This is a genomic window from Stenotrophomonas sp. PS02301 (assembly GCF_029959485.1).
In the GTDB taxonomy this organism is placed as follows: Bacteria; Pseudomonadota; Gammaproteobacteria; order Xanthomonadales; family Xanthomonadaceae; genus Stenotrophomonas; species Stenotrophomonas maltophilia_Z.
Map to the genome: position 1 here is coordinate 1 of NZ_JASCOO010000011.1, position 81,512 is coordinate 81,512.

An 81,512-nucleotide genomic window follows, 5' to 3' on the forward strand; every position below is an offset into this window, starting at 1 on the left:
TGCTGAGCCAGTGGCTGCTGGACCAGGCCGCCCGCGCCTGATGCCCTGCCCGATCGCGGCCGCCTGCGGGTGGCCGCGATCCCGCCCGGCCTGGCGCCGGGTTCTCCCTCCGCTCCAGGCCCTGCCATGTCCCGTGCTGATTTCTACCTGATCGCCAAGCCCCGCTTCCTGACCGAGCCGTTGCGCCTGGTCTGCGAACTGGCCCGCAAGGCCAATGACGCCGGGCTGTTCACCCTGGTGCTGGCACGCGACCAGGCCCAGGCCGAAGAGCTGGACGAGCTGCTGTGGGCGTTCGACAACGATGCCTACATCCCGCACCAGATCGCCGGCGAAGACATGGACGAGGAAGAGGCGCTGGTGCTGATCGCCGTTCCCGGCACCGAGGCCCCGGCCCGGCCGCTGGTGATCAACCTGCGCGACGATCCCTACCTGGCCGCCTGCGACCGCGTGCTGGAAGTGGTGCCGGCCGACCCGGAAGCGCGCGAACCGCTGCGCGAGCGCTGGCGCCAGTACAAGGCACTGGGCTTTGACCTGAACAAATACGACATGTAACCCGCGCGGCGCCCGTCCGGTCGCCGCCGCCCCCGGAGACCCTTGATGCGCCTGTTGATCGCCCTGATCTTTCCCTGGTTCGCCTTCTTCACCATCGGCCGCCCGATCGCAGGCATCCTCTGCCTGATCCTGCAGATCACGCTGATCGGCTGGCTGCCCGCCGCGATCTGGGCCGCCTACGCGGTCTCACAGTTCCATACCGACCAGAAGATCCGCCGCGCCTTCGGGCGCTGAGCTTCCGGCACCCCCACCTTCCGTATTCGATCCTGGTTCCCGCATGACCCAACTCGCCTCCAGCTACGACCCGAAAACCTTTGAAACCGCGTTGTACGACGCGTGGGAGAAGGCCGGCCATTTCAAGCCGTCCGGCAAGGGCGAGCCGTACACCATCCTGCTGCCGCCGCCGAACGTGACCGGCACGCTGCACATGGGCCACGCCTTCCAGCAGACCCTGATGGATGCACTGGTGCGTTACCACCGCATGCGTGGCTACGACACGTTGTGGCAGGTCGGCACCGACCACGCCGGCATCGCCACCGAGATGGTGGTGTCGCGCAACCTGGCGCTGGCCAACACCGGTGAGACCCGCGATTCGCTGGGCCGCGACGGCTTCATCGAGAAGGTGTGGGAGTGGAAGGCGCAGTCCGGTGACACCATCGAGCGCCAGATGCGCCGTCTGGGCACCTCCAGCGACTGGTCGCGCAGCACCTTCACCATGGACCCGCAGCCGTCCGAAGCGGTGGTCGAGGCGTTCGTGCGCTGGCACGAGCAGGGCCTGATCTACCGTGGCCAGCGCCTGGTCAACTGGGATCCGGTGCTGAAGACGGCCATTTCCGATCTGGAAGTGGAGAGCGTGGAGGAAGACGGCTTCCTGTGGTCGATCAGCTACCCGCTGGCCGATGGCAGCGGCACCCTGACCGTGGCCACCACCCGCCCGGAAACCATGCTCGGCGACACCGCGGTGATGGTGCACCCCGAGGACGAGCGGTACGCGCACCTGATCGGCAAAATGGTGAAGCTGCCGCTGACCGACCGCGAGATCCCGGTGATCGCCGATGATTACGTTGACCGCGAGTTCGGCACCGGCGTGGTCAAGGTCACCCCCGCGCACGATTTCAACGATTACCAGGTCGGCCTGCGCCACAACCTGCCGATGATCAACCTGTTCACCCCGGTGGCGGCAATCAACGACAACGCCCCGGAGAAATACCGCGGGCTGGACCGTTACGAAGCGCGCAAGGTAATCCTGGCCGAGCTGGAAGACCTGGGCATCCTGGTCGAAACCCGTGCGCACAAGCTGCAGGTGCCGCGTGGCGATCGTACCCAGCAGGTGATCGAGCCGTACCTGACCGACCAGTGGTTCGTGAAGATGGACGTGCTGGCCAAGCGCGGCCTGGAGCTGGTCGAGAACGGCAGCATCCAGTTCGTCCCGGCCAACTGGATCAACACCTACCGCCACTGGATGGAGAACATCCAGGATTGGTGCATCAGCCGCCAGCTGTGGTGGGGCCACCGCATTCCGGCGTGGTTCGACGATGCGGGCAACTGCTATGTCGGCCGTGATGAAGCCGAAGCGCGCGCGAAGAACGCCCTCGCCGCCGACCTCGCCCTGCACCAGGACAGTGACGTGCTGGAGACCTGGTTCTCCTCGCAGCTGTGGCCGTTCTCCACCCTGGGCTGGCCGAACGAGCAGGCGATGGACGCGCGCGGTTTCGAGCGCTACCTGCCGTCGTCGGTGCTGATCACCGGGTTCGACATCATCTTCTTCTGGGTGGCCCGCATGATCATGGCCACCGACAGCTTCACCGGGAAGATTCCGTTCAAGGACGTCTACATCACCGGCCTGATCCGCGATGCGCAGGGTCAGAAGATGTCCAAGTCCAAGGGCAACGTGCTCGACCCGCTGGACATCATCGATGGCATCTCCATCGAAGACCTGGTCGCCAAGCGCACCACCGGCCTGATGAAGCCCAAGGACGCGCCGAAGATCGAGAAGGCGACGCGACGCGAATTCCCCGAGGGCATCATCGCCCACGGTGCGGATGCGCTGCGCTTCACCATCGCCGCGCTGGCCACCCACGGCCGCGATATCAAGTTCGACATGAACCGTGCAGAGGGCTACAAGAACTTCTGCAACAAGCTGTGGAACGCCAGCCGCTTCACCCTGATGAACACCGAGGGCAGCAGCTTCACCGGCGTGCCGCAGCCGCGCACCGATGCCGAGCGCTGGATCCTCGCGCGCCTGGCCGCGGTCTCGGCCGAAGCGCAGACGCATTACGCCAACTACCGTTTCGATCTGCTGGCGCAGTGCCTGTACGAATTTGCCTGGAACGCGTTCTGCGATTGGTTCCTGGAACTGACCAAGCCGGCCCTCAACGGCGCCGACGCGGACGATGCCAACAGCACCCGCCACACCCTGCTGTACGTGCTCGAAGCGCTGTTGCGCCTGCTGCACCCGCTGACCCCGTTCGTCACCGAGCAGCTGTGGCGCCAGGTCGCCCCGCGCCTGGGCATCACCGACGACACCATTTCGCTGCGGCCGTACCCGACCGCCGGGGAGTTCGCCGGTGATTTCGCCCGCGCCGAAGCCGACGTGGAATGGCTGAAGTCGATGGTCAACGCGCTGCGCCGCGTGCGCAGCGAGTTGAACGTGCCGCCGTCCAAGCTGGTGCCGCTGCTGCTGCAGGGTGGCAACGACGACGACCGTGCGCGCATGACCCGCTTCACTTCCTCGCTGTCGTTCCTGCTCAAGCTGGAGCGCATCGAGTGGCTGGCCAACGGCAGTGACACGCCGCCGGCGGCTGCTGCGATCGTGGGCGATCTCACCTTGCTGGTGCCGCTGGAGGGCCTGGTCGATCTGGGTGCCGAACGCGGGCGCCTGGACAAGGAAATCGCCCGGGTGGAATCGGAGAAGGAAAAGAGCGGGACCAAGCTGGCCAAGTTCACCGACAAGGTGCCGGCGGCCGTGGTCGAGCAGGAGCGCGTGCGCCTGGTCGAATGGACCGCCCAGCTGGACGGCCTGCGTTCGCAGCGCGCGAAGCTGTAAGCGCACGGGTAGAGCCACGCCATGCGTGGCTGCCTTCCGGGGCGGGATGGCGTGCAGCCACCCATGGGGTGGCTCTACCCATGGGCCGATAACGTAGGTAGGGCCCGCCCGCGCGGTTACGGGCCCGATGCCTGCCCATCTGCGGCATGATGCGGGTTCGTCCACGGATTGAATGACCGCCGACACGATGTCGCTGTCCCTCTTCTGCATCGTGCTGTTGGCCGCCCTGCTGCATGCCAGCTGGAACGCGATCGTCAAACGCGGCACCGACACGCTGTTGACCACGATCCTGGTCACCGGGTCGGCTGCCCTGATCGCGGCGATCGCGCTACCGTTCGTACCGGCCCCCGCGCCACAGAGCTGGCCATGGCTGGCCACCTCGACCCTGCTCCAAACCGGGTACTACGTCCTCGTCGCGCGCACCTACCAGCTGACCGACATGAGCGCGTCCTACCCGCTGATGCGCGGCTGCGCGCCGATCCTGGTCGCGCTGATCAGCACGCTGTTTCTGGGTGAGCGCCTGGCATGGATCGCGTGGGCCGGCATCGGGCTGATCTGCCTGGGCATCCTGTGCATGACCCGCGGCACCTCGCGCCAGCATCTGTGGCTGCCGCTGCTCAATGCCGGTGTCATCGCCACCTACACCTTGGTCGATGGTTGGGGCGCGCGTCACTCGGGTGCCGTGGTGAGCTACACGTTGTGGCTGTTCCTGCTTTCCGGCCTGCCTTTGCCACTGTGGGCGTTGTGCACACGCGCCGGCGCGCTGCGTGACTATGCGCGCCGCAACTGGGGCTACGGCATCACCGGCGGCATCGGCACGCTGGTCTCCTACGGGCTGGCGCTGTGGGCCATGACGGTCGCGCCGATCGCGATGATCGCCGCACTGCGCGAAACCTCGATCTTGTTCGGCATCCTGATCTCGGCCTGGCTCCTGCGCGAACGCGTTACCCGCCAACGCTGGATCGCTGCGGGCCTGATCGTGCTCGGGGCGATAGTGCTGCGGATGGTGTAGAGCCCCCCATGGGTGGCTCTACACCACGCTGTCAGAGCGGCGGCATCACCTGGATGTCGTCGTCGACCAGCTCGATGGCCATCACCAGCGCATCCTCGCGCCCGTCGCGGGCAGGGTAATAGCGCGGCCGGCGGCCGATCTCGTTGAACCCTTCGCTGTGGTACAGCGCCACCGCCGAGGTATTGGACGGGCGCACTTCCAGGAACACCCGGTGCGCACCGTGGTCACGCGCCAGCTTCACCAGCGCGCGCAGCAGGTAGCGGCCGTGGCCGCGCGATTGGCACAGCGGGTCCACACAGATGTTGAGGATATGCGCTTCATCGGCGGCGATGCTGAGCAGGCCATAGCCCATCAGCAGACCGTCCTCTTCCATCGCCAGGCCGGGATAACCGGCACGCAGGCAGTCCTGGAAGATGCCGCGGGTCCACGGGTACGGGTAACCGCGCACCTCGATGGCCATCACCGCATTGAGGTCGCTTTCGCGCAGCGCGCGCAACGACAACGGCCGCGGCGAGCTCACCGCGCTCACGGTCGGCCCCGCTTGCGCAGGGCGCGCAGCTGCGGCCACAACGCGCGCTTGGCGGCGGCACTGCTGCGCAGTTCATCCAGGTTCCAGCTGGCCATCAAGGCCTGGGTGTCCGGCTCGGCCGGGTTGCAGCCGGAGGCGCGCAACAGGGCGATCTGCAGGCGATCGGGCATCCGGACCGCCGCGCGGCGGCCTCCGCCTCCGCGTGCCGGCGTGGCCGCCGGGACGGATGGCGGCGCGCCTTCTTCGACCGTGCGCGGCGCGCTTCGGCGTACCGGCGCGGGCGCATCCACCGCCGGTGCTGGCCGCGACTGGCGCACCGGCGCGGACGACTCGGCGAGCGGCGCCGCGCTGAGCTGGACATCAGGTACCGCAGCGGCTTCCGGCTCGACGCTGCCGTCGACGAACACCGTATAACCCATCGCCTGCAGCCAGGACTGCTGCGCCGGCGACCACAATGGCGGCAGCGCCTGCCCGCTCACGCGTTCGGCTCGACCGTCTTGCGGGTGCGCTGCCACGCCCAGTAGCACGGGCCGGACAAGGCATACACCACGCCCACCGCGAACAGCACGCGCGGCAGATCAATGACCATGATCGCGATGGCGATCGGCACCAGGGCCAGCGCCAGGAACGGCACGCGATCCGCGCGCGGTCCTTTCTCGCCACTGCCCTTGAAGCTCCAGAAGCGGATCCGGCTGACCATCAGCAGTGCCGACACCAGGGTCACGCCCAGCGCGACATAGCGCAGCTGGTTGCCGTCCCAGCCGAGGTTGCCATCAGCGAAAGCCCAGACGAAGGACATCATCAGGCCGGCCGCAGCCGGGCTGGCCAAGCCGATGAACCAGCGCTTGTCGACCACGGTTACCTGGGTATTGAAGCGGGCCAGGCGCAGCGCGGCGCAGGCGGCATACAGGAAGGCGACCGCCCAGCCAACGCGGCCGAGCACCGGGTCGTCGAACTTCAGCCAGGACAGCGACCAGTGGTACATCACCAGGGCCGGGGCCATGCCGAAGCTGACCAGATCGGCCAGCGAGTCGTACTGCACGCCGAATTCGCTGCTGGTGCCGGTCAGGCGGGCCACACGGCCGTCCAGGCCATCCATGACCGCCGCGACAAACACCGCGACTGCGGCATTCACGAAGTCGCCGTTGGCCGCGGCGATGATCGCGTAGAAGCCGGCGAACAGGCCTGCGGTGGTGAACAGGTTGGGCAGCAGGTAAATGCTGCGCGAGCGCGGCGGGGGTTTCATCTGATCCATGCGGCCAGTTTAGCTTGCCAGCACCGGCGCGGGGTGCTGCAATCGCGGTTCTGCCCCGTTCCCGGAGTTGCCATGCGTGCCCTGTCCCGTCTGAGCGCCCTGCTGCTGCTCGCCAGCGCCACGGCCAGCGCCGGCACTGTCTATAAGTGGAAAGACGCCAACGGCGTCACCCAGTATTCGGAGAAGCCGCCGGCCGGGCAGAAGTACGAGGCCCGCCAGGTCGAGAACCGGGACCCGCTCCCGCGCGAGACCGCCACCGCCCCGGCCGAGAACAAGGCCTGTACCGACGCCCGCGGCAATCTCACCCTGCTCAACGGGCCGGGCAAGGTCATGCAGGACGCCGATGGCGACGGCACGGCCGATACCGCCCTGACCGACGAGCAGCGCAGCGCCCAGAAGACCTTGGCCGAGGCCGCCATCCAGGCCTACTGCACCCCCAAGGCCTGAGCCACCGGCCCCGTCGAGGCAGCCAAAACCAACGGCAACACCCATCGCGGCGGCCGGACTGGCAGAATATCGGCTTCTGCCGTTCAGCGAAGCCGACGATGCGCCTCTCCCAGTTCCACCTGCACACCACCAAGGAAACCCCCAGCGACGCGGAGCTGACCAGCCACCGCTTGATGCTGCGCGCGGGCATGATCCGCAAGCTGGCCTCGGGGCTGTACACCTGGTCGCCGCTGGGCCTGCGCGTGCTGCGCAAGGTCGAGCGCATCGTGCGTGAGGAAATGGAGCGTGCCGGCGCGGTGGAATTCCAGATTCCGACCCTCCAGCCCAAGGAACTGTGGGAAGCCACCGGCCGCTGGGAAAAGTTCGGCCCGCAGCTGCTGAAGATCAAGGATCGCAAGGAGCAGGTGTTCTGCTACAGCCCGACCGCTGAAGAAGCCGCCGCGGATTTCGCGCGCCAGGAGCTGTCCAGCTACAAGCAGCTGCCGGTCAATTTCTTCCAGATCCAGACCAAGTTCCGCGATGAGATCCGGCCGCGCTTCGGCGTGATGCGCTCGCGCGAATTCCTGATGAAGGACGCCTACTCCTTCCACCTGCACGATGACTGCCTGGTGCGCGAGTACGAGAACATGAAGGCGGCCTACAGCCGCATCTTCACCCGCCTGGGCCTGGATTTCCGCATGGTGCAGGCCGACTCGGGCGCGATCGGTGGCGATGCCTCGCAGGAATTCCACGTGATCGCCGAGTCCGGCGAAGACGCACTGGTGTTTTCCACCGGCTCGGATTACGCGGCCAATATGGAAGCGGCCATCGCCGCGGCCCCGGGCGAGCGCCCGGCCGCCAGCGAAGCGCTGCGCAAAATCGATACGCCCACGCAGAAAACCTGTGAAGCCGTGGCCGCCCTGCTTGGCCTGGGCCTGGAGCGCACGGTCAAGTCGATCGCGATCATGAGCGAAGCCGGTTTCGTGCTGGCGCTGGTGCGCGGCGATCACGACGTCAATGAAATCAAGCTCGGCAAGGTCGAGGGCCTGCAGGGCTACCGCATGGCCAGCGAGGCGGAGATTGCCACGCACCTGGGCAGCGAGCCGGGCTTCCTCGGCCCGCTCAATCCGGCCCTGCCGATCCGCATCGTGGCCGACCGCGACGTCGCCGCGCTGGCCGATTTCGTCATCGGTGCCAATGAAGCCGGCTTCCATATCGCCGGCGTCAACTGGGGCCGCGACCTGCCCGAACCGGAAGTGGCGGACATCCGCAACGCCAAGGCCGGTGATCGTGCCGCCGATGGCGGTGAACTCAAGATCGCCCGCGGCATCGAAGTTGGCCATGTGTTCCAGCTCGGCCGCCAGTATGCGCAGGCGTTGAATGCGACCGTCCTCGACGAGAACGGCAAGGCCGCGGTATTGGCGATGGGCTGCTACGGCATCGGTATTTCGCGCATCGTCGCCGCGGCGATCGAGCAGAATCATGACGACGCCGGCATTATCTGGCCCGACGCGATGGCGCCGTGGCAGGTGGTGGTCTGCATGATCAACCCGAAGCAGGACGAGACCGTAGCGGCCACCGCCGCCGAGCTGCTTGCACAGTTGCAGGCCGCCGGCCTGGATGTGGCGCTGGACGACCGCGGCCTGCGCCCGGGCGCGATGTTCGCCGACATGGAACTGATCGGCGTGCCGCACCGCATCGTGGTCTCCGAGCGCGGCGTCGCCGCCGGCACGTTCGAGTACCGCGCGCGCAATGCCGCCGAAGCGGAGGTCCTCGACAAGGACACACTGCTGGCAAAATTGACGAAGTAAAGACAAAGGCCGGGTGAATAACCCGGCCTTTTCAATGGTGGACCCGGTTTCAATATCTCCGGTTTGTTTGTGTATTTCGCAAAAGAGAATGTATGCTGTTTCCGACGCCAAGGACCGGCTCACCCTGTCCTTAATATATTGCGGAGTAGTAGATGAGCATTGACCTGAGCGGCCTGTCCGCCAAAGAGCTGGGCGCGCTGATCAAGAACGCCAAGAAGCAGCAGACCATCGTGGCCAAGCGTCCGGCGATCACCAAAGTCCGCGCACAGCTGACCAAGCTGGCCAAGGCCCAGGGCTATTCGGTGGAAGAACTGTTCGGCGGCGCTGCCCCGGCCGCACGTGGCCGCGCCGCGAGCAAGGCCACCAAGGCCCCGGCCAAGGCCGTGCGCAAGCTCGGCAAGGTCGCCCCGAAGTATCGCAACCCGGCCAACCCGAAGGAAACCTGGACCGGCCGTGGCAAGCAGCCGCGCTGGCTGGCCGCGCATACCGCCAAGGGCAAGAAGGTCGAAGAGTTCCTGATCAAGAAGTAAGCCGGTCAGTCACTGCTGCACATGAAAACGCCGGCTTCGCGCCGGCGTTTTCGTACCCGTTGATGGCGCGCGCGGTGACCGGGCGGTCAAAGATTCTTGCGCGCCGGGATCAGCAGATTACCGAACAGCAGGCCGGCCACCAGCGCCATCACCACGTTGAGCACCGTCATCAGCACGGTCTGCCCGGCGCTCATGTCCTGCTGCTGGACCAGCGTCAGCACGCCGCGCAGGCTGGTACTGCCGGGCACCAGCATGATGATGCCGGGCAGGCGGATGATCGCGCCCGGTCGCTGCGCCAGCCGACCGAACAGATTGCCGGCGGCGGTCAGCAGCATCGCGGACATGAAAATGCCGGCCGGGATGCCCCACGCCTGTCCGGCGAATTTCGATATCGCATAACCGGCGACGGCCGCCGCCATCACCCAGGGGAAATCGCGGCGGTTGGCCTTGAACAACATCGCGAACGCGAACGCGGCCAGCAGCAACGCGCCCCATTCGACCCAATCGGCCTGCGGCCGCGAAGCGCGGACCAGCGGCTCCAGCCCGACGATGCCCGACAGCGTCACCGCGATCACCGCGCCCACCGTCAGTTTCAGGATCGTGGTCACCGCACCGGCAAACCGCGCCGTGCCCGAAACCCAATGCTGGCTCGCCAGCTCATTGACCGCATTGGTCAGCGACATCCCGGGCAGCAGCACCACCAGCGAGGCGATGATCACCGTGTTGAGGTTGAGCGCGCCGATGAAGGAGGCCACCAGCGTCGCCACCGAGCCGGCCAGCAGGGCCGCCAACGCCTCGTTGGCTTCGCGCGTGGCCGGGCGACGGTCGGTATACATGCCCATGACGCCGATCAGCAGACCGATCACGCCGGCGGTGGCGATATCCAGCCACGGCAGTTTCCACAGGCCGGCCACGCCCGCTGCGCCGAGGCTGTAGGAAAGGATGGTGCGGATCTTGCCCCAACGGCCAGGATCCTTGTCCAGCTGGCGCAGCGCGGTATGGCCCTGCGCGATGCTCATGGCGCCGTTGGCCACCGCATCGGTGATCTGGTCGGCGATGCTGAGTTTATGCAGGTCGTTCTCGCCCGGTGCCAACCGGATCACACGGGTGATGTCCGATGAACCGATCGCCTTGGTCGGGTCGCTGAAACTCAGGATCAGGCCAGTCGGGTTCGACCACGGCTCGCAATCCAGGTCCAGGCGCTGCGCCAGCGCGACCACGGCTGCTTCCAGCCGCTGCGCGGTGGTGCCATAGCTGTGCAGGCGCCCGGCCATTTCCGAAACGAAGGCCACGCGCTGTGCGTAGGTGGCCGGTGGTGCAACGATGGTGGGGGCGTCGGCAGACATGCGCCGTAGTATTACCCGAACACGCCCCGGCCTGAAGAATCCCGGTGTCATCGTGCGCCTGCGTGCAGGAACGGGGCGCACTGACCGACGCGTTCAGCCCGTCCCGGCGCATACGCGAGCCATGCACCCGGACAGGGTATGCTGCGCGCAGGACGCCTACATGACCTCAGACCAAGCCCCCCATCTCGAGCAGGATGCCCAGGACCCCGGCCTGATCCGGTTGTCTGGCCATTGGACTTTACGCACCGCGCTGGACGCGGCCGAAGTGCTGCGTGGCCTTCCGGAGAACGTGACCGGCCTGGATGCCAGCGGGATCACCCTGCTCGACTCGGCCGGTGTGCTGCAGTTGCTGCGCGTGGCCCACCGCGCCGATCTCGGCGAGGATGCGGTGACGTTCCGCGAGGAACATCGTGCGCTGGTCTCGACCATCGAGGAAGTCGCCGACGACCGGCCCAAGGCCAAGCGGGACTTCGGCGTGCTGGCCGCGCTGGAGCGGCTCGGTGTCAGCGTGCACGGCATGGGCCACAACATCGTGGCACTGGCCAGTTTCCTTGGCGAGAACCTGGTCAAGGGTGCGCGCCTGATCAAGGAGCCGCGCCGTTTCCGGCTCACTGCCACGGTCGCCCAGATGGAACAGGTCGGCTTGGATGCAGTGCCCCTGGTCGCCCTGCTGTCCTATCTGGTGGGCGCGGTGATCGCCTTCCTCGGCTCCACGATCCTGCGCGACTTCGGCGCCGAGATCTACGTGGTCGAACTGGTCAGCATCGCCTTCCTGCGTGAGTTCGCCGTGTTGTTGACCGCGATCGTGCTGGCCGGCCGCACCGCCAGTGCGTTCACCGCGCAGATCGGTGCGATGAAGGCGCGCGAAGAAATCGACGCAATGAAAACGCTGGGCCTGGACCCGGTCGATCTGCTGGTGCTGCCGCGCTTGATCGCGCTGTTGATCACGTTGCCGCTGCTGACCTTCATCGCAATGATCGCCGGCCTGGCCGGTGGCATCACCGTCGGCGCCTTCGATCTGGATATCCCGCCGCAGATGTATATCGCGCGCATGCACGACACCATGGAAGTACGCAACATGCTGGTCGGCCTGTCCAAGGCGCCGGTGTTCGCGCTGGTGATCGGCCTGATCGGCTGCCTGGAGGGCCTGAAGGTGGAAGGCACCGCGCAGTCGGTCGGCGAGCGCACCACCTCCAGCGTGGTGCAGGCCATTTCGCTGGTGATCATCCTCGACGCGTTCGCCGCGCTGTGGTTCATGAAGATGGGCTGGTAACCGATGATCACCGACACCGCCCCGGCCCCTGACCGCGACGACGCCGCCACGGATGAAGGTGAACTGCTGATCCGCGTGCGCGGGCTGACCAACCGTTTCGGCGCCCAGGTGGTACACGACGGCTTGGATCTTGATGTCCGACGCGGCGAGATCCTGGGCGTGGTCGGCGGCTCGGGTACCGGCAAATCGGTGTTGATGCGCAGCATCCTGGGCCTGCGCACGCCGGACGATGGCCAGATCGAGGTGCTGGGCGTCGATGCCCGCTCCAGCGACCCGGCCAACCGCCTGCATATCGAACGCAACACCGGCGTGCTGTTCCAGGACGGTGCGCTGTTCTCGTCGCTGACCGTGGGCGAGAACGTGCAGGTACCGCTGAAGGAACATCACGGCGAGCTGCCCGAGCGCTGGCATTACGAACTGGCCCTGCTCAAGGTCAAGCTGGCCGGCCTGCCCGCCGATGCGATCAACAAGCTGCCCTCGCAGCTGTCCGGTGGCATGCGCAAGCGCGCCGGCCTGGCCCGGGCGCTGGCGCTGGACCCGCCGCTGCTGTTCCTGGATGAGCCCACCGCCGGGCTGGACCCGATCGGCGCGGCCGCCTTCGACCGCCTGATCAAGACCCTGCAGGAAGCGCTGGGCCTGACTGTCTTCCTGATCACACATGATCTGGACACGCTGTATGCGATCTGTGACCGGGTGGCGGTGCTGGCCGACAGGAAGGTCATCGCCAATGCCCCGCTGCACGAGATCGAACAACTGGACCACCCGTGGATCCAGGAGTACTTCCACGGACCGCGCGCGCGTGCTGCGCGCGATGCAAAGCACGAGAGCGAGTAAGCCATGGAAACCAAAGCCAATTACGTCCTGATCGGCGCCTTCACCCTGGTGGTGGGACTGGCGCTGCTGGCCTTCGGCCTGTGGGCCGCCAAGTACTCATCCGATCGCACCTGGACGGAATACCGCGTGGTGTTCCGCGAGGCCGTCACCGGCCTGTCGGTGGGCAGCCCGGTGCAGTACAACGGCATCGCGGTCGGCTCGATCACCGAACTGAACCTGGTGCCGGATGACCCGCGCCAGGTGGTCGCGCGGATCCGGCTGAACTCCAATACGCCGGTCAAGACCGACACCCGCGCCAAGCTGGCGATCACCAGCCTGACCGGCCCGTCGATCATCCAGCTCAGTGGTGGTACCCCGCAGTCCGCCGCACTGACCGCGGTCAACAAGGACCCGGCCCCGATCATCCCGACTACCCCGTCTGCGCTGCAGAACATCACCGACGTGGCCAACCGCATCGTCGAGCGCATGGACCAGGTGCTCAGCGACCGCAACGTGGCCAGCATCAACGCGACCCTGGCCAACCTGGAAACCATCAGCGGCGGCCTGGCCGACCGCGACCAGGGCACCCAGGCGCTGCTGCTCAGCGCGCGCGATGCCGCCCGCAGCCTGGATGTCACCCTGAAGAGCACCAATGGCACCATCCAACGCCTGGACAAGAACCTGGTGCAGCAGCTGCCGCCGATCCTGGACAAGCTGGAAACCACGCTGAGCAAGCTGGATTCGGCCGCCGGCAATGCCGATTCGATCCTTGGCGAGAACCGCGCCGCGATCAACAGCTTCGCCAACGATGGCCTGGCCCAGCTCGGCCCGACCCTGACCGAGCTGCGCGGCCTGATCCGCGATCTGCGCCGGGTCAGCGACCGCCTGGACAACAACCCGGCACGCTACCTGCTCGGCCGTGACGCACCCAAGGAGTTCGAACCCAAATGAGCCACCCGACCTTCTTCCGGCCCCTGCTGCCGATCGCCCTGATCGCCGCGCTTGGTGGCTGCTCGCTGCTGGGCAGCAACGAACGCAGCGCGGTGACCATCTATTCGCCCGTGGTCCGCATCCAGGCCGACCCGAGCTGGCCGACCGTCGATTGGCAGCTGGTGCTGGTCAAGCCCAGCGCCGCGCGCGTGGTCGACAGCCCGCGCATCAACGTGCGCCCGACCCCCTCCGAACTGGAGGTCTACAAGGGCGTGAGCTGGGCCCAGCCGGCCACCGACATGCTCGATGACGCGCTGGTGCGCGGCTTCGAGGATTCCGGCCGCATCAACGGCGTGGCCCGGGTCACCACCGGCATCCGCGCCGACTACAAGCTGGCCATGGACGTGCGTCGTTTCGAAGCGGACTACCGCGGCCAGGCCACGCCCACCGCGCTGATCGAGGTGAACGCCAAGCTGATCCACGTGATCGACCAGCGCGTGGTCGCCGACCGCACCTTCCGCCAGGAAAACCCGGTCGGCAGCAGCGACGTCGCCCAGGTCACCGCCGCGCTGGAACAGGGGCTGCAGACACTGACCACGAACGTGGTGGGCTGGACGCTGGTGACCGGCGAGCAGGATCACGCCCGCGCTGCAGTCACGCCGACCCGGGTGCGGTAATCCAGCGGAACGTGAGATTCAGGCGCTCGGCCAGCGGCCGGGCGCTCTTGGGCAGGGAATGCTGGTAATGGCGCTGGGTCTGACCGCCCATGACCAGCAGGTCGCCATGGTCCAGCAGTACCTCGGCCTTCTTGGCATGGTCGTCCCGGCGCCGCAGCAGGAACCGCCGCGCCGCGCCCAGGCTCACTGACGCGATCACCGGCGCCGGCCCCAACTCGGGCTCATTGTCGCTGTGCCAGCCCATCCCATCATCGCCATCGCGGTAGCGGTTGAGCAGCACGCTGTTGAAGGCGTGACCACAGAATTCGCCCAGCTGATCGCGCAGCGGCAGCAGCGCCGGATGCCAGGGCTGCGGCACGAATTCGGTACCGGAATAGCGGTAGCGCGCGGCCGGGTCGCCCATCCAGCAGCTCAGGCGCGGGGAATCGACCTGACGGCCGAACATGCGAATCTTGTGCACCTCCCACGGGACGTCCTCGCGGAGCGTGCGCTGGAGGGTGTCGGCGGCGTCACGGGATAGCCAGTGGCGGTGCCAGTGCACCTGGGCGTCGGGGAGGTGGAGATCCATGGGGTGACGCTAGCATTCCTTCGCCGGTGTGCGTATCCCGACCATGGCAGGACCCTGTGGATTTGCCCCCTGTCCACCAAAGATCGAAAATGACCGCCTGCCGGACCGGCATCGTTGAAAGAGCATTCCATGGCCCCACTTCGCCTCAGCGCTTCAAACACCGCGCCGGCTGCCAGCGAGGCCGTGACCAGCGCGCGCCACTTCACTGCACCCACGCCGCTCGCTGCGCGCCATCAGGATGTGACGCGATGACCTCCTCTGTGACCCGCGCGGTCCGTGCAGGCCGCCAGGCGGTCTCCCGGCATGGCGGTGGGCTGGTCGGGCTGTGGTCGGTACTGCGACGCATTTTCAAGGTCGCCTCTGCGATGGGTGTTCGTGGGCTCGTCAATCGGCTCAAGCAGGCCAGCGCGTCACGCATCCAGGTGGCACAGCCAGTCGAGCACCTGTTTCCCGCGCCGGTGCCCCTCGCCCAGCTCCAGCAGCGCGTCGGGCTCATGGCCCATGTGTACTACCCGGACCTGATAGAGGAGTTCGCTGGGCTGCTGGCGCACATCCCGGTGCCGTTCGAGTTGCTCGTGTCAGTGATGGACGACTCGGCCAAGCTCCAGGCCGAAGAACGCTTTGCAAGGGTTCCGCGTCTTTCTGCATTGCACGTCCGCGTCGTGCCCAATCGGGGCCGCGATATCGCGCCGCTGCTGGTGACATTCCGCGATGAGATCACGGCCTTGGATATCGTCGGCCATATCCACACCAAGAAGTCGCTGTACACGGGCAGCGAGCAGGAGCAGTGGCGGCGCTACCTGCTGCGTTCGCTGCTGGGCAGCGAAACGCGGGTCGCCTGGATTCTGGGCATGTTCGCTGCCGAGCCGCGTCTGGGCATGGTCTACCCGGAAACCCATGAAAGCCTCCCGCCCTGGGCACACACATGGCTGAGCAACGCCGAGGTCTGCGCAGCATTGGCGGCACGGCTGGGCCTGGAAATAGACCGCACTGCCTACATCGATTATCCGGCAGGCTCCATGTTCTGGGCACGGGTCGATGCGCTGCGCCCCCTCTTCGCATTGAATCTGACTACCAGCGATTTCCCCGCCGAAACCGGCCAGGTGGATGGCACCCTGCAACATGCAGTGGAGCGCCTTCTGGCCACCATTACGCGCCACCAAGGTCTGCTTGTCGGTGTACTTGCCCCGGGCGATACACCGCACCTGATCAGCGAAGGGCAGCGCAACTGGACAGAGGCATTCGCCACACCGGTTGCCCCCCGCATCCAGCTCTCTGCGCTGGATGCGGACCTGGTCACTACCGATGTATTCGATACGTTGGTGACCCGTCCGTTCCTGTCACCACACGCCGCGCGCGACTACCTCTCCTTCAGGGCCCTGGCCCGGTTCGGCGTCGATGATTTCTCGGCGGCGCGCCAGCTCGCCGAGGAACGCGCGCGCATTTCGAGTGGGCGCGACCCCACACTTGATGAGATCTACGCGCACTTCCCTGCACTGGCATCCACCGTGGATCCGCAGGCGCTCCTGGAATTGGAAATCACCACCGAGCAGCGCCTGCTGCGTCCGCGCAAAGGTGTGTTGGCGGCCATGCAGGCGTTGCGAGGCAAACGCGTTGTAGCCCTATCGGACATGTACCTGCCGGCCGCAGTGCTCCGGCAGGTGCTGCCGCCCGCCGTGGTGGCACTCACATCGGAATGGTGGGTGTCGTGCGAGACAGCGATGCGCAAGGACGATCCCGCCACGTGGGCGGCGATCTCACAGCGCGAAGGCATTCCGATGAAACGCTGGCTGCACGTAGGCGACAACGAACACGCGGATGTGCAGATTCCACAGTTGAGCGGCCTCCTTTCCCCCGTCCATATCGTGCGCCCTTCAGCGTTGCTGGACATGGTGCCGGCACTGCGCCCGCTTCGACATCCAGCCGGGCTCAACGCACCGTGGCCCGAGCAGTTGTGGCGGGGTCTGCTAGCCAACCATTTCGCCGCAGTAGGCGATTGGACTCCGTCCCATCTCTCGCCGCGGCCCACACTGGATGCCTACAGTGCGGGCTATACGGTCCTGGGACCTGTCGTTCTGGATTACCTGGTGTGGCTGGCGAACCTCGCGAAAGAGCGCGAGATCGGAACGGTGCTCTTCCTCAGCCGCGAGGGATTCCTGCTGCAGCAAGCATGGGACGTCCTGGCCGGCAGCGCCCCGGCTCTGCGATCGCTGAGGTCGTCCTATCTTCTGGTATCCCGACGCGCCGCGGGCATGGCCAGCCTGCGTGAAGCGAACGATCTTGAGCGGCTCCTGCATGGTACGTACACCGGCCCCCTGGTGAACCTTGTTGCCTCGCGCTTGGGTGAAGAAGCCGCGGTGGCCGTACGTGAGCAGGTGGGCACCCTGGCAGACCGCGACATCTATTTACCTGAAATGCTGGATCAGGCCATCGCGACGCTGGCGCCGGCGCTCCCCTCCTTGCTCAACATCTCAGCACGCGAATGCGACGCCTACCTGGACTACTGGCGCGAGACGGTTGGCGACGATGCTGCCCTGGTCGCGGATATCGGCTATGCCGGCACTATCCAGACCTATCTGTCGAGCATCATTGACCGCCCCGTGGGGGGAGCGTACTTCGCATTACGTGCCACTGCGCGGAAGGTGGAAGGACATGGCTGGGCCGTGGCCCGGTATCACGATGGGCGCACGGTACCGGAGGAGGCATCCCCCATTTTGGCGCATGACCTGCTGCTTGAAGCGCTGCTGGCAGCACCGTCCGGTCAGTTCTGCGGCTTCCGCGGCACCGGCAGTGGACGCGAGCCGATGTTCGCGCCGCCCGAGCTGTCCGCCACGGGCCAGGCATCCCTGGCCCAGGTCCATCAGGGCGCATTGAGCTTCATCGCCGACGCGTGCGCGGCACTGGGAGAGGATGTGCAACACCTGAGCTTGGACCCCGAAGGTGTGCTGCTGCCGCTTCAGTGCCTGGCCAATGGCCATTGGTCAGCGGGCCCATGGCTGCAGACGCTCGCCACGGAGGACAGCTTCACCGGCCGCGGCAGAGTCGCGGCCGGTGTCGCCGGATCGGTCAATCGCTGAACGCCACGCCGGTCTTTTCCTTCAACTCATCGATACCCACACCCGGGGCAGCCTCGACCAGCACCAACCCCTTATCGGTGACATCGAACACGGCCAGCTCGGTGATGATGCGATCGACCACGCCCACGCCAGTGAGCGGCAGCGTGCACTCGGGCAGAATCTTGTGCTCGCCGCTCTTGGCGGTGTGCTCCATCAGCACCACCACGCGCTGCACGCCGGCGACCAGATCCATCGCCCCGCCCATGCCCTTGACCATCTTGCCCGGCACCATCCAGTTGGCCAGGTCGCCCTTGTCGGTGACCTGCATCGCGCCAAGGATGGCCAGGTTGATGTGACCACCGCGGATCATCGCGAAGCTGTCGTGGCTGCCGAAGTAGCTGGCACCCGCACGTGCAGTCACCGTCTGCTTGCCAGCGTTGATCAGGTCGGCGTCCACCTCGGCCTCGGTCGGGAACGGGCCGATGCCCAGCAGGCCATTTTCGGACTGCAGCCACACATCCACGCCGTCGGGAATGTGGTTGGCGACCAGGGTTGGCAGGCCGATGCCTAGGTTCACGTAGGCGCCGTCGGTCAGTTCGCGCGCGGCGCGCTGTGCCATTTCATCGCGGGTCCAGGCCATCTCAGTTCGCCTCCTGGCGCACGGTACGCTGTTCGATACGCTTCTCGGGATGCGGGTTGTGCACGATGCGGTGCACGTAGATGCCTGGCAGGTGGACCTGGTCCGGGTCGATGCTGCCCACCGGCACCACCTCCTCCACTTCCACGATGCACAGCTTGCCGGCCATCGCGCAGGCCGGGTTGAAGTTGCGCGCGGTCTTGCGGAACACCAGGTTGCCGGCCTCGTCGGCCTTCCAGGCTTTGACCAGTGCGACGTCCGCGCGCAGCGCGGTTTCCATCACATAGTGTTTGCCATCGAACGCGCGGGTTTCCTTGCCCTCGGCCACCACCGTGCCGTAGCCGGTTGCAGTGAAGAAGGCCGGGATGCCCGCGCCACCGGCGCGCAGCCGCTCGGCCAGGGTGCCCTGCGGATTGAACTCCAGCTCCAGCTCACCGGCCAGATACTGGCGCTCGAATTCCTTGTTCTCACCCACATAGGACGAGATCATTTTCCGGATCTGACGGGTCGCCAGCAGTTGGCCGAGGCCAAAGCCATCCACGCCCGCATTGTTGGAGATCACGGTCAGATCCTTGGCCCCGGTATCGCGCAACGCAGCGATCAGGGCCTCGGGAATACCGCACAGGCCGAACCCGCCGACCGCCAACGTCTGGCCATCGGCGATGGCACCTTGCAGCGCCTCGGCTGCACTGGCGTACCGCTTGCCAGGTCGCACGGCGTTGTCTGGGGACTTGCTCATCTACGCCCTCACCTCGTTGATGTAAGCCGCCATTGTAGCCCCTCGCTGCCGTATGCCCCTCAGCGCGGTTGCAGGTGCGCCATTACCTGCGCAAGGCCTTCCTGCCAACTCGGCAGAGTGAGATCGAAATCTCTCTGCAGCCGCGATACGTCCAAGCGCGAGTACGCCGGCCGTGGCGCGGGCGAGGGGTACTCGGCGGTGGTGATCGCTTCCACCCGGGGAGCTCGCGGCAACACGCCCCTGGCGATGGCTTCGGCGAAGATCGCTTCGGCAAAGCCGTACCAACTCGTCTCACCGGTGGCGGTAAGGTGCCAGGTACCGGACAGGCCCCCGGCATGCCGCAACGCGTGCGCGGTGACATCTGCGATCAACGCTGCGGGCGTGGGGGTACCTATCTGGTCGGCGACCACGCGCACTACGTCGCGCTCGGCGCCCACGCGAAGCATCGTACTCAGGAAGTTGGCGCTGTGTTCGGCATATACCCACGCGGTGCGGAAGATCAGATGATGGCCGGCGGCAGCACGAATGGCGTCTTCGCCATCCCGCTTGGTCATCCCATACACGTTGAGCGGTGCGGTCGGCGCATCTTCGCGGTACGGCACGCGCGACTGGCCATCGAACACGTAGTCGGTGGAGTAGTGCACGTATGGCACGCCACGCCGCGCACACCAGCGCGCAAGCACGCCGGGTGCCTCGGTATTGGCGCGACGTGCCGCTTCCGGCTCCTGCTCTGCCCGGTCCACCGCCGTGTACGCGGCGGCGTTGACCACCACCGACGGCAGCAGGCGGTCCAGCAAGGACGCCAGCGACGCGGGCTCATCGAAGTCGGCCCTCTCGCAGGCAATGCCATCTGCGAGCAGACCGGTGCGGGTCGTCGGGATCACGGGGCCGAGCGGCGCAAGCGCGCGCCGCAGTTCCTGGCCGAGCTGCCCGTTGCCCCCCAGCACGAGCAGCGTCATGGCAGGTAGACCGGCAGACGTTCCTCCGCGACGTCGTTCAGAAACGGCGCCTGCTCATCCTTGGCTGACAGCGAAGGCGCGCTGATCGGCCAGTCGACCGCCAGGTCGGCATCGTTCCAGCGGATCGCCGCATCGGCCTCTTTGACATACACATCGGTACACAGGTAATTGAACAAAGCCGTCTCGGAGAGCACCGCAAATCCATGCGCGAAGCCGGGCGGTATCCACAACTGGCGGCGGTTCTCGCCGCTGAGCATGAACGCCTCCCAGCGGCCGAAGGTGGGCGAACCGCGGCGGATGTCCACCGCCACGTCGTACACCTCACCCTGCAGCACCGTCACCAGCTTGCCCTGCGGGCGCGGCCACTGGTAATGCAGGCCGCGCAGCACGCCTTTGGCCGAACTGGAGACATTGCTCTGCACGAACGTGCTAGGCAGCCCCTGCGCGGCATAGCGCTCAGCGTTCCACGTCTCGAAGAAGAAGCCGCGCGAATCCCCGAATACCGCCGGCTCGATCAACACGCAACCTGGCAGCGAGGATGGAATGAGTTTCAAGGCACGACGCCCCGCTGCAGCAGTTTCTGCAGGTACTGGCCGTAACCGTTCTTGATCAGCGGCGCAGCCAGCGCTTCCAGCTGCGCGGCATCGATCCAGCCCCGCCCGAACGCGATTTCCTCGGGACAGCACACCTGCAGTCCTTGGCGTGTCTGGATGGTCTCGATGAAATTCGATGCCTCCAGCAATGACTGGTGGGTACCGGTGTCCAGCCAGGCGAACCCGCGCCCGAGGGCTTCCAGGTGCAGTTGCCCATCGCGCAGATAGCGCTGGTTAAGGTCGGTGATCTCCAGTTCGCCGCGCGGCGAAGGCTTGAGCTCGGCCGCGTACTTGCTGGCGTTGCCGTCGTAGAAGTACAAGCCGGTAACCGCATAGTTCGACCGCGGCTTCTCCGGCTTCTCGACCAGGTCCACCACTTTGCCATGCTTGTCGAATTCCGCGACACCGTAGCGCTCTGGATCGTTGACCCAGTACCCGAACACCGTTGCGCCCTGCTCGCGCTGGTCAGCACTGCGCAGTACATCGCTCAGCCCGTGGCCATGGAAGATGTTGTCGCCCAGTACCAGGCAGCTCGGCTTGCCGCCAATGAAGTCCTTGCCGATCAAGTACGCCTGCGCCAACCCGTCCGGGCTAGGTTGTACGGCGTATTCGATGTTCATGCCCCACTGCGAACCATCGCCAAGCAGGCTCTGGAAAAGCGCCTGCTCGTGCGGCGTGTTGATGATCAGCACATCGCGGATCCCCGCCAGCATCAGCACGCTGAGCGGGTAATAGATCATCGGCTTGTCGTACACGGGCAGCAACTGCTTGCTGACCCCCTTTGTGATCGGATACAAGCGCGTGCCCGAACCGCCGGCGAGGATGATGCCTTTACGCTGGGTCATATTGAATCCTTGGTTCATGCGGTGGTACCGATGCGCTGCAGCCGATAACTGCCGTCGAGCACGCCGTTCACCCAGTCCTGGTTGTCCAGATACCAGTTCACGGTGAAGCCGATGCCCTGCTCGAAGGTGTACTTCGGCTCCCAGCCCAGCTGGTCCTTCAACTTGGATGCGTCGATCGCATAGCGACGGTCATGGCCGGGGCGGTCGGTCACATGGGTGATCTGGCTGGCACGCGGCTGGCCATCCTCGCGCGGGCGGCGTGCATCGAGCAGGGCGCAGATGGCCCGCACCACCTCGATGTTCTGCTTCTCCGAGTTACCGCCCACGTTGTACGTCTCGCCCACCTGGCCCTTGGCCAGCACGGTGCGGATTGCTTCGCAGTGGTCGCTCACGAACAGCCAGTCGCGCACCTGCTTGCCATCGCCATACACCGGCAGCGGCTCGCCGGCCAGGGCCTTGGCGATCACCAGCGGGATCAGCTTTTCGGGGAAGTGGTACGGGCCGTAATTGTTGGAGCAATTGGTGGTCAACACCGGCAACCCGTAGGTGTGGTGGAACGCGCGCACCAGATGGTCCGAGGCCGCCTTGGACGCCGAGTACGGCGAATTGGGGGCATACGGGGTGGTTTCGCTGAACTTGCCGGTCTCGCCGAGGGTGCCGTATACCTCATCCGTGGACACGTGCAGGAAGCGGAACGCCTGGCCCTTGTCGGCCGGCAGCGCCTTCCAGTAATCGCGCACGGCTTCCAGCAGTGCCAGGGTGCCGACCACGTTGGTCTGGATGAACGCGCCGGGGCCATCGATGGAGCGGTCCACGTGGCTTTCGGCGGCGAAGTTCAGCACGGCGTCCGGCTGATGCTCGGCAAGCAGACGGGAAACAAGCGCCTGGTCACCGATGTCGCCCTCGACGAACACATGGTCCGGATTGCCGTCCAGCGTGGCCAGGGTCTTCAGATTGCCCGCGTAGGTCAGCGCATCGAGGTTGATGACGCGCACGCCTTTGGCGACTGCTTCGAGGACAAAGTTACCGCCAATGAATCCGGCTCCGCCGGTGACAAGCCATGTGGGCACTACCCGTTCTCCTGTTCGATATGCGTGCAGGGGGCCTGCTGGCGCCCTGGCTCAGCGCAACAGGATACATGGCGGCCGTCGTCACGACTGCCCGTCCAGCGTTAACAGCAGGCGTCTTCCGTCGATTTCATGACGCGCTGCAGCACAACCATACGCATTCGCATGGTGCCCTTGCGCCAGTTAGAATCGCTGTCCCACCCCCGAACCGGTTGCTAGTCAAAGAACCGGACGTTCTCCCGTTATTGAAGGATCCAGCTCCAGATGAAAATCCTCGTCGCGTACAAGCGCGTGGTGGACTACAACGTCCGCATTCAGGTCAAGCCGGACGGTTCCGGCGTGGTCACCGACGGCGTCAAGCTGTCCCCCAACCCGTTCGATGAAATCGCGCTGGAAGAAGCGCTGCGCCTGCGCGACAAGGGCATCGCCACCGAGGTCGTGGTGGCCACGATCGCACCGGCCGATGCGCAGGCGCACCTGCGCAACGGCCTGGCCATGGGCGCCAACCGCGCGATCCATGTGGTGACCGACCAGGCCATCCAGCCGCTGACCGCTGCGCGCACCCTGCTCAAGCTGGTCGAGAAGGAACAGCCGGACCTGGTGATCCTGGGCAAGCAGGCCATCGATGACGATGCCAACCAGACCGGCCAGATGCTGGCCACGCTGTGGGGCCGCCCGCAGGCGACCTTCGCCAGCAAGCTGGACATCGCCGACGGCAAGGCCACGGTCACCCGTGAAGTCGATGCCGGCCTGGAAACGCTGGAAGTGGACCTGCCGGCCGTGGTCACCACCGATCTGCGCCTGAACGAGCCGCGCTTCATCAAGCTGCCGGACATCATGAAGGCCAAGGCCAAGCCGCTGGAGACCCTGCAGCTGGCCGACCTCGGCGTGGATGCCGCTGATACCTTCAAGACCACCCAGTACGCCGCGCCGGTCAAGCGCAGCAAGGGCGTGATGGTCAAGGACGCGGCCGAACTGGTCGCCGCACTCAAGCAGAAGGGGTTGCTGTAATGACCAAGATCCTCGTTGTCGCTGAACACCACGATGGCAAGCTCAATGCCGCCACCGCCAAGACCGTCAGTGCGGCCGCCGCGATCAGCGGCGCCAGCATCGATGTGCTGGTGCTGGCCGCCGATCCGGCCGCCGTGGCTGCCGAGGCCGCCCAGCTGGCCGGCGTCGCCAAGGTGCTGACCGTGACCAACGCCGCCAATGCCCAGGCGCTGGCCCAGGTGCTGGCCCCGCAGATCGCGCAGCTGGCCACCGGCTACACCCACGTATTCGGCCCCTCGACCACCTTCGGCAAGGACCTGATGCCGTGCGTGGCCGCCCTGCTGGGCGTCAACCAGGTCTCCGATCTGATGACCGTCGAAGGCAGCCACAGCTTCAAGCGCCCGATCTACGCCGGCAACGCCATCATCACCGTGGAGGTGCCGGCCGACCAGATCGTGGTCGCGACCGTGCGTGCGGCCTCCTGGCCGGAAGCGGCCAAGGGCGGCAGCGCTGCTGTGGAAGCGGCCAGCGTGGATGCGGCACTGCCGAGCCACACCCGCTTCGTCGGCCTGGCCGCTGGCGCGACCGACCGTCCGGACCTGCAGAGCGCCAAGCGTGTGGTCTCTGGCGGCCGTGGCGTGGGCTCGGAAGAGAACTTCAAGGTGATCTTCCAGCTGGCCGACAAGCTCGGTGCCGCCGTCGGCGCCTCGCGCGCCGCGGTCGATGCCGGCTACGTGCCCAGCGACCTGCAGGTCGGCCAGACCGGCAAGATCATCTCGCCGGAGCTGTACGTGGCCGTGGGCATCAGCGGCGCGATCCAGCACCTGACCGGTATCAAGGACGCCGGCACCATCGTGGCGATCAACAAGGACCCGGATTCGCCGATCTTCGAGATCGCCGACATCGGCCTGGTGGGGGACCTGTTCACGTTGCTGCCGGAGCTGGAAAAGGCGCTGTAAGTACTGCGTGAAGTCGGGGCCGCGCGGCGACGTGTCGCTGCGCGGCGTTTTGCTGCCGGGCCCTGGAAGGCCCTCTGCTGGAAAAAGCGACACGTTCCTCAGAACGCTGTCGCTATAATCGGCGGTCACCCCCGTAAGGATTGCATTGATGACGCTCCCCTGCTTCAAGGCATACGACATTCGCGGCCGCGTTCCGGAAGAACTGGACGCTGCCCTCGCCGAGCGCATTGGCGCCGGCACTGCGTCCCTTCTGGGACCTGGCCCCGTCGTTCTGGGACGCGACATCCGCCTCAGCAGCCCGGAGCTGCAAGCCGCGCTGGAGAAAGGCTTCACTGCGTCCGGGCGCGATGTAATCGATATCGGGCTGTGCGGTACCGAGGAGGTGTATTTCCAGACCTTCCACCGCCAAGCCGCTGGTGGCGTGATGGTTACCGCCAGCCACAACCCGATGGGCTACAACGGCATGAAGCTGGTGCGTGAGCACGCTCGGCCGATCAGCGGCGATACCGGCCTGTTCGACGTGCGCGATTTTGCCGCCGGCGATACCCCCCTGCCCTCCGGCACGGGACAGGTCCGCACCGATGCCGACAAAACCGCGTACATCCAGCACCTGCTGGGGTATGTGGATGTGAATCAGCTCAAGCCACTGAAGATCGTGGTCAATGCCGGCAATGGTGGCGCGGGCATCGTGATCGATGAACTGGCGCCCCACCTGCCCTTCGAGTTCGTCCGTATCCAGCACGAGCCTGACGGCTCCTTCCCGAACGGCATTCCCAACCCGCTGCTGCCCGAAAACCGTGCCGCGACCGCCGATGCCGTCCGCGCCCACGGCGCAGACTTCGGCATTGCCTGGGACGGCGATTTCGACCGCTGCTTCTTCTTCGACAGCCAAGGCGAGTTCATTGAAGGCTACTACCTGGTGGGCCTGCTGGCCGTGGCGCTGCTCAAGCGCGCCCCGGGCGGCAAGGTCATCCATGATCCGCGCCTGACCTGGAACACGGTGGAAATGGTGGAACAGGCCGGTGGCGTGCCGGTCATGAGCAAGACCGGTCATGCCTTCATCAAGGAGCGCATGCGCGCCGAAGATGCGATCTACGGCGGCGAGATGAGCGCGCACCATTATTTCCGTGATTTCGCGTACTGCGATTCCGGAATGATCCCGTGGCTGCTGATTGCCGAGCTGGTTTCGCAGACCGGCACCTCGCTTGGCGATTTGGTGGCCGACCGCATGAAGGCTTTCCCATGCAGTGGCGAGATCAACTTCCGCGTCGACGATGCCAAAGCAACCGTGGCACGCGTGATGGCGCACTACGCGGACCAGACGCCGGCGCTGGACTACACCGATGGTGTCAGCGTCGAATTCGACACGTGGCGCTTCAACCTGCGCAGCTCCAACACCGAGCCACTTCTGCGGCTGAATGTCGAAACCCGTGGCGACGCTGCGCTGCTGCGCGACCGGACCGAAGAGCTCACCGCCCTGATCGGCGGCCAAGCCCCCCAACACTGATTCAGGACGATTTTCATGTTGCCCATTCTCCCCGTCATCCTTTCCGGTGGTTCCGGCACCCGCCTGTGGCCGCTTTCGCGCGAGGCGTATCCGAAGCAGTTCCTGCCACTGGTGGGCGATGTCACGATGCTGCAGGCCACCTGGAACCGCGTGGCCGCCATCGCGGGCAAAGCCCCGATCGTGGTGGCCAACCAGGAACACCGTTTCATGGCCGCCGAACAGCTGCGCGAATGCAACGTGACCCCGCAGGCGCTGATCCTGGAGCCGATCGGCCGCAATACCGCACCGGCCATCGCCATCGCCGCGCTGCAGGCGCTGGCGACGGGTGAGGATGCACTGCTGCTGGTGCTGCCGTCCGACCACGTCGTGCGCGATGATGCGGCGTTCCATGCCGCGGTCGGGCAGGCCGCTATCGCGGCCGACGCCGGCAAGCTGGTCACCTTCGGTATCGTGCCGACGGCGCCGGAGACCGGCTACGGTTACATCAAGGCGCAGGCAGGCGTAGGCGTGCGCGCGGTTGATCGGTTCGTGGAAAAGCCCGATCTGGCCACCGCACAACAGTATGTCGCCTCCGGCGAATACTACTGGAACAGCGGCATGTTCCTGTTCAAGGCCTCGCGCTACCTGGAGGAGCTGGAGGCGCTGCAGCCGGCGATCCTGTCCGCCTGCCGAACCGCGCTGGACAAGGCCTCGCGCGATACTGATTTCATCCGCTTGGATGCCGATGCGTTCGCCGCCAGCCCCAATGACTCGATCGACTACGCGGTGATGGAAAAGACAGCCGATGCCGCTGTGGTTCCGCTGGATGCCGGCTGGAACGACGTGGGCTCATGGTCCGCGCTTTGGGAAGTCTCGGACAAGGACGCTGACGGCAACGCCTGCCATGGCGATGTGATCGCGCTCGACTGCCGTAACAGCTATGCCTATGGCACCCGCCTCATCGCAATGGTTGGGTTGCAGGACGTAGTGGTAGTTGAAACGGATGACGCGGTGTTCGTGGGCCACAAGGACCGCGTCCAGGACGTCAAGGAAATCGTTGGCCAGATCAAGCGTGATGGCCGCAGCGAAGCGGCCGCCCACCGCAAGGTATACCGCCCGTGGGGTGCCTACGACTCGATCGACAATGGCGCCCGTTTCCAGGTCAAGCGAATCACGGTCAAGCCCGGCGCGACGCTCAGCCTGCAGATGCACCACCACCGCGCCGAGCACTGGATCGTGGTCAGCGGCACCGCCGAGGTCACCCGCGGCGACGACGTGATCCTGCTCACCGAGAACCAGAGCACTTACATTCCGCTAGGCGTGACCCATCGCCTCAAGAATCCGGGCAAGCTGCCGCTGGAACTGATCGAAGTGCAGTCGGGCAGTTATCTTGGCGAGGACGACATCGTGCGTTTTGAAGACCAGTATGGGCGCAGCTGAGTGACTGGCCCCGTGCCGACAGTCAGGCAGGCTGACAACCAACTCGCACACGTTGCGATCATTGGGCGTGGCCTGCTTGCGCGCGCCTTCAATGCCGCCGAGCTTCAGCAGCTCGACACGACTGTGTTTGCATCCGGTGTTTCCAATTCACAGGAATCGGATCCGGCGCAGTACCAGCGCGAGGCCGACCTGCTGGCCGACGCGCTGCGGGCCTGCCCGGGGCGGTTCGTGTACTTCAGTACCTGCAGCGTCACCGATGATGACCGCGCGGGGACGCCCTACGCGGTGCACAAGCGGAAAATGGAGGCGTTGATCCAGGCGCGCGGCAACCACCTGATCCTGCGCCTGCCCCAGGTTGTCGGCAACACCGACAATCCGCACACCCTGGTCAACCACCTGGTTTCGCACATCCGCGCCGGTGATCCGCTGCAGCTGTGGTCCCACGCAGTACGCTGTTTGGTGGATGTCGACCACGTCGCCGCGATCACGATGCACCTGCTCAGGGGCGGGCTGGAGCGGGACCGTAAGCTCGACCTTGCGCCTCCGGAAAGCCTAACCTTGCAGCAACTGTTGCCGCTGGTGGAAGAAACGCTCGGTCAGCAGGCCGTATACACCCTGATAGATCGCGGCGGCGGCGCCACGCCGGATTCAGCGACCTTCTGCATCTACGCCGGGCCTGCGGGGATCGATGCCTCCCCGGGCTATACCCGCCGCCTGCTGCGCAAGTATTACGGAGCTGGACATGATTGATGTTTCGGTGGTGATTCCGGTCTACGGAAGCGCCCCTATCCTACCCCGCCTGGCCGAGCGCCTGGAACAGGCGTTGGACGCGCTGGGTCGCAGCTACGAAGTGGTGCTTGTCTACGATTGCAGCCCGGACGATTCCTGGAACGTCATCGCCGGGCTGTGCGCCAGCCGCCCGTGGCTGAAGGGCGTCCGCCTGCGCAAGAACGCAGGGCAGCACAACGCGATCATGGCGGGCCTTGGCGTCTGTGCGGGTCGCTACATCGTGACCATGGACGATGACCTGCAGCATTCGCCCAACGACATCGCCCGCATCGTCGAGGTGCTCGATGGCGGTGCCGATGTCTGCTACGTGCAGTTCAAGCGGCGCCGGCATGCGCTGTGGAAGCGCATGGGAAGCCGATTCAACGACCAAGTGGCCTCCTGGCTGCTGCGCAAACCCAAGGGCCTGTACCTATCCCCGTTCCGCGGTTTCGTCCGCGACATACGCGACGAAATGCTGCGTTACGAAGGCCCGTTTGTGTATCTTGATGGACTGATCGTGCAGAGCACGTCAAACATCGCCACGCTGCAGGCCGACCACCACGATCGCGACGACGGCAAATCAGGCTACAGCCTGTCCAAGTCGATTTCATTGTGGATGCAGATGGCGACCAGCTTCTCCATCAAGCCGCTGCGCGTGGCGTCGCTGATGGGCGTCGCAGCTTCAGGGCTTGGCTTCCTTGCCGCAGCCGGGCTCGTGGTCCAGAAGCTCATCTGGCCGCAGACTGCGGTCGGCTGGACGTCACTGATTGTCGCGGTGCTGATCATGGGCGGGATCCAGCTGCTGGCGCTCGGCGTGGTCGGTGAATACGTGGGCCGGGTGCTGCTCAATGTGAGCAACCGGCCGCAGTACGTGCGGGGCACGGTGTTGAACGGCACGGCCGATGCTGAGTCGGCCCGATGATGCAGGCCGACCGTGCGCTAGTCATGAAATTCCTGCGCTTCTGCGTGGTCGGGGGCATCAGCACTGTTGCTTTCAGCGTACTGACCTGGCTGGCGGTGAGCAGGCTCGGCATGGATCCCACCTGGGCCACCGTGGCGTGCTACCTACTGCTCGTTCCGCCGAACTTCTTCGCCCATCGCAGCTTCACCTTCGTTTCCAGCGGCCACATCAGCCGCGAAGGCATGCGTTTCATCTGCCTGCATGCGTTCAATCTCACGCTGTCCACGGTCGGCATGAAGCTGATAGCCGACGTGTTCGGCCTGGATTATCGTTGGGGCATCGCGTTCTCGGCGGTCATCGTTCCTGTGGTCGTCTTCATCGTGATGAACTATTGGGTTTTCCGGCCCCAGCGCGACGACCATGCCGTACCGCCCTCGCATTGAGCCTGCCCACTGCGCGCAGGCTGCATCACACAACCACAGGATGTATTTCATGATTTCTCCGACCGACCGTAGAGACACGATGAGGGCGGCGGGCTATTTCGCCCTCGCCTCCACCATACTTGTCTGCCTGCTATGGCTGCCCTTTGGCTTTGGCATGGTCGGCAACATCGAGGAGTGGGACATCCTTAGCCTGCTTACTCGCCATGGCGTGTTTTTCTTCGCCGGTGAAAACAGCCCGTTGGCCAGCCACCGGCTGCGACCATTGACCGCAGCACCCAACGCGGTTGCGTACCTCCTCTCGCCCGATTCCTTCGTCGGCATGCATCTGCTGCAGATGGCATCGCTGATCGTCAAGGGCACCGCTGCCGGCCTGATGGGTTATTGGCTGCTCAGGTCGCGCCTGTACGCGGTGATGCTGGCCCTGTTGGTGATCGTGCTTCCCGCAGACACCATGCAGCTTTCGTTCCGCTCGTTCCACATCAACTGTGCCGTTGCGCTTGGCATGGCGGGCGTGGCCGGACTGCTGTACGCCTATGAACGTCGGGAGGCTCTGGGCCGTGGCGGGCTGGTCCTGTCGCTGCTGTCCGCAGTCGGCCTGGGCGTTGCCATCCAGATCTACGAGGTAGCGCTAATCTTCGTGCCCTTCCCGTTCCTGATGCTGTGGGCACGCCATGGCGTTCGTGGCACCCTGCGCATCGCCTTCAAGCAGCTGCCAGTGACGCTTTGCTGGGGCTTGGCAGTCGCCGTCTGCCTCGGCTACATCTACACCGTCCTGGCGCACGGGTCGACCTACCAGAGCAGTGTCGTCGGTGGCCAAAGCACGAGCATGCAGATGGTCCAGGAACGGCTCTGGGTCCTGACGTTCACCGGGATGGGCCGGGCGCTGGTCGGTGGCTGGGTCGATGCGGTGATGATCCTGATCGAGGAGTTCAGGAACTACATCTACGTGGTCGTGACCGGGGCGATCATCGCCGCGCTCCTTGCCTATGCCGCTCGTCGTGGCCCGCCTGCCACGACCACGCCGGAACCGGCCGTGGCTATGCGTGGGTTGAGTGCGCGCGTGGTCCTGATCGGCCTGGTGATGGCGGCCTTCGGCTATCTGCCGTTTCTCTCCTCGCCCGCCCACATGGCCATTTCGCAGCGCACCTTCCTGTTTGCGACCTTTGGCGCTGGTCTAGCCACGGTTGGCCTGCTTGCGCTTTTGTTTGGCAACAGGCGTCCACGCGTCAGCCTCGCTGCGGGAACGGCGCTGGTAACGCTCGGCCTGGCGGCGCAGATGTTCCAGTTCCAGCACTACCAGAAACTCTCCGATACGGAACGTCAGGTACTGGCCAACGTCGTCACCACCGTACCTGCGATCGGTCCGGAAACCAATGTCGTGATCCTTGATGGCAGCGAACGGATCAGCAGCGTCTGGATGCTCCGCGACAACATGTTCCATGCGCTGACCTATCTTTACGGGGCGCCCGTCAATCTGGTGTACACCTGTACGGTGCCAGGCGATTACTGGCAGCGCCTGGATGCCTTCGGTCGTCCAGGCAGCTGTGCCCGATCGACCGATGGCTGGCTGTTCACCGATGGACCGACCGTCGCAGCGCCCGGACAGGGAACCCGTCAGCCGCAGGTCAGCATTAACGTCGCCGACCCCAACGCTGTCGTGGTCCGGGTCGACAAGGATGGCAATGTCGTGCCGGTTCCAGCACAGCTGGCCCGCCTGAAGCGGGGTGAGGACACCCTGTCGCGCCGCTATGCTAACGTTGTGGCTGACAGGCCGTGGCCGCTGGCTTTCCATCAGTTCCGCAGCCAGGAAGGGTCTGATTCGTTCCGGTGGGACTTCGGCAGATGGTGGAGCCTGGAAGCGGCCGTGCACGGCCGAGGCTGGCAGGACAGCCAATGGACCAATGATGGGAGGTTCAAGAAGGTCTCCACGGCGTGGGCTAATATGCCCGAGGCGTCGCTGGTGTTTAACATGCAACCTCGCAAGGCGCCCTATGTCGTCAAGGGGCGCGTCCAGGCCATTGCGGGCAACACCGATCGCAACTCCCTGACGATCTCGATCAACGGCAGCCAAGAGCACCCCTTGGTGTGGATTACCGACAACGAGTTCTATACTTATATCCCCGCTGGTGAGCTGGTGAATGGGCGGAACGAGGCCGTCTTCCACGTACCGGTGGACATGAATTTCTACGGCGTCGGGGTCGCCATGGATTGGGTCCGATTCTCCCCGCGCCATTAAGCCCAGCACGCCGGACACAGATCCGACCTCATCCCTCAAAAAAAGGAACCCGCATGACCCGCAGTATCGCTTCGCTCAAGTTGGCCCTCGTCGTCGCCGTTGCTGCGGCCACCCTTGCCGGCTGCTCGTCGAACAACGAAGAAACACCGATTGGCGCCAGCCCGAAGCCGGCCGCCCCGAGCAATGACAAGGTCAACACCCCGCTCAAGCCAGAGCAGGTCAGTGCGTCGGCAAGCGTGCTGGAAGGCCCGTACTATGACGCTGCGTCTGACCAGCTGATTGTGAAGATCGCCGTCAAGAACACGGGCAGTGTGGTGTACCCGGTGACCGGCATAAACGCTGTCACCCTGGGCGTGGTTCAGAAGGTGCCGGGCCAGGGCGGCCAGCCGGATACGCGAGCGAGCGATACCCGCGCTGCCTTCAAGGAAGATATCAAGCCGGGCGCCACCGGGGAAGCAGATGTCAGCCTTCCCGCTGATTTTGCCGTTGCCCACAAGGTCGAGTTCGAGCCGCTTCAGGAGAACGTCGTATGGTTCGGCTACGACCTGAAGCAGCCGACGGCGGTAATCGGTCCGTTTGCACGCTGCGCCGATGGCAAGGGCCTGTGCGACGGTCAGGGCAACCCCGTTCCCGCCAAGTAAGCCCGTATTCCCGGCATGCAATTGAAAACGCCCGGGTCGACTGACTCGGGCGTTCTTGTTTCCGACCTTGGCCTGCAGGCTCACCGGGCCTGCAGCATCCACTCGATTGTTTCGCGCAGAGGCCGGAACGCGTAACCGCCGGTCAATTGCAGTAGATGCTCGTTTGAACCTGCCAGCCGGTTCACCTCATTATCGCGAACGAACTCTGTATCGCTGTGGATCTCGAAGCGGATACCAGACAGTTCTTCGATCAGTGCGATGACCGCACGCAGGCTGACGGAACGACCACTGCAGATGTTCACTGCCTCACCGCCCTGCTTCTGTTCGATCAGAAGACCGTAGCAGTGGACGAGGTCGCGAACGTCGGTGAAGTCGCGCTCTACGTCCAGGTTTCCCAGCCGCAGAACCCGCTCCCCGCGCAGCGCGTGGTCAACGACCTTGGCGACGAAGAAAGACAGTGCCTGGCCGATGCCGATGTAATTGAACGGGCGCGCGATCACGATCGGTAACCGGTCCGTGTACAACCTGCATACGTACTCGGCTGCCACCTTGCTGACGGCATAATCGTTGAAGGGCGCCATCGGCGACTGCTCCGAAAGCAGCGTATGGGACGACGGCCCGTACACGAGCGCGCTGCTCGCCACCAGAACACCTGACGGCGGGCGCTGAAGTTGCGCGGCCGCATCGAGCAGGTTGCGGGTTCCTACCACGTTCGACTGGTAAATCGCAGAAACGTCGCGGTGCGCGACATTTGAGATCCCGGCCAGATGCACGATCACGTCGGGCTTGACCCGTTCCACTACGTGGGCGACGTCTTCGGCATCGAGAAGGTCCACTGCGGATACAGTTGCAGTCGACTCGCCGGAACGCCGCAGACCATGAACGCGGTAGCCAAGCTGCTCGAGTTCCCGGGCCATGTACGGCCCGGTGAACCCTTCGATTCCGGTGACCAGAGCAATCGGTGTCATCGGTATGGTTCTCTTGTTGTAGTGCAGGTGCCGCCCGCACGCCAGGCTGCCCTGGGGTAGCCCACATACAGGCCCTGCATCAGAACGATGCGCCGGCTTCGTTGCGACGCAGGTCGGCCTTTACCATCATTTCGCAAAGCTCTTCCAGTGTCGTGCTCGGCTCCCAGCCCAGCTCACGCTTGGCTTTCTCAGGATTGCCAATCAACAGATCCACTTCCGCCGGGCGGTGGAACTTCGGGTTGATCTTGACCAGAACCCTGCCCGATTGGGTGCAGGTACCGGTTTCATCCAGACCTTCACCAGCCCATGCGATTGTGATGTCAGCTGCCTTGAAGGCCATCGTGACGAAGTCACGCACCGTTTCGGTCCGGTTGGTTGCCAGCACGTAAGTGTCCGGCTTGTCGGCCTGCAGCATGCGCCACATGCCCTCGACGTACTCCTTGGCAAAGCCCCAGTCGCGCTTGGCATCCAGGTTGCCCAATTCGATCACGTCCAGCTTGCCCAGCTTGATCTTGGCTACCGAGTCGGTGATCTTGCGGGTCACGAACTCACGCCCACGCAGTGGCGATTCGTGGTTGAACAGGATGCCGCTGGACGCGAACATGTCGTAGGACTCACGGTAGTTGACCGTCATCCAGTGCGCGTAGAGCTTGGCCACGCCATAGGGGCTGCGCGGATAGAACGACGTGTCTTCGGTCTGCGGCACCTGCTGCACCAGGCCGAACATCTCGGAGGTCGAGGCCTGGTAGAAGCGGATTTTCGGGTTGACCGCACGGATGGCCTCGAGCAGGTTCAGCGCGCCCAGCGCGGTGATCTGCGCGGTCAGCACCGGCTGGTCAAAGGAGACGCCAACGAAGCTCTGGGCAGCGAGGTTATACACCTCAGTTGCCTGACTATCCTGCAGCAGGCGGATCGACGAACCTAGGTCCTGCAGGTCGTGCTCAACCAGGTGGAGGTTAGGGTGCTTTTCAATGCCCAGCTCTTCGATACGCCAGAAGTTTACGGAGCTGGTGCGGCGGTAGGTGCCGTAGACCTTGTAGCCCTTCTCCAAGAGCAACTGCGCTAGGTAAGCGCCATCTTGGCCGGAGATACCGGTGATTACTGCTGATTTCATGGCTTTTCGTTCCTCGAAAAAATGCGGTGGCGGGCATGCTGTCCTGTAGGGGTTCACAGGGAAAACATGCGCTCCAGGGTGTTGGTGACGTTGGCAGCAGCCTTGCTGTTGCCGGGCAGGCCCATTCTACCCAGCTCCCGGCCCAGTTCCTGCGCATTGAACAGGTAGGGCTCGGCTGCGATGAACCCGGGAATGACCTGCTCTAGGCCGTCTACGTAATTGGATGCGGAAAACTCACGGGCCGCCCAGGCCGCAGCGGCCAAACCTATCCTGCGGGCATGCTCGCGCTCGCGGTCAACGAACTGGAGGTGGCCAAGCAGTGCGCCTTCCGGCTCGTGAGTGCCCACCTTGAGAACGTATTCATCAGGCAATTCAGCGTAAAACCCAGCGTCGCTGACAATCACCGGTGCGCCGGATTGCATGCCCTCGATAGCGGACGCGGATGCGCCCTCAAGGGCTGGGTCGCGAAGGCAGCAGATAACATCCGCCTCCGCCATGCCTTCGTGCAGGCGTTCATTGCTCACCCTCCCTTCAAAGGTAAGGCCGGTGAACCCGACTTCACTACAGACCTGCTCAAGCCGTCGGCGTTCGCCATCGTCGACCGGGCCCAGCACACGATAGTCGGTGCGCGCGGCCAGCGCAGGATCACGCGCCAACGCGCGAATGACCCGGTCGATACGCTTGTTCGGATTGACCATGCCAAAGGTGCGAACCGCCAGCGGGCCGCCAGCAGGCGTTACAGCCCGGCTATCAAGGTCAAATGCCTCGACCGGGTATGCCAACGACAGTTTGTGCACCGGACCAGCACACGAGTTCCGCACCCGCTCGCCATAGAACTCGGAGTGGATGATGCAGCCGAGCGTGTCGCTGGTGATCCATTCGGTCAGTGGAAAGTGCTGGGTGGCGCGCTCAAGGAGGTTTTCCCACGTCGCAGTTGCGCACAACTCCCCGGCCTTCTCGCCGTACATCCCGGTGATCAGGCGCGCAGCGTGATGCGAACGATGATTGGCGAGCAGCCAACCCCAGAAGAAATTGAGCACGCACCAGTCGTGTAGTACCGCAACATAAGGTCGCTTCTGCGCAAGTTCGAACAGGCCACCGTGATAGGCAAAGTGATCGCCAACATTGGCAATCACCAGGTCCGCCTCGTGCAGCCAATGGTGTTCTTCCTCCGATCCGTGCACGAGCACGCACGCATTCTCACGCGGGGGAAGCTCCGCATCGGCACCGACTTCGGTGCGGTAGATCGCAACATGGTGGCCTCGACCACGCAACTCGGTAACCACCGCCTGGCTGTAGCGTGCGATGGCCGAGTGCTCGGAGTATGGGGTGGCCCAGATGATCTTCATCGGGCAAGCGCCTCCACGGTCGTCGTCCAGTTGATGTTCTTGCCTGTCCAGTGCGCATGCGCAGCATTGCCCAGCTCGACAGTGCGCGCGCGGTTGGCGAACAGCTCAGAAAGCGCCGCAGCAAGCTGGTCGGTATCATCGTCGCAGACCCACCCATGCACGCCATCATGGATGAGTTCGGTGAGGTCGCCTGAATCGTTGACGGTGAGCACCGCCTTGCGGGCTTGGCAGGCCTCCATCGTGACGTAGCCATAGGAATCCTCCGCGAACGGAAGATAGGCGCAGGCCAGCGCATTGTTCGCGTAGTCGGCAATCTTCTGTCGGGGCAGGAAGCCGATGTCCAAGGTGACCCGATCGCCCAGCCGATGCTTCTCAACCAAGGCCCGCAGACGATCAGCGTCCCCCGGTGTATCGGCCGGACCGGCGATCACCAGCCGCCCCGTGCCGGGCAGCCGCGCCATGGCTTCAATCAAGCGGTGCTGGCGCTTGCCCGAGTTGATTCGTCCACCCGCAAAGACATAGTCGCCGTATGGTCCACCGGGATACATCGTCTCGTCGTTCAAGGGCGCGCGAAGTACCGTAGATTGCAGCCGGTTGTAGTGCAACAGCCGTTCCTGCACGGTGCGCCCAACCACGAAGATGTCCTTGACCGGCTCGAAAGCCGCGTTGTCGGCCTCGATGATGGCTGCACGGATCTGGCGCCCTTCCGGCGTGTCCGCGATGTTGCTTTGCCCCGCATCCCACAGGTCATAGGCCTGCCGATACTGGTGCGCCAGCCACAGCACTTTCTCCGGGAATGGAATCATGTATGCGGGAAACTTCATCGCAATAACACGGTCCACGTTGTTTATCTGCATGTTCCGGCACATCACCATCTCTTCGACGATGCGCTCGGCCGGCTCCCACGTGAACGGGACGCGCAACAATTCGGACTCATGGCCGGCCTTGCGCAGGTTGAGGACCAGTTGGTCCGCCAGTTCCTCCGCACCGCCACGCATGCCCGGAACCATATTGTTAACAACCAGAATCTTCATGACAGCAAGCGCTCCACCACATGGCTCCAGTCGATTTTCAGCTCGCTGACGCGGGAATGGGCCTCTTCTCCCATCGCCCGGGTTTTCTGGCGATCCGTCCACAACTGATCGATCGCCTCGGCCAAGGCCCGCGGATCCGGCTCTGCCACCAGGCCATTGCGTCCGTGCTGGACGAATTCGAGGACGCCGCCGGAGTCTGTGGTCGTCAGCAGAGGCTTGTGCGAGTGGGCCGCCTCGAGAGAGGGATAGCCGTACGAATCTTCGTCCTCGGGCAGGTACGCGGCGGCAAGCGCAGTCGACAGCCAGCCCGCCTTTTCATCCTCGGTGATCCAACGCTCAACGAACGTAACCTTGCTCTCCAGCCCATTCTCGGCAATGTACTGGCGCATAGTCTCGCCGTACGCTGGATTGCTGCCCGTTCCGCAGATTCGCAGCCGAACCGGCGTACGCACATGGGAAAAAGCCTCCAGGAGCAGGTGCTGGCGCTTGTGACCTTCGGTTCGACAGATGTAAACGATCTCGTCGCCTTGGCCGGCGTCGCTGAAACGGCGGGTGTCGTGCAGCGGCGGGTACAACACCTCCGGCTCCAGCCCGTTGTAGCGCTTGACACGGTCAGCAACGACCTGCGAGTTGGAGAACAGGCGATGCGCTTCGGACAGGCCCACGGTGTCAGCGCGAACGATTGCGTCGCGCAGGGCGCGATGGCGTGCGTCGTCCGGGAACCCGCGGTGTGGGGTTTCCCAAAGGTCGTAGAAGCGCCGGAAATGATGAATGAACCAGATCACCTTTTTGGGGTGCTGGATCAGGTGGGACGGTGGTCGCGTGGTGATGATGCGATCCACCGACTGACTCAGGTCCATCATCCGGTACGCGCTCATCTGGCGAAGCAGCGTCTCCGGACGCTCTTCGCTCATGGGCAGGTAGATCAGCTCCACTGTGTGCCCGTGCTCGCGCAGACGCTGCTCCAGCCATTCGACGATGAAACGCGCGCCGCCGTTGACGAAGGGTACGAACGATGAACAGATCGCGATACGCAACGTCAGCGACCTGCTTGGCGGATGGCCGATACCAGCGAGGCGACAATCCTTTCGATGTCCCCGGCGTCCAGCTGGGCATGAGTGGGCAGGTTCACGCCGCGCGCAGCCTGGTCATTGGCCACTGCGAATTCGGCGCCGTCCTGAAGGTAGGGAGGAAGCACGTGCATCGGGTAAAACACCGGTCGGGTTTCAACGCCATCTGCATCCATGAGGCGCATGACCTCATCGCGCTGGGCGTCGGACAGTCCCGTGAGCAGCACGGTATACATCCAGTACACGTGGTGGGCGTAACTGGCCACCACGGGGCGTTCGATGATGTTTGTGTGCGCGGCAAAGGCCTGGTCGTACCAGCCTGCGATCTTCTGGCGCGTTTCCAGCGCTTCTTCGATCCGCTCCATCTGCGCCAGCCCGATCGCCGCGGCGACGTTGGTCATCCGGTAGTTGTAACCCACCACCGGGAACCAGTAACGACGCTTGGGATCCATGCCCTGCCCACGATACAGGCGTAGGCGCGCGGCCAGATCGTCGTCATCGGTGGTTACCATCCCTCCTTCGCCGGTGGTGACAATCTTATTGCCGAAGAAGCTGAAGGTTGCGCAGTCGCCGATACCACCGACACGCTTGCCGTTGTACTCGGCGCCATGCGCCTCCGCAGCGTCTTCGATCACTTTGAGGTTGTGTCGGCGCGCGATCTCCATCACCGGGCCCATGTCCGTCGGGTGGCCATACAGGTGAACCACGATGATGGCCTTGGTGCGGGGCGTGATCTTAGCTTCGAGCTTAGCCGGGTCAATGTTCATCGTGCCCGGTTCGGAATCCACCAGCACCGGCTTCGCATTGCAGTAGGCGACAGCATTGGCGGTGGCGATATAGGTAAGGGTCGGGATCAGAACCTCGTCACCTTCGCCAATGCCCAGCGCCACCAAAGCCAGGTGAATTGCCGTGGTGCCATTGTTGATGGCTACAGCGTGGCGGACGCCGCAGAAGTCAGCGAAACTCTTCTCGAACCTTCCAATGAACTCGCCGGCCGATGAGATCCAGGTCGAATCGAGACATTCGTTCACATATTTTTTCTCGTTTCCGTTCAGACTAGGAACGGCAACGGGGATCCGCTTTGTCGACAACATTGGATCAATCCTTTTTCGAAATTTGTCGGGCCGGTACTCCCACCCACGTGCTTGGCGAGCCAATGTCCCGGACAACCACAGCGCCGGCGCCAACGATGGCACCTTCTGCAATGGTGATCCCTGGGATCGCGCGTGAACCGACCCCCATGAACACCGCGTCACCGACCGTCACGGTGCCAGCCAGCGCACTACCGGGGGCAATATGGGCGAATGCGCCAATCTGGCAATCATGATCGATTGACGCATTTGTATTGATTATAGCGAAATCGCCGATACGCGCATCCGCATTGATCACGGTCCCTTCCATGATGGCGCAGCCTTTTCCCAGCGACGCCGACGGGGAGATGACCGCGGTTTTCCCAATGGCGTTGACGATTTCAAAGCCCATCGCCTCCACTGTTGCAGCCACCTTGCGGCGCAGCCGGTTATCTCCTAGCGCGACGAAGGCAGCCGCAACTCCATCGGCGGCCAGCACGGGCAGTACGGCTGCCTCGGCACCGAGTACGGGCACCCCATTGACAACCTGGCCTTCCCGCCCGGCATCAAGGCAGGCAACCACCTCGTGCCCTCCCGCGCGCAGAAGATCGATAATGACCTTGGCATGCCCGCCGGCGCCCACCACGGCGACCCTGGTCATGTGCCCGCCCGACCGGGAATTCCGGGCCATGCCACATCGCTGCCATCACGACAGAGCAGAATGTTGGAACTTACTCGCCCCGCGAGTTCTCCGAACGCGGAGAGGCGCTGGCAGTGCCCATTCAGGTCGTCGATGAGATACAGCTCGAACCCATGCTCGGCACGCATCTGCTCCCAATGGTCGGGCGCCGTCCCCACGCGTGCGAGATGGGATTCCGCATATTCTGCAATGATGCCAACGTGTGGATTCTGCTCGATCAAACGGGTCATGCCGGCAATGACGTCCAGCTCGGCCCCTTCGACATCGATTTTGACCAACTTCACCGTACCTGCGGGCACCAATCCATCAAGGGTCCGGATGTCCACCCGTACCTCTTCGACGGTTTCCTCATCCAGGGGATACAGGGAGCTGTGCCCTGCCACAGATGCAATGTGGAATGCGTGACCAACCTCATCGCGGGCACCTGCTGCGAAGGGGAACACCGTGACCCGATCCTCCACTCCGCTCAGGCGCAGCGACGTACGCAGATGCTGGACAGTACGCGGCATCGCCTCCACCGCTACCACCCGTCCTTCCCTCCCGACGCGACGCGCCGCAACCACGGTGTGCAGGCCGATATTGGCGCCGACGTCCACGAAGAAATCGCCGGGGGCGAGCACTGCCTCCAGGAAGAGGCGAAGGCCCCGCTCCACGTCCCCGAACTCCGCCAGGCACATCGCCAAGAGGTCATCGTGCTCGTCGCATGAGAAGTACCCGAAGCCGGTCGCGATGAGCCAGCCATGCTGGGCACGCAGCACCCGCCTATTGCCTGTGGCATGGCTCGAAACCATCGCGGGCAAAGCTTCCAGCCCGCGACGCTGGGCATCGAGTTTTTCATGCGCAGCCACCAGAACGTCTACCGCTTGTGCCGTCTGCAACCCGATTGCATCCAGTTTTTCGTGGGCGGCAATGAACATCGCCGGCAGGCTGGCTGCCTCCGGGTCAGCTGCGCCACCGTGTGCAATCAGGTTGCTTAGCTGATCGGCCTGTTCCTGCAGACTCTCGCCAAGCCCCGTCTGGGCCACGGCGATTGAACGCACCAGGTCGTCCAGCCTGGCCAGTGCCGCAGCATCGTCATTCGAACGACCCTTGCTTATGGAGACATCAACCACTTTCTGCATCGAGTCGTGCAACGCCGCATGGGATTCACGCCAACGGTGGTCGACGGCATTCATGAGATCCAGAAGGTCAGCCTGGCGGGCAGTCAGCTCTCCCACACCCATCCCGAACCGCCGTTCGTGATCGGTGCGCAGCTGCGCCATACGCTCGTCCAACGTGCGCATGCGGGCATCCACGGCGTCGAAAGCTTCCACCATGGCCTGCTGGGTCTGCTGTTTCTTGCGCAGTGTTTCGACGAACTGGTCGTAATTGCGCGCCAAGTCCGACGTACTGCTGGCAAGCGCGCCTAGCCCCTGGGCATGGTCCCCACGCGCGGTATCGATCGACATCAGGCGCGCGTGGTTCTGCTGCAGCTGCTGCATGATGGCATCGCCGCCTGACATGACGCGCTCATGTTCGGCCCGCTTGGCCGCCGCGTCGAGTTCAATCTCACTGACCCGTTGGGCCAGTTCGCGGGTCTGCCGCGCGGAATCCAGGCGAATCAGGTCCAACTGCTGCTGCATTCCCTGCAGTGAACGCGTGACGCGACGCATCCAGCGCGCGATTCGAACCAGCGGATTCCTGTCGATCAGAACCTTTCGCCATAGGGGACCACGGCTGGCCAGCGCATGGATCACCTCACCCGGCGAGCGGGGCGGCGACAGCTCTTCGACTGCTGCAGCGCTGGGAACGTCAACACCCGACGGGTTGACCACCGGCGCAGCATCCTCCTCCTCGTCCGACTCAGCACCCGCGGAAAGGCCGATGTCCACGATCCGAATGGACCTGAGCTTAAGCCCCAGCAATCGATGATCATCCCCCATGTTCAGTGCGTTGGGGGACATCGGATTGGCGATCTGAAACTCAATGGAAACGCCCGGTGACCGACCGACTTTGCCAAGTTGGCAATCGGCTTCGATCTGCATCCATCCGGCCCCGCTGCCAAGCACCTGGTTCGGCGGCCCGCCATTGACGCTGATCGCCACCAGCGCGCGATGACCGGGCACCTGGAAGAGCATGGCGCCTATCACAACGCGGTAGCGCCGATTGACCTTGGCAGCACGCATGCGGACGTCCACCCTGGCTACTGCCGCGGTTGACCATACGCCGTCTTCCTCCGGAACCGCGAAGCCGCGCATGGTCAATGCCTCCGTTCCCGAGTAGCGAGCATTGGAGATCTCGACCTCCTGCCCGGGCGCAAGGAAACCGTCGGTGGCGCGCGACTGCACCGCCTTGTCCGCCGCGGATCTGACCGCGTTACCCAGCCTGAGATTCAATGCCATAACCTTCCGTTGTCAGCTGTGAGACCGGGATTTCGCGAAGCGTGCCGTGGTTGAGCACGAATACGCGGTTGCAATATTCGGCGATTGTGTCCATCGAATGCGAGGCCAGGCAGAAGATCTGGGAGGACTTGATGAAGTTGTGCATGCGCGCCGAAGCACGCTCCTTGAACGCTTCATCGCCAACATCGAAAACCTCGTCAACGAGCAGGATATCGGGTGTGGTGCAGGTCGCCACGGCAAACATCAGGCGCATGGCCATGCCGGCCGAATAGGTGCGCACCGCCAGCTGGAGGAAATCGCCCAAGTCGGTGAACTCCTCGATTTCCGGAATGCGCGCGTTGATTTCCTTCAGGGTGAGCCCGAGCATCAAGCCCATCCGGCGGATGTTTTCATACCCGGACAGTTCCGGGTCCATGCCGGCACCGACTTCGAGCATGGTGGCGACCCGGCCAACGCGCTCGATACGGCCTTCCAGCGGGGTGTAGATGCCGGCCATGGTTCGCAACAAAGTGCTCTTGCCTGCGCCGTTGTGGCCGACGATACCAATCGCATCGCCCTGCTTGAGGGAGAAGGACACATTGTCCAGTGCGGTGACCTGGGTAATCTGACCACTGCCGGCCTGCAGGCGGCCACCGGTGGCGATGCCCATCATCTTCCGGCGCAGCGACAGGCTGTGCGAGTTGTAGATGGGATAGCGGAGGGTAACGTTCTCGAAATTGAGCTTGGCGGTCATCATCAGATCCAGAAAGGCAGGCGCAGCTTGGCTTTGTGCAGGAACCAGAACGCCACGATCCAGCCGACGACAGCGCCGACGACCAACACCACGTACGTGGTCAGGGACGGTACGTGACCCAGCATCGGGGCGCGCAGCACTTCGATCAGGTAAGTAAAGGGATTGAACTCAAGGATCATCGAGGAGAACGGAAGGTTCTCCAAGCGGTACATGACCGGACTGATCAGGAACAGCATCGGCATGATCGATGCCACGCCGTACTCGAGGTCGCGGTAACGAGCGCCCATCACGCCGAACGCGAACGAGAGCCAGAGCATGTTGGCCATGACCAGCAGCAGGCCGGGAATGAACAGCAGCGTGTTCCAGTTCACCTCGATCTTCATGAACACTGCCACGATCACGAAGACGATCAGGCTGTGCGCGAAGTTGACCACATAGCGAATCACGATGCTCATCGGATGGACCGACAAGGGCATGACCACGTTACGGATGATCGACGCCTGCCGGACGAACAGCCCGCAGCTTTCGATCAGTACCCCTGCCAGCATCTGCCAGATGATCAGGCCGGCGGTAAGGGTAGGAATGAATTTTTCCCGGTCAATGTTGAGCAGCTGGCTCCACAGCAGGCCCAGACCGACCACGCCGACGGCGGTGGCCAGCGACTGCCAGAACGGCCCTAGCACACTGCGCCGGTAGCGCGCCTGGATGTCCCCCTTGGCAATATGGAATGAAACTTTGGCCCCCTGGATACCTTCACGAAGGTCCTTGAAGGTGGCGGAATAGCTGTGCATCAGTTTGATCCTTCCTGGCGGGAGGGGGGAACGGTGGACGGGGTGGAGATCAGTCCGCGCTGCTGGTGGATCTGTTCGATCCGGGCGATAAGCGCGCGCGCTGCGCGTTCGGGCGACAGCGTCTGCAATACCGACTCACGGGCGCGTTCGCCCATGGCCAGAGCAAGCTGGGGCTCGTCGGCCAGCCGGCGCATCCAGCGCGCCGCGTCGACCACGTCCGCCGCTGCCCAGCGCTGGCCTTCATGGTGCGCATATTCGCCTTCCATGACCGGTACCAACGTGTAGTCGACCAGAGCGCTGTTCTTGGCATCCATGAACTCCATGTTGCCGGACCAGCCAGTGCCGATGACCGGCTTGCCCTGGGCCATGCACTCGGCCAGGCCGAGGCCAAATCCTTCCGCATGGTGCAGCGATACATAGACGTCGGCGCAGCGCTGCAGCGCCTGCACGTCAGCGCGGTCAAGCACCTGGTCGCGCACCACGATGCGCGGATCGCCCGACGTCGCGTCCAGCAACAGCTGCAGGCGCTCGGGGCGACGATAACCGTTGCTGGTTTTGATCAGCAGCTGCACGCCCTTGCGCTCGGCCGGGAACGCCTGCTGGAAGGCCTGGATCGCAGCGAACGGGTTCTTCCGGTGTACGTAGGAGTTGAAGTCGAACGAAGTCAGGAACACGAAGTCGCCCGACGCAATGCCGAAGTCCTCGCGCTGCAGGCCACTGTCGCCGACATCACTGAGAGGCAGCGGAACGCACAGGATGGGCTTGTCGGTAACCCGCGCGAAGGCCTCGCCGACGTAGCGCGATGCAACTAGGACCTCGTCGACCTGCTGCAGCGCCGGCAGCCAGGTCGAGGGGATGTTCTCAAGTTCCCAGAACCAGCACGCAATGATGTAGCCACCCTCCAGGCGGGCCTTGCCAATCTGATCAAGTGCAGCGTCCAGGAAATCAGGATTGATGAAGACCAGATGCACCCGATGTGGCGCCGCGTCGCTGATGTATGCGTCGAGACTGCGATCATTCCAACCGTGCGGCAAGTTGATGTCCACGTCCACCAGCGCGGCGGGATAACGTGCCCCCAGCAGCGCGCGGGAGTACAGACGCGCGCACTCGGCCAGGCCGAATTGACCGCGCAGGTAGGCGAACACGTTGACACCGTGTCCCGCCCAGGCGGGGTCGGCCTGCCCGAAGAAGTGCACCGGCGCATCGGGAACCGCGTGCCGGCGCTGTTCCCAGCGGTCTTCATTCTCAAAGCGACAGTACACCGGCTCCGGGGGCGCCATCAGCCGCCCGGTCACCCGGTTGCGCAGCGCGGCCGGCACGAGCCGGTATATCGCCCTCAACCAGGCCTGGCTGACCACCCACTGCACCAGGCGATGGCGCAGCGGAACCATGACAGTGGGATCGGCCATCTCAGCCGACGCCGCCCGATCCGGCCGACAGAGCCGTCTCCAGATCCACCTGCAGATCACCCAGGTCTTCCACGCCCACGCTCAGCCGCACCAGCGCATCACTGATGCCCAGCTTTTCCCGACGTTCCACCGGAATCGACGCATGCGTCATCACCGCCGGATGATTCACCAGGCTTTCCACGCCACCCAGCGACTCGGCCAAGGTGAACAGTTCGGTCTTCTCGCAGAAACGCTTGGCCGCCGCGTAACCGCCCTTGAGGACGATCGAGACGATGCCGCCGTAGCCGTTCATCTGGCGGGTCGCCAGCTCGTGCTGCGGGTGCGAAGTCAGGCCGGGATAGATGACCTTCTCCACGGCCGGGTGCTTTTCCAGCCACTGGGCCAGGGCCAGCGCGTTGGCGCAGTGCGCCTTCATGCGCAGCGGCAGGGTCTTCAGGCCGCGCAGCGCCAGGAAGCTGTCGAACGGGCCCTGCACGGCGCCGATGGAGTTCTGCAGGAAGGCCATCTGCTCGGCCAGTTCGGCGTTGTCGCCGACCACGACCATGCCACCGACCATGTCCGAGTGCCCGTTGAGGTACTTGGTGGCCGAGTGCAGGACCAGGTCCGCGCCCTGCTCCAGCGGGCGCTGCAGCATCGGCGAGGCGAAGGTGTTGTCCACCACCACCAGCAGGTTGTGGCGCTTGGCGATCGCAGCGACTGCGGCGATGTCCACGATCTTCAGCATCGGGTTGGTCGGCGTCTCGATCCAGACCATCTTCGTCTGCGGGGTGATCGAGGCCTCCAACGCGGCCAGGTCGGTCAGGTCGACGAAGCTGAACTGCAGGCCGGCGGTGCGCTTACGCACGCGCTCGAACAGGCGGAAGGTCCCGCCGTAGATATCGTCCATCGCCACGACGTGGCTGCCGGCATCCAGCAGCTCCATCACCGTGGAGCTGGCGGCCATGCCCGAGGCGAACGCGTAACCGCGGCTGCCGCCTTCCAGGGAGGCCACGCAACGCTCGTAGGCGAAGCGGGTGGGATTGTGGGTACGCGAGTACTCGAAGCCCTGGTGTTCGCCGGGGCTGGACTGGGCATAGGTGGAGGTCGCATAGATCGGCGGCATCACCGCGCCGGTGCTCGGATCCGGCGACTGGCCGCCATGGATCGCCAGCGTGGCCAGGGCGAGCGAGCGGTCGCCGTGCCCGGAAGAAGCGTGATCGGACATGTTGTTTCCCAGCAATAGAAGCCCCCATGGGGGCTCCGCAAAAGGAGCGGAAGTCTATCAGCGGCGGCTTAATCGGCCGTTGACGCGGATAAACAGGAATTCATTGCGACGCAGACGCTTACTGTACGCGCCGGCGCAGGTAGTTCAGCAGATCGATGCGGGTGATCAGGCCGAGGAAATTGGCGCCGTCCATGACGATGGCGACCTGGCCGCGGTCGAACACCGGCAGCAGGGCCTCGATCGGGGATTTCACGTCCAGGCGATCCAGTTTGCTGACCATCGCGGTGGCGACCGGGTCGCGGAAGCGGGCTTCGTCGCCGTACACATGCAGCAGGACGTCGCTTTCATCGACGATGCCGACCAGCTGGTCGCCGTCCATCACCGGCAGCTGCGACACGTCATACAGCTTCATGCGCTGGTAGGCGGTGGTGAGTAGATCATTAGGACCGATCACGACGGTGTCGCGCTGCCCGTACGGGCGCAGGATCAGGTCGCGCAGGTCGCCCGACTGCGGGCGCTCCAGGAAGCCGTTGTCCAGCATCCAGTAGTCGTTGTACATCTTGGACAGGTACTTGTTGCCGGTATCGCAGACCAGCACCAGCACCTTCTTCGGGGTGGTCTGCTCTTTGCAGTACTTCAGCGCCGCGGCCAGCAGGGTGCCGGTCGAGGAACCGCCGAGGATGCCTTCCTTGCCCAGCAGCTCGCGTGCGGTATGGAAGCTCTCGGCATCGCTGATCGCGTAGGCCTTGGTGACGCGGCTGAAATCGGCGATCGAGGGCAGGAAGTCCTCGCCGATGCCTTCCACCAGCCAGCTGCCCGACTTGTCGTTGAGCACGCCGTCATTGATGTATTCGGCCAGGATCGAGCCGACCGGGTCGGCCAGGACCAGTTCGGTCTTCGGCGAGAGGGTGGAGAAGGCGCGCGACAGGCCGGTCATGGTGCCGGAGCTGCCACAGCCGAACACGATCGCGTCCAGGTCGCCGTCCATCTGCGCCAGGATTTCCGGGCCGGTGCCGAATTCATGGGCGGCCGGGTTGTCCGGGTTGCCGAACTGGTTGATGAAGTACGCGCCAGGGGTTTCCTCGGCCACGCGCTTGGCCATGTCCTGGTAGTACTCCGGGTGGCCCTTGGCCACGTCCGAACGGGTCAGCCGCACTTCGGCGCCCATCGCCTTGAGATTGAAGATCTTCTCGCGGCTCATCTTGTCCGGCACGACCAGGATCAGCTTGTAGCCCTTCTGCTGGGCGACCAGCGCCAGGCCCAGGCCAGTGTTGCCGGCGGTGCCCTCGACCAGGGTCGCGCCCGGCTTGAGGTCGCCACGCTGCTCGGCGGCTTCAATCATCGACAGGCCGATGCGGTCCTTGATCGATCCTCCGGGATTGGCACTCTCGAGCTTCAGGTAAAGCTCGCAGACACCGGTATCCAGGCGCTGGGCCTTGACGATCGGGGTCTGGCCAATGAGTTCGAGTACGGAGGAGTGGATTGCCATCGGTTCACATCGATTCGCGCCGCAAGGCGGCCGGACCGGTGATTATCCGACGGTTGGCGGCGAAAGTCAGGTTGCCGCGTTCATAAGCGGCGCGGACGGCACCGGTCGACGAGGAGACCGGAACCGCCCGCGACGTAGGGCGGTAAGGGGGGTCAGTGCACGGGGGAGGCGTACATCCGTTCCAGTCTCTGCTTGGCCAGCAGCTTTTCACGCTTCATCTGTCCCAGGGTGAGGCTGTCTATCGGAAGCACACCCAGCTCGGCATCCATGCACTTCTTGTTCAACTTCTGGTGCCGTTCGTAGAGCGCCTTGAATTCCGGATCCTGCTTGCGCCGTGCGTCGATATCGCTCTGGGGCTGACCTTCAAACATGATGAACCTCCTATCGCTTCTGCAGAAACAAGAACGCCCCGGCCTGACGGCACGGGGCGCTGCTTGGGGCGGAGTGACTGGCAACCCTGACCTGCGAACCCGCAGCGGCGTCCAGTAGCGACTGGACCTGCGACTGCTGTGATTCGTGGCGCTGGTGCATTGCCGGCCCTCCTATCGTCCGGGCCGCGGAAGGCGACCCGGACAACTGACCCTACGCTTGCTTCGGGGCCGGTTCAACCCTTTCAAACGATATCGTCGACCCCGCCTAAGCAGGGTTCAGGCTGAACGCGCAGAACAACGAAAATTAAACAAAAACAACCAGTTGCGTCATGACCCCCGATCATGACGCAGCACCGGCCCGGCATCAGGGCGCGATGATGACCTCCGCCGAGCGGGCCTTGGTCGCGGCGGCCTTCTTGCCGCTGACCTGCAGCCGGCTGGCACTGACACCGGCAGCCACGAGCGCATCGCGCAGCGCCTCGGCGCGCTGCTGCCCGACACCGGCCGCAGCGTCGTACGCCTCGATCCGGACCCGGCCCTTCTTGCCGATGTTCAGGTACTCGGCCAAGGCCTTGGCCTGGCCCTTGGCGCCGCCGGACAGGCTGCCCTTGCCGGCTGCGAAGGCGTCGCCATTGAAGGTGAATACTTCGCCACGGCTGTCGAATTTGGAGCCCGGCAGCTTGCTGCCTGCCACCAGCTCGGCTTCTTCGCGGGCCAGCTTGGCCGCGTTCTGCTGGGCCGCGCTCAGGCGGGCGGTCTGCTTGCCGGCCACGCTGGTCAGCGCGGTTTCGGCGTCCTGGCGGGCCAGGGCTTCCTGTTCGGCCGCCTGGCGCAGGCGTTCGCTTTCCTCGGCCTGGATCTGGGCCTGCACGCGCAGGCGCTCGGCTTCCTGGCGGGCCCGCTGGGCGTCGCGGCGGCTGGCTTCGATCAGCAGCTCGCTGCGGGTGCGTTCAAGCTGATCGACCTCACGCTGGGCCAGGGCGGCGCGGACGCTGGTTTCGGCGATCTCGACCCGGCGCTCGGCCAGGTAGCGGGCCTGGTCCAGATCCCGGCGCTTGGCCTTGGCCAGATCGGCCACGGCCTGCTGGGCCTGCAGGCGCTCGAAGGCGGCCAGCTGGGCCGCATCCGGATTGGCCTGGATCGCCATCAGGCGCTGGGTCAGCTGGGCCACGGCCGGGTCATCGGCGGCCTGGACCAGCACCGGCAGGCTCAGGCTGGCGGCCAGCAGCAGGCAGGGCAGGCGCATCTTGGTGGACATCATCAGCGGTCTTCCCCGGTGGCGAGCTGGCGCTGCAGCTGGCTGACTTCATTGCGGCGCAGCTGCAGCTGGGCGGTGGCGGTGGCTTCTTCGCTGCGGGCGCGGGCCAGGTCGGCATCGACGGTGGCGCGAACGGCCAGCATCGGCGCGTTCTTGCGCTCCCGGCGGTCGCCAGCGGCACGCTGGGCCTGCTCGAGCCCTTGGCGGGCCACGGCGATCAGGTCCGGGGCGTACTGGTCGGCATCGGCCTGGGTGGCCTTGTCGACCGCCTGCCGGGCCTGCATCAGTTCCAGGGCGCCATCCTGCGCTTGTGCGGCACCAGAGAGCGCGAATGCGCACACCGTCACATACAGGGCCCGTCGTATTTGTGCGAAGCTAGGTTTCATTGGGGGTGCCGTCGCCAGAAGTTGTGTGCACGGCCATTGTCGGAAGCCTGCGGTGCGCTTGCAATGGCAAGCCGCTGATTGTTGGGGAAACATTTCGCATGGATATCGGCTATTTCCTGAAGCTGATGACCGAAAAGAACGCGTCGGACATGTTCTTGACGACCGGAGCACCGGTATACATCAAGATCGAGGGGAAACTCTATCCGCTGGGCAATACCGGGCTGCCGCCCGGGATGGTCAAGAAGATCGCCTACTCGTTGATGGATGAAGGCCAGGCCCCGCAGTTCGAGCGCGAGCTCGAGCTCAACATGGCCATTGCCCTGCCCGATGCCGGGCGCTTCCGCGTCAACGTGTTCAAGCAGCGCGGCGAGGTCGGCATGGTGATCCGTGCGATCCGCAGCAAGATCCCCAGCATCGAAGAGCTCAACCTGCCGCAGGTGCTCAAGGACGTCATCATGACCCCGCGCGGGCTGGTGCTGGTGGTCGGCTCGACCGGCTCGGGCAAGTCCACCTCGCTGGCCTCGATGATCGACCACCGCAACAGCACAACGACCGGGCACATCCTCACCATCGAGGACCCGATCGAGTACCTGCACAAGCACAAGATGTCGATCGTGAACCAGCGCGAGGTCGGGCTGGACACACATACCTTCCACCACGCGCTGAAGAACGCGATGCGTGAAGCGCCCGATGTCATCCTGATCGGCGAAATCCTGGATGCGGAAACCATGGAAGCGGCGATCGCCTTCGCCGAAACCGGGCACCTGTGCCTGGCCACCCTGCACTCCAACAACGCCGACCAGACCATCGAGCGCATCCTCAACTTCTTCCCTGAGAGCGCGCACCGCAACGTGCTGATGAACCTCTCGCTGAACCTGCGCGCGGTGGTCTCCCAGCGCCTGGTCAAGGGCAAGGACGGGCGCCGCCTGCCGGCCACCGAGGTGCTGATCAACACCCCGATGATCCGCGACCTGCTGCGCCGCGGCCAGGTGCACGAGATCAAGGCGGCGATGGAAGCCTCGCTGGAAGAAGGCATGGAGAGCTTCGACCAGTGCCTGTTCCGGATGGCCAAGAACGGCATCATCGAGCAGGAGGAAGCGCTGCGCGCGGCCGACTCGCGCGATGGCCTGGCGCTGAAGTTCCGGCTGTCCGAGGGCGGCAACGAGCACGATCCGTACGCGGATTACTCAGCCAGCTCGGCACCGGCGATCACGCACGGGTTCTGACGGTGTAGGCCCCACCGTTGGTGGGGGCAATTGACACGGCGCATCGAGCAACGGTCGATGCCTGCCCCTCACCCTGCGTCGATCTGGTTCTCCGGCCGCGCCGCGTCGAATGCCGGCAACGCCAGGCACGCCACCTCGATCCGCTGCAGGGTCGGGTACGGCGCCAGCGCCAGGCCGAACCGGTGCGCGTTGTACAGCTGCGGCACCAGGCAGGCATCGGCCAGCCCGGGCTGCTCGCCATGGCAGAACGTCCCCGTCGCGGCATGGCCGGCCAGCAGCGTTTCCATCGCCGCCAGCCCCTCCGCCATCCAGTGCAGCGTCCATTGCGTGCGCGCCTCGGCGCTGGCCTGCAAGGTGCGCTCCAGGAACTGCATCACCCGCAGGTTGTTCAGCGGGTGGATGTCACAGGCCACCAGCTGGGCCAGCGCACGCACGCGCGCCCTGCCCTCGGCATCGCCGGGCAGCAACGGCGTGGCCGGAAACACCTCGTCCAGGTAGTCCAGGATCGCCATCGACTGCTGCAGCACCCGCTCGCCATGGCGCAGCGTCGGCACCAGTTCCTGCGGGTTGAGCGCGGCATAGGCCGCGCTGTGCTGCTCCCCGCCCTCGCGGACCAGGTGCACCGGGGTGATCCGGTGCGGCAGGCCCTTGAGGTTCAGCCCGATGCGCACGCGGTAGGCCGCGCTGGACCGCCAGTAACTGAAGAGTTCGATCGGTTCCATGACGGTCTCCGCCCCCGCGATCAGGGCTTGGCCGCCTGCTCGATGCGCTGCTCGATCGCACCGAAGATGCTCTCGCCGGCCGCGTCGAACATCTCGATCCGCACCACATCACCGAAGGACATGAACGGGGTGCTCGGCTTGCCGTCGCGCAGGGTTTCCACGGTGCGCTGTTCGGCGAAGCAGGAGGCGCCCTTGCTGGTGTCTTCGTTGGCGATGGTGCCCGAGCCGACGATCGCACCGGCGCCCAGCGGGCGGGTCCTGGCCGCATGCGCGACCAGCTGGGCGAAGTTGAACTGCATGTCCACGCCTGCTTCCGGCGCGCCGAACCAGGTGCCATTGATGTGCGTGACCAGCGGCAGGTGGACCTTGCTGTCCTGCCAGGCCTCGCCCAGCTCATCCGGGGTGACGAACACCGGCGACAGCGCCGAACGCGGCTTGGACTGCAGGAAGCCGAAGCCCTTGGCCAGCTCGCCCGGGATCAGGTTGCGCAGCGAGACATCGTTGACCAGGCCGATCAGCTGGATGTGGCCGGCCGCCTGCTCCGGGGTCACGGCCATCGGCACGTCGTCGGTGATCACCACCAGTTCGGCTTCCAGATCGATGCCGTAGTCCTCGCTGACCACCTTGACCGCATCGCGCGGGCCGTAAAAGCCAGCGCTGGTGGCCTGGTACATCAGCGGATCGGTGTAGAAGCTTTCCGGCACCTCGGCGCCACGGGCGCGGCGCACGCGGGCCACGTGCGGCAGGTAGGCGCTGCCGTCGACGAACTCATAGGAACGCGGCAGCGGGGCGGCCAGTGCCTGCAGGTCGATATCGAACACGCCGTCGGCGTCGCCGTCGTTCAGCGATTCATACAGGGCGTTCAGGCGCGGCGCCAGGTGACTCCAGTCTTCCAGTGCCTGCTGCAGGGTCACGGCGATGCCGGTGGCGCGCACGCCTTGGCGCAGATCGCGCGAGACCACGATCAGGGTGCCGTCGCGGCCGCCTTCCTTCAAAGAACCAAGCTTCATGGGTGGGTATCCGGGATCGCGAAAATAGGTTTCAAGTGTAATCAAATGCGCGGTCAATCCAAGTCGCACTGCGCCAGAACGACGATAGCTCATGCGAATGATGCTGACGGTGTCGCTTGCGAAGGCCGCCCGGCCAACGGCCGGTCGCTACGGATTGCTAGGGGTCCCGGGCAGATCCGGATACGTCCGCAGATCCTCCCAAGCTGAACAGGGGGGTTTGGTATGGGTCTCAAACATCCGTTAGACTATCCGGGTCTGCAGCGGCCGTCCGTTTCCCTTCGGGATCGCCGGCGATATGGATCAAACGATCCGTCGCCCGCCCCCACTCCGACGCCATTCGTCATGCATTCCAGTCTGCGCACCGCGTCGACTGCACCCAATTCTCGCAGCGCGGTTTACGGGAACGCTCCGAGTCAGCCGATCACATTGATCTGCCTCGCGTCCGGCCATTCGGCCTGGCGTTACTTTGTCTTTGGAGCTTCCACCCGATGTCTTTTGAATCCTTGGGCCTTGCCCCGTTCCTGCTGCGCGCGTTGGCCGAGCAGGGCTACGAAACCCCCACCCCGATCCAGGAGCAGGCCATCCCGCTCGCCCTGGAAGGCCGCGACCTGCTGGCCGGCGCACAGACCGGTACCGGCAAGACCGCCGCGTTCGGCCTGCCGCTGCTGCAGCACCTGGGCACCAACCCGCAGGCCGTCGATGGCCCGCGCCGCCCGCGTGCACTGGTGCTGACCCCGACCCGCGAGCTGGCCACCCAGGTGCATGACAGCCTGCGCGGCTACAGCAAGTACCTGCGGATCCCGAGCGCCTGCATCTACGGCGGCGTCGGCATGGGCAACCAGTTCGACGTGCTGCGCCGTGGCGTGGACCTGCTGGTCGCCTGCCCGGGCCGCCTGATCGATCACATCGAGCGTCGCAGCGTCGACCTCTCCGGCATCGAAATCCTGGTGCTGGACGAAGCCGACCGCATGCTCGACATGGGCTTCCTGCCGTCGATCAAGAAGATCCTCGCCAAGCTGCCGCGCCAGAACCGCCAGACCCTGCTGTTCTCGGCGACCTTCGAAGAGAGCATCAAGCAGCTGGCGCTGGAGTTCATGCGCAACCCGGAGCAGATCCAGGTCACGCCGAAGAACACCGTTGCCGAGAACATCAGCCACCGCGTGCACCCGGTCGATGGCCCGCGCAAGCGCGAGCTGCTGCTGCATCTTCTGGCCCAGGACAGCCGTGAGCAGACCCTGGTGTTCGGCCGTACCAAGCATGGCTGCGACAAGCTGGCCATGTTCCTGGACAAGTCCGGCATCAAGACCGCGGCGATCCACGGCAACAAGAGCCAGGGCCAGCGCCTGCGTGCGCTGGGTGACTTCAAGGCCGGCCGCGTGACCGTGCTGGTCGCCACCGACATCGCCGCGCGTGGCATCGACATCAACGAGCTGCCGAAGGTCATCAACTACGACCTGCCGATGGTGGCCGAGGATTACGTGCACCGCATCGGCCGTACCGGCCGTAACGGCTCGACCGGCCAGGCGATCTCGCTGGTGGCGCAGGACGAAGCCAAGCTGCTGCGCCAGATCGTGCGCCTGCTCGACAAGGACATGGACATCCGCGACGTGCCGGGCTTCGAGCCGCAGACCCCGATCCGCTGGGGCAACAGCGCGCCGGGCAAGGCCGAACTGCCGGGTGGCGATCGTTCGCCGCGCAAGCATGCACGTCGCCCGCACGCCGAGGCCCCGCGCCACGCCCATGCCGGCCCGAAGAAGGCCGGTGGCGGTCAGCGTGATGGCGCCGGCCGCGGTGCACCGCGCGGTGGCCAGCCGCAGGGCCAGCGTCGTGGCGGTGGCAATGCCGGCGGCGGTCGCAGCCAGGGCGGCGGTGGCGGTCGCGCCAGCTGATTCCCTCGGGCATCGCTGAAACGCAACAAGGGCGACGCATCTGCGTCGCCCTTTTTTTGTGTCTCTGCCTCAGAAGCTGTAGGCCACCGTGATGCGTGCATTGCGGCCCGGCTCGCTGTAGCGGCCGATGCCTTCATCGTTGACGTAGCCGTACAGCGTGTTGGTGCCCTTGTTGATGTTGCGTACGCGCTGCCATAGGTAGTATTCCTCGTTGGTCAGGTTGTAGAGGCCGGCACTGAGCTTCCACTGTGGGGTGACGTTCCAGGTGCCGTACAGATCCAGCACGGTGTAGCCGTCGGCCTTGTCGACGAAGGCTGGGGTGGTGACCCTGCCGGTGGTGGCATCGGTGGTGTAGGCATCCTTGGCCTTCTTGGCCACGGCACGGGTCACGCTGGCGGTGAGGTTCCACACCGGCGACGGTGCATAGCGCACGCCCAGCACGGCACTGGCCGGCACGATGCTCTCCAGCGGATCGCCGTTGCGCTTCTCGCCTTCGCTGTACGAGGCGGCCAGGCGCGAGGACCAGGCATCGCTGATCTGCCAGCGTCCTTCCAGTTCCACCCCCTTGACCGTCACTTCGCCCGCGTTGGTCGGCATCGTGTAGTTGCGCGAGTACAGCACCGGACCGGTCGCCGTCGTGCGGAAGCCACCCGGCACCGACTGCGCCAGGTTGGTGTACTCGATGAAGTTCTCGTAGCGGTCGCGGAACAGCGACAGGCCCAGCTGCGCCCGATCCGTGCTCCAGCGGTAGCCGAACTCGAGATTCAGGCTCTTCTCTGCGTCCAGGTCCGGATTGGACACGGTGTCGTTGAGCAGCAGCGGTTGGCCATTCTGCGCATTGATCACCTGGGTGGCGCTGGTCGGCGAATACATGTCCGCCACGGTCGGCGCACGGAAGCCGCGACCCACCTGCGCCCACAGCACGTGGTCGGGCAGGAAGCGATACTCGACGCCGGCCTGCCAGCTCGGCGCGGCGAAGCTCACATCGCGCACGGTGCCGGTGCGATCCACGAAGGTGGCGTCCACCTGCGGCGAATAGTCGTAGCGGTCATAGCGTGCGCCGGCACTGAGGGTGAGCCGTTCGTCCAGCAGCTGCACGCTGTCGCGCAGGTACAGGTTCCAGGCGGTCACATCGGTCTTGGGGACCTGGCGCGGATCGATCTCGACCGAGGCCACGGCGCCCGCCGCATTCCAGCGCGTATCAATCGCGGTGAAGTCGATGTCGCGCTGCTGCCAGGCCAGGCCGTAGACGACGTCATGGCGCGCGCCGGCGGTGGCGAACACCTTGCTGAAATCGGCCGCGGCACGATCCAGGGTCTGCTTGGTCGAGCGGTTCTCGCTGCGCAGGCACGGCGTGGCGCCGCCCGGGCAGCCGCTGCCGGCCACGATGGTGGTGATGCCACGGCTGTCGGTCACCTGGCGGTCCACCTGCGCATCCAGGGTATCGAACAGCGCGTTGTCGGCCCGCCACTGGTAGTTCACGCCGTAGCGGTCGCGATCGTTGGTGTCATGGCCTTTGCGCGACAGGTAACCCGGTGCATAGACGCGCGACAGGTTGTCCACGTCGTTGGTGGCGCGGCCACGCTCGTAGAGGAAGCCCAGCGTGTTGGCGTCGTCGAGCTGCAGGTCGAGCTTGCCGAGCAGGGTGTCGCGCGTGCTGTCGACCGGGTCCGGCGTGCGGCGGCCGACCCCGATGCGATCGTTCGTGGTGTCGTACCACGACTCGGATTCATGGCCTTCGCGACGGGTGTAGACCAGCATCGATTCGACGATGCCGGTGCGGTTGGCGAAGGTCAGCGTGCCCATGGTTTCGTCGTTGGCACCGGAGTACCCCGCCTTGAACCCGAGGTGGGTATCGTTGCCGCTCGCCTTGAGATAGTCAGCCGGGTCCTTGGTGGTGAACACCACCGCGCCCCCCAGTGCGCCGCTGCCGGCGCTGATCGAATCGGCACCCTTGATCACCGCCAGGCTCTTGAGCGTATCGATATCCACGTCGCCGCGGCCACCGCGGAAGAACTCGTAGGAGCGCGCGGTTTCCACCGATTCACCCAGGCTCAGGCCATCGACGGTGATCGCCACGCGGTCGCTTTCCAGGCCACGGATGTTGAAGCCGTTATCGCCGAAGCGGCCCATGTCCACGATGCTGACACCGGGGATGTAGCGGATCGCCTCTTCCATCGTGTTGGCCATCTCGTTGTCGAGATCGGCCGCGGTCAGCACGGTGACGTTCTGGTTGGCCGAGCGCGTTTTCCTGGCGCGCTCGGCCTGCACACGCACGGTATCCAGCGTGCTGGCATCGTTGAAGGTTTCAGCGTGCACGGTAACGGACAGGCTGGCGGCAACCGCCATGGCCAGCAGGGTGAGGGACGACGTCATGATCAGGCTCCGCAGGAGAGGTAGGGAATGGCGTGAGCGCCGCGGTTGGCGGCGGGCCGTTCCTGGCTGCGGCGATCGGTGGACCGAGCGGGGCTGGGAGGCGCAAGGACGCGCGGGGAATCGCGCGCCGGAATCATCGTTGGCTGATACGTGGGACGTTCACGGCACGTCCGGGCCGCTAGCGGTTGCCGTTGGCCGAGTGTGCGCCGGCAACCGGCTCGGGATCGCGTGCGTCGACGACGCCATCGCCGTTGCTGTCGGCACGATCAAACATGCGCTTGCCCGAGAGCTGGTACTCAGCGAACGTCATGCGGCCATCGGCGTCCTTGTCCAGCGAGGCGAAGCGCACGCGTGCCTGGCGCTCGGCATCGGCGCGCACGCGCTGGCGCTGCTGGTCCAGGCGGCCTTCGAATTCGGCGGTGTACTCAGCCAGCGACAGCGTGCCGTTGCCGTCGGTGTCGGTGGCGGCGAAGCTCGCTGCACGCACCGCGTCGAACTCCTCGCGATCCACCGCGCCATCCTTGTTGCGGTCGTAGAGTTCCAGCATGCCGTTGGCGGTATGCGAGGTCGGCATCTTCAGCGGATCGCGCGAAGACGCCGCGGCGGTCTCCTGCGTGGCGTTCTGCGACGTCTCGTAGCCGGCCCAGGTACGTTCGCCGGCGGCATCGTACTCGGCTCGGCTGACCGCGCCGTTCTTGTCGCGGTCCAACGCCTTGAAGCGGGTGTCGGTCTGGCGCAGATGGCCGGCGCGTGCGTCGGCCAGACGCACGTCGAAGCGCTGCAGGTACTCGTCGACGTATTCCTGTTCGTCGACATGGCCGTCGTGGTTGCGGTCGGTCTCGGCATAACGCTGTTTACGGAAGGCCTCGAACTGGGCCCAGCTGACGCTGTCGGTCCCATCGGTGGCGAACTGCGTGAGGAAAGCGGTGGCGGTCGGCGAGGCGGTGGCGGTCTTGCTGGCCGGCTGCGCGAGGACGGCCGGGGCCAACACCAGTGCCATCAGGGCAGCGGTGAGCGGAACGATCTTCATGGTGGTTCCCCTGGAGGGACGGCTGCGGGTCGAGCCGGCGGGCGCCATCCTATGCGTATTGCGAATGATTCGCAATACGGAAATTTCACATGGGGTGTGATGGGTGTCTGACAAACGGAAACAGCCGACGTTGGTCGGCTGTTGTTTGGGGTTGGAAGCCCCGCCATCAGGTGAGTGTGGCGGAGCGGCGCGGCGCGGTGGGAACGGTCCGGAGCCGGCCGGCGGCCGGCACTACCGGTACCCGGGGTGTCAGCCGCGCGGCTTGGTCGGGTTGAGCTGGTTGCCGAAGAAGATCGCGTTCAACAGCAGGCGCTCGGTGCCGTGCCAGTACTTGCGGTGCGCCGGATCATCGGCGAACAGCACCACATTGCCCTGCCCCTGCGGCGACACCACCAGCCACGCGGCACCGGCGACGCGGCTGCGGTTGCGCTCGGAGAGGTAACCGTTGACCTTGGGCGCCTCGTCGATGCGCACCACGGTGGAGAAGGGGTTGCGGCTGGGCTGGAAGCTCAGGCCGTTTTCCTTGTTCACCGCCAGCTGCCGACGCGGTACGCCGAAGCCCAGCGGATGCGTGTTGTCCACGTCCGCGCTGAGGATGTTGCCGCTCACCCGTTCGATCGCCGCGATGTCGCGCTGATCGCCGAACGCACGTCGGGCGGCTTCCGGTTCCTTCTCCTCCGGCCCCAGCACTTCGTCGCTGAGCTTCTGCTCGATCGCCCAGCGCGCGGCCGTGCCGTAGGTGATCAGCGAGCCACCGGCGTTGATCCAGCGCTTGAGCGCCGCCACGGCGGTGGCGTCCACGCCGGCATAGGTACCGCCGGCCAGGACAATCGTGGTGTAGCGGTCCAGCGTGATCTTGCCCAGTTGCGCCGGGTCGATCTTGCTGGCCGGCAACTGCACGTGCTGATCAAGCAGGAACCACGCCGAGCCGATCTCGGTGGCACTGACGCCCTCGCCCATCACCAGCGCCACCGCCGGTTTGCGCAGCGCCTTGACGCTGTCACTGCCCAAGTCGATGCCACCACGGCTCTGCCCGCTGGACAGCGCCTGGATGTGCACGCCACTGCTGCGTGCCACCGCATCGACCGCGGCAAGCAGCTCGGCACCGGCCAGCGGCTGTCCGGCGACCGGCACCACCACGCTGCCATAGCCGAATGACTGCTCGCCCTGGGCGGTGGCTGCGGTGAACGGCTGGAAAGCCGCTCGGGTCAATACACCCTTGGCCTGGAGCGCATACAGCGCGCGGCTGGCGTTGTAATCGCGCCAATCGAACACGTAGGCGTAGCCCGCTTGACCGCCGACCACGCCACCGTTGGCGGCCGGCACGCTGGCCACGCGCTCGCCACCGGCAATCCGGCTGCGGCTCGCGGCAAAGGCGATGCCGTAGGCCGGCGCGATCGCGTAGGAGGTGCTGCCGTAGAACACATCGCCCTTGATCGGTGGGGTGTCGGCGAAGATCGAATGCACGAGGCGGAACTGCGGCTGCGCGGCCTGGATGACGTACGCGCTGCCCGGCTCGAAGCGCAGCCCGTCCACGCTGACCGGGGCGGTCAGCGCCTGCACCGTGATCTGGTGCTGCAGCAGCAGATCCAGCAGCCGCTGGGTCAAGCCCGGGTCGGCGGCATCACCAAACACGAAGGATTTCACCGGCTGCTGGTTGGCCTGCTTCAGTGCGGACTGGAAGAACTCCTTCTGCAGCTTCAGCAGCCCGTCGCGCTCGGTCACTGCGCCACGCACCGTGCCCAGTCCGGTGGCGACCTGATTGCGGATGGTGAAGCCGAAGGTCAGCAGACCATTGACCGATTCCTGCACGCGGCCGCGGGAACTGGCCTGCTCCACGGTCACGCCGACCGCACCGTGGAAGTCCGGGTAGGTCGAGCCGTACACCGGCGAGAAGTTGTCGAAGTTCTCCCCGGTGTAATACAGCGAGCCCAGTGCATCCAGCGACTGGGCGTGGTATTTGGCCAGGGTCTTGTTGAAGTCATACGATGCCGCCGGAATCAGCGGGCTGTGCATGCTCGCCGGCGACGGCTCGAAGTAGTAGGTGCTGTCCTTGCCCATCTCGTGGAAATCGATCTGGACGTTGGGGTACCACTGGTGGAAATAGGCGATCTTCGGCCGCGTGTCCTGCTGGGTCAGCGCCAGCCAGTCGCGGTTGAGATCGGTGAAGTAGTGATTGGTGCGGCCCTGCGGGAACGGTTCGACATGTTCCTTGTCGGCCGGATCGGCCGAGGCAGGCGAGGATGCATAGGCGTTGTGCCAGCTCGCCGCGCGGTCGCGCCCATCCGGGTTCTGCGCCGGATCGAACAGCACCACCGCCTGCTGCAGCCACTGCGCGGTCTCCGCGCTGCGGCTGGCGACCAGGTAGTAGGCGGTGAGCATCGCCGCTTCACCGCTGGAGGTTTCATTGCCGTGCACGCTGTACCCCAGCCACACCACCACCGGGCTGCTGCCGGCGGCCGAGAGCGGCTGCGCCGGATCGGCCAGGGTGACGTGCTGGCGGCGCAGCGCGTCCAGGTTCTGGAGATTCTGCGCCGAGGTCACCGTGGCAATCAGCAGCGGGCGGCCCTCGTAGCTGCGGCCGATTTCTTCGACCTTGATCTTGTCCGAGTGTTTGGCCAGTTCGTTGAAGTAGGCCACCAGCTGGTCGTGCCGCGTATAGCGGCTGCCGATCTCATAGCCGAGGAACTGCTGGGGCGTGGGCACGGCGGGATCAAAATCACCACTGCCCGGAAAGAAGTACGCGCTCTGCGCGGAGACAGGCGCAGCGAACACAGACAGCACCAGCGCCACCCAGGCGATGGGAGAGAACAGACGACGTTGCAAAGACACAGCGATTCCCCGAAAGACGGGCCGGTTCCTTCCGGCCCTGTGGCTACGCACGCTCCGGTGCAGTGGATGAGGTCAGAAGCGGTAGTCGAAGCCGACCGTGAAGTAGCGACCACGCAGGTCGTACTGACTGAAGTCGTACGGCGCGCGGATGCCCGGGAACGAGGCGTCGTACGGCGGTTCCTCATCGGCCAGGTTCTGGATCTTCGCGTACACGGTCAGCTTGTCGATACCGGTGTAGCCCAGGTACAGATCGAACTGGTTGTACGCATCCACCCGATCCTGCACGGCCGTGGCCGCGGCGCTGGCCTTCTGGTCGTACCCGCTGGTGTAGTACCAGGTCAGCGCGGTGCGGAAGTCGCCATAGCTCCAGTCGAAGGTGGTGGTGGCCTTGTTTTTGGGCAGGGTGGCACCGAGGTTGCTGCCGGCGTAATCCACCAGCGGACCACCGACCACGGTGGGGCGGCTGTAGTCGCGCACGTGGGTGAAGGCGGTGCTCAGGCCGAAGTCGCCGGCCTGCGTGGTCGGGAAGCGCTGGCGCAGTTCGACATCAAAGCCGGAGGTCTTCAGCTCGCTGAGGTTCTGGTAGCGGTTGAACACCGCCAGCAGCTTGCCGCGCTCATCGCGGCTGACCGCACCCGGCACGTTGTCGGTGACCAGCGTCTGGGTGTTGTTGGTGCCCACCAGGTTTTCCAGCTCGATGCGGTAGTAATCCACGCTCAGGCTGGTGTTGGACCACGGCGAGAGCACGATGCCGGCATTGAAGCTCTTGGTGCGCTCGGGCTTGAGATCGTTGTTGCCGACGGTGAAGAAGGTCGGGTTCTGCCGCGAGCCCGGTACGTCCGGGTCGCGCGGATCGATCACGCTGCCGTAGGCGATGCTGGTGCTGTTGGAGTTCTCCGACAGTGACGGCGCGCGGAAGCCCTTGGAGGCGGCGGCACGCACCAGCAGGATGTCCCACGGCTGCCAGCGCAGGCTCAGCTTGGGCGAGAACGCATCGCCGAAATCGCTGTAGTGATCGGCACGCGCCGCGGCCTGCAGTTCGAGGCGGTCTGCCAGCGGCACGTTCACTTCGGCATAGGCCGCGGTGACCTTGCGCTCACCGTGCACCTCGGCGATCGCCGGGCGGATCTGCAGGCCCGCGTCGATCTGCCAGGGGTTGTTGGAATCGAGCTTCTCGCGGCGCCATTCGGCACCGGCGGCGAACCCGATCTCGCCGGCCCAGGTATGGCCGATCGCACCGGAGATCTTGGCATCCACGCCCTGCAGCACCGACTCGGCCGGGCGCAGCGTGCTGATGTTGATCGCGTTGAGCACGTCCTGCGAGGTTGCCGACGGATTGAGCAGGTTGTAGCTGCCGGTGGCGAGCGCATCGGCCAGCGCATAGCGGTTGGCGAAGCCGCCGGAGACGGTCTCGCGCTCACTGCTGCGGGCGCCGAACGCACCCACTTCCCAATCCCAGTTCTGCAGGCTGCCGCGCAGCCCGACCAGGCCGCGGTAGGCCTGCGAGCGGTTGGTCTTGATGGTCGCGCCGAGGTTGAAGAAGGTGTACTCGATCGGCACCGCGCGGCCATACGGGTTGTACGGGCTGCTGGCGGGCAGGTTGGACGACACCGGCTCGGCCAGCCCGGTATCGGCGTTGAGCGCGAAGCGGCCGCTTTCCAGGGTGAAGAACGGGCTGCTGCCGAACCAGGAGACGCCCTTGATGTCGCTGTAGAGCACTTCGCCGAACGCTTCGACGTTGTCGTTCACCCGGAAGGTGCCGTTGACGTAGGCCTGGTAGCGCTTGGTCGAGGGGATCAGCGTGGTGTAAGGCGCCTGGTTGAAGCCGCAGGTGTTGCCGGCCAGGCCGTCGATCGGTGCGCTGGCGACCAGGGTGGTGCCGTCCGGGCAGTTGCCGCTGGCATCGAGCATCGGTACCGACGTGCCATTGACCAGATAGCGTGCGCCCTTGGCCGACCAGCCGTTCCAGCGGCCGCCGGGCTTGTCGGTGTAGATGCCGGACTTGGTCAGGTCGCGCTGGTCCTGGTCCAGGCGCTCGCGGTTGTAGCCTTCCAGGCTGACCAGGATGTTGTAGCCGTCCGTGTCCAGATCACCGATGCCGCCGATGAACTTCAGGTTCTGCTCGTCCAGCCCGCCCTGATCGGCGGTGCCCAGGCTGCCACCGAGTTCGGCACCTTCGAAATTCTGCCGGGTGATGATGTTGACCACGCCGGCCACGGCATCCGAACCGTACACGGCCGAGGCGCCGTCCTTGAGCACTTCGATGCGCTCCACGGCAACCAGCGGCAGCGCGTTGAGGTTGACGAAGGTGTCCGACAGGCCGCCGGCCGGGAACCCGTAGTTGGCCAGGCGGCGGCCATTGAGCAGCACCAGCGTGTTCTTCTGCGACAGGCCGCGCAGGCCGATGCCGGCCGAACCGGAGGCCCACCCGTTGTTGGTGGTTTCGTTGGCGGCGTTGCCGGTGTTGGCCGAGATCGAGCGCAGCAGGTCGGCGACGGTGGCCTTGCCGGTCTCCTCCAGCTGCTGGCGCTCGATCACCTGCACCGGGTTGGCCGACTCGGTATCCGTGCGCTTGATGTTGGACCCGGTGACCCGCACGGCGGCGAGGGTCTTGCTGTCGCCGGCGGCGGCGGCATCGGGGGCGGCGTCGGCGAACGCGGTCAAAGGCGTTGCCAGAGCGACGGACAACGCCGCTACAAGAAGAGTGTGCTTGGGCATGAACTTCAGTGGGGTGGTGGACGACAAGTTCCGCAGTAGTCCATGCCTGGCTGAACCACGGCCAATAACATCTCTTCATACGGATATAAGAGAAACTAACATCTCTTCATCCGGATGGAAATGTTTTCGTTAGCAACAATTAACGCCCGACCCCTGCTGGAGCCCCAGCCCACCGCTACAATGCGGCCATGGAAATCTTCAAAGTCTTTACCCTCGAGGCCGCTCACCACCTCCCCAACGTCCCGGTGGGCCATAAGTGCGCGCGCCTGCACGGCCACTCCTTCCGGGTGGAACTCAAAGTGGAAGGCGAGCCCGGCGAGCAGACCGGCTGGATCATGGACTTCGGCGACGTCAAAGCTGCCTTCCAGCCGATCTACGACCGTCTGGACCACCACTACCTCAACGACATCCCCGGCCTGGAAAACCCGACCAGCGAGCGCCTGGCGATGTGGATCTGGGACGAACTCAAGCCGGCCCTGCCCGAGCTGAGCGAAGTCACCGTGCACGAGACCTGCACCTCCGGCTGCCGCTACCGCGGCTGATCCGATGGCACGCGGGCATCATACGGCGCGGTAGTGCCGGCCCCTGGCCGGCTCCGGGCCATAAGCTACCGCCCGAAACACTGCGCAACCCATTGATATGTAAAACATTCGACTGAATCCGCACGACAACGGTCAACGGAATGTTGCAATGCAATATTTTCGGCGTATGCTGCATTGCATCAACGTTCTCGAGCCGTCCTGACCATGGCGTCCGCGTTCACCGATTCCTTCAGCGACTACACCCGCCAGTTGGCCGCCACGGCCACGCGTGCCAACCGGCTCGCACTGGAGAATGCCGAGAGCATGTTCGGGGTGCAGTTGAAGACGCTGGAAAAGAACATCACCGCCACCAGCGGGTTCTTCGGTGAAATGGTGCAGTCACAGGATGCTGGCACGCTGCAGTCGCTGCTGCCCAAAGGCGCGCAACTGGCACGTGACAACCTCGCCCGTTGGACCAGCGCCAGCCAGGAAGTGGCCGGCCTGGGGCTGAAGGCCTCCGAAGCCTTCGGCGAACTCGCCCGGCAGCCGTTCGCGGCCGCCACGCCCAGCGCAGGCAAGACCCGCGGCTGAGCCGGACAACATCGAATTTGCGTGGGTCCCTCCCCCCACGCAATCCCAGACCCGACAGAACCCTCCCTCTGTCGGGTCTTTTTTTTGGCCGGCGATCAGGCCTCGGCGATGGCGCGCCGATGGCGCTCCAGCCACGCCTGGAACATCAGGATCGGCCACAGGTGGGTGTGCCACTTGCGCCGCCCCTCACGGAATTCGGCCCAGATACGCCCGACCACGGCCGCATCGAAGTACCCCTCCCGGCGCAGGCGTTCCTCGTCGAGCAGCGCGTCGGCCCACGGAAGCAGTGGGCCGGCCAGCCAGGCCGCCACGGGGGGACCGAAGCCCATTTTCGGACGGTGGACCAGGTGCTCCGGCAGATGCCGGCACAACAGCCGCTTGAGGATGCGCTTGTGCTCGCCACCGGCGTATTTGAGCGGGCTGGGGAGCGACCAGGCAAAGCGTGCGACGGCGGCATCGAGTAGTGGAGAGCGCGTGTCCAGCCCATGCGCGGCACCGGCACGATCGATCTTGGTCATGATCCCGTTGCCGAGATCCATCATGAAATCCAGGTACTGGACGCGGTCGGCCGGATCGCCCGCAGGGAGCCAGCGCTGGCAGTCGGTAAAGAGCGTAAGAGGTTCACTTGCATGCAGCACGGCGCGGGAGGGATCGCGCCAACGCGATACGCGCAGCAGGTAATGTGCTTCCAGACTGTCTGCCTGCAGCTCCGAGCGCAGCGCGGGCCATCCACCCAGCCGGGCACGCTCGCCGTCACGCTGCGGCCATTGCTGCAGCATCCGCCGCAAGGGCGCAGGCATGCGCGCCGTCCAGGCCGCATTACGCAGGGCCCGCTGATAGGCCCCATGGCCATGGAAGAGTTCATCGCCCCCATCGCCGGTGAACACGCTGCTGTGGTCTTTGGCGACCAGCGCGCACGCGAGCAGCGTCGGCATCTGGGAGGCATCGGCAAAGGGCTCACACCAGACGTCCGGCAGGGACGCCACCAGCGCCGCAGCCTCGTTCCAACGCAGGATGTGCCGGGTATGCCGCGTCCTCAGGCGTCCAGCAACTTGATCCGCCCAGTCCGATTCGTCATGACGCGGATCATCGAAGCCGACCGTGAAGGTTTCCACCGGCAGCGTGGATTGGGACTGCAGCACGGCGGTCACCAGCGATGAATCGGTCCCGCCGGAAAGAAATGCGGCCGCCGGAGCGCCGTGAGGCCTGCATCGCGAGACAGCCTGGTGCAGGAGCAGCTCCAGTTTTCCCGTCGCATCGTCGAAACTCAGTGTTGAGTAGGCCCGCTCGTCGATCGCGGCGCACATGTCCTCTCGGGCATCCCAGTAGCGGCGACCTCCTGCGTGATCGACATGCGCAGTTGCGCCGGCTTCGCGCGCGGCCAGGTTGAGACGGACCACGCAGCCCGCTGAAACCTTGAAAATGCCCTGTTGAATGCTGTGCGGGGCGGGGATGTAGCCATAGCGAAGCAACAGGGTGAGTGCATCGCGGCTGATGGGCGCCTGAAAGCCGGGATAGCCGTGCAGCGATGTAACACTGGAGCCGAACAACACGTCGCCATGGCACCACCCGTAATAGAGCGGACGGGCCCCCACCCGGTCGCGGGCCAGCCAGAGCACCTTGTCCTGGCAGTCCCATACCGCCAGCGCAAGCGTGCCATCGCAATCGTGCAGCGTACGCTGCACCCCGCGCGCCGCGATGGACAGCAACAGCAGGGTCGCATCATCCGCACCTGGATGGACGCTCGTGGCGTACTCGCGCTCAAGGGCGGTGCGCACGTTCAACCTGCCATCCATGCACAGCACGTAGCGCCCGCACCGGGACCTGCGGGGCGAGCCATGCCGCGCCGGGCCGGCGTGCAACTGGGCCAGTGCCACGCCGTCATCCTCTTCACACCAGGGCGCAGGTGGCACGCTGTCACGATGGCGTGGTGTCACACTCATGGCTTGCACGTGCTGCGACAGTTCCGCTGCGCACCGTCCAGGACGCAGGACCGCGCCACAGATACCACTCATGGGTCTTTCTCCTACCGGGATGTGAGCGCGCGGCACTGCACCCGCTCACTTTGGGAAGCCGCCACCGATCCGCACGGATCGGCGGCGGTCGCTCGAATCAGAAGCGGTAGGACATACCCACGTTCCAGGTGTTCAGGCGCATTTTTTCGTCCCCCGAGGCCTGCGTCACCTTCTTGTTGACCGACTGTGGAATGCTGTACTCCGCGCGCACGGCAAGTGCCTCGGTCAGGTACACGTTGGCACCGACGCTGGGCGTGACGCCGAACTTGCTCTGGCGGATTCGCTTGGTATCCCCCACCGCGTTCTTGGGCGGGGCCAAGCTCTGCTGGCGACTGCCGACCGCTGCCTTGCCGAACACTTCGACACGGTCGCCAATCGGCAGCAATGCAAGCCCGCCGACATTGAGCGAGCGGTTCGTCAGTCGCGACACGTCCTTGCTGCGGCTGTTCTTGAGTGTGTTCTCGAACGAAGCTTCTGCGGCCAGGAATGGCCCGAAGCGATATCCGGCGCCGCTGGCGTAGCTGGTCCCCGAATCGCTCTGCTTGCGCTTTTCACCGGGAATCACGTCTGCTGCAGGGGTCTTCGACTTGACGTGCGTCTTGCCGAGACCACCGTAAACATAGGCACCTTCGCGATCAGGGGAAGAAGCGTGGGCGGTGGTGGCGACCAGGGCGAGCGACAGGGCAATGAGGGAACGCTTGATGTACATGGGTGACTCCGTGGTTGGGAGTACACAGCGTGGGTCCCTGCCGGCCACATGTCAGTGGCGTGCGCGTGTGCCTGTCGAAACCGTTGTCGACTGTGTGTAACCGCGCGTGACAACGTGCAGAATGCGACACTGCAGCAGTGTCCGTCCCGGATCCATCGCCGCACCACTGAAGCTGCTGTATACGCCACGGGCAGTCGTTGTCTGCACCAATTGACGTCCTTTGTTTCAGCGTGGCGGCACCACGGCTCACGAACGGCCCACCGCATTGCGTGTGACGGGCGATGCCTTGCCGTACTGCTTTACGATCGCGTCAGGTCAGGCAGGCGATGCAGCGATGGTCGATATCGTACTGGTGGAGGATGACGAGCGTCTGGGCAGGCTGGTGAGCGGCTATCTGGCCAGACACGGCTATGACGTACTGCATGAACTCACTGGCGAGCGTGCCGTGGAGCGGATTCCTGCGCTGGATCCGGCCGTGGTGCTGCTCGACGTGACCCTGCCGGGCATCGATGGCTTTGCGGTGTGCGCAGCGCTGCGTCCCCGCTATCCCGGCGTGATATGCATGCTGAGCGCCCGTACCGATGATATCGATCAGGTCCTGGGGCTTGAGCTGGGTGCCGACGATTACATCGGCAAGCCGATCGAGCCGCGCGTGCTGCTGGCACGTATCCGTGCGCATCTGCGTCGCGACAGCGGCCAACGACAGACCCGCCCGACACTGTGCTTCGGGCAACTGCGCATCGAGCGCGATATCCGCGAGGTGACCCTGCAGTCCAAACGCATCGAATTGACGACGGCCGAATTCGATCTCCTGCTGTGCCTGGCCGAGAGCGCCGGAACGATACTCAGCCGGGACGATCTGTTGCGCGACCTGCGCGGCATCGGATTTGACGGACTGGATCGCTCGATCGATGCCCGCATCTCACGGCTGCGCCGCAAGCTCGGCGACCTTGGCGAGGTGCCGGATCGCATCAAAACGATCCGCAGCAAGGGCTATCTGTTCAACCGGGCCGGGTGGGACTGACCCGATGGCGTCCTCTGGTACGGCCATTCACCACGCCGGGCATTTCCGCCTCTTCCTGCGCTATTGCCTGGGCTTCGTACTGGCCTACCTCATTCTTATCGGCTCCGGACTGTACCTATGGGCCGCGCTCACCGAGCAGGGCGAAGACCAGCAGATCCGCACACAGCTGCAAGGCATCCATCATCTCCTGCAGGCTCGCTATGCCGATACCCCGCAGGCGCAATGGCCGCAACTGACCCGGCTGCTGCAGACGCAGTTCGCCTACCCAGTGCGGGTGATACCAATGGCCGAGGCACCGCACACGCTCTATCCCCAATCGCTGCAACATCTCGAACAGGGGGGACTCGTGGTGACCGACGATGCCCATTTCAGCTATCAGCGGCTGCCTGGCTCCAGCGAGGTGCTGGTGCTGGGCGATTTCTCCAAACCCGACAAGGCCGATGTCGCCTGGTACGACAGCCCGAGCGTGGACACGCTGGTAATGGTCGGCATTTTCGTCATCGCCATCGCACTGCCGCTCTATTTTCTGGTGTATCGGCTCTGGCGTGATGTCTATGCGCTGGGCCACATGGCGCTGGCGATACAGCAGGGCGACCTCGCCGTCGGTGCACCGGCGGTCGGCACGCACCTGGTGCGACCCCTGCGCGAAGCATTGTCCAGGATGGCCACCCAACTGCAGGACGTCATGGAAGGGCAGCGGATCCTGTCCCAGGCGGTTGCGCACGAAACCCGCACCCCGCTGGCGCGGATGCGTTTCGCACTGGCCATGATGCAGGTAGGTGACGAGGACCCGGAAGGCACTGAGCTGCTCGAAGGTCTGAAAGCCGATGTCACCCGGTTGGAGCAACTTGCCTCGGCTGGCGTGACCTATGCGCAGTTCGGGCGCAGCCTGCGGATCAGCACCCAACGATTGGAGGTTGCCGAGGTGTTCGACGCGCTCGACCAGCGTCTTCCGCCCGGCGGCAGGGTGCGGCGCCTGCGCTTCCTGCCCTCGCATCAACGCACCCTCGTCGCCAACCGCGATGCGCTGCTGCTGGCACTGGGCAACCTGATCGGCAACGCGTGCCGCCATGCGGCCAGCGAGGTGGTGGTAAGCGCATCCACGGTCGAGCAATGGGTGGTCATCGCCGTGGACGATGACGGACCTGGCGTCGCCCCGGCAGACCGCGAACGCATTTTCCAGCCGTACGTGCAGCTGCAGCGGCACCCCGATGGCTTCGGACTGGGGCTGGCCCTGGTCCATATCATCGCCATCAAACACGGTGGCCGCGCGGACGTCTGCGACTCGGTTCTCGGCGGTGCAAGGTTCCGGCTGTTGCTGCCAGATGCCTGACGCGCTCCCGCGGGCGCTCAGCGCGCGGCCGGCAACGAGAACACGAACAGCGCCCCCTCGCGACTCTCCAGCAGGCGGATATCGCGCCCATGCAGTTGCAGGATGCGATGCACGATCAGTAGGCCCAGCCCGCCGCTGTCCGGCCGCTGGCTGCCCAGCGCCGGCATGGCGGTGAACAATGTGTCGCGCCGCTCCGGGGCGATGCCCGGACCACTGTCGGCGATGCTGATCTGCACCTCGCCACTGACCGCGCGCAGGGTCACGGCGATACGGCCGCCCTCGGGCGTGTGGCGGATCGCGTTGTCGAGCAGGTTGGTCAGCACCCGCTCGATCAACGCCAGATCCGCGATCACCGGCGGCACGCCCGACGGAATATCGGCGCTCAACGTCTGCCGACGCGACTGCGCCGCCAGCTCGAACTTCTGGAACACATCCTGCACGAGATCGGGCAGCGAGAAGGTCTGGCGGTCCAGCACCACGCCGCCGTGTTCAAGGCGGGCCAGCTCGAACAGCGCCTGGGCCAGCCGGCCGACCTTGTGGCTCTGCGACAAGGCGATGGAGAGATAGCGCTGGCGCTCCTCGGCGCTGAGCGTGGCGTCCTTGAGCGCCAGGGTTTCCAGATACCCGTGCAGCGACGACAACGGCGTGCGCAGATCGTGCGAGATGTTGGCGACCAGTTCGCGCCGCTGCAGATCCTGCTGGCGCAGCTGTTGCCACTGCTCGCCCAAGCGCTGGGCCATATGCCCGAAGCTGTGCTGCAGGATGGCCAGTTCGTCACGTTCGCCGGGACGCACCGGTGCCGGTGGCGGCGCGGCGTCCGGGGTAGCGCTATCCACATCGAAGGACTGGATGCGCCGGGTCAGCTGGCGCAACGGGCGGGTCACCCAGCGGAACGCGACCAGGCCAGCCAGCAGCCCCACCACGGCCACGATCGCCAGCGACCACAACGTGGTGCGCAGCGTACTGTTGGCCGCGATATTGGCGGCGAGCGCCTCGCGCTGTTCACCGACCAGCACCACGTAGATGTAGCCCGCCTGATGCCCCTGCACCCACAGCGGCGCCGCGTTGAACACCTTGCGGCCGGTCGCGCTGCGTGGGTCATCGCCGAGGATCGGCAACGGCTCGTCGCGCAGCAGCGCCTGCACAGGCGCCAGATCGACACGGCTGCGCTTGAGGTGACCGTCCGGCGCGTCATGGCCAAGGATGCGGCCCTGGTCATCGAGCAGATACACCTCCACGCTCGGGTTGACCGCCATCAGCTTGCCGAACAAAGCGCGCACTTCACCATTGCGCATGCCGCGACCATCCATCAACTCGCCGCTGCGCGCGATGTGCTCGGCCAGCCCGCGTGAGAGGCGCTGCACGGTTTCCTGCTCATGCACAGTGGTGCTGCGCATCTGGATCCAGACCAGTGCGCCACAGCACAGCAGCAACAGCGCGAAGAACACCGCGGACAGGCGCTGGGACAAGGTGAGGCGGATCATGTGTCTGCCCCCTCGTGGCCATCGACCAGTTTGTAGCCGCGCCCCCACACCGTCTGGATACGCTGCGGGTTGGCCGCATCGCGCTCGATCTTGTTGCGCAGCCGGTTGATGTGGGTGTTGACGGTGTGCTCGTAGCCGTCGTGTTGATAGCCCCAGACCTGGTTGAGCAGGTCCATCCGCGAATAGACCTGGTCCGGATGACGGGCGAAGAAGTACAGCAGGTCGAACTCGCGCGGGGTCAGTTCCAGGGGCCGGCCGTCGACCAGTGCCGTGCGTGCGACCGGGTCGATGCGCAGCCCGGCCACCTCGATCTCGCCGGCGTCGATGCGTGCGTTCTGCGCCATCGCCTCGACACGGCGCAGCAGCGCCTTCACGCGTGCCACCAGTTCCAGCATCGAGAAGGGCTTGGCCAGATAATCGTCCGCACCCAGCTCCAGGCCGAGAATGCGGTGCACTTCACTGGCGCGCGCACTGGTGATGATGATCGGGGTGTAGCGCGTCATCGCCCGGGCACGCTTGCAGATCTCCAGGCCGTCCACGCCGGGCAGCATCAGGTCCAGCACCAGCGCGCTCCACGGCTGCGCCTCCAGCAGGGCCAGGCCCTCATCGCCGGTGGCGGCATGGGTGACCTCATAGCCTTCATCGCGCAGGTGCATGCGCAGCAGGTTGGCGATGTGGACATCGTCTTCGACGATCAGGACACGCTTGGCACTGCTCATCGGCTCAGGGGGCGGCAGGAGGGCATGGCGGCATTGTCGACGGATCGCGACCTGAATGTGTCACGGAAAATTTAACCCTGCGTGAGGATTCGTTGACCGGGCCGGGCGCAGCATGGCCGCATCGTCCCCGTGCCCGGAGATCGGTCATGCGCTTCACACGTCGCAAAGTGCTTGGAATGGGTGGCATGACGGCCGCCGCCGGTCTGTTTGGCCTGACCGCCTGCAGCAACCCTGCCCCGGCGGCGCCCGCCGCACCCGCACGCCAGTTCGAGGTGATGCGCAGCGATGCGCAGTGGCGCGAGCAGCTCACGCCCGCCCAGTACAGCGTGCTGCGGCGGCAGAGTACCGAGCGGCCGTTCAGCAGCCCCCTCAACAAAGAGCATCGGCGTGGCACCTTCAGCTGTGCCGGCTGCGCGCTGCCGTTGTTCTCCTCCTCCACCAAGTTCGACAGCGGCACCGGTTGGCCAAGCTTCTGGGCGCCGCTGCACGATGCCGTCGGCGAAGACCGCGACACCACCTTGGGCATGGTCCGCGTCGAGGCGCACTGCCGGCGCTGCGGTGGTCATCTCGGCCACGTGTTCGATGACGGCCCGCGGCCCACCGGCCTGCGCTACTGCATGAACGGCGTGGCCATGAATTTCGTCGCGGCCTGAGCGCCGCACTCCCCTGCGTCATAGAAGGACCTCTCCATGCTTCTGCTCGTGCTGGCCTACCTCGGTGGCGTGCTCACCATCCTCAGCCCCTGCATCCTGCCGGTGCTGCCGTTCGTGTTCGCCCGCTCGGACCGCCCGTTCCTGCGCAGTGGCCTGCCGCTGCTGATCGGCATGGCGTTGATGTTCGCCGTGGTCGCCAGCCTGGCGGCGGTGAGCAGCCAATGGGTGGCGCAGGCCAACCAGATCGGGCGCTGGATCGCGCTGGTGGTGATGGCAGTGTTCGCGCTGGCGCTGCTGTGGCCGGCGCTGGCCGACCGCCTGCTGTCGCCGTTCCAGCGGCTGGGCGCACGGCTCAGCGCCTCGGCCGATGCGGCCAGTGACGCGGGGCGGGGGGGCGTGGGCACCTCGCTGCTGATCGGCATCGCCACCGGCCTGCTGTGGGCGCCGTGTGCGGGGCCGATCCTCGGCCTGATCCTCACCGGCGCGGCGCTGCAGGGCGCCAGCGTCGGCACCAGCGGGCTGCTGCTGGCCTACGCACTGGGCGCGGCCACCTCGCTGGCCCTGGCGATCTGGATCGGCGGGCGCGTGTTCGCCGCGCTCAAGCGCCGCCTCGGCGTGGGGGAGTGGGTGCGCCGCGGGCTCGGCATCGCCGCGTTGCTGGCGGTGGTCGCCATCGCGATGGGGTGGGATACCGGCGTGCTGACCCGGCTCTCCACGGTCAGCACCGCCAAGCTGGAGCAGGGCCTGCTCGATGTACTTCCGGCGCAGCAGCCCGCGGCCGGTGCGGCGATGATGAGCACCGCCGGTGCCCCTGGGCAGCCGCTGCCGGTGGAAGGCACCCTGCCCTCGCTGGCCGGTGCGACCGGCTGGCTCAACAGCCCGCCGCTGGACGCGCAGGCGTTGCGCGGCAAGGTGGTGCTGGTCGACTTCTGGACCTACTCCTGCATCAACTGCCTGCGCGCGATGCCCTACGTGCGTGAGTGGGCCGAGCGCTATCGCGATCACGGTCTGGTGGTGATCGGCGTGCATGCGCCGGAGTTCGCCTTCGAGCGCAATCTCCCCAACGTGCAGCGGGCGGTGGAGGACCTGAAGGTCACCTACCCGGTCGCGATCGACAACGACTTCGCCATCTGGCGCGGCTTCAACAACAAGTACTGGCCGGCGCATTACTTCATCGATGCGCAGGGCCGGATCCGCGCGCATCACTTCGGCGAGGGCAACTACGCGCAGTCCGAGCAGATCATCCGCCAGCTGCTGCGCGAGGCCGGCAACATCCTGCCCGGTGACGATGCACCGGTCGCGATGACGCTGGACGGCGTGGCGCGCCAGGCCGACATGAGCAACCTCAAATCACCGGAGACCTACCTCGGCCATGCGCGTGCCGAGAACTTCGCCTCGCCCGGTGGCCTGCACCAGGATAAGCCTGCCGACTACACCGTGCCTGCCACCCTTCAGCACAACCAGTGGGCCTTGGCCGGGCGCTGGACCGTGGGCAACGAAGACGCCCGGCTGGAGACACGCGGCGGCCGCATCGCCTTCCGCTTCCATGCGCGCGACCTGCACCTGGTGCTGGCGCCGGGCGAGGACGGCAAGCCGGTCCGGTTCCGCGTGCGCATCGACGGGCAGGCGCCCGGCGCTGCGGCCGGTGGAGACATCTCCGCCGACGGCGACGGCCGCGTGGATGACAACCGTCTGTATCAGCTGATCCGCCAGTCCGGCGCCGTGCAGGAGCGCACCTTCGAGATCGAGTTCCTCGATCCGGGCGTGCACGCCTACGCCTTTACGTTTGGGTGAGGAGCCATCGCATGAAGATCGCAGTCGACAAACTCGTTGCAGGCGGCATCGCTGTCGCTATCGCGGCACTCACCGCCAGCGTGGTGCTGGGTCTGGATCGACCGGCACACGCCGCCGCAGCCATCACAGCCGCGGCGATGCCGCCACCTGCAGGCAAGGCCGACCTGCGCCAACCCGGTGTGAAGCGTGCACAGGTGGTATTCGCCGGTGGCTGCTTCTGGGGTGTGCAGGGCGTGTTCCAGCACATCAAGGGCGTGGACAACGCGCTCTCCGGCTACATCGGCGGCAGTGCGGCGAATGCCACCTACCCGCGCGTCGGCGGCGGCGGTACCGGCCATGCAGAAGCGGTGCAGGTCACCTACGATCCGGCCCAGGTCAGCTATGGCCAACTGATGCAGGTGTTCTTCTCGGTGGCGCATGATCCGACCCAGCTCAACCGGCAGGGCCCGGACCGAGGCACGCAGTACCGCTCGGCGGTCTATGCCGACGACGCGGCGCAGCGCGATGCCACCCGCGCCTATATCGCCCAGTTGCAGCAGGCCAGGACCTACGCCGCGCCGGTGGTGACCCAGGTCGATGGCGGCAAGCCGTTCTTCGCCGCCGAGGGGTATCACCAGAACTACCTCACGCTGCATCCGGAATCGCTGTACATCCGGATCAACGACCTGCCCAAGGTGGCCGCGCTGAAGCAGCAGTACCCGGCGCTGTACCGCGAGCAGCCGCGCCTGGTGAGCACCACCATTTCGGCGCGCTGATCACGCGGGGAACCAGAAGAAAAGACGCACGGCACACATCGCTCTGCCGTGCGCGAGGGAAGTCATCGAGCCCCATGGTAGGCTGCGTCCCGAGGCGGATACAGATGCAGATGGCTGGCATCCGCACGGTTACAGATACCCGTGGATGCAGATGCCGATGGCGACCAACCTCTACCAGTCCCTGGCCGATGAAATGGCCGATGCGATCCGCAGTGGTCGCTTGCCGGTCGGCACCCGGCTGCCGTCGCTGCGCGGCCTGGCGACACAGCGCAGCCTCAGCCTCAACACGGTGATCGCCGCGTATCGGCAGCTGGAAGATGCCGGGCTGGTGCTGCCGCGGCCCAAGGCGGGCTTCGTGGTGAGCCCGCGCCTGCCCGAACCGACCCAGTCGCTGCGGCAGGCGCCCTCACCACCGACCGCACCCTCGCAGCAGGCGATGATGGCCCGCGTACTGGCCGCACAGCAGCAACCGGACATCGTCGATCTGGCGTTCGCCGGCCCGCGCGGCAAGCGTTTCTATCCCGGTGCCCAGCTGGCACGCACCACCGCGCAGGTACTGCGCCGGGCCGCCACCACGGTGGAGACCTACGCACGTCCCAACGGTGCGGCACGGCTGCTGACGCAGATCGTGCAGCGTGGGCCACGGCTGGGGCTGCACACCACCACGGACCGGCTGGTGCTCACGCATGGCGCGATGGAAGCCCTGCAGCTTGCGCTGCGCGTGGTGACCCAACCCGGCGATGCGGTGGCGATCGAAGCGCCCTCCTACTTCAACATCTACCCGCTGCTGCGCAGCCTGGGCCTGCGCGCGATCGAGCTGCCCACCCATCCGCGCGACGGACTCGATCTGGATGCACTGGAAGCGCTGCTCGCCGCCGGCGGCATCGCCGCGATCATGGCCATGCCGACCGTGCACAATCCGCTCGGCGGCAGCATGCCCGTGCCGAACAAGCAGCGCCTTGCCGCGCTGGTGAACCATTACCAGGTGCCGTTGATCGAAGACGCGGTCTACGCCGAACTGCAGTTCAAGGAACCGCTGGAGCCGTTGGCCAAGAGCTTTGACCGCGATGGCTGGATCATGGTCTGCAGCGGCTTCTCCAAGACGCTGGCACCGGACTACCGCATCGGCTGGCTCGACGGTGGCCGCTTCGCCGCCGATATCCAGCTGCTGAAGTTCCATTCTTCCGGCGCAGAATCACGCCTGCTCGGCGACGCGGTTGCCGCGTTCCTGGAGGCCGGCAACTATGAGCATCATCTGCGGGGCTTGCGTCGGCTCTACAGCGACCAGGTCAGCCACGTGCGTGGCCTGATCGCGCAGCACTTCCCGCCCGGCACGTCGGCCACCCAGCCTACCGGCGGGTTCCTGCTGTGGGTGGAGCTGCCTGCCGCGATCGATGCCGGGGAGCTGTTCGAGCAGGCCTTGGCCGAGGGCGTGGTGTTCATGCCCGGCCAGGTCTACTCGCGCGGTGCCCGCTACCGGCATTGCCTGCGCCTGTCATGCTGCCAGGAACTCGACGCGCGTTTCCTCGGCGCGATCGCCACGGTCGGCCGGTTGGCGACCGCCCTGCAGACGCGCGCAGGCACCTGACACTCAGAACACCAGCCGGTCCGCCAGGCGGGCCGGGTCCACGCCCGGCGCATACGGCAGGCGCCCCCAACATGGCATCGGCAGCCGCGCGGTGAGCAGTGCGACGTTCTCGTCGCGGCGTGCCATGCTCGGGTCCACGTCGTTGGCAATCCAGCCGATGCAGCGCGCGCCACGGGCCGCGATCGCCTCGGCAGTCAGCCGCGCATGGTTGAGGCAGCCCAGCCGCAGCCCGACCACCATCACCACGGGCAGCGCCAGCGCGTGCACCAGATCACTCTGGTCCAGCCTGGCCGACAGCGGCGCCAGCCAGCCGCCGACGCCCTCGACCACCACCGTGTCCGCGCTGGCGCGCAGGCGCGCGAAGGCGGCCTCGATCGGCGCCAGCGACAGTTGCACGCCAGCCTCCGCCGCGGCGATCTCCGGGGCCAGCGGCTGCTCGAGCGCGAACGGGTTGAGGTCGTCATATGCGGGCATCGGCATGCTGGCGGCCAGCAGGGCCGTGGCGTCCTCGTTGCGCAGGCCCTCGGGCGTGCGCTCGCAGCCACTGGCGACCGGCTTCATGCCCACCGCGGTGCCGCCGTGGCGGCGCAGGGCATGCAGCAGCACACAGCTGCTGAAGGTCTTGCCGATGCCGGTGTCGGTACCGGTGACGAACAGGGCGGCAGGGCGCGGCGCAGGCAGGGGCATGGGGACGACCGGGGGCGGAAACGCGCCATTATCCGCCGTCCCGGCAGCGCTGCGGTGCGGTCCGCTGCGTTCGGCCGGCCCCGGGGCACCCAACCGCTGCGCTTGGTAGACTGCGGCCATGTTCGATACCTCCACGCTCACCGGCAGCAAGCCGGAACAGTACGGCCAGCTGCTGGCCCAGGCCCGCGCCCTGGTGCACGGCGAGCGCGACCGCATCGCCAATGCGGCCAACCTGTCGGCGCTGGTCTACCACGCCCTGCCGCACCTGAACTGGGTCGGCTTCTATTTCTTCGATGGCAAGGAGCTGGTCGTCGGCCCGTTCCAGGGTCTGCCCGCCTGCGTGCGCATTCCACTCGACAAGGGCGTGTGTGGCGCCGCGGCTTCGCAGCGGGTGACCCAGCGTATCGAAGACGTCGATGCGTTCCCGGGCCACATCGCCTGCGACTCGGCCTCGCGCTCGGAACTGGTGGTGCCGTTGGTCCACCACGGCGAGCTGGTCGGCGTGTTCGATCTGGACAGCCCCTCGCTGGCGCGCTTCGATGCCGAGGACCAGGCCGGGCTGGAAGCCATCGCCGCGGTGTTCGTCGAGGCTTTGGGATGAGTGGCGTCAAGCTGCGCAACATCGGCCCGAAGAGCGCAGCATGGCTGCGCCAGGTCGGTCTGCGTACGCCGGAAGATCTGGTGGCGGTCGGCGCGGTCGGTGCCTTCGTCAAAGTGCGCCGCGCCGGCTTCAAGCCCAGCTTGAACCTGCTCTACTCGCTGGAAGGTGCGCTGCAGGACTGCCACTGGCAGGAACTGCCGGAGGCGCGCCGCACCGTGCTGGTGGCCGAGTACGAAGCGATCATCGCCGACCAGCCGCTGAAGAAGGCGCCGCCCGCCTCCGGCCCGGTCTACGACCGCACCGTGGAGCATCGCGACGATGACGGCGACGAAGCGCCGCCGTTCGAGATGGTCGATGACAACCGCTGATCCACGGCTACCGACACACCGTCGGTAGCCGCGCGCCTCATACCTGCTGCAGCTCCAGCAGTTCGCCCCACAGCCGGTCGTCCTCGCGCTCCACGCGCAGGCGCAGCCGCGTGCCGTGATCGATGCGCAGCGCCCAGCACATCGCCATCGGCAGGCCGCATACCTGCGACAGCACCATCCGCAGCGGTCCGCCATGGCTGACGATCAGGGTCGGGACCGGCTCGGGCTCATCCAGCAGCCGGTGCAGTCCCCGCGCGATGCGGCGCTCGAAGTGGCCCCAGCTTTCGCCATGCGGCGGCGGGTTGGCGTGCGGGTCCAGATGGAACGCTGACAGCGCATCCATCGGCAGCGCCTCCAGCGCGAGCCCGTCCCAGTCGCCGAAATCCAGTTCTTCCCATTCCTCATCGGCCTCCACGTCCACCGCGTGGGGCAAGGCCAATGCCTCGGCGGTCAACAGCGCTCGCTGCCGAGGCGAGGACAGCACCCGCTGCCAGCGCAGCCCGGCGTAGCGCGCGCACAGGGCGTCGGTCGCGCCCTCGTGCAGCGGCGGATCGGTGCGGCCATCAAGATGATCGTCGCGGCCCGTGCTGGCGTGGCGGATCAGATCGAGGATCATGCCGCGCCCCGTCTGCTGCCCGCTGCGTCCGGCCGGTGCGGGTCACGGGCGTCGGTGCCGGGGTGCTGCAACCACGTTGGGGTCATGGAGATCACATCGAAAAAGCGAGGCGCATTCTAACCGGTGCGCGCCATGGGCCCGGCGGATGCCTTAGACTGCGCCCACTTTCAGGTGACCTGGGGCTGCAATGCCGCCAGGTTGAAACGGGAAGCCGGTGACGCGTCAGGCCCTGTGCCACGCCGCCACTCCGGCGCTGCCCCCGCAACGGTAAGCGTGGAAACACCAGGCAATACGCCACTGTGCTCCGGCATGGGAAGGCGCCTGGCACGATGGCACCGCCATCGACCCGCGAGCCCGGAGACCGGCCTGGAAGACGACTGGTTGCGATGCGGCGGGCATGGCGGCGGCAAGCTGGCGCCTGCGCGCGCCCGCCCACCGTCGAACCTCCCTGCAGCGCGATCATCCCCACCCCTTGCCGCGCGGGCGTGCGCGGTGCATGGAGTCATCGATGAAGCTGCAAACCCGCGTTCTTTCCCTGGCCGTGCTCTCGGCCCTGCCCCTGCTGGCCGCCGCACAGGACGACGCCACCGCGCTGGACCAGGTGCTGGTCACCGCCACGCGCACCCCGATCGCCCTGCAGGACAGCATCTCACCGGCGCAGGTGATCGACCGCGCCGAGATCGAGCGCAGCCAGGCGCCGTCGCTGCAAGATCTGCTGCGCGGCCGTGCCGGCATCAACCTCAACAACAGCGGCGGCCTGGGCAAGCAGAGCTCGCTGTTCCTGCGTGGCACCAACTCGGCCCACACCCTGGTGCTGGTCGATGGCGTGCGCATCAACACGGGCGACCTCGGCCTGGCGATGATCCAGGATCTGCCGCTGGCACAGATCGAGCGCATCGAAATCGTGCGTGGCCCGCAGTCCAGCCTGTACGGCGCCGATGCGATCGGCGGCGTGATCCAGATTTTCACCCGCCGCAACGCCGGCCAGTTCGCGCCGCACCTGCAGCTCGGCGGTGGCAGCAACGGCCTGCGCGAGGCCAGCGGTGGCTTCGGCGGCAGCGGTGAGCGTGGCTGGTTCGGCACCGACATCGCCTACCAGCACACCGATGGCATCAACGCCTGCCGTGGCTCGGTGTCGCCCTTCGCCGGCTGCGGCGCCGACGAGCCCGACCGCGATGGCTACCGCAACCTGTCCATGAGCCTGCGCGGCGGCTATGCCCTGACGGACACGTTGAGCGTGGAAGGCACCGCCCTGCGCGCCGAAGGCGAGAACCATTACGACGGCTATTACAACTACTCCGAAACGCTGCAGCAGGTACTCGGCGGCAAGCTGCGCTACACACCGAGCGAGCGCTTGAACCTGACGGTCAACGTCGGCCGCGCCGATAACGAATCGGACAACTTCAACGGTGATACCTGGCTGGGCAATGCACAGACCCACCGCGACAGTGCCTCGGTGCAGGCCGACATCGGCATCGCTGATGGCCAGCTGCTGAGCGCCGGTGTGGACTGGAGCCAGGACAACCTGGACGGCAGCAGCGCCGGCTACCTGGTCGACAGCCGCGACAACACCGGCGTGTTCGTGCAGTACCAGGGCCGCTTCGGCGCGCACCACCTGCAGGCCAGTGTGCGCAACGACGACAACGAGCAGTTCGGCAACCACACCACCGGCAGCCTCGGCTGGGGCCTGGAGCTGGGCAGCGGGTTCCGCCTCAACGCCAGCTACGGCACCGCGTTCAAGGCCCCGACCTTCAGCGACCTTTACGACCCGTGGAGCGGCGTGCCGACCCTGGACCCGGAAAAATCCAAGAGCGCGAACATCGGCATCGCCCAGCAGGGTAATGGCTGGCGCTGGGGCCTGGATGTGTACGAAACGCGCATCGATGACCTGATCACCTACGATGCCACCACGTTCATGATGTCGCAGGTCGAAAAGGCCCGCATCCGCGGCGCCGAATTGACCGGTGCGATCACCGTCGCCGGGTTCGACCTCAACGCACAGCTCAGCCACACCGACCCGCGCAACCGCACCGACGGCAGCGCACAGTTCGACAACTGGCTGGCGCGCCGCGCACAGAACACCGCGCGTCTGGACGTCGATCGCCGTTTCGGTGACTTCCGCGCCGGCCTCACCGCCAACGGCGCCGGCAAGCGGTACGACAATGCGGCCAACACCGTGCGCCTGGGCGGCTACGGCACCGTGGATCTGCGCCTGGAATACGCGCTGACCCGTGATTGGTCCGTACTGGGCCGGGTCAGCAACGTGTTCGACCGCGACTACGAAACCGTCGCCTGGTACAACCAGCCCGGCCGCGAGTACCGCCTGAGCGTGCGTTACCAGCCGAAATAAGGGATCTGGACGGCGGCACTGCCGCCGGGGGGGGCGCGCCGGGGGG

General features: G+C 65.5%; 72 protein-coding genes, 1 pseudogene and 1 riboswitch. Of the genes and pseudogenes, 34 read left to right on the top strand and 39 right to left on the bottom strand.

What is annotated here, in order from left to right; genetic code table 11:
- Positions 1 to 126 precede the first annotated feature (126 nt).
- The 4 genes from QMX81_RS04640 to QMX81_RS04655 all read left to right on the top strand — a co-directional run bounded on the left by QMX81_RS04640 (position 127) and on the right by QMX81_RS04655 (position 4,610).
- Positions 127 to 552 carry a DNA polymerase III subunit chi gene (locus QMX81_RS04640; protein ID WP_019182556.1) on the top strand — a complete coding sequence of 142 codons (426 nt, stop codon included), beginning with the start codon at positions 127 to 129 and terminating at the stop codon, positions 550 to 552.
- Between the two features lie 45 nt (positions 553 to 597).
- Positions 598 to 786, top strand: a complete 189-nt coding sequence (locus QMX81_RS04645; RefSeq protein WP_121042605.1) for a YqaE/Pmp3 family membrane protein — start codon at positions 598 to 600, stop codon at positions 784 to 786.
- Between the two features lie 43 nt (positions 787 to 829).
- Positions 830 to 3,598 carry a valine--tRNA ligase gene (locus tag QMX81_RS04650; protein WP_282259130.1) on the top strand — a complete coding sequence of 923 codons (2,769 nt, stop codon included), beginning with the start codon at positions 830 to 832 and terminating at the stop codon, positions 3,596 to 3,598.
- A 187-nt stretch (positions 3,599 to 3,785) separates the two neighbouring features.
- Positions 3,786 to 4,610, top strand: coding sequence for a DMT family transporter (locus tag QMX81_RS04655; protein WP_282259132.1), 825 nt, complete (start codon positions 3,786 to 3,788; stop codon positions 4,608 to 4,610).
- Between the two features lie 31 nt (positions 4,611 to 4,641).
- Here the strand turns inward: QMX81_RS04655 and rimI are convergent, their stop codons facing one another.
- From rimI to pssA, 3 genes are read right to left on the bottom strand one after another with little or no spacing between them, the layout of a single operon-like run.
- On the bottom strand, positions 4,642 to 5,139 hold the full coding sequence (gene rimI, locus QMX81_RS04660) for a ribosomal protein S18-alanine N-acetyltransferase (RefSeq protein ID WP_121042847.1): 498 nt from the start codon (positions 5,137 to 5,139) through the stop codon (positions 4,642 to 4,644).
- Positions 5,136 to 5,618, bottom strand: coding sequence for a hypothetical protein (locus tag QMX81_RS04665; RefSeq protein ID WP_226956622.1), 483 nt, complete (start codon positions 5,616 to 5,618; stop codon positions 5,136 to 5,138). Before QMX81_RS04665 ends, rimI begins: the two co-directional genes overlap by 4 nt.
- Entirely contained in the window at positions 5,615 to 6,394 is a 780-nt protein-coding gene (gene pssA / locus QMX81_RS04670) for a CDP-diacylglycerol--serine O-phosphatidyltransferase (protein WP_121042601.1), read from the bottom strand. The genes QMX81_RS04665 and pssA overlap by 4 nt, the downstream gene beginning before the upstream one ends.
- Positions 6,395 to 6,466: 72 nt before the next feature.
- On the opposite strand from pssA, the gene QMX81_RS04675 reads away from it, so the two are divergent.
- The 3 genes and pseudogenes from QMX81_RS04675 to QMX81_RS04685 form a co-directional block, all read left to right on the top strand.
- Positions 6,467 to 6,841, top strand: coding sequence for a DUF4124 domain-containing protein (locus tag QMX81_RS04675; protein WP_121042599.1), 375 nt, complete (start codon positions 6,467 to 6,469; stop codon positions 6,839 to 6,841).
- A gap of 98 nt (positions 6,842 to 6,939) precedes the next feature.
- Positions 6,940 to 8,631, top strand: coding sequence for a proline--tRNA ligase (locus QMX81_RS04680; protein ID WP_121042597.1), 1,692 nt, complete (start codon positions 6,940 to 6,942; stop codon positions 8,629 to 8,631).
- Between the two features lie 152 nt (positions 8,632 to 8,783).
- Positions 8,784 to 9,158 (top strand): annotated as a pseudogene (locus QMX81_RS04685) (H-NS histone family protein); the annotation flags it as partial.
- Positions 9,159 to 9,247: 89 nt separating this feature from the next.
- On the opposite strand, the gene QMX81_RS04690 reads toward QMX81_RS04685, so the two are convergent.
- Positions 9,248 to 10,507 carry a threonine/serine exporter family protein gene (locus QMX81_RS04690; protein ID WP_121042593.1) on the bottom strand — a complete coding sequence of 420 codons (1,260 nt, stop codon included), beginning with the start codon at positions 10,505 to 10,507 and terminating at the stop codon, positions 9,248 to 9,250.
- A 160-nt stretch (positions 10,508 to 10,667) separates the two neighbouring features.
- On the opposite strand from QMX81_RS04690, the gene QMX81_RS04695 reads away from it, so the two are divergent.
- Genes QMX81_RS04695 through QMX81_RS04710 form a run of 4 tightly spaced genes read left to right on the top strand, consistent with a single transcriptional unit; the run spans position 10,668 to position 14,200 of the window.
- Positions 10,668 to 11,780, top strand: coding sequence for an ABC transporter permease (locus tag QMX81_RS04695; RefSeq protein ID WP_121042591.1), 1,113 nt, complete (start codon positions 10,668 to 10,670; stop codon positions 11,778 to 11,780).
- A gap of 3 nt (positions 11,781 to 11,783) precedes the next feature.
- On the top strand, positions 11,784 to 12,614 hold the full coding sequence (locus QMX81_RS04700; protein ID WP_152152444.1) for an ABC transporter ATP-binding protein: 831 nt from the start codon (positions 11,784 to 11,786) through the stop codon (positions 12,612 to 12,614).
- Between the two features lie 3 nt (positions 12,615 to 12,617).
- The gene (locus QMX81_RS04705) at positions 12,618 to 13,544 is read left to right on the top strand and encodes an MlaD family protein (protein WP_121042588.1); all 927 of its coding nucleotides are present in this window, start codon (positions 12,618 to 12,620) and stop codon (positions 13,542 to 13,544) included.
- The gene (locus tag QMX81_RS04710) at positions 13,541 to 14,200 is read left to right on the top strand and encodes an ABC-type transport auxiliary lipoprotein family protein (protein WP_121042586.1); all 660 of its coding nucleotides are present in this window, start codon (positions 13,541 to 13,543) and stop codon (positions 14,198 to 14,200) included. Before QMX81_RS04705 ends, QMX81_RS04710 begins: the two co-directional genes overlap by 4 nt.
- On the opposite strand, the gene QMX81_RS04715 is transcribed toward QMX81_RS04710, so the two are convergent.
- Positions 14,178 to 14,768, bottom strand: a complete 591-nt coding sequence (locus QMX81_RS04715; RefSeq protein ID WP_121042584.1) for an alpha-ketoglutarate-dependent dioxygenase AlkB — start codon at positions 14,766 to 14,768, stop codon at positions 14,178 to 14,180. The two genes, QMX81_RS04710 and QMX81_RS04715, sit on opposite strands and share 23 nt — an antisense overlap.
- A 248-nt stretch (positions 14,769 to 15,016) precedes the next feature.
- Between QMX81_RS04715 and QMX81_RS04720 the strand changes: the two genes are divergently transcribed.
- Positions 15,017 to 17,845: a rhamnan synthesis F family protein gene (locus QMX81_RS04720; protein WP_282259150.1), complete on the top strand. Its 2,829-nt coding sequence runs from the start codon at positions 15,017 to 15,019 to the stop codon at positions 17,843 to 17,845.
- Here QMX81_RS04720 and QMX81_RS04725 read toward each other — a convergent pair.
- Genes QMX81_RS04725 through rfbB form a run of 6 tightly spaced genes read right to left on the bottom strand, consistent with a single transcriptional unit; the run spans position 17,835 to position 22,667 of the window.
- A complete protein-coding gene (locus QMX81_RS04725) occupies positions 17,835 to 18,464 on the bottom strand; it encodes a CoA transferase subunit B (protein WP_121042580.1) in 630 nt (209 codons plus the stop codon). The genes QMX81_RS04720 and QMX81_RS04725 overlap by 11 nt on opposite strands.
- A 1-nt stretch (position 18,465) precedes the next feature.
- Positions 18,466 to 19,200, bottom strand: a complete 735-nt coding sequence (locus QMX81_RS04730; protein ID WP_121042578.1) for a CoA transferase subunit A — start codon at positions 19,198 to 19,200, stop codon at positions 18,466 to 18,468.
- A 59-nt stretch (positions 19,201 to 19,259) separates the two neighbouring features.
- Positions 19,260 to 20,159 carry a dTDP-4-dehydrorhamnose reductase gene (rfbD, locus tag QMX81_RS04735; protein WP_282259156.1) on the bottom strand — a complete coding sequence of 300 codons (900 nt, stop codon included), beginning with the start codon at positions 20,157 to 20,159 and terminating at the stop codon, positions 19,260 to 19,262.
- A complete protein-coding gene (rfbC, locus tag QMX81_RS04740; protein WP_282259158.1) occupies positions 20,156 to 20,713 on the bottom strand; it encodes a dTDP-4-dehydrorhamnose 3,5-epimerase in 558 nt (185 codons plus the stop codon). Before rfbC ends, rfbD begins: the two co-directional genes overlap by 4 nt.
- The gene (gene rfbA, locus QMX81_RS04745; RefSeq protein WP_121042571.1) at positions 20,710 to 21,597 is read right to left on the bottom strand and encodes a glucose-1-phosphate thymidylyltransferase RfbA; all 888 of its coding nucleotides are present in this window, start codon (positions 21,595 to 21,597) and stop codon (positions 20,710 to 20,712) included. Before rfbA ends, rfbC begins: the two co-directional genes overlap by 4 nt.
- 14 nt (positions 21,598 to 21,611) lie before the next feature.
- Positions 21,612 to 22,667 carry a dTDP-glucose 4,6-dehydratase gene (gene rfbB, locus QMX81_RS04750; protein ID WP_282259163.1) on the bottom strand — a complete coding sequence of 352 codons (1,056 nt, stop codon included), beginning with the start codon at positions 22,665 to 22,667 and terminating at the stop codon, positions 21,612 to 21,614.
- A 261-nt stretch (positions 22,668 to 22,928) separates the two neighbouring features.
- On the opposite strand from rfbB, the gene QMX81_RS04755 reads away from it, so the two are divergent.
- From QMX81_RS04755 to QMX81_RS04795, 9 genes are all read left to right on the top strand, one after another.
- Positions 22,929 to 23,675 (top strand): electron transfer flavoprotein subunit beta/FixA family protein, encoded by a 747-nt coding sequence (locus tag QMX81_RS04755; RefSeq protein ID WP_121042567.1) that lies wholly within the window; start codon positions 22,929 to 22,931, stop codon positions 23,673 to 23,675.
- Positions 23,675 to 24,613 (top strand): electron transfer flavoprotein subunit alpha/FixB family protein, encoded by a 939-nt coding sequence (locus tag QMX81_RS04760; protein ID WP_121042565.1) that lies wholly within the window; start codon positions 23,675 to 23,677, stop codon positions 24,611 to 24,613. Before QMX81_RS04755 ends, QMX81_RS04760 begins: the two co-directional genes overlap by 1 nt.
- 148 nt (positions 24,614 to 24,761) lie before the next feature.
- Positions 24,762 to 26,120: a phosphomannomutase gene (locus QMX81_RS04765; protein ID WP_121042563.1), complete on the top strand. Its 1,359-nt coding sequence runs from the start codon at positions 24,762 to 24,764 to the stop codon at positions 26,118 to 26,120.
- Positions 26,121 to 26,135: 15 nt separating this feature from the next.
- A complete protein-coding gene (locus tag QMX81_RS04770) occupies positions 26,136 to 27,539 on the top strand; it encodes a mannose-1-phosphate guanylyltransferase/mannose-6-phosphate isomerase (RefSeq protein WP_121042561.1) in 1,404 nt (467 codons plus the stop codon).
- Positions 27,540 to 28,289, top strand: a complete 750-nt coding sequence (locus QMX81_RS04775) for an NAD-dependent epimerase/dehydratase family protein (RefSeq protein WP_259462190.1) — start codon at positions 27,540 to 27,542, stop codon at positions 28,287 to 28,289.
- Complete coding sequence (locus tag QMX81_RS04780; RefSeq protein ID WP_121042557.1) at positions 28,282 to 29,229, top strand: glycosyltransferase family 2 protein; 948 nt, start codon at positions 28,282 to 28,284, stop codon at positions 29,227 to 29,229. Before QMX81_RS04775 ends, QMX81_RS04780 begins: the two co-directional genes overlap by 8 nt.
- Positions 29,230 to 29,252: 23 nt before the next feature.
- Positions 29,253 to 29,651, top strand: a complete 399-nt coding sequence (locus QMX81_RS04785; protein WP_183073798.1) for a GtrA family protein — start codon at positions 29,253 to 29,255, stop codon at positions 29,649 to 29,651.
- Between the two features lie 49 nt (positions 29,652 to 29,700).
- Positions 29,701 to 31,887: a hypothetical protein gene (locus QMX81_RS04790; protein ID WP_147433914.1), complete on the top strand. Its 2,187-nt coding sequence runs from the start codon at positions 29,701 to 29,703 to the stop codon at positions 31,885 to 31,887.
- A gap of 53 nt (positions 31,888 to 31,940) precedes the next feature.
- Positions 31,941 to 32,528, top strand: coding sequence for a hypothetical protein (locus tag QMX81_RS04795; RefSeq protein ID WP_121042551.1), 588 nt, complete (start codon positions 31,941 to 31,943; stop codon positions 32,526 to 32,528).
- A gap of 80 nt (positions 32,529 to 32,608) precedes the next feature.
- Here QMX81_RS04795 and QMX81_RS04800 read toward each other — a convergent pair whose 3' ends face one another.
- The 16 genes from QMX81_RS04800 to QMX81_RS04875 form a co-directional block, all read right to left on the bottom strand.
- Positions 32,609 to 33,496, bottom strand: a complete 888-nt coding sequence (locus QMX81_RS04800) for an NAD-dependent epimerase/dehydratase family protein (protein WP_121042549.1) — start codon at positions 33,494 to 33,496, stop codon at positions 32,609 to 32,611.
- A gap of 79 nt (positions 33,497 to 33,575) precedes the next feature.
- Entirely contained in the window at positions 33,576 to 34,610 is a 1,035-nt protein-coding gene (gene gmd, locus QMX81_RS04805; RefSeq protein ID WP_121042547.1) for a GDP-mannose 4,6-dehydratase, read from the bottom strand.
- 53 nt (positions 34,611 to 34,663) lie between these two features.
- Positions 34,664 to 35,959, bottom strand: coding sequence for a glycosyltransferase family 4 protein (locus QMX81_RS04810; protein ID WP_121042545.1), 1,296 nt, complete (start codon positions 35,957 to 35,959; stop codon positions 34,664 to 34,666).
- Complete coding sequence (locus QMX81_RS04815) at positions 35,956 to 36,993, bottom strand: glycosyltransferase family 4 protein (protein WP_282259177.1); 1,038 nt, start codon at positions 36,991 to 36,993, stop codon at positions 35,956 to 35,958. The genes QMX81_RS04810 and QMX81_RS04815 overlap by 4 nt, the downstream gene beginning before the upstream one ends.
- The gene (locus tag QMX81_RS04820) at positions 36,990 to 38,030 is read right to left on the bottom strand and encodes a glycosyltransferase family 4 protein (RefSeq protein WP_121042541.1); all 1,041 of its coding nucleotides are present in this window, start codon (positions 38,028 to 38,030) and stop codon (positions 36,990 to 36,992) included. The genes QMX81_RS04815 and QMX81_RS04820 overlap by 4 nt, the downstream gene beginning before the upstream one ends.
- 2 nt (positions 38,031 to 38,032) lie before the next feature.
- Positions 38,033 to 39,157, bottom strand: coding sequence for a DegT/DnrJ/EryC1/StrS family aminotransferase (locus QMX81_RS04825; protein ID WP_282259180.1), 1,125 nt, complete (start codon positions 39,155 to 39,157; stop codon positions 38,033 to 38,035).
- A gap of 4 nt (positions 39,158 to 39,161) precedes the next feature.
- Complete coding sequence (locus QMX81_RS04830) at positions 39,162 to 39,794, bottom strand: acetyltransferase (RefSeq protein WP_121042537.1); 633 nt, start codon at positions 39,792 to 39,794, stop codon at positions 39,162 to 39,164.
- Positions 39,791 to 42,214 (bottom strand): FkbM family methyltransferase, encoded by a 2,424-nt coding sequence (locus tag QMX81_RS04835; RefSeq protein WP_282259183.1) that lies wholly within the window; start codon positions 42,212 to 42,214, stop codon positions 39,791 to 39,793. Before QMX81_RS04835 ends, QMX81_RS04830 begins: the two co-directional genes overlap by 4 nt.
- Positions 42,189 to 42,947: an ABC transporter ATP-binding protein gene (locus QMX81_RS04840; protein ID WP_121042535.1), complete on the bottom strand. Its 759-nt coding sequence runs from the start codon at positions 42,945 to 42,947 to the stop codon at positions 42,189 to 42,191. The genes QMX81_RS04835 and QMX81_RS04840 overlap by 26 nt, the downstream gene beginning before the upstream one ends.
- Positions 42,948 to 42,949: 2 nt before the next feature.
- A complete protein-coding gene (locus tag QMX81_RS04845; RefSeq protein WP_121042533.1) occupies positions 42,950 to 43,738 on the bottom strand; it encodes an ABC transporter permease in 789 nt (262 codons plus the stop codon).
- A complete protein-coding gene (locus QMX81_RS04850) occupies positions 43,738 to 45,096 on the bottom strand; it encodes a glycosyltransferase family 4 protein (RefSeq protein ID WP_282259190.1) in 1,359 nt (452 codons plus the stop codon). The genes QMX81_RS04845 and QMX81_RS04850 overlap by 1 nt, the downstream gene beginning before the upstream one ends.
- Positions 45,097 to 45,148: 52 nt before the next feature.
- Positions 45,149 to 46,351 carry a cystathionine gamma-synthase gene (locus QMX81_RS04855; protein ID WP_282259193.1) on the bottom strand — a complete coding sequence of 401 codons (1,203 nt, stop codon included), beginning with the start codon at positions 46,349 to 46,351 and terminating at the stop codon, positions 45,149 to 45,151.
- Positions 46,352 to 46,469: 118 nt separating this feature from the next.
- Positions 46,470 to 47,840 (bottom strand): pyridoxal-phosphate dependent enzyme, encoded by a 1,371-nt coding sequence (locus QMX81_RS04860; protein WP_102788976.1) that lies wholly within the window; start codon positions 47,838 to 47,840, stop codon positions 46,470 to 46,472.
- 152 nt (positions 47,841 to 47,992) lie between these two features.
- Positions 47,993 to 48,211 (bottom strand): YdcH family protein, encoded by a 219-nt coding sequence (locus QMX81_RS04865; RefSeq protein ID WP_121042527.1) that lies wholly within the window; start codon positions 48,209 to 48,211, stop codon positions 47,993 to 47,995.
- Between the two features lie 364 nt (positions 48,212 to 48,575).
- Positions 48,576 to 49,457, bottom strand: coding sequence for a hypothetical protein (locus tag QMX81_RS04870; RefSeq protein ID WP_282259245.1), 882 nt, complete (start codon positions 49,455 to 49,457; stop codon positions 48,576 to 48,578).
- Positions 49,458 to 49,471: 14 nt separating this feature from the next.
- Positions 49,472 to 49,855 carry a DUF4398 domain-containing protein gene (locus tag QMX81_RS04875; RefSeq protein ID WP_183073797.1) on the bottom strand — a complete coding sequence of 128 codons (384 nt, stop codon included), beginning with the start codon at positions 49,853 to 49,855 and terminating at the stop codon, positions 49,472 to 49,474.
- A gap of 98 nt (positions 49,856 to 49,953) precedes the next feature.
- On the opposite strand from QMX81_RS04875, the gene QMX81_RS04880 reads away from it, so the two are divergent.
- Positions 49,954 to 51,081: a PilT/PilU family type 4a pilus ATPase gene (locus QMX81_RS04880; RefSeq protein WP_121042525.1), complete on the top strand. Its 1,128-nt coding sequence runs from the start codon at positions 49,954 to 49,956 to the stop codon at positions 51,079 to 51,081.
- A gap of 68 nt (positions 51,082 to 51,149) precedes the next feature.
- Here the strand turns inward: QMX81_RS04880 and maiA are convergent, their stop codons facing one another.
- Both maiA and QMX81_RS04890 read right to left on the bottom strand, forming a co-directional pair.
- Positions 51,150 to 51,803: a maleylacetoacetate isomerase gene (gene maiA / locus QMX81_RS04885; RefSeq protein ID WP_282259203.1), complete on the bottom strand. Its 654-nt coding sequence runs from the start codon at positions 51,801 to 51,803 to the stop codon at positions 51,150 to 51,152.
- Between the two features lie 20 nt (positions 51,804 to 51,823).
- The gene (locus tag QMX81_RS04890; RefSeq protein WP_121042521.1) at positions 51,824 to 52,813 is read right to left on the bottom strand and encodes a fumarylacetoacetate hydrolase family protein; all 990 of its coding nucleotides are present in this window, start codon (positions 52,811 to 52,813) and stop codon (positions 51,824 to 51,826) included.
- A 488-nt stretch (positions 52,814 to 53,301) separates the two neighbouring features.
- Here QMX81_RS04890 and QMX81_RS04895 point away from each other — a divergent pair, with 488 nt between their 5' ends.
- Positions 53,302 to 54,702, top strand: coding sequence for a DEAD/DEAH box helicase (locus tag QMX81_RS04895; RefSeq protein ID WP_121042519.1), 1,401 nt, complete (start codon positions 53,302 to 53,304; stop codon positions 54,700 to 54,702).
- 69 nt (positions 54,703 to 54,771) lie between these two features.
- On the opposite strand, the gene QMX81_RS04900 is transcribed toward QMX81_RS04895, so the two are convergent.
- The 4 genes from QMX81_RS04900 to QMX81_RS04915 form a co-directional block, all read right to left on the bottom strand.
- Positions 54,772 to 57,078, bottom strand: a complete 2,307-nt coding sequence (locus tag QMX81_RS04900) for a TonB-dependent hemoglobin/transferrin/lactoferrin family receptor (RefSeq protein ID WP_282259207.1) — start codon at positions 57,076 to 57,078, stop codon at positions 54,772 to 54,774.
- A 178-nt stretch (positions 57,079 to 57,256) separates the two neighbouring features.
- On the bottom strand, positions 57,257 to 58,108 hold the full coding sequence (locus tag QMX81_RS04905; RefSeq protein WP_282259209.1) for an EF-hand domain-containing protein: 852 nt from the start codon (positions 58,106 to 58,108) through the stop codon (positions 57,257 to 57,259).
- Positions 58,109 to 58,357: 249 nt separating this feature from the next.
- Entirely contained in the window at positions 58,358 to 60,922 is a 2,565-nt protein-coding gene (locus tag QMX81_RS04910; RefSeq protein WP_282259247.1) for a M14 family zinc carboxypeptidase, read from the bottom strand.
- Between the two features lie 90 nt (positions 60,923 to 61,012).
- Entirely contained in the window at positions 61,013 to 63,658 is a 2,646-nt protein-coding gene (locus QMX81_RS04915) for a TonB-dependent receptor (protein WP_152153115.1), read from the bottom strand.
- A 188-nt stretch (positions 63,659 to 63,846) separates the two neighbouring features.
- Here QMX81_RS04915 and queD point away from each other — a divergent pair, with 188 nt between their 5' ends.
- Both queD and QMX81_RS04925 read left to right on the top strand, forming a co-directional pair.
- A complete protein-coding gene (queD, locus tag QMX81_RS04920) occupies positions 63,847 to 64,200 on the top strand; it encodes a 6-carboxytetrahydropterin synthase QueD (protein ID WP_152153074.1) in 354 nt (117 codons plus the stop codon).
- Positions 64,201 to 64,404: 204 nt separating this feature from the next.
- Complete coding sequence (locus tag QMX81_RS04925) at positions 64,405 to 64,770, top strand: phasin family protein (RefSeq protein ID WP_121042509.1); 366 nt, start codon at positions 64,405 to 64,407, stop codon at positions 64,768 to 64,770.
- Positions 64,771 to 64,865: 95 nt separating this feature from the next.
- Here QMX81_RS04925 and QMX81_RS04930 read toward each other — a convergent pair whose 3' ends face one another.
- Both QMX81_RS04930 and QMX81_RS04935 read right to left on the bottom strand, forming a co-directional pair.
- Positions 64,866 to 66,785 (bottom strand): asparagine synthase-related protein, encoded by a 1,920-nt coding sequence (locus tag QMX81_RS04930; protein WP_282259217.1) that lies wholly within the window; start codon positions 66,783 to 66,785, stop codon positions 64,866 to 64,868.
- 97 nt (positions 66,786 to 66,882) lie between these two features.
- Complete coding sequence (locus tag QMX81_RS04935; RefSeq protein WP_282259219.1) at positions 66,883 to 67,494, bottom strand: porin family protein; 612 nt, start codon at positions 67,492 to 67,494, stop codon at positions 66,883 to 66,885.
- 334 nt (positions 67,495 to 67,828) lie between these two features.
- On the opposite strand from QMX81_RS04935, the gene QMX81_RS04940 reads away from it, so the two are divergent.
- A complete protein-coding gene (locus QMX81_RS04940; protein WP_121042503.1) occupies positions 67,829 to 68,518 on the top strand; it encodes a winged helix-turn-helix domain-containing protein in 690 nt (229 codons plus the stop codon).
- A 4-nt stretch (positions 68,519 to 68,522) separates the two neighbouring features.
- A complete protein-coding gene (locus tag QMX81_RS04945; protein ID WP_193222810.1) occupies positions 68,523 to 69,851 on the top strand; it encodes an ATP-binding protein in 1,329 nt (442 codons plus the stop codon).
- A 17-nt stretch (positions 69,852 to 69,868) separates the two neighbouring features.
- Here the strand turns inward: QMX81_RS04945 and QMX81_RS04950 are convergent, their stop codons facing one another.
- A complete protein-coding gene (locus QMX81_RS04950) occupies positions 69,869 to 71,335 on the bottom strand; it encodes a HAMP domain-containing sensor histidine kinase (protein WP_282259224.1) in 1,467 nt (488 codons plus the stop codon).
- Positions 71,332 to 72,054 (bottom strand): response regulator transcription factor, encoded by a 723-nt coding sequence (locus QMX81_RS04955; RefSeq protein ID WP_282259226.1) that lies wholly within the window; start codon positions 72,052 to 72,054, stop codon positions 71,332 to 71,334. Before QMX81_RS04955 ends, QMX81_RS04950 begins: the two co-directional genes overlap by 4 nt.
- A gap of 146 nt (positions 72,055 to 72,200) precedes the next feature.
- Between QMX81_RS04955 and msrB the strand changes: the two genes are divergently transcribed.
- The 4 genes from msrB (at position 72,201) to QMX81_RS04975 (ending at position 76,844) form a co-directional block, all read left to right on the top strand.
- Positions 72,201 to 72,707, top strand: coding sequence for a peptide-methionine (R)-S-oxide reductase MsrB (gene msrB, locus QMX81_RS04960; RefSeq protein ID WP_121042494.1), 507 nt, complete (start codon positions 72,201 to 72,203; stop codon positions 72,705 to 72,707).
- Between the two features lie 36 nt (positions 72,708 to 72,743).
- On the top strand, positions 72,744 to 74,501 hold the full coding sequence (locus QMX81_RS04965) for a cytochrome c biogenesis protein DipZ (RefSeq protein ID WP_282259229.1): 1,758 nt from the start codon (positions 72,744 to 72,746) through the stop codon (positions 74,499 to 74,501).
- An 11-nt stretch (positions 74,502 to 74,512) separates the two neighbouring features.
- Positions 74,513 to 75,256 carry a peptide-methionine (S)-S-oxide reductase MsrA gene (gene msrA / locus QMX81_RS04970; RefSeq protein WP_121042490.1) on the top strand — a complete coding sequence of 248 codons (744 nt, stop codon included), beginning with the start codon at positions 74,513 to 74,515 and terminating at the stop codon, positions 75,254 to 75,256.
- Positions 75,257 to 75,413: 157 nt separating this feature from the next.
- Positions 75,414 to 76,844, top strand: a complete 1,431-nt coding sequence (locus QMX81_RS04975; protein WP_226956653.1) for a PLP-dependent aminotransferase family protein — start codon at positions 75,414 to 75,416, stop codon at positions 76,842 to 76,844.
- A 3-nt stretch (positions 76,845 to 76,847) separates the two neighbouring features.
- Here the strand turns inward: QMX81_RS04975 and bioD are convergent, their stop codons facing one another.
- Positions 76,848 to 77,531 (bottom strand): dethiobiotin synthase, encoded by a 684-nt coding sequence (bioD, locus tag QMX81_RS04980; protein ID WP_121042486.1) that lies wholly within the window; start codon positions 77,529 to 77,531, stop codon positions 76,848 to 76,850.
- A 118-nt stretch (positions 77,532 to 77,649) separates the two neighbouring features.
- Here bioD and QMX81_RS04985 point away from each other — a divergent pair, with 118 nt between their 5' ends.
- Together QMX81_RS04985 and QMX81_RS04990 are read left to right on the top strand one after the other, a co-directional pair.
- Positions 77,650 to 78,132, top strand: coding sequence for a GAF domain-containing protein (locus QMX81_RS04985; RefSeq protein WP_121042484.1), 483 nt, complete (start codon positions 77,650 to 77,652; stop codon positions 78,130 to 78,132).
- Entirely contained in the window at positions 78,129 to 78,500 is a 372-nt protein-coding gene (locus QMX81_RS04990) for a TfoX/Sxy family protein (protein ID WP_282259239.1), read from the top strand. Before QMX81_RS04985 ends, QMX81_RS04990 begins: the two co-directional genes overlap by 4 nt.
- A 37-nt stretch (positions 78,501 to 78,537) precedes the next feature.
- Here the strand turns inward: QMX81_RS04990 and QMX81_RS04995 are convergent, their stop codons facing one another.
- On the bottom strand, positions 78,538 to 79,116 hold the full coding sequence (locus tag QMX81_RS04995; RefSeq protein WP_282259242.1) for a histidine phosphatase family protein: 579 nt from the start codon (positions 79,114 to 79,116) through the stop codon (positions 78,538 to 78,540).
- A gap of 152 nt (positions 79,117 to 79,268) precedes the next feature.
- Positions 79,269 to 79,501: riboswitch (cobalamin riboswitch) on the top strand.
- Between the two features lie 123 nt (positions 79,502 to 79,624).
- Between QMX81_RS04995 and btuB the strand changes: the two genes are divergently transcribed.
- Positions 79,625 to 81,466: a TonB-dependent vitamin B12 receptor gene (btuB, locus tag QMX81_RS05000; RefSeq protein WP_282259244.1), complete on the top strand. Its 1,842-nt coding sequence runs from the start codon at positions 79,625 to 79,627 to the stop codon at positions 81,464 to 81,466.
- Positions 81,467 to 81,512 lie beyond the last annotated feature (46 nt).

Bases quoted from the DNA above. Each gene is read 5' to 3' on its own strand.
- QMX81_RS04640 (WP_019182556.1), top strand. From the start codon at position 127: ATGTCCCGTGCTGATTTCTACCTGATCGCCAAGCCCCGCTTCCTGACC.
- QMX81_RS04645 (WP_121042605.1), top strand. From the start codon at position 598: ATGCGCCTGTTGATCGCCCTGATCTTTCCCTGGTTCGCCTTCTTCACC.
- QMX81_RS04650 (WP_282259130.1), top strand. From the start codon at position 830: ATGACCCAACTCGCCTCCAGCTACGACCCGAAAACCTTTGAAACCGCG.
- QMX81_RS04655 (WP_282259132.1), top strand. From the start codon at position 3,786: ATGTCGCTGTCCCTCTTCTGCATCGTGCTGTTGGCCGCCCTGCTGCAT.
- pssA (WP_121042601.1), bottom strand. From the start codon at position 6,394: ATGGATCAGATGAAACCCCCGCCGCGCTCGCGCAGCATTTACCTGCTG.
- QMX81_RS04675 (WP_121042599.1), top strand. From the start codon at position 6,467: ATGCGTGCCCTGTCCCGTCTGAGCGCCCTGCTGCTGCTCGCCAGCGCC.
- QMX81_RS04680 (WP_121042597.1), top strand. From the start codon at position 6,940: ATGCGCCTCTCCCAGTTCCACCTGCACACCACCAAGGAAACCCCCAGC.
- QMX81_RS04690 (WP_121042593.1), bottom strand. From the start codon at position 10,507: ATGTCTGCCGACGCCCCCACCATCGTTGCACCACCGGCCACCTACGCA.
- QMX81_RS04695 (WP_121042591.1), top strand. From the start codon at position 10,668: ATGACCTCAGACCAAGCCCCCCATCTCGAGCAGGATGCCCAGGACCCC.
- QMX81_RS04700 (WP_152152444.1), top strand. From the start codon at position 11,784: ATGATCACCGACACCGCCCCGGCCCCTGACCGCGACGACGCCGCCACG.
- QMX81_RS04705 (WP_121042588.1), top strand. From the start codon at position 12,618: ATGGAAACCAAAGCCAATTACGTCCTGATCGGCGCCTTCACCCTGGTG.
- QMX81_RS04710 (WP_121042586.1), top strand. From the start codon at position 13,541: ATGAGCCACCCGACCTTCTTCCGGCCCCTGCTGCCGATCGCCCTGATC.
- QMX81_RS04715 (WP_121042584.1), bottom strand. From the start codon at position 14,768: ATGGATCTCCACCTCCCCGACGCCCAGGTGCACTGGCACCGCCACTGG.
- QMX81_RS04720 (WP_282259150.1), top strand. From the start codon at position 15,017: ATGACCTCCTCTGTGACCCGCGCGGTCCGTGCAGGCCGCCAGGCGGTC.
- QMX81_RS04725 (WP_121042580.1), bottom strand. From the start codon at position 18,464: ATGGCCTGGACCCGCGATGAAATGGCACAGCGCGCCGCGCGCGAACTG.
- QMX81_RS04730 (WP_121042578.1), bottom strand. From the start codon at position 19,200: ATGAGCAAGTCCCCAGACAACGCCGTGCGACCTGGCAAGCGGTACGCC.
- rfbD (WP_282259156.1), bottom strand. From the start codon at position 20,159: ATGACGCTGCTCGTGCTGGGGGGCAACGGGCAGCTCGGCCAGGAACTG.
- rfbA (WP_121042571.1), bottom strand. From the start codon at position 21,597: ATGACCCAGCGTAAAGGCATCATCCTCGCCGGCGGTTCGGGCACGCGC.
- QMX81_RS04755 (WP_121042567.1), top strand. From the start codon at position 22,929: ATGAAAATCCTCGTCGCGTACAAGCGCGTGGTGGACTACAACGTCCGC.
- QMX81_RS04760 (WP_121042565.1), top strand. From the start codon at position 23,675: ATGACCAAGATCCTCGTTGTCGCTGAACACCACGATGGCAAGCTCAAT.
- QMX81_RS04765 (WP_121042563.1), top strand. From the start codon at position 24,762: ATGACGCTCCCCTGCTTCAAGGCATACGACATTCGCGGCCGCGTTCCG.
- QMX81_RS04770 (WP_121042561.1), top strand. From the start codon at position 26,136: ATGTTGCCCATTCTCCCCGTCATCCTTTCCGGTGGTTCCGGCACCCGC.
- QMX81_RS04780 (WP_121042557.1), top strand. From the start codon at position 28,282: ATGATTGATGTTTCGGTGGTGATTCCGGTCTACGGAAGCGCCCCTATC.
- QMX81_RS04785 (WP_183073798.1), top strand. From the start codon at position 29,253: ATGAAATTCCTGCGCTTCTGCGTGGTCGGGGGCATCAGCACTGTTGCT.
- QMX81_RS04790 (WP_147433914.1), top strand. From the start codon at position 29,701: ATGATTTCTCCGACCGACCGTAGAGACACGATGAGGGCGGCGGGCTAT.
- QMX81_RS04795 (WP_121042551.1), top strand. From the start codon at position 31,941: ATGACCCGCAGTATCGCTTCGCTCAAGTTGGCCCTCGTCGTCGCCGTT.
- QMX81_RS04800 (WP_121042549.1), bottom strand. From the start codon at position 33,496: ATGACACCGATTGCTCTGGTCACCGGAATCGAAGGGTTCACCGGGCCG.
- gmd (WP_121042547.1), bottom strand. From the start codon at position 34,610: ATGAAATCAGCAGTAATCACCGGTATCTCCGGCCAAGATGGCGCTTAC.
- QMX81_RS04810 (WP_121042545.1), bottom strand. From the start codon at position 35,959: ATGAAGATCATCTGGGCCACCCCATACTCCGAGCACTCGGCCATCGCA.
- QMX81_RS04815 (WP_282259177.1), bottom strand. From the start codon at position 36,993: ATGAAGATTCTGGTTGTTAACAATATGGTTCCGGGCATGCGTGGCGGT.
- QMX81_RS04825 (WP_282259180.1), bottom strand. From the start codon at position 39,157: ATGTTGTCGACAAAGCGGATCCCCGTTGCCGTTCCTAGTCTGAACGGA.
- QMX81_RS04830 (WP_121042537.1), bottom strand. From the start codon at position 39,794: ATGACCAGGGTCGCCGTGGTGGGCGCCGGCGGGCATGCCAAGGTCATT.
- QMX81_RS04835 (WP_282259183.1), bottom strand. From the start codon at position 42,214: ATGGCATTGAATCTCAGGCTGGGTAACGCGGTCAGATCCGCGGCGGAC.
- QMX81_RS04840 (WP_121042535.1), bottom strand. From the start codon at position 42,947: ATGACCGCCAAGCTCAATTTCGAGAACGTTACCCTCCGCTATCCCATC.
- QMX81_RS04845 (WP_121042533.1), bottom strand. From the start codon at position 43,738: ATGCACAGCTATTCCGCCACCTTCAAGGACCTTCGTGAAGGTATCCAG.
- QMX81_RS04855 (WP_282259193.1), bottom strand. From the start codon at position 46,351: ATGTCCGATCACGCTTCTTCCGGGCACGGCGACCGCTCGCTCGCCCTG.
- QMX81_RS04860 (WP_102788976.1), bottom strand. From the start codon at position 47,840: ATGGCAATCCACTCCTCCGTACTCGAACTCATTGGCCAGACCCCGATC.
- QMX81_RS04865 (WP_121042527.1), bottom strand. From the start codon at position 48,211: ATGTTTGAAGGTCAGCCCCAGAGCGATATCGACGCACGGCGCAAGCAG.
- QMX81_RS04870 (WP_282259245.1), bottom strand. From the start codon at position 49,457: ATGCGCCTGCCCTGCCTGCTGCTGGCCGCCAGCCTGAGCCTGCCGGTG.
- QMX81_RS04875 (WP_183073797.1), bottom strand. From the start codon at position 49,855: ATGAAACCTAGCTTCGCACAAATACGACGGGCCCTGTATGTGACGGTG.
- QMX81_RS04880 (WP_121042525.1), top strand. From the start codon at position 49,954: ATGGATATCGGCTATTTCCTGAAGCTGATGACCGAAAAGAACGCGTCG.
- maiA (WP_282259203.1), bottom strand. From the start codon at position 51,803: ATGGAACCGATCGAACTCTTCAGTTACTGGCGGTCCAGCGCGGCCTAC.
- QMX81_RS04890 (WP_121042521.1), bottom strand. From the start codon at position 52,813: ATGAAGCTTGGTTCTTTGAAGGAAGGCGGCCGCGACGGCACCCTGATC.
- QMX81_RS04895 (WP_121042519.1), top strand. From the start codon at position 53,302: ATGTCTTTTGAATCCTTGGGCCTTGCCCCGTTCCTGCTGCGCGCGTTG.
- QMX81_RS04900 (WP_282259207.1), bottom strand. From the start codon at position 57,078: ATGACGTCGTCCCTCACCCTGCTGGCCATGGCGGTTGCCGCCAGCCTG.
- QMX81_RS04905 (WP_282259209.1), bottom strand. From the start codon at position 58,108: ATGAAGATCGTTCCGCTCACCGCTGCCCTGATGGCACTGGTGTTGGCC.
- QMX81_RS04915 (WP_152153115.1), bottom strand. From the start codon at position 63,658: ATGCCCAAGCACACTCTTCTTGTAGCGGCGTTGTCCGTCGCTCTGGCA.
- queD (WP_152153074.1), top strand. From the start codon at position 63,847: ATGGAAATCTTCAAAGTCTTTACCCTCGAGGCCGCTCACCACCTCCCC.
- QMX81_RS04925 (WP_121042509.1), top strand. From the start codon at position 64,405: ATGGCGTCCGCGTTCACCGATTCCTTCAGCGACTACACCCGCCAGTTG.
- QMX81_RS04930 (WP_282259217.1), bottom strand. From the start codon at position 66,785: ATGAGTGGTATCTGTGGCGCGGTCCTGCGTCCTGGACGGTGCGCAGCG.
- QMX81_RS04935 (WP_282259219.1), bottom strand. From the start codon at position 67,494: ATGTACATCAAGCGTTCCCTCATTGCCCTGTCGCTCGCCCTGGTCGCC.
- QMX81_RS04940 (WP_121042503.1), top strand. From the start codon at position 67,829: ATGGTCGATATCGTACTGGTGGAGGATGACGAGCGTCTGGGCAGGCTG.
- QMX81_RS04945 (WP_193222810.1), top strand. From the start codon at position 68,523: ATGGCGTCCTCTGGTACGGCCATTCACCACGCCGGGCATTTCCGCCTC.
- QMX81_RS04950 (WP_282259224.1), bottom strand. From the start codon at position 71,335: ATGATCCGCCTCACCTTGTCCCAGCGCCTGTCCGCGGTGTTCTTCGCG.
- QMX81_RS04955 (WP_282259226.1), bottom strand. From the start codon at position 72,054: ATGAGCAGTGCCAAGCGTGTCCTGATCGTCGAAGACGATGTCCACATC.
- msrB (WP_121042494.1), top strand. From the start codon at position 72,201: ATGCGCTTCACACGTCGCAAAGTGCTTGGAATGGGTGGCATGACGGCC.
- QMX81_RS04965 (WP_282259229.1), top strand. From the start codon at position 72,744: ATGCTTCTGCTCGTGCTGGCCTACCTCGGTGGCGTGCTCACCATCCTC.
- msrA (WP_121042490.1), top strand. From the start codon at position 74,513: ATGAAGATCGCAGTCGACAAACTCGTTGCAGGCGGCATCGCTGTCGCT.
- QMX81_RS04975 (WP_226956653.1), top strand. From the start codon at position 75,414: ATGGCGACCAACCTCTACCAGTCCCTGGCCGATGAAATGGCCGATGCG.
- bioD (WP_121042486.1), bottom strand. From the start codon at position 77,531: ATGCCCCTGCCTGCGCCGCGCCCTGCCGCCCTGTTCGTCACCGGTACC.
- QMX81_RS04985 (WP_121042484.1), top strand. From the start codon at position 77,650: ATGTTCGATACCTCCACGCTCACCGGCAGCAAGCCGGAACAGTACGGC.
- QMX81_RS04990 (WP_282259239.1), top strand. From the start codon at position 78,129: ATGAGTGGCGTCAAGCTGCGCAACATCGGCCCGAAGAGCGCAGCATGG.
- QMX81_RS04995 (WP_282259242.1), bottom strand. From the start codon at position 79,116: ATGATCCTCGATCTGATCCGCCACGCCAGCACGGGCCGCGACGATCAT.
- btuB (WP_282259244.1), top strand. From the start codon at position 79,625: ATGAAGCTGCAAACCCGCGTTCTTTCCCTGGCCGTGCTCTCGGCCCTG.